94 protein-coding genes and 1 pseudogene (1 of these 95 cut by a window edge) are annotated in these 94,834 nt (G+C 61.8%); 49 read left to right on the forward strand and 46 right to left on the reverse strand.

The window, feature by feature from the left end; all coding sequences use genetic code 11:
* A protein-coding gene (bcsN, locus tag B9A97_RS02460) for a cellulose biosynthesis protein BcsN (RefSeq protein ID WP_084363369.1) crosses the window boundary here: on the forward strand, positions 1–72 show its 3' portion. Its footprint begins 783 nt before the window's first position; the window shows 72 of its 855 coding nt (coding positions 784–855); the start codon falls outside the window, past its left edge; the stop codon is at positions 70–72.
* Positions 73–75: 3 nt separating this feature from the next.
* Here bcsN and B9A97_RS02465 read toward each other — a convergent pair whose 3' ends face one another.
* From B9A97_RS02465 to B9A97_RS02475, 3 genes are read right to left on the reverse strand one after another with little or no spacing between them, the layout of a single operon-like run.
* On the reverse strand, positions 76–480 hold the full coding sequence (locus B9A97_RS02465) for a DUF2177 family protein (protein ID WP_084363370.1): 405 nt from the start codon (positions 478–480) through the stop codon (positions 76–78).
* A gap of 26 nt (positions 481–506) precedes the next feature.
* On the reverse strand, positions 507–1,178 hold the full coding sequence (locus tag B9A97_RS02470; protein WP_084363371.1) for a ChrR family anti-sigma-E factor: 672 nt from the start codon (positions 1,176–1,178) through the stop codon (positions 507–509).
* A complete protein-coding gene (locus tag B9A97_RS02475; protein ID WP_348532387.1) occupies positions 1,175–1,852 on the reverse strand; it encodes a sigma-70 family RNA polymerase sigma factor in 678 nt (225 codons plus the stop codon). Before B9A97_RS02475 ends, B9A97_RS02470 begins: the two co-directional genes overlap by 4 nt.
* Positions 1,853–1,989: 137 nt before the next feature.
* Between B9A97_RS02475 and B9A97_RS02480 the strand changes: the two genes are divergently transcribed.
* The 3 genes from B9A97_RS02480 to B9A97_RS02490 are packed head-to-tail and all read left to right on the forward strand — an operon-like array spanning position 1,990 to position 5,344.
* On the forward strand, positions 1,990–3,330 hold the full coding sequence (locus B9A97_RS02480) for an NAD(P)/FAD-dependent oxidoreductase (RefSeq protein WP_084363501.1): 1,341 nt from the start codon (positions 1,990–1,992) through the stop codon (positions 3,328–3,330).
* Positions 3,327–4,124: a DUF1365 domain-containing protein gene (locus tag B9A97_RS02485; RefSeq protein ID WP_084363372.1), complete on the forward strand. Its 798-nt coding sequence runs from the start codon at positions 3,327–3,329 to the stop codon at positions 4,122–4,124. Before B9A97_RS02480 ends, B9A97_RS02485 begins: the two co-directional genes overlap by 4 nt.
* Positions 4,125–4,126: 2 nt before the next feature.
* Positions 4,127–5,344, forward strand: a complete 1,218-nt coding sequence (locus tag B9A97_RS02490) for an SAM-dependent methyltransferase (RefSeq protein WP_084363373.1) — start codon at positions 4,127–4,129, stop codon at positions 5,342–5,344.
* A 112-nt stretch (positions 5,345–5,456) separates the two neighbouring features.
* On the opposite strand, the gene B9A97_RS02495 is transcribed toward B9A97_RS02490, so the two are convergent.
* The 5 genes from B9A97_RS02495 to B9A97_RS02515 form a co-directional block, all read right to left on the reverse strand.
* On the reverse strand, positions 5,457–6,227 hold the full coding sequence (locus B9A97_RS02495; protein WP_084363374.1) for an SDR family NAD(P)-dependent oxidoreductase: 771 nt from the start codon (positions 6,225–6,227) through the stop codon (positions 5,457–5,459).
* A gap of 108 nt (positions 6,228–6,335) precedes the next feature.
* Complete coding sequence (locus B9A97_RS02500; protein WP_084363375.1) at positions 6,336–7,253, reverse strand: ROK family protein; 918 nt, start codon at positions 7,251–7,253, stop codon at positions 6,336–6,338.
* Positions 7,254–7,265: 12 nt separating this feature from the next.
* Positions 7,266–8,423 (reverse strand): N-acetylglucosamine-6-phosphate deacetylase, encoded by a 1,158-nt coding sequence (nagA, locus tag B9A97_RS02505; protein ID WP_084363376.1) that lies wholly within the window; start codon positions 8,421–8,423, stop codon positions 7,266–7,268.
* Positions 8,420–9,442: an SIS domain-containing protein gene (locus B9A97_RS02510; RefSeq protein WP_084363502.1), complete on the reverse strand. Its 1,023-nt coding sequence runs from the start codon at positions 9,440–9,442 to the stop codon at positions 8,420–8,422. Before B9A97_RS02510 ends, nagA begins: the two co-directional genes overlap by 4 nt.
* 56 nt (positions 9,443–9,498) lie before the next feature.
* Positions 9,499–10,251: a GntR family transcriptional regulator gene (locus B9A97_RS02515; RefSeq protein ID WP_084363377.1), complete on the reverse strand. Its 753-nt coding sequence runs from the start codon at positions 10,249–10,251 to the stop codon at positions 9,499–9,501.
* Positions 10,252–10,757: 506 nt separating this feature from the next.
* On the opposite strand from B9A97_RS02515, the gene B9A97_RS02520 reads away from it, so the two are divergent.
* The 6 genes and pseudogenes from B9A97_RS02520 (at position 10,758) to B9A97_RS02545 (ending at position 16,707) form a co-directional block, all read left to right on the forward strand.
* Positions 10,758–11,942, forward strand: coding sequence for a Gfo/Idh/MocA family protein (locus B9A97_RS02520; RefSeq protein WP_084363378.1), 1,185 nt, complete (start codon positions 10,758–10,760; stop codon positions 11,940–11,942).
* A 10-nt stretch (positions 11,943–11,952) separates the two neighbouring features.
* On the forward strand, positions 11,953–12,837 hold the full coding sequence (locus B9A97_RS02525) for a carbohydrate ABC transporter permease (RefSeq protein WP_084363379.1): 885 nt from the start codon (positions 11,953–11,955) through the stop codon (positions 12,835–12,837).
* The gene (locus B9A97_RS02530) at positions 12,834–13,694 is read left to right on the forward strand and encodes a carbohydrate ABC transporter permease (RefSeq protein ID WP_084363380.1); all 861 of its coding nucleotides are present in this window, start codon (positions 12,834–12,836) and stop codon (positions 13,692–13,694) included. Before B9A97_RS02525 ends, B9A97_RS02530 begins: the two co-directional genes overlap by 4 nt.
* A 62-nt stretch (positions 13,695–13,756) precedes the next feature.
* Positions 13,757–14,977, forward strand: a pseudogene (locus B9A97_RS02535) (ABC transporter substrate-binding protein).
* Between the two features lie 101 nt (positions 14,978–15,078).
* Positions 15,079–16,203: an ABC transporter ATP-binding protein gene (ugpC, locus tag B9A97_RS02540; protein ID WP_084363381.1), complete on the forward strand. Its 1,125-nt coding sequence runs from the start codon at positions 15,079–15,081 to the stop codon at positions 16,201–16,203.
* 75 nt (positions 16,204–16,278) lie between these two features.
* Positions 16,279–16,707: a hypothetical protein gene (locus tag B9A97_RS02545; protein WP_084363382.1), complete on the forward strand. Its 429-nt coding sequence runs from the start codon at positions 16,279–16,281 to the stop codon at positions 16,705–16,707.
* 9 nt (positions 16,708–16,716) lie between these two features.
* Here B9A97_RS02545 and B9A97_RS02550 read toward each other — a convergent pair whose 3' ends face one another.
* From B9A97_RS02550 to B9A97_RS02570, 5 genes are all read right to left on the reverse strand, one after another.
* Positions 16,717–17,109, reverse strand: a complete 393-nt coding sequence (locus B9A97_RS02550; protein ID WP_084363383.1) for a type II toxin-antitoxin system VapC family toxin — start codon at positions 17,107–17,109, stop codon at positions 16,717–16,719.
* Positions 17,106–17,348: an antitoxin gene (gene vapB, locus B9A97_RS02555; RefSeq protein ID WP_084363503.1), complete on the reverse strand. Its 243-nt coding sequence runs from the start codon at positions 17,346–17,348 to the stop codon at positions 17,106–17,108. Before vapB ends, B9A97_RS02550 begins: the two co-directional genes overlap by 4 nt.
* A gap of 66 nt (positions 17,349–17,414) precedes the next feature.
* Positions 17,415–18,503, reverse strand: coding sequence for a D-TA family PLP-dependent enzyme (locus tag B9A97_RS02560; RefSeq protein WP_084363384.1), 1,089 nt, complete (start codon positions 18,501–18,503; stop codon positions 17,415–17,417).
* Position 18,504: 1 nt separating this feature from the next.
* A complete protein-coding gene (locus tag B9A97_RS02565; RefSeq protein ID WP_084363385.1) occupies positions 18,505–19,974 on the reverse strand; it encodes a M81 family metallopeptidase in 1,470 nt (489 codons plus the stop codon).
* Positions 19,975–20,011: 37 nt separating this feature from the next.
* Positions 20,012–20,497 carry a hypothetical protein gene (locus tag B9A97_RS02570; RefSeq protein ID WP_084363386.1) on the reverse strand — a complete coding sequence of 162 codons (486 nt, stop codon included), beginning with the start codon at positions 20,495–20,497 and terminating at the stop codon, positions 20,012–20,014.
* 112 nt (positions 20,498–20,609) lie between these two features.
* On the opposite strand from B9A97_RS02570, the gene B9A97_RS02575 reads away from it, so the two are divergent.
* The 7 genes from B9A97_RS02575 to B9A97_RS02605 all read left to right on the forward strand — a co-directional run bounded on the left by B9A97_RS02575 (position 20,610) and on the right by B9A97_RS02605 (position 28,129).
* Positions 20,610–20,996 carry a RidA family protein gene (locus tag B9A97_RS02575; protein ID WP_084363504.1) on the forward strand — a complete coding sequence of 129 codons (387 nt, stop codon included), beginning with the start codon at positions 20,610–20,612 and terminating at the stop codon, positions 20,994–20,996.
* Between the two features lie 19 nt (positions 20,997–21,015).
* Positions 21,016–21,879, forward strand: coding sequence for a MurR/RpiR family transcriptional regulator (locus B9A97_RS02580; protein ID WP_084363387.1), 864 nt, complete (start codon positions 21,016–21,018; stop codon positions 21,877–21,879).
* A gap of 46 nt (positions 21,880–21,925) precedes the next feature.
* A complete protein-coding gene (locus tag B9A97_RS02585) occupies positions 21,926–22,702 on the forward strand; it encodes an SDR family oxidoreductase (RefSeq protein WP_143530291.1) in 777 nt (258 codons plus the stop codon).
* A 31-nt stretch (positions 22,703–22,733) separates the two neighbouring features.
* Positions 22,734–24,653: a beta-N-acetylhexosaminidase gene (locus B9A97_RS02590; protein WP_084363389.1), complete on the forward strand. Its 1,920-nt coding sequence runs from the start codon at positions 22,734–22,736 to the stop codon at positions 24,651–24,653.
* Between the two features lie 12 nt (positions 24,654–24,665).
* A complete protein-coding gene (locus B9A97_RS02595; protein WP_084363390.1) occupies positions 24,666–26,096 on the forward strand; it encodes a M81 family metallopeptidase in 1,431 nt (476 codons plus the stop codon).
* A 70-nt stretch (positions 26,097–26,166) separates the two neighbouring features.
* Positions 26,167–27,378, forward strand: coding sequence for an MFS transporter (locus B9A97_RS02600; RefSeq protein ID WP_084363391.1), 1,212 nt, complete (start codon positions 26,167–26,169; stop codon positions 27,376–27,378).
* Between the two features lie 22 nt (positions 27,379–27,400).
* The gene (locus tag B9A97_RS02605; RefSeq protein ID WP_084363392.1) at positions 27,401–28,129 is read left to right on the forward strand and encodes a copper homeostasis protein CutC; all 729 of its coding nucleotides are present in this window, start codon (positions 27,401–27,403) and stop codon (positions 28,127–28,129) included.
* Here B9A97_RS02605 and B9A97_RS02610 read toward each other — a convergent pair.
* Together B9A97_RS02610 and putA are read right to left on the reverse strand one after the other, a co-directional pair.
* Positions 28,124–28,618 (reverse strand): GNAT family N-acetyltransferase, encoded by a 495-nt coding sequence (locus B9A97_RS02610; protein ID WP_084363393.1) that lies wholly within the window; start codon positions 28,616–28,618, stop codon positions 28,124–28,126. The genes B9A97_RS02605 and B9A97_RS02610 overlap by 6 nt on opposite strands.
* A 70-nt stretch (positions 28,619–28,688) precedes the next feature.
* On the reverse strand, positions 28,689–32,414 hold the full coding sequence (gene putA, locus B9A97_RS02615) for a trifunctional transcriptional regulator/proline dehydrogenase/L-glutamate gamma-semialdehyde dehydrogenase (protein WP_084363394.1): 3,726 nt from the start codon (positions 32,412–32,414) through the stop codon (positions 28,689–28,691).
* A gap of 126 nt (positions 32,415–32,540) precedes the next feature.
* On the opposite strand from putA, the gene B9A97_RS02620 reads away from it, so the two are divergent.
* Complete coding sequence (locus B9A97_RS02620; protein ID WP_084363395.1) at positions 32,541–33,008, forward strand: Lrp/AsnC family transcriptional regulator; 468 nt, start codon at positions 32,541–32,543, stop codon at positions 33,006–33,008.
* Here B9A97_RS02620 and B9A97_RS02625 read toward each other — a convergent pair.
* A complete protein-coding gene (locus tag B9A97_RS02625; protein WP_244564090.1) occupies positions 33,005–34,234 on the reverse strand; it encodes a citrate synthase family protein in 1,230 nt (409 codons plus the stop codon). The two genes, B9A97_RS02620 and B9A97_RS02625, sit on opposite strands and share 4 nt — an antisense overlap.
* 61 nt (positions 34,235–34,295) lie before the next feature.
* Between B9A97_RS02625 and B9A97_RS02630 the strand changes: the two genes are divergently transcribed.
* Positions 34,296–35,693 (forward strand): CoA transferase, encoded by a 1,398-nt coding sequence (locus tag B9A97_RS02630; RefSeq protein ID WP_084363397.1) that lies wholly within the window; start codon positions 34,296–34,298, stop codon positions 35,691–35,693.
* 9 nt (positions 35,694–35,702) lie between these two features.
* Here B9A97_RS02630 and B9A97_RS02635 read toward each other — a convergent pair whose 3' ends face one another.
* The 4 genes from B9A97_RS02635 to B9A97_RS02650 all read right to left on the reverse strand — a co-directional run bounded on the left by B9A97_RS02635 (position 35,703) and on the right by B9A97_RS02650 (position 38,993).
* Positions 35,703–36,248 (reverse strand): flavin reductase, encoded by a 546-nt coding sequence (locus B9A97_RS02635; protein WP_084363398.1) that lies wholly within the window; start codon positions 36,246–36,248, stop codon positions 35,703–35,705.
* Between the two features lie 14 nt (positions 36,249–36,262).
* Complete coding sequence (locus B9A97_RS02640; protein WP_084363399.1) at positions 36,263–37,357, reverse strand: LLM class flavin-dependent oxidoreductase; 1,095 nt, start codon at positions 37,355–37,357, stop codon at positions 36,263–36,265.
* A gap of 7 nt (positions 37,358–37,364) precedes the next feature.
* A complete protein-coding gene (locus B9A97_RS02645; protein ID WP_084363400.1) occupies positions 37,365–38,075 on the reverse strand; it encodes a GntR family transcriptional regulator in 711 nt (236 codons plus the stop codon).
* 120 nt (positions 38,076–38,195) lie between these two features.
* Positions 38,196–38,993 carry an aspartate/glutamate racemase family protein gene (locus B9A97_RS02650; RefSeq protein WP_084363401.1) on the reverse strand — a complete coding sequence of 266 codons (798 nt, stop codon included), beginning with the start codon at positions 38,991–38,993 and terminating at the stop codon, positions 38,196–38,198.
* Between the two features lie 125 nt (positions 38,994–39,118).
* On the opposite strand from B9A97_RS02650, the gene B9A97_RS02655 reads away from it, so the two are divergent.
* Positions 39,119–39,658 (forward strand): winged helix DNA-binding protein, encoded by a 540-nt coding sequence (locus B9A97_RS02655; RefSeq protein ID WP_179145194.1) that lies wholly within the window; start codon positions 39,119–39,121, stop codon positions 39,656–39,658.
* Here the strand turns inward: B9A97_RS02655 and B9A97_RS02660 are convergent, their stop codons facing one another.
* The 5 genes from B9A97_RS02660 to B9A97_RS02680 form a co-directional block, all read right to left on the reverse strand.
* Positions 39,659–40,441 carry a cyclase family protein gene (locus B9A97_RS02660; RefSeq protein WP_084363403.1) on the reverse strand — a complete coding sequence of 261 codons (783 nt, stop codon included), beginning with the start codon at positions 40,439–40,441 and terminating at the stop codon, positions 39,659–39,661. It abuts the gene before it with no gap.
* Between the two features lie 10 nt (positions 40,442–40,451).
* Positions 40,452–41,702, reverse strand: a complete 1,251-nt coding sequence (locus tag B9A97_RS02665) for an SDR family NAD(P)-dependent oxidoreductase (protein ID WP_084363404.1) — start codon at positions 41,700–41,702, stop codon at positions 40,452–40,454.
* Positions 41,699–42,877, reverse strand: a complete 1,179-nt coding sequence (locus tag B9A97_RS02670) for a thiolase family protein (protein ID WP_143530292.1) — start codon at positions 42,875–42,877, stop codon at positions 41,699–41,701. Before B9A97_RS02670 ends, B9A97_RS02665 begins: the two co-directional genes overlap by 4 nt.
* A gap of 24 nt (positions 42,878–42,901) precedes the next feature.
* Positions 42,902–43,330 (reverse strand): organic hydroperoxide resistance protein, encoded by a 429-nt coding sequence (locus tag B9A97_RS02675; protein WP_084363405.1) that lies wholly within the window; start codon positions 43,328–43,330, stop codon positions 42,902–42,904.
* 114 nt (positions 43,331–43,444) lie between these two features.
* On the reverse strand, positions 43,445–45,064 hold the full coding sequence (locus B9A97_RS02680; RefSeq protein ID WP_084363406.1) for an AMP-binding protein: 1,620 nt from the start codon (positions 45,062–45,064) through the stop codon (positions 43,445–43,447).
* 101 nt (positions 45,065–45,165) lie between these two features.
* Here B9A97_RS02680 and B9A97_RS02685 point away from each other — a divergent pair, with 101 nt between their 5' ends.
* The 4 genes from B9A97_RS02685 (at position 45,166) to B9A97_RS02700 (ending at position 48,837) form a co-directional block, all read left to right on the forward strand.
* Positions 45,166–46,056, forward strand: a complete 891-nt coding sequence (locus B9A97_RS02685; protein WP_084363407.1) for a LysR family transcriptional regulator — start codon at positions 45,166–45,168, stop codon at positions 46,054–46,056.
* Positions 46,057–46,172: 116 nt separating this feature from the next.
* The gene (locus B9A97_RS02690) at positions 46,173–46,931 is read left to right on the forward strand and encodes an HpcH/HpaI aldolase family protein (RefSeq protein WP_084363408.1); all 759 of its coding nucleotides are present in this window, start codon (positions 46,173–46,175) and stop codon (positions 46,929–46,931) included.
* A gap of 11 nt (positions 46,932–46,942) precedes the next feature.
* Positions 46,943–47,902, forward strand: coding sequence for a C-terminal binding protein (locus tag B9A97_RS02695; protein WP_179145195.1), 960 nt, complete (start codon positions 46,943–46,945; stop codon positions 47,900–47,902).
* 5 nt (positions 47,903–47,907) lie between these two features.
* Positions 47,908–48,837 (forward strand): NADP-dependent oxidoreductase, encoded by a 930-nt coding sequence (locus B9A97_RS02700; protein ID WP_084363506.1) that lies wholly within the window; start codon positions 47,908–47,910, stop codon positions 48,835–48,837.
* Between the two features lie 51 nt (positions 48,838–48,888).
* Here B9A97_RS02700 and B9A97_RS02705 read toward each other — a convergent pair whose 3' ends face one another.
* The 6 genes from B9A97_RS02705 to B9A97_RS02730 form a co-directional block, all read right to left on the reverse strand.
* A complete protein-coding gene (locus tag B9A97_RS02705) occupies positions 48,889–49,596 on the reverse strand; it encodes a hypothetical protein (RefSeq protein WP_084363410.1) in 708 nt (235 codons plus the stop codon).
* Positions 49,597–49,612: 16 nt separating this feature from the next.
* Positions 49,613–50,923 carry a TRAP transporter large permease gene (locus B9A97_RS02710; protein ID WP_084363411.1) on the reverse strand — a complete coding sequence of 437 codons (1,311 nt, stop codon included), beginning with the start codon at positions 50,921–50,923 and terminating at the stop codon, positions 49,613–49,615.
* 3 nt (positions 50,924–50,926) lie between these two features.
* Positions 50,927–51,439 carry a TRAP transporter small permease gene (locus B9A97_RS02715; protein WP_084363412.1) on the reverse strand — a complete coding sequence of 171 codons (513 nt, stop codon included), beginning with the start codon at positions 51,437–51,439 and terminating at the stop codon, positions 50,927–50,929.
* Between the two features lie 150 nt (positions 51,440–51,589).
* The gene (gene dctP / locus B9A97_RS02720) at positions 51,590–52,567 is read right to left on the reverse strand and encodes a TRAP transporter substrate-binding protein DctP (protein ID WP_084363413.1); all 978 of its coding nucleotides are present in this window, start codon (positions 52,565–52,567) and stop codon (positions 51,590–51,592) included.
* Between the two features lie 335 nt (positions 52,568–52,902).
* Positions 52,903–53,400: a MarR family winged helix-turn-helix transcriptional regulator gene (locus B9A97_RS02725; protein ID WP_244564091.1), complete on the reverse strand. Its 498-nt coding sequence runs from the start codon at positions 53,398–53,400 to the stop codon at positions 52,903–52,905.
* A gap of 101 nt (positions 53,401–53,501) precedes the next feature.
* A complete protein-coding gene (locus B9A97_RS02730; RefSeq protein WP_084363414.1) occupies positions 53,502–55,073 on the reverse strand; it encodes a phytoene desaturase family protein in 1,572 nt (523 codons plus the stop codon).
* 314 nt (positions 55,074–55,387) lie between these two features.
* Here B9A97_RS02730 and B9A97_RS02735 point away from each other — a divergent pair, with 314 nt between their 5' ends.
* The 3 genes from B9A97_RS02735 to B9A97_RS02745 all read left to right on the forward strand — a co-directional run bounded on the left by B9A97_RS02735 (position 55,388) and on the right by B9A97_RS02745 (position 58,356).
* Positions 55,388–56,173 carry a cyclase family protein gene (locus B9A97_RS02735; RefSeq protein ID WP_084363415.1) on the forward strand — a complete coding sequence of 262 codons (786 nt, stop codon included), beginning with the start codon at positions 55,388–55,390 and terminating at the stop codon, positions 56,171–56,173.
* 70 nt (positions 56,174–56,243) lie between these two features.
* On the forward strand, positions 56,244–57,833 hold the full coding sequence (locus B9A97_RS02740) for a phytoene desaturase family protein (RefSeq protein WP_084363416.1): 1,590 nt from the start codon (positions 56,244–56,246) through the stop codon (positions 57,831–57,833).
* A 16-nt stretch (positions 57,834–57,849) separates the two neighbouring features.
* Entirely contained in the window at positions 57,850–58,356 is a 507-nt protein-coding gene (locus B9A97_RS02745; RefSeq protein WP_084363417.1) for a MarR family winged helix-turn-helix transcriptional regulator, read from the forward strand.
* 3 nt (positions 58,357–58,359) lie between these two features.
* Here the strand turns inward: B9A97_RS02745 and B9A97_RS02750 are convergent, their stop codons facing one another.
* The 4 genes from B9A97_RS02750 to B9A97_RS02765 all read right to left on the reverse strand — a co-directional run bounded on the left by B9A97_RS02750 (position 58,360) and on the right by B9A97_RS02765 (position 62,697).
* On the reverse strand, positions 58,360–58,602 hold the full coding sequence (locus tag B9A97_RS02750; RefSeq protein ID WP_280164067.1) for a type II toxin-antitoxin system RelE/ParE family toxin: 243 nt from the start codon (positions 58,600–58,602) through the stop codon (positions 58,360–58,362).
* 22 nt (positions 58,603–58,624) lie between these two features.
* Positions 58,625–58,912 (reverse strand): ribbon-helix-helix domain-containing protein, encoded by a 288-nt coding sequence (locus B9A97_RS02755; protein ID WP_084363418.1) that lies wholly within the window; start codon positions 58,910–58,912, stop codon positions 58,625–58,627.
* Positions 58,913–58,980: 68 nt separating this feature from the next.
* Entirely contained in the window at positions 58,981–60,534 is a 1,554-nt protein-coding gene (locus B9A97_RS02760; protein WP_084363419.1) for an indolepyruvate oxidoreductase subunit beta family protein, read from the reverse strand.
* A gap of 9 nt (positions 60,535–60,543) precedes the next feature.
* A complete protein-coding gene (locus tag B9A97_RS02765; protein WP_084363420.1) occupies positions 60,544–62,697 on the reverse strand; it encodes an indolepyruvate ferredoxin oxidoreductase subunit alpha in 2,154 nt (717 codons plus the stop codon).
* 354 nt (positions 62,698–63,051) lie between these two features.
* On the opposite strand from B9A97_RS02765, the gene B9A97_RS02770 reads away from it, so the two are divergent.
* From B9A97_RS02770 to B9A97_RS02800, 6 genes are all read left to right on the forward strand, one after another.
* Complete coding sequence (locus B9A97_RS02770; protein ID WP_143530293.1) at positions 63,052–64,587, forward strand: ABC transporter substrate-binding protein; 1,536 nt, start codon at positions 63,052–63,054, stop codon at positions 64,585–64,587.
* Between the two features lie 332 nt (positions 64,588–64,919).
* A complete protein-coding gene (locus tag B9A97_RS02780) occupies positions 64,920–65,927 on the forward strand; it encodes an ABC transporter permease (RefSeq protein ID WP_084363421.1) in 1,008 nt (335 codons plus the stop codon).
* Positions 65,920–66,807 carry an ABC transporter permease gene (locus tag B9A97_RS02785; protein ID WP_084363422.1) on the forward strand — a complete coding sequence of 296 codons (888 nt, stop codon included), beginning with the start codon at positions 65,920–65,922 and terminating at the stop codon, positions 66,805–66,807. The genes B9A97_RS02780 and B9A97_RS02785 overlap by 8 nt, the downstream gene beginning before the upstream one ends.
* Positions 66,804–67,688, forward strand: a complete 885-nt coding sequence (locus B9A97_RS02790) for an ABC transporter ATP-binding protein (protein WP_084363423.1) — start codon at positions 66,804–66,806, stop codon at positions 67,686–67,688. Before B9A97_RS02785 ends, B9A97_RS02790 begins: the two co-directional genes overlap by 4 nt.
* A complete protein-coding gene (locus tag B9A97_RS02795) occupies positions 67,678–68,523 on the forward strand; it encodes an ATP-binding cassette domain-containing protein (RefSeq protein ID WP_084363424.1) in 846 nt (281 codons plus the stop codon). The genes B9A97_RS02790 and B9A97_RS02795 overlap by 11 nt, the downstream gene beginning before the upstream one ends.
* Positions 68,524–68,616: 93 nt before the next feature.
* Positions 68,617–69,210: a VOC family protein gene (locus B9A97_RS02800; protein WP_084363425.1), complete on the forward strand. Its 594-nt coding sequence runs from the start codon at positions 68,617–68,619 to the stop codon at positions 69,208–69,210.
* Between the two features lie 50 nt (positions 69,211–69,260).
* Here the strand turns inward: B9A97_RS02800 and B9A97_RS02805 are convergent, their stop codons facing one another.
* The gene (locus tag B9A97_RS02805) at positions 69,261–70,253 is read right to left on the reverse strand and encodes an AraC-like ligand-binding domain-containing protein (RefSeq protein WP_244564093.1); all 993 of its coding nucleotides are present in this window, start codon (positions 70,251–70,253) and stop codon (positions 69,261–69,263) included.
* Between the two features lie 165 nt (positions 70,254–70,418).
* Here B9A97_RS02805 and B9A97_RS02810 point away from each other — a divergent pair, with 165 nt between their 5' ends.
* Genes B9A97_RS02810 through B9A97_RS02820 form a run of 3 tightly spaced genes read left to right on the forward strand, consistent with a single transcriptional unit; the run spans position 70,419 to position 73,026 of the window.
* Entirely contained in the window at positions 70,419–70,937 is a 519-nt protein-coding gene (locus B9A97_RS02810; protein WP_179145196.1) for a flavin reductase family protein, read from the forward strand.
* 33 nt (positions 70,938–70,970) lie between these two features.
* Entirely contained in the window at positions 70,971–71,756 is a 786-nt protein-coding gene (locus B9A97_RS02815; protein ID WP_084363426.1) for an SDR family oxidoreductase, read from the forward strand.
* A 34-nt stretch (positions 71,757–71,790) separates the two neighbouring features.
* Positions 71,791–73,026, forward strand: a complete 1,236-nt coding sequence (locus B9A97_RS02820; protein ID WP_084363427.1) for a styrene monooxygenase/indole monooxygenase family protein — start codon at positions 71,791–71,793, stop codon at positions 73,024–73,026.
* A 13-nt stretch (positions 73,027–73,039) separates the two neighbouring features.
* On the opposite strand, the gene B9A97_RS02825 is transcribed toward B9A97_RS02820, so the two are convergent.
* The gene (locus B9A97_RS02825; protein WP_084363428.1) at positions 73,040–74,713 is read right to left on the reverse strand and encodes an AMP-binding protein; all 1,674 of its coding nucleotides are present in this window, start codon (positions 74,711–74,713) and stop codon (positions 73,040–73,042) included.
* Here B9A97_RS02825 and B9A97_RS02830 point away from each other — a divergent pair.
* The 11 genes from B9A97_RS02830 to B9A97_RS02880 all read left to right on the forward strand — a co-directional run bounded on the left by B9A97_RS02830 (position 74,712) and on the right by B9A97_RS02880 (position 86,005).
* Positions 74,712–74,975 (forward strand): hypothetical protein, encoded by a 264-nt coding sequence (locus B9A97_RS02830; RefSeq protein ID WP_084363429.1) that lies wholly within the window; start codon positions 74,712–74,714, stop codon positions 74,973–74,975. The two genes, B9A97_RS02825 and B9A97_RS02830, sit on opposite strands and share 2 nt — an antisense overlap.
* A gap of 56 nt (positions 74,976–75,031) precedes the next feature.
* Positions 75,032–77,350 (forward strand): bifunctional salicylyl-CoA 5-hydroxylase/oxidoreductase, encoded by a 2,319-nt coding sequence (locus B9A97_RS02835; protein WP_084363430.1) that lies wholly within the window; start codon positions 75,032–75,034, stop codon positions 77,348–77,350.
* Between the two features lie 11 nt (positions 77,351–77,361).
* Positions 77,362–78,153, forward strand: a complete 792-nt coding sequence (locus tag B9A97_RS02840; protein WP_084363431.1) for an SDR family NAD(P)-dependent oxidoreductase — start codon at positions 77,362–77,364, stop codon at positions 78,151–78,153.
* Between the two features lie 40 nt (positions 78,154–78,193).
* Positions 78,194–78,640: a cupin domain-containing protein gene (locus B9A97_RS02845; RefSeq protein WP_084363511.1), complete on the forward strand. Its 447-nt coding sequence runs from the start codon at positions 78,194–78,196 to the stop codon at positions 78,638–78,640.
* 62 nt (positions 78,641–78,702) lie between these two features.
* Entirely contained in the window at positions 78,703–79,545 is an 843-nt protein-coding gene (locus B9A97_RS02850) for an enoyl-CoA hydratase family protein (protein ID WP_084363432.1), read from the forward strand.
* Positions 79,546–79,547: 2 nt separating this feature from the next.
* Complete coding sequence (locus B9A97_RS02855; RefSeq protein ID WP_084363433.1) at positions 79,548–80,741, forward strand: acyl-CoA dehydrogenase family protein; 1,194 nt, start codon at positions 79,548–79,550, stop codon at positions 80,739–80,741.
* 4 nt (positions 80,742–80,745) lie between these two features.
* A complete protein-coding gene (locus B9A97_RS02860; RefSeq protein ID WP_084363434.1) occupies positions 80,746–81,168 on the forward strand; it encodes an acyl-CoA thioesterase in 423 nt (140 codons plus the stop codon).
* Positions 81,161–81,556, forward strand: coding sequence for a RidA family protein (locus B9A97_RS02865; protein ID WP_084363435.1), 396 nt, complete (start codon positions 81,161–81,163; stop codon positions 81,554–81,556). Before B9A97_RS02860 ends, B9A97_RS02865 begins: the two co-directional genes overlap by 8 nt.
* Before the next feature lie 22 nt (positions 81,557–81,578).
* The gene (locus tag B9A97_RS02870) at positions 81,579–83,591 is read left to right on the forward strand and encodes a 3-hydroxyacyl-CoA dehydrogenase NAD-binding domain-containing protein (RefSeq protein WP_244564094.1); all 2,013 of its coding nucleotides are present in this window, start codon (positions 81,579–81,581) and stop codon (positions 83,589–83,591) included.
* Positions 83,588–83,974, forward strand: coding sequence for an acyl-CoA thioesterase (locus B9A97_RS02875; RefSeq protein ID WP_084363436.1), 387 nt, complete (start codon positions 83,588–83,590; stop codon positions 83,972–83,974). The genes B9A97_RS02870 and B9A97_RS02875 overlap by 4 nt, the downstream gene beginning before the upstream one ends.
* Before the next feature lie 114 nt (positions 83,975–84,088).
* Positions 84,089–86,005: an O-linked N-acetylglucosamine transferase, SPINDLY family protein gene (locus B9A97_RS02880; RefSeq protein ID WP_179145197.1), complete on the forward strand. Its 1,917-nt coding sequence runs from the start codon at positions 84,089–84,091 to the stop codon at positions 86,003–86,005.
* A gap of 47 nt (positions 86,006–86,052) precedes the next feature.
* Here B9A97_RS02880 and gmd read toward each other — a convergent pair whose 3' ends face one another.
* The 8 genes from gmd to B9A97_RS02920 all read right to left on the reverse strand — a co-directional run bounded on the left by gmd (position 86,053) and on the right by B9A97_RS02920 (position 92,076).
* A complete protein-coding gene (gmd, locus tag B9A97_RS02885) occupies positions 86,053–87,114 on the reverse strand; it encodes a GDP-mannose 4,6-dehydratase (protein WP_244564095.1) in 1,062 nt (353 codons plus the stop codon).
* Between the two features lie 296 nt (positions 87,115–87,410).
* Positions 87,411–87,947 carry a DUF4142 domain-containing protein gene (locus tag B9A97_RS02890; protein WP_084363439.1) on the reverse strand — a complete coding sequence of 179 codons (537 nt, stop codon included), beginning with the start codon at positions 87,945–87,947 and terminating at the stop codon, positions 87,411–87,413.
* A 94-nt stretch (positions 87,948–88,041) separates the two neighbouring features.
* Positions 88,042–88,659, reverse strand: coding sequence for a hypothetical protein (locus B9A97_RS02895; protein WP_143530294.1), 618 nt, complete (start codon positions 88,657–88,659; stop codon positions 88,042–88,044).
* Positions 88,660–89,262: a HupE/UreJ family protein gene (locus B9A97_RS02900; protein ID WP_084363441.1), complete on the reverse strand. Its 603-nt coding sequence runs from the start codon at positions 89,260–89,262 to the stop codon at positions 88,660–88,662.
* A gap of 176 nt (positions 89,263–89,438) precedes the next feature.
* Positions 89,439–90,002: a DUF2076 domain-containing protein gene (locus tag B9A97_RS02905; protein WP_084363442.1), complete on the reverse strand. Its 564-nt coding sequence runs from the start codon at positions 90,000–90,002 to the stop codon at positions 89,439–89,441.
* Between the two features lie 30 nt (positions 90,003–90,032).
* The gene (locus tag B9A97_RS02910; RefSeq protein WP_084363443.1) at positions 90,033–90,743 is read right to left on the reverse strand and encodes a Bax inhibitor-1/YccA family protein; all 711 of its coding nucleotides are present in this window, start codon (positions 90,741–90,743) and stop codon (positions 90,033–90,035) included.
* A 27-nt stretch (positions 90,744–90,770) separates the two neighbouring features.
* The gene (locus tag B9A97_RS02915) at positions 90,771–91,544 is read right to left on the reverse strand and encodes an anti-sigma factor family protein (RefSeq protein ID WP_084363444.1); all 774 of its coding nucleotides are present in this window, start codon (positions 91,542–91,544) and stop codon (positions 90,771–90,773) included.
* Positions 91,531–92,076 carry a sigma-70 family RNA polymerase sigma factor gene (locus tag B9A97_RS02920; RefSeq protein ID WP_084363445.1) on the reverse strand — a complete coding sequence of 182 codons (546 nt, stop codon included), beginning with the start codon at positions 92,074–92,076 and terminating at the stop codon, positions 91,531–91,533. Before B9A97_RS02920 ends, B9A97_RS02915 begins: the two co-directional genes overlap by 14 nt.
* Positions 92,077–92,267: 191 nt before the next feature.
* Between B9A97_RS02920 and B9A97_RS02925 the strand changes: the two genes are divergently transcribed.
* Positions 92,268–92,945: a spermidine synthase family protein gene (locus B9A97_RS02925; RefSeq protein ID WP_084363446.1), complete on the forward strand. Its 678-nt coding sequence runs from the start codon at positions 92,268–92,270 to the stop codon at positions 92,943–92,945.
* Between the two features lie 471 nt (positions 92,946–93,416).
* A complete protein-coding gene (locus B9A97_RS29270) occupies positions 93,417–93,638 on the forward strand; it encodes a hypothetical protein (RefSeq protein ID WP_143530295.1) in 222 nt (73 codons plus the stop codon).
* A 179-nt stretch (positions 93,639–93,817) separates the two neighbouring features.
* Here the strand turns inward: B9A97_RS29270 and B9A97_RS02930 are convergent.
* A partial coding sequence (locus B9A97_RS02930; RefSeq protein ID WP_179145198.1) for a polysaccharide biosynthesis tyrosine autokinase occupies positions 93,818–94,834 on the reverse strand: 1,017 nt, incomplete at its 5' end.

Here is a 94,834-nt window from a genome sequence, read left to right on the forward strand (position 1 = left end):
GGCAACGTGAGTTCGGCAAAAGCACCCGCAGCCTCAAGCCCGCGGGTCAGCGTCCCGATGCCCGCGAGTTGATGATCAGCCCTGCATACGCACGGTCACCAAATAGCCAACCGTCGCCGCAACACCGGTCAGCACCGTACCCCAGAGCATGTCGACCACGCTCACCGAAACCGACCAGTTCTTGAGCGTGGCGAGGTTGGTCATGTCATAGGTGCCGTAGGCGATCAGGCCCAGCAGGGCACCCGCGATAGCGGCGCTCAGCCACGTTCCGCCCTGCACCGCAGGGACGACGGCAAAATAGACGATGCCGAAGATATAGAAGAGATAAAACAGCCCGGCCGCCATGAAATTGGGCTGGTCGAGCATCAGGTCGCCGATGCGCGACCGGTAGAATGTGGTTGCCACCTTGGACAACCACACGAAATCAAGGCCGAAAAACACCACCGCGGTCGAGAGATAGGCGACGATATAGGTCTGCATGTTTCACTCCCGGCGCGTGGCCATTTTCAAATTCCGAGCACCGGCTGAACCATGCGCACGAACCAGCTGCGGAACTTCAGCGGCGCATCCGTTACGGCGAGGCAGATGCAGTCCTCACCCTCGTCGGCAATCGGCTGATGCTCCAGCGTCTCGTCGGCGTCCTCGATATCACCGCGCGCAAAGCGTCCGGTTTCATCGGAAAAGCTTCCGGCCAGAACAAGCGTCAGTTCACGGCCGCCATGGCTATGTTCCGGCACCGGCTTGCCCGCGGGGATCCGAAGCAGTCGCACGCTCGTCTCGCCATCGCCGACGCGGATCGGAATGTGGTAGGCACCACGACCAAGCGGCTTCCATTTCAATCCATCCACGTCGCTTCCAAGATAGGACCTGAGCGGCTCCGGCAAAACGGCACTCGTCGCAGGCGCAGCACGCGGTGATGGCGTGGAAATCCGCATACCCGTCTTATCCGATGCACCCAACCGGGCCTTCATGTTGCTCCAGGCGTCATCTGTCTCGACTTCGTCGCAAGAGATGGACCGCAGCATTTCGCCGCCAGCCTGCTCCATAAGCGCAAGCCGTTTGCGACAGCTGGGGCAAAGCGCCAGATGAGACGCGACCGCGATGCTCCAGCCCTCTGCGAGGCTGCCGGAGGCATATTCCAGTAGAAGATCATCACTAAGATGGTGGACGACACTCATGAGCGGTCCTCCAGGGCTACACGCAGCTTGGCAAAGGCCATTCGGATACGGGACTTAACAGTGCCCAGGGGAATCCCCAGGGATTCGGCGATCGCGCTATGCGGCGTCTCGTCGAAGAACGAGTGTTTCAGCAATTCAAGTTGCTCGGGTGGAAGTTTCTTCATGGCCTTGTGTAAACGTTCAGCTTCCTGCTTCTGTTCATATTCGTGGTCGGCGGGCATTTCATCGTCCGGCACGAAAGCAGGGTCGTTAGGGTCGAATTCCGGTCGCTTCATCTTTCGATAAGCGGAAATGCGAAGGTTTCGTGCGATGGTGAAGATCCAGGCCTCGGCATTGCCCTTGGTCGGATCAAACAGCCCCGCCTTGTTCCAAACCATCATCATGGTTTCCTGCATCAGTTCCTCCGCCGCCTGCCGGTCGCGGACCTGACGCGCCATATAGCTGCGGATGCGCGGGGCGAAATAACGGAACAGCGCCTCGAAGGCATCCACGTCCCGGTTGGTTCCAACGGCTGCTAGCAATGCAGGCAAATCTTCAATGTCATAATTCTTGGCCGCAACATTCATCCGGACAAGCACGCTCCCGACGCTTTTCTTCGTGCGGCCACGGGGCTGCGCGATCACTGTTATCGCATTGTGGCATGTGGATGCCGGTGTGTGAATGGTCGCTGTCATGATTGCCGTTACGTGGGTGCAGCGCCCTTGGATCAATCGGCCCAAAAAAAGATGTTGTCCCTCAATCCGCAATAGCCGACACAGCGTACTGCTCCCTGAAACAACAAAACGGGGTGCATGACATGGCCGCAGAAAGCATGACGACTTTTTCCACGAAACGCAGGGTCGCCGTGGTCGGATCAGGCATATCCGGCCTCTCAGCCGCGTGGCTGCTGTCCCAGTCCATGGAAGTCGTGCTCTACGAAGCCGAGGGGCGCCTGGGCGGACATTCCAATACGGTCGACGTGAACGGACGCGACGGCAAGGTGCCCGTCGATACCGGCTTTATCGTCTACAATAACCGGAATTATCCCAATCTGGTCGCCCTGTTCGATCACCTCTCGGTTCCGACAGAGGCGTCCGACATGTCGTTTTCCGCCTCTCTAGACGGCGGCGCGTTCGAATATTCCGGTTCGGGTCTTTCGGGCCTGCTTGGTCAGAGAAGCAATGTCATCAATCCCCGCTTCTGGCGCATGCTGTCAGGCATCATGCGGTTCTACCGCGAGGCCCCTCAATATGTGGAGCGTGGCGACCTGGATGCCATGACGCTGGGCGATTACCTCGATGCCGGCGGCTATAGCGACGCGTTTGTCAACGATCACCTCCTGCCCATGGGTGCTGCGATCTGGTCGACGACCGCTTCGGAGATGCGGGCCTATCCGCTGGTCGCCTTCATGCGCTTCTTCGTCAACCACGGCCTCGTCGTCTTGAAGGATCGCCCGCAATGGCGCACCGTATCGGGCGGCAGCCGCGAGTATATCAAGCGCATCCTGGCGGATTTCCGCGGCGAAGTGCGCACCGGCGCATCCGTGGCGAAGGTTACCCGCAGTCCCGGCCAGGTGACTGTCACGGATGACAGCGGGCACAGCGATCTGTTCACGGATATCATTATCGCCACCCATGCCGATCAGGCGCTGGCGATTCTGGGCGATGCCGATACCGACGAACGCAACTTGCTCGGTGCCTTTGACTACACCCCGAATACCGCCGTTCTGCATTCCGATACCGCGCTGATGCCGCGGCGTCGCAGCACCTGGGCGAGCTGGAACTATATCGGCAATGCCGGCAAGACGGACCAGGCTCAGCTCTGCGTCACCTACTGGATGAACATGCTGCAAAACCTTAAGACGCCGGATCCTGTGTTTGTGACACTCAATCCATCCCGAGAAATCGCTGATGAAAAAGTCATCGCGACCTTCGACTACGCGCATCCGCTATTTGACAGCAAGGCACTGAAGGCGCAAAAACAGCTGTGGCGGCTGCAGGGCCAGCGCAACACCTGGTATTGCGGCGCCCATTTCGGCAGTGGTTTTCACGAGGACGGATTGCAATCCGGACTCGCGGCCGCCGAAAGCCTGGGTGGGGTGAGGAGACCCTGGGATGTCGCTGATGAGTCCGGCCGCATTGTGCTCGGCCCGAAACTGATGGCCGCCGAATGAGCTGGACCTCTGCAATCTATGCCGGGGAAGTGGTGCACAAGCGCCATAAACCCAAAGCTCACACCCTTCGCTACCGCGTCTTCTCCCTTCTTGTCGATCTCGACGAACTGCCGGCGCTCGATAGGTCAGTGCGCTTCTTCGGTCATAACCGCCGGGCGCTGTTTTCCGTCCACGACGCCGATCACGGCAATGGCAAACCGGGCGAACTGAAGCGCTGGGTGGCCTCGCTGCTCGGCGATGCAGGCATCGTGGTGGATGGCATGCGCGTGCGCATGCTCTGCTACCCGCGCATCCTCGGCTATGTCTTCAATCCTCTGACGGTCTATTTCTGCGAAGATGAGACCGGCCAGCTCAAGGCGATCCTGTACGAGGTCTGCAACACCTTCCACGAACGGCACACCTATATCATTCCGGTCGATGGCGACGCATCCGGCGCCATCCGGCACGAATGCGCCAAGGAACTCTACGTCTCACCATTCGTGCCGATGGATTGCCAGTATCGCTTCCGCATCATCGCCCCGGATGACAAGGTCCATGTCGCGATCAACGAGAGCGATCCAGAAGGTCCCCTGCTCTATGCCGCATTCAGCGGAGAACGGCAGACGCTGTCGGGTGCGGCGCTATTCAAGGCCTTCTTGACCTATCCCCTCATGACTTTGAAAATCATGGGCGCCATTCATTGGGAGGCCCTGCTGCTCTGGGCCAAGGGCGTACCTGTGTATCGACACAATAAGGCGGCCGCGGCCGTCGCAAGTTCTTTCATTCCGCAATCGACAGCGACCGGGAGCAAGTAATCATGAGTCACGCCGGAGACCAGATCTCAACCGCCCAATATCATCAAGCGCCCCAGTGGCAGAAGCTTATCCTGAAGTGGGCAGGCAGGATCACGATCGGCCGACTGCGCATCATCTTCCCGGACAACCACGAATATGTCGTTGAGGGAGACCAGCCCGGCCCGTCGGCGACGCTGCGGATGAACAATTCGAGGCCGGTTCGGCGCTTGATCTGGGGCGGAAGCCTCGGCTTTGCCAGGTCCTACATGGACGGCGATTGGGACAGCCCCGACCTCGTCACCTTCCTGGAACTGGCGCTGGTGAACGAGGAAATGCTGAGCACAATCGCCCAGCCCTCGGCGATCCTGGGCTTTCTGGCAAATCTCCGCCACAAGCTGCGGCGCAACTCGCGTGCGGGCAGCAAGCGCAACATCGCCTTCCACTACGATCTCGGCAACAGCTTTTATCTGACCTGGCTGGACGAGACGATGACCTATTCATCGGCGCTTTTCTCTGCCCCGGACTTGAGCCTGAAGGACGCGCAGAACGCCAAATATGATCGGATCATCGAGGAGCTCGGCATCGGACCTGACGACCATGTGCTGGAAATCGGTTGCGGCTGGGGCGGCTTTGCCGAGCGCGCGATCACCCGCACCGGCTGCCGCGTCACCGGCCTGACCCTCTCCCGCGAGCAGGCGAACTATGCCCGTGAGCGCCTGGGCAAGGCAGGCCTGGCAGGCCGTTCCGACATCAGACTCGAGGACTATCGTGACTGCAAGGGCACCTTCTCCAAGATCGTGTCGATCGAAATGTTCGAAGCGGTCGGCGAGGAAAACTGGCCGGTCTACTTCTCGCGGGTGAGAGAGCTCCTGGAACCCGGCGGACGGGCCATGATCCAGGCCATCACCATCGAAGACAGCCGCTTCCACGACTATCGCCGCAACGCCGACTTCATCCAGACCTATATCTTTCCGGGTGGCATGTTGCCATCGGTCAGCGCATTCGAGCAGGCCGCCAAGGAGCAGAAACTCAGTGTCGCCGGTCGGTTTGCCTTCGGCCGCGACTACGAGCGCACACTGCTCGCCTGGGACAAGACGTTCACGGCCAACTGGCCGAAGATCATGCCCCTCGGCTTCGACGAGAAGTTTTTCCGCATGTGGCGCTATTACCTGCACTACTGTGCCGCCGGCTTCCGCCGCGGCCGGCTCGACGTGGTCCAGTTCGAGCTGTCGAAGGGCTGACCTCAACAGGATTCCAGATTTAAAAATGCAATGTCCCGCCACCGGCGACCGGTGGCGGGACAAGTGTTTCTGGCGGTCAGCAACCCTGCGGACGCGCTGCCAGTCATTCGGATCAGCTCTTGCGCAGCATGCGCCGCGTGATGGCAAACCGCAGGCTCTGCGGCAGGCGGTGAAGGAACCGGATCGACAGCGCCATCTTCCAGGGAAAGATGATCTCGTAGCGCTTGGCATCCAAGCCACTGGCAATGCTGTCGGCGGCTTCTTCCGGCGAGATCATGAATGGCATTGGAAAGTCGTTCTTGGCCGTCAGCGGTGTCGCCACGAATCCGGGATTGATGATGCTGAGATCAATGCCCTTGGCCTGCAGGCCAGGATACAGCGCCTCGCAGAGATTGATGAGAGCCGCTTTCGTGGCGCCATAGAAGCCGCCGCCCGGCAGGCCATTATATCCGGCAACCGACGAAACGACCCCGATCTGACCCTTGCCGCGGGCGATCATGTCAGGAAGAACGGCTTCCAGGCAGTGCGCCGTGCCCATGATGTTGAGATCCACCATGGTCTTAAACGCCGCGCTGTCGAAATGGGAGATGCTGTCGCGCTTGTAGGTGCCGGCGCAGAACACGGCACGGTCCAGCGAACCCATGGCCTCGCGGATGGCCGCGCACGTCGCCTTGACCGCATCGAGATCCGTCACATCGAGCGGAAAACTGTGGATGCGACCCGGACGCTGGCCAGCAATCTCGGCGAGCGCCTCACCGCCGCGGGCGCTGATCGCCACCTGCCAGCCATCGTCTGCGAGCCTGAGGCTGAGCGCGCGCCCGATCCCGGAACTGGCTCCGGTAACCCATGCGACTTTCCTGCGATCCGGATTTTTCTCGGCCATGGCAGCCTCCTTGTGCGCGTTTGGTACGAAGCGGCTGCTTCGCTTGCACAAGAATAACGCGATAAGGCCGGCCTCGGATTTACCGCCGGTGATTTTGCTGGCGCCGAGTTATTCCTTCTGGTGGTTTGCGGTCAGCCCCAGCAAGGCCGCACCCAGCAATCCCGGCTCTACCGTGCAGAGCGCGGGAACCACGAGCGGACGATCAAAGCGACGCAATATTCTGGCACGAACCGCAGCATCGATTGCCTGCAGGAATGTTCGGGAGTTGGACAATCCGCCGCCGACCGGCACGATGGTCGCCCCCGTGACATTGATGACGAGCGCCAGCGGCGAGGCGATGACATCGACGACGATGTCGATGGTTTGCGACGCCTTCAACTCGCCCGCATCCCAGCCGGCAATGATCTCTTCGCTGGTGAGCCGCTCGCCATGCAGATGCATATGCAGCGTTTCCATGCCGCGCGCGCTGCAGGTGGCATCGACGCAACCCTTCAGGCCGCAGCCGCATTGAAAGCGGGGAATTTCCAGGGGCGGGTTGCCAGTACGTGTCGCGGCGACCGGTCCATGGCCCCATTCGCCAGCAAAACCGCCATGGCTGTTGATGAGGCGCCCGTCGATGACGAGGCCACCACCCACGCCGGAGCCGATGATCGCCCCGAACACGACGCGATGACCGCGCCCCGCGCCAAGCCCTGCCTCGGCAATGGCGAAACAGTCGGCATCGTTGGCGACGATAACGGGCAGCGCAAGCGCGGCTTCGAGATCGGCGACCAACCTGCGGCCGTGAATGCAGGGAATGTTTGCGACCGTGGCAGCACCGCTGTCTGGATCAAGAACACCGGCAATCGAGATGGCGATGCATTCGGGGGCGCCGCCGCTTTCGGCAATGGTGTCTCGCAGCACCTGCACGAAAGCATCGAAATCCTGCAACGGGGTAGGCCGACGCGGAAGCGGGCGGACATCCTCGGGCGCATGGGCAACCGCGCCCTTGATCGCCGTGCCGCCAATGTCAAAACATACAATCATCGATCCGCTTTCTCAGGCACGATAGACACAACGCCCGCCGATCCAGGTGGAGACCAGGTCGAGATCGGGCGTCAGCAGCAGGAAATCGGCATCGGCACCCGCCGCCAGATGCCCCTTGGCGGATGCGCCGATCGCCGCCGCCGGATAGGTGGACGCCATGCGCAGCGCCTCCTCCAACGGCAAGCCAATCACCTCATGCACGTATCGAACACAAGACAGCATGTCGATATCCGCACCCGCCAGTGTCCCGTCCGCCAGTGTCAGCCTCCCGCCCTGCCGGTAGACCTCACGGCCGTTCAGCATGAATCCGGTATCGTCGGTCCCGATGGTCGACATGGCATCCGTCACCAGGAAGATCCGGCCAGGTCCCGACTTGGCTCGCAGGGCAATGCCCATGCTGACCGGATCGACATGGAACCCATCGGCAATCAGGCCGCAATGCAGACCGGGAAGCGCAAGCGCCGCGCCAACCACGCCGGGCTCCCGGTTTCCAAGCTGGCTCATGGCATTGAACAGATGGGTGACGAGCGTCGCACCGCTCTCGGCATAGGAGAGCGCCGTCGTATAGCCGGCATCGGTGTGGCCAAGGCTGACGCGATAGCCGGCCTCGCACAGGGCTTCCACCTGCGCTGGTGTCACATTCTCAGGTGCCACTGTCATCAGCGAGAAACCGAAGCTTCCCGCAGCATCCCTCAGCCGCGTCAGATCCAGGTCGGTCATCGGCCGGATCAGTTCAGGATCGTGAGTGCCCTTGCGCCCGACTGAGAGATGCGGCCCTTCCAGATGCAGCCCGAGATATCCCGGCACGCGCTGTTCCCACGCCGCCTTGCCGGCAGCAAGGGCGCTGACCAACACGTCGCTGCGATCGGTGATCAAGGTCGGCAGCAGCGCCGTGCTGCCAAAGCGGGCATGGGCCGCGCAAATCGTCTCGATGCCCTCAAGGTCAGGCTGGTTGTTGAGGAGAACACCGCCTCCCCCATTGACCTGCAGGTCGATGAAGCCGGGGACCACCAGCAGGCCATCGGCGTCGATCCGGCCCACCCCGTGGGAAGACTGGCCAGCCGCGCCGAGCCCCGTCACCATGCCGCCCGCCACCATGAGGTCGTGGCCCTCGATCCACTGGGAACCGTCGAAGATCCGCGCGCCGGAAACCGCAGCCACATCCATCATTTCGTCTGGGTCACCTTGTTGAGCGCAGCCGGCGCATCGGGGTTGAAGCCGCGGGCGCGGGACAGTTGCTCGACGAAGCCGTAATAGGGCAGGATGAGCGCCAGCGCATCGGTGAGCGGATGCCCGGTATCCACGAAGGGCAACGGTACCGAACCCGAGGCCTTGCCGGAGGTGATGTAGATATCCGCTCCCTTGGCGGAGAGCCCGGCAGCGATATCGGCAATGGCGCCCTCGGCGCGGTCACGCGCGGCAAAGGCGATGACGGGAAACGCCGGCGCGACCAGCGAGACCGGGCCATGCAGCACCTCGGCGGAGGAATAGGCCTCGGCATGCAATTCGCTGGTTTCCTTGCATTTCAATGCCGCCTCCGCAGCAATCGCGAGCGTTGGCCCACGGCCCAACACATAGATCGAGCCGGCATCCCGGAACTTGTCGACAAGAACGCTCCAGTCGAGCTTGAGTGCGGCTTCGAAATCTCGAGGCAGGCGCGCGAGCGCCGCCCGCAGGGCCGGATCGTCAGACCATTCCGCGATGATGGCAAGGCCCGCCACGGCGGAATTGACGAAGCTCTTGGTCGCAGCAACTGCCTTTTCCGGCCCGGCCTGGATATCGATCGCCATGCTGGCGGCATCGCCCATCGGCGAGGGCAGCGTGTTGACCAGCGCCAGCGTCAACGCACCCGCATCGCGCACGGCCTTGGTCAGCGCGACGATATCGGGGCTCTTGCCGGACTGGGAAATGCCGATCGCCGCAGCCCCCGATAAGCGCAGCGGCGCCTCGTAGATCGAGGCCAACGACGGCCCAAGGGAGGCGACGGGAATACCCAGTTGCAGCTCGATGGCATATTTGAGGAAATGAGCCGCGTGATCCGAGGAACCGCGGGCAATCGTCACCACGACAGGCGGATCAAGCTCTCTCAAGGCCCTGCCCGCCTCGCGGATCGCTTCCCCTGATCCTTCGATCAGTCGGGCAGTGGCGGCGGGAATCTCGTTGATTTCCTGTCGCATCAAAGTCAGCATATTGGTCATTCCGTCCTGAATAAGCCCGCCGAACCGGCGGGTTTGAAACAATCGCCTTACGAGGCGCCGGTGGTGAGTTCGGCAACGAGGTCATAAGCATCGCTGCGATAGAGCGCGCGCGACACTTCCATGACCCGGCCGGTATCGAGATAGGCGATACGCTGAACCGAAAGCGCTGCCGACCCAGGCGGAACCCCCAGCAATTGCGTCTCGCGATCCACCAGGATGCAGGCCGAAATCCGCTGGTTGGCCCGCACCGGCCTGATGCCCCGGGCCGCAAGCGCCAGATAAAGCGAATCCTCCACCCTGTCGGGATCATCAAGGATGTCATCCGGCAGGCTCGTATTTTCAAGCGCGATCGGCATGTCGTTTGCCGTCCGCAAACGACTGATGCGCGCAACCCGCGCACCACCGGCAAGCCCAAGCATCATGGTTTCCTCAGGCGTGGGGAAATACAATCCGCGATCCAGCCAGATCGAGCCGGCCACCATGCCGCGCCTGCGCATATCCTCGGTAAAGGAGGTCAGCTGCGTCAGCGGCTGCTGCATGCGCGCCACCGGCTTGACCACGAAGGTGCCGGAGCCATGGCGCCGGACCAGCAGCCCTTCCTTGACCAGATCATCGATCGCCTTGCGAACGGTGACCCGGCTTATCCCGCCTTCATCCGCCATGTCCCGTTCCGCGGGAAGGGCATCTCCGTGTTGCAGCCGCCCGGAGCGGATCGCATCCTCGATGGACTGCTTGAGCTTCACATAGAGCGGACCACCGCGGGAGCCCTGGAGGGCGGACAGGCGCAAGGTGTCATTCATCGGGCGCCACCCGCCAAGGGGCGACAACGGGCAGATATGCAATGACTTGGTCTCACCGGCCAACCCTCTCCAATTCTGCCGGAAGAAATACCAGTTAGAGACCATCAAGGCAATCATTTTCACACGGGATATTGCCAAGAGGAAAATCGCCGCGAAATTCCACTGAAGATTCAGTGAATTAACGAAAAATCAATGGAGGTTAACGCAGTTTCGGATTTTTAGGTAGACGATTGGATTGTTTTTGGTATTGTTGTCTTACAGACCATGCAGCCAAGCATGGAGCATGGCTACGGGTCGCGAACAAACCAGTCCGCGCCGCGTTAGCGGCTGACAAACGACATGAAAACACGGGACATCAAGCAAGCGGCGATCGCCGCGACGAAAGCATCGATGCAAGTTTGTGAAAATGAATTTCATGATTTCTAGAAATTCATGAAATCCGGTTGACGAGCGCTGCATTTTGTCTCAGGTTGAGAAAATAATTTAAAAACGGGGAAGCTTTACGCATGAAGGTGGGCATCATCGGTCTTGGATTTCGCCTCGGCTATCTCGGCCGTGTGTTGAAGGACATCGACCCGGATTTTGAGATCGCTGGATATGTCGACCCGTCGCCGGCAGGCCTCCCGGGCTTGGCAGAGGCCGGAATTTCGGCCGGAAATGCCTATGGGACGCCGGAGGCGCTGATTGCCGGCGAGACCTTTGACCTCCTGATGATCGGCTCTCCCAACCATCTTCATCTCGAGCATATCCGAATTGGTCTTGAAGCCGGCCTCACGGTGTTCACCGAAAAGCCGATCGTGATTTCAATCGAGGAAAGCTATGCGCTGGCCTCGCTGCTCAACAAGCACGGCCACGACCGCCTGCTGGTTGGGCTGGTATTGCGCTACTCCCCGCTCTACCGGGATCTGCGCAAGGCGCAGGCCGACGGCTTGCTGGGCGATGTGGTGTCCATCGAGGCCTCAGAGCATATCAAGCCTTATCACGGCGCCTTCTTCATGCGCGACTGGCGCCGCTACGGCCGCTATGCCGGCGGTTTCATGCTGGAAAAATGCTGCCACGACCTGGATCTATACAATGGCGTGGTCGGCGCACGCCCCCGCTTCGTCTCGAGCTTCGGCGGCCGCAAGAGCTTCGTGCCGACCAACGCCCCGGAGAACCAGGGCATCAACGATATGGAGGTCTACCATCGCAAGCCGAGCGGCTGGATGGGCGCTGACAAGGTCTTCGACAGCGACGGCGATATCATCGATTTCCAGACGGCCATCGTCGAATATGAGAATGGCGCGGCAATGACCTTCCATACCAATCTGAACGTGCCGGACGAATTCCGCCGCTTCTGCGTCATCGGTTCGAAGGGCATGGCGGAAGGCGACTTCGTCCGCGGCTTCATGAATGTCCATGACGCGCGCACGACCGACCGGCTGATTTCCAACACCTATCAGGCGCCCTCGGCGAAATCTCAGCATTATGGTGCCGACGAACAGATGGCCGCCGATGTGCTGGCCTTCGTACAGAACGGCACGAAGCAGCCGGTATCGGCCATCGATGCGCTGGAGGCCGGCATACTCGCGCTCGCCATGGACGAAGCGCGCCTGGGCCGCAAGGTGGTCGACCTGAAGCCAGTATGGGACCGCTTCGATGCCTTGCTTCACGGCTCCGGGACGGCCGATCGTCCGGCCAGATCGGCCTGAGGAGCGGATCATGCTAGCTCGCCGAAGCGCTGTCCTCTTCGCCTGGCTCCTGGTCGCACCGGCGATCCTCTATATCTGCGTCATCGTTGCCTATCCGCTGGTCGACACCTTCATCCTGTCCTTCACCAACGCCTCCCTGCGCAAGGATACGGACTGGGTGGGCTGGACGAACTACGAGAAGATTTTCAACGACACCTTCGCCGGCGTCATCATCAGGACCTTCATCTGGACCTTTTTCTCGGTCGCCATCAAGATGATCATCGGCACCTTCGGCGCGGCGATGCTGAACTGCGCCGTGCCGGGTCGCGCCCTGTTTCGCGTGCTGACCATGCCGCCATGGATCGTGCCGATGGCCATCGGCATCTTCATGTGGGGCTGGATGTATAACGGCCAGTTCGGCATGATTTCCGGCCTGCTGCAGCGCTTCGGCTTCGTGGATGGGCCGGTCGCCTTCCTCGCCCATGGCTCCACCGCCTTCTGGGCCACCATCTTTACCGATGTGTGGATCGGCGTACCCATGGTGACACTCTACATGCTTGCCGCCATGCAGGCCGTGCCGCAGGACCTCTACGAGGCCGCCTGGACCGATGGCGCCGGCCGTTTCTACCGCTTCCGTCGCATCACCCTGCCGCTCATCCTGCCGGCCATGATCACCATGTCGATGCTGTCGCTGATCGCGACCTTCAATTCCTTCGACATCATCTGGATCCTGACCCAGGGCGGCCCGAACGGCGAAACCACCACGATGATCATCGATACCTACAGGACCGCCATCGGTTCCAAGAAGTATGGCGAGGGCGCCGCGCGCGCGGTCCTCATCTGCATCTTCCTGTCCGTGTTCTGCGTCGCCTATTTCCGTGTCACCAGCCGTCTGTCCCAGGAGGCCGCCCGATGAGCCAGGATCGCAATGCGATGATCCATCGCTACAAGTGGTATGAACTGGTGGGCATCTATGCTGGCATCGGCGTGTTCCTGACCTTCGTGCTGGCGCCATTCGTCGAAGGCTTCCTGGTTTCGCTAAAGCCGCTGAGCCAGCTGTTTTCCTCGCCCTATCGCTTCTGGCCCGAGAACGGCTCGTTCGAGGCCTACCGGACCATGTGGATCAGCGTACCGGGCTTTGCGCGCTATATCTTCAATTCCTTCTTCATCTCCACCATCGCCACGATCATCGTGCTGATCCTGGTCGTACCGGCGGCCTATGCCTTTGCCCGCTTTGAGTTCAAGGGACGGGGCCAGTTGCTGGCGGCTTTCCTCGCGGTCAACATGTTCTCGGGCGCCGTACTGCTGATTCCGCTGTTCCGGTTGATGCGCACGCTCGGCGTCCTCAATACCTATTTCGCCATGATCGTGCCCGGCGTCGCCTTCCTGATACCCTCGGCGATCTGGCTGCTGCGGACCTATATGCTGCGCATCCCGCGGGAGCTGGAAGAAGCCGCCTATGTCGATGGTGCCGGCTATTTCTACACCTTCCGGCGGGTGATCCTGCCAATCGCCATGCCGGGCATCGCGGTCGTCGCGATCACCACATTCATCGGCGCCTACGCCCAACAATTCATCTTTGCCCTCACCTTCAATTCCAAGACCGAATACATGCCGCTGCCGATCGGGCTCTATGCCTATTTCGGCCGGCAGGAAGTGGTCTGGAACGAGTTGATGGCGGCGAGCTTCGTCGGCATCGCGCCGGCGATGATCGTGATCTTCTTCCTGCAGCGCTATCTCGTCAGCGGGCTTACCGCCGGCGCGGTCAAGTGATGCGGCAATAACAAATTCGGGCCAACCGGACGATCCAACCTGTCAACAAAGGGGAACCTTCGATGAAAACCTCTCTCACAATGCTGGCCGGCGCGCTTGCGCTTCTCGCCAGTTCCGCGCTTCCCACGCTCGCAGCCGACCAGGAGATCAGCTAGATCTACTGCGGCGACAAGATCGACCCGATCCACGAGAAATACATCAAGGAATGGGAAGGCAAGAACGCAGGCTGGAAGGTCACGCCTGAAGTTGTCGGCTGGGCCCAGTGCCAGGACAAGGCAACCACCCTCGCCGCCGCCGGCACCCCGGTTGCCATGGCCTATGTCGGCTCGCGCACGCTGAAGGAATTCGCCCAGAACGACATGATCGTTCCGGTGCCCATGACCGACGCAGAAAAGGCAACCTACTATCCGAACATCGTCGACACCGTGACCTTCGAGGGCACGCAGTGGGGCGTTCCGGTCGCCTTCTCCACCAAGGCGCTCTACTGGAACAAGGACCTTTTCAAGGCTGCCGGCCTTGACCCGGAAACGCCGCCGAAGACCTGGGCGGAGGAAATCGCCTTCGCCAAGCAGATCAAGGAAAAGACCGGGACTGCTGGCTACGGCCTGCCCGCCAAGACATATGACAACACCATGCACCAGTTCATGCACTGGGTGTATACCAACAACGGCAAGGTGATCGACGGCGACAAGGTCGTCATCGACAGCCCGGAAGTCCTCGCAGCGCTCCAGGCCTATAAGGACATCACGCCCTACTCCGTTGAAGGCGCAACCGCTTACGAACAGAACGAAATCCGGGCCATTTTCCTCGATGGCAAGGTCGGCATGATCCAGGCAGGCTCTGGTGCCGCAACGCGCCTGGCAGCAACCAAGATCAACTGGGGCGTAGCTCCCCTGCCGAAGGGCCCCGCAGCCAAGGGCGAAGGCACGCTGCTGATCACCGACAGCCTGGCTGTGTTCAAGGGCAAGGGCGTCGAGGACAAGGCCATCGAATTCGCCAAGTTCATCACCTCGCCCGGCCCGCAGGGTGAATACGAACTGCAGGGCGGCGCCGGCCTCACCCCGCTGCGTCCTTCTGCCCAGGTCGACGAATTCGTCAAGAAGGACCCCTACTGGAAGCCGTTCATCGACGGCATCGCCTATGGTGGTCCCGAGCCGCTGTTTACCGACTACAAGGGCTTCCAGAACGTCATCATCGAGATGGTCCAGTCGGTCGTGACCGGCAAGGCTGAACCGGCTGATGCCCTGAAGAAGGCCGCCGGCGAGCTGGAACAGTACAAGTAAGCCTTTAGCATAGACGGCGCCGCGGGCCTTGCCGCCCGCGGCCTCCCTCATCAATTCTAGTGCCCGCCGCGCAGCGACGGGCAGCGTGGAGACGCAAAGTCGTGGGTCAGCTTTATCTCAACAAGGTGCACAAGTCGTACGGACACTTCGAGGTCATCAAGGGCGTCACCCTCGACGTCAGGGATGGTGAGTTCGTTGTCTTCGTCGGCCCATCCGGTTGCGGAAAATCGACCCTGCTGCGGATGATTGCGGGCCTCGACGATACGACCGGCGGCGATATCGTCATCGACGGCGAGCGCGTCAACGACAAGCCCCCCGTCAAGCGTGGCATCGCCATGGTCTTCCAGTCCTACGCGCTTTATCCCCACATGTCGGTTTTCGAGAACATCGCCTTCCCGCTGCGCGTGGAAGGGATGGAAGAGGCGAAGATCAAGGAGAAGGTCGAGGGCGTCGCCAAGATCTTGAAGCTCGACCAGCGGCTGCAGCAGCGCCCCGGCCTCCTGTCCGGCGGCCAGCGCCAGCGCGTCGCCATCGGCCGCGCCATCGTGCGCGAGCCCAAGATCTTCCTGTTCGACGAACCGCTTTCCAACCTTGATGCCGCCCTGCGCGCCGACATGCGCATCGAACTGACGAAGCTGCATCGCGAGCTGAAAGCCACGATGATCTACGTGACCCACGACCAGATCGAAGCCATGACCATGGCCGACCGGATCGTGGTGCTCAACGCCGGCGACATTGCCCAGGTTGGCGCGCCATTGGAACTCTATCACAAGCCCGCAAACCTCTTCGTCGCCGGCTTTATCGGCAATCCCAAGATGAACTTCGTGCCCGTCATCTGCACTGCGGCAGGGCAACAGGGAATCACGGTTGAGTACCAGGGACAGTCGATCACCGTGCCGGTAGAGCCACGGGACGGCGTTGTCGGAAAGACGCTGACCCTCGGCATCCGGCCCGAACATACGCTGCTGGGTGCGGGCGACCTCAATCTGACCGTCCTGCCTTCGGTCATCGAGCGACTCGGCATCAACACGATCGCCTATGCCGCCCTGCCGACCGGCGAGCCCTATTGTGCGCTGCTGCCGGGCTCCGCTCCCGCCGAGGTCGACAAGCCGCTGGTCACAGGCGCCAAGGCCACCGATTGCCACCTGTTCGATGCCGAGGGAGTTGCCTTCGAACGCCGCATCGATATCAGCAAGCTGGACATGCCCGAATCCATCGCTGGCTGACGTCGGTTGACCCACATGCGTGATTGACAGTACTCCTGGTTATTTTATGCTTCAAATAACCAGGAGGAACAGATCATGCAGGATCCCCATTGCCATTCAAGCAGCATCCACGTGATGCGGCCGGCCGAGATAGCTTTCGAGATCATGTCGGAGGGGCTGAAGCAGGGTCAATGGACCTGGGGCAGCTTCGATCGCAAGGAGGTCGAGCCGGGCCTGTTCATGGGGCATTCGGTCTTCACCGGCAAGCAGACCTATGTGCGCTTGCATGTCGACAAGCCCCGGCTGCTGGTCGACTACGAAGTCGGTGGCAGCCCCGATGCCATGCAGTTTCGCAACATGTCCCGTGTCATTCCCGGCGCCACCCTGCGCATGGCGCCCGATAGCTGCGTCGTAACCCTTCTGACCTGGCGGCTGGCGACCCAGAGCGACGCGGAATGGACGCAGTTCGGGACAATCCACGAAGCGGAAATGTTCCTCATCAAGGGCTTGCTGAAGCGGGCGTAACCGGGCTGTTTAATCCTCCCAGTTCTCCACACTCAAATTGGGCACTCGCACAAACTCGCGCGTGTTGCGGGTGATCAGCGTTAGTCCTCGGGCGATCGCTTGGCCCGCGATCAGGACATCATATGCACCGATGGGCTGGCCGTTGACTTCGAGGACCGCCCTGACTTCACCGGCCACACGGGCATCCTCTGGGTCAAGCGCCAGCACGTCGAAACGCAGCTGCGCCACACGCTCCAGGTTTTCGGCGGCCCGCTTGCTTTTGTAAGCACCAAAATAAAGCTCATGCAGCACGACAGAAGGTAACCCGAAATCAGAGGGATGGTGCTGACGGATACGGCTGAGGACTGCCGGACTACCCTTCATGATGGCAATCACAACATTCGTATCCAGCAGGAATTTCATTCGAAATCGTCCAGACTGTCACGTCGTTGTGGCTGGGGCTGTTCCTCGGCAGCGCGCTCGAAATCCTCGTCGATTGACCCGACAATACCGTCTAGCCAGGCCCAATCATCAGGCACAGGCTCCAGGATGATCGCCGCGCCGTGACGACGGATTCGCACTTCTGCAGTGTCGAACCGAAATTCCTTGGGCAGTCGCACCGCTTGCGAGCGCCCCGACCAGAAAATCTTCGCGGTTTCCATATCTGCCATCCAGAAAAATACATATCAATGATATATATTTATCATCGGAAATGCAATGGCAGGTCCCTACCAAACCAGCCCACGCGCCGCCACGGGCTCCACCCGCGTCACCACGCCATCGCGGTGAAAAGTCATCGCGTCGAACAGGTTCGACACGACGCAGGTATGATTGGGCACGATGCGGATCTTGTCGCCAATGTCGGGCCGCTGTCCAGCAACCCGCGAAAGGTCGATGGTGCCATGTTCCTCCGAAAGACCCGTGATGACGGCATCGGGATATTCGACGATATGCCCATAGTCTGAAAAGCCGAGGAGGTCTGATGTGAGGGCTTTGGACCCAGCATCGATCACCGCCCGGTCAGGCGTCGGCCGGGAGACGACCGTTGCCAGGATATGCATGGCGCAGTCGTCCAGCGAGGCATGGCCGGCCCGCACCATCGCCCGGTCGTTATAGGCATAGGTGCCCGCACGATGCTCGGTCGCAGACGGCACGAGATGCGCATTGAACAGGCTGGGCGTACCGCCATTGCTGACGATGGGGCATTCCAGGCCGGACGATTTCAGCAAGGCAAGGGCCTCCGAGAGAAAGGCCTCGGTCTGCTCTTCACCATTGGGCTTGGGATAGGTCAGCAGGCCTGCAAAGATAAGGCTCTCGCTGCACGCGATCAGCGTCGCCAGTGCTGCAGCGGCCTGGGGGGTCTGGACGCCGCAGCGTCCGCCGCCGGTGTCACACTCCACCAGCACCATCAAGGGCTTGCCGTTGGCAAAGTAGCTTGAAAGACCCGATACGGTCACTTCGCTATCGGCCACCACCTTCAGCCCGTTGATGCGTTCGTTCAACGCCGCCAACCGCTCCAGCTTTTCCCCGCCGATGATGTTGAAGGTGATCAGCAGGTCCTCAAAGCCGGCATCGGCGAAGACCTCGGCTTCAGTGATCTTCTGGCAATTGATGCCGCGGGCGCCGGCCGCCAGCTGAGCCTTGGCAATTGAGGGGATCTTGTGGGTCTTGATATGCGGCCGGAAGGCCAGGCCATGGGCATCCATATAGGATTGCACCCGGGAGATATTCGAGGCCAGCCTGTCTTCATCGATCAGCGGCAGCGGGGTGGACAGAGAATAGATGTCAGCACCGATGGATATAGCGGGTCGTTCCATGTCAGGCAGCCTCCGTGCCATGGGCGTTTTCAATCATCGGCCAGATATCCTTGCGCGCGCGGCGATAGGGATTGGTCGCGGGATTGTTCGGATAGGGCGTTCCTGCGGAGCAATAGAGAATATCAGACGCGATCTTGGAAAAGGCGGCATAGAAATGATTGGTCGACTTGATGACGAGAATGTCTTTTGTTGTCGGATCGATGCCCATGGCGGTAAACAGCGACGGATCGTAGCTCTGCACCCGCACGGTATTCAGGATCACGTCGATGCCGTTGAACCTGATGTGGGCGGCGGGCCCAAATTCGGCAAAGCTCTCGCCAAACCGCATGGCGGCATCCGGAACCACCCGCACCACCTGGACAATGGCATCGATGGGATTGCCGGTTCCCGGCGCAGACTTGGCGCCGAAACGCAGCGGGATCTCGGCGCCCTCCCCGGCAGCAGCGCAGATCTGTACGGCGATCGGATCCCAGATCGTGCCGATCGCCACATTGGTGGCCCCACGCGCCATCAGTTCCGCGAGCACGACGGTGGCGTCTCCGGCCGTGCCACCGCCTGGATTGTCCCACATGTCGGCGATGACGACAGGTCTTGAGGACGCGGCCATCGCCCGGGAGACTGCCTCCTTCTCATTGATCTCGGCAACGCGGAAGGTGCCGCGCTTCGAATAGAGTTCCAGCCCCAGTTCCCGCGCCAGACGGGCTGCCTTGTCCGGCTGGCCGTTGGTCACGGCAATCGTCTTGGTGCCAAGCTCCGGCACATCACCGGCCATGAAGCCGTGAATGACCGATAGCGACAACACCTCGGCATCCGAGGCCTCGATGGCCATGAGCTTGTCGACAAAGGAGCGCATCGGCTCCTTTGAGGTCGGAAAGACGTCGATCATCCGGCAATCGAACACCGCCATTTCCGGCTTCACCCGGCCCTCCAGCGTGTCGACGGCGATCCGCCAGAGATCCTCGGCGCGATCAACGAAATCAGTGTGCGGAAATTCCTTGAACACGACGAAAAAATCCGCGGCCGCCACCCGTTTTTCCGTGAGATGGCTGTGCGGATCGAGTTCGGCGCAGACCAGCACCTCGGGGCCGACGATCTCGCGGATGCGGGAGAGGAAATCCCCTTCCGGATCGAGATAGCCATCGGCCACCATGGCGCCATGCAGGCCCAGCACGACCGCATCGACGGGAAGTGCCGCGCGCAACTGGTCGAGGATTTCATCGCGCAGCCCCTCATAGGCCAGCCGGTTTACAAGCCCGGCCGGGTCGGCCCAGGCCGCAGTGCCCTCGATCAGGGTCCAGCCCATTTCCGCCGTCACCTTGCGCCCCACCGTGATTGGCGCGGTGCAGAGCGTTGGTGTGGCCGGATGCTTGCCCGGAGGCGCATAGAGCGAGGCCTCGAAGTCGCGCCTGTCAATACAGATCGGCGAGAAGGTGTTGGTCTCGGTGGCAAGGGCAGCGGTAAAGATGCGCACGGATGGAAACCCTGATTATATTCGTCTCGGACGTGGCTTAACCCATGGGATTGGGAAGATAGCCGGTAAATCCGCAAATCTTCCAGCGGCCCTGGTGAAGACGGCAATAATAAAGCGTCTGCCAATGCATCGGATCGACGGAGCCGTCGGCCTGCTTGATTCCGCCATCGAACTTCTTGCGCACCAGGGCCGTCTCTCCCTCGATCTCGATGACTTCGAGCGTCGTCGTCCGAAAGATCGCCGTGCGCGGGTCTTCCCCATAGCTGCCCTTGGCAAAGTCATGGGCCTGGCGCAGCCATTCGTCCCGATAGGACTTGAGTGTGGGGAAGGCGAGGCTCCAGCGATCGGGGTTCGGCTGCTTGTTGCCGCTGATCCCCAGGAAGCCGTCCTCGATGAAATCATCCTCCACCATGGACCAGTCCGCGGCCAGAAAGGCATCGATATCCCGCGGCACCAGCATCTCCCAGATGGAGTGCCGGGCTGTATCGCTGGACGGAAAGGGATTCTGGAAGGGATCGCGCATCGCAGGCTCCAAAACTGAAATTCTTTTCATGAATGGCGTTTTCTTGTGGCCAAACTCGGTTTTTTATGGTCACTTGTCAACGAATAAAGAAAATCATTTGCATGGATTGAACATGACGATCAAACGTTATGGCGCCGAACAGGCTGGCGCCGGCGGCCAGCGCCTCCCCTTCGCACGCGCTGTCGAGGCAGATGGCTGGCTCTATGTTTCCGGCCAGGTCGCGATGGAAAACGGCGAGATCATTCCAGGCGGAATCATCGAGCAGACGCACAAGACCATCGCCAATGTGATCGCCATTCTGCATGAGGCCGGCTACGGCGTCGAGCATGTCGTCCGCTGCGGCGTGTGGCTGGATGACCCCCGCGATTTCTGGACCTTCAACAAGATCTACCAGCAGTATTTCGGCGAGCATCCGCCGGCGCGCGCCTGCGTCCAGGCTTCGATGATGGTGGATTGCAAGGTCGAGATCGACTGCGTCGCCTATAAAAAGCCCGCGTGATCGGTCCGTCGAGGCAGTGATGGATATCTTTGCGAAGATACAGGAAGAGCGGGAACAGTTTTCCCAGTCCGAACAGCGGATTGCGGACATCCTGCTCAATCAGTTCGAATTTGCCGTCAACGCCTCGATCATCGAACTCGCGGAGCGTGCTGAAGTATCGCCACCGACCGTAACCCGCTTCTGTCGTCGCCTGGGATGCCAGAGCTTTTCGGATTTCAAGGTCAGCCTGGCGAAAACAGCCTATGTCGGGGTCCGCTATCTCAATCCGGAAGCCAAGAGCCGGGAGCCGGCCGACGTGGCCACCGACATCATCACCAAGGCGCAGAACGCCTTGTTCCTGATGCACCGGGCACTCGATCCCGATGTGCTGGACAAGGCCGCAGAGAAACTGTCCCAGGCCGAAATGATCTATGCCTTCGGCTCCGGGGGCAACTCCTCGATGATCGCAAGCGAGATCCAGAACCGGCTGTTCCGTTTGGGATCGCGCATCACCGCCTGCAATGACCACGGCATGCAATTGATGCTGGCCGCAGCCGCTCGACCCAAGGATGTCATCATCGGCTCATCCTTCTCCGGCCGGAACGCCGAACTGGTACGCAGCTTCAACCTCGCGCGCGAAGCCGACATCACCACGATCGCGCTGACCCAGAGGGACAGCATCGTGGCGAAGGCGGCCGAACTCGTGGTGGGCATCGACCTGCCGGAGGGTGACAATATCTTTCGGCCGACCTCCACGCGCTTTGCCTATCTCGCGGTCATCGATGTGCTCGCCAGCCTCGTTGCCTACCGCAATCGCGATCGCTCGCTGGTGACGCTTCGGCACATCAAGCAACAACTGGTCGAGCATCGCGATGGCGACGACCGCCAGCTTCTGGGGGATTGATCTTGTTGTACGGCATGTTCGTGAACCCCAACACGGAGCCTCACCCATGAAACCGTCGATTGCCGTGGTGACGGGAGCGGCCGGGGATATCGGTCGCGCCATCGCCAAACGCCTGGGCGCAAGCCACGACCTCGTCTTCCTTGTCGATATCGATGAGAACGCGGCAGCAAAGGCCTTGGCAGACCTGGGTGGCGAGGCCCGTTTTCGCGCGCTTGCCTGCGACGTCACCGACCCAACAAGCGTTTCCGCAATGGCGAAATCCGTGATGGACGCGGGCGCGGTGCGGACGCTGGTCAACAATGCCGGTGCCGCACGCGCGGTCAGCCTGCACGACACCACGCCTGATATCTGGCGGCAGGACAATGCGCTCAATCTAGAGGCCGTGTTTCTCTGCTTTCGCGCTCTGGAGGACGGACTGAAGGAAACCGGCGGCTCGGTCGTCAATATCGCCTCGGTCAATGGCATGGCCGTTTTCGGCCACCCGGCCTATAGCGCGGCAAAGGCTGGTCTGATCCACCTGACCCGGCTGATCGCCGTCGAGTATGGCAAGTTCGGCATCCGCGCCAACGCCGTCGCCCCCGGCACGGTGCGCACCCAGGCCTGGGAAGCGCGCGCGGCGGCAAATCCCGATGTCTTCGAGGAAGCCAAGCGCTGGTATGCGCTGCGCCGCATCGCCACCTCGGAAGACGTCGCCAATGCCGTCTTCTTCCTGGCAAGCGACCAGGCCGCCGCGATCACCGGAACCTGCCTGCCCGTGGATTGCGGGTTGACCGCAGGGCAGACCGAGCTGGCGCATACCTTCTCCCAGTCTCCGCATTATTGAGAGCAACCTAAGCCAACAAGGGGAACCTCACGTGGCCAAGATCGCGTTCCGCCTCGAAAACTCGTGGCACAAGACTCAAGACGATCCGAATGGCGGCTTCGTCTTTACCCTGGTGAACCTGTCCGACGAGACCATCAAGGATTTCAAGCTTGCCTATACCTCGCTGACGCGGGTGATTGATCGGTCAAAATGCACCAATGCGACCTTCATCCAGCGCAATGCCAACTACCATCAATACGCGCCGCCTGCCGGTTTTGAGCTGAAGCCCGGCGGCACCTGGCGGTTCACCGTGGATGGCCTCAATCGCCCTGCCCGGCATCGCACCGACGGCGCCAAGTCGGCGATCCTGACGCTGCCCGATGGCAGCCATGTCACGGTTGCGGTCGATGATCTCGTGCTGGAAGGCGCGCCGAGCCAGCCGGCCCCGCCTTTGCTGCCGGAAGGCCGGGTGACCGAGCCGTTTTACATGCTGCCATGGCCCGCGGAAGCGGCCCTGACAGCGGGCGACGCCTTTCCTGATGCGCTCTATCCGGCCGAAGGAACGACGCTGGACGACCTCCGGGCGATCGAGGCAGTCAACCAGCTTTCCCGCCGCCTGTTCAGCGTCGGCCACATGCCGTTCAGCCTCGGCAAGATCGAGAACGGCCGCGCGATCCGGTTCACACAGGACGCGAGCCTTGATGCGGACGCCTATGCGCTGGACTTCTCGGCCGATCTCATCACCATCTCCCATAGTTCGGTGGGCGGGCGGCAGTATGCCCTGACCGTTCTCGCCCAACTGCTGCAGGGTGCCCGCAGCAACAAGGGCCTGCATTTCCCCGTATCCGGCAGCATCAAGGACGCCCCGCGTTACGGCTGGCGCGGCTGCCATCTCGACGTGTCGCGCCAGTTCTATCCCGTGGCCGATGTCTCCAGGCTCATCGATATCCTCGCCTGGTTCCGGATGAACGTCTTCCACTGGCACCTGACCGATGACGAAGCCTGGCGGCTGGAGATCAAGGCCTATCCGGAACTGACGACGACGGGCGCAACCCGTGGGCCGGATGCGCCGCTGCTGCCACAGCTCGGCAACGGCGCGGAGCCGGTGACGGGATTTTATACCCAGGACAACGTGCGGGCACTGGTAGCCCATGCCACGGCGCTGAACATCGACGTCATTCCGGAAATCGACATTCCCGGTCACAGCACGGCAACCCTGGTCGCCATTCCGGAGCTGGTCGACGGCCAGGAAGCACCCGACAGCTATCGGTCCGTCCAGGGCTATCCGAACAATGCCCTCAACCCGGCCATCGAGCTGACTTACGAATTCCTGGGCAAGGTCTTCGACGAGATGGTGACGCTTTTCCCGTCGAAGTACCTGCATATCGGCGGGGACGAGGTGGCGGCCAATACCTGGATGGCCTCGCCACTGGCCCGCAAGTTGATGGAACGCGAAGGCATCGAGGGGACCTTCGGCCTGCAAAGCTACTTCATGAAGCGCATCCAGCAGATGCTGGCGGAACGCGGCAAGCTGCTTGCCGGATGGGACGAAGTCAGCCACGGCGGCGGGGTCAATCCCGCGGGCACGCTGCTGATGGCCTGGCAGAAGCCCGAAGTCGGTCTTGAACTGGCCCAACAGGGCTATGATGTCGTCATGACGCCTGGCCAGGCCTATTATCTCGACATGGTCCAGGCGGAAGAGTTCCAGGAGCCGGGCGCCAGCTGGGCGGGCACCGTGCCGCCGCAGCATACCTATACCTATGAGGCCGTGGCCGAGTTTCCGCCGGAGCTGGCCCGCCACATGCGCGGCGTCCAGGCCTGCATCTGGTCGGAGCACTTCCTCAACCGGGACTATTTCAACCACCTGGTCTTCCCACGCCTGCCCGCCATCGCCGAGGCAGCCTGGACGCCCCGCGACAACAAGGACTGGCTGCGCTTTGCCGCCCTGGTCCGCCTGTCGCCGCGCTACTGAGGGGAGATGACCATGCGGATCGCCATTGGTGGCATTCACACGGAATGCAGCACCTCATCGCCCGTCCTGATGCAGACGGAGGATTTTCGTGTCTTTCGCGGGCAGGAACTTCTGGCGGCAGACTATTTCAACTTCCTCGCCGCCGAGGATGTGGAGCATCTGCCGCTTTTGCATGCGCGCGCCGTTCCCGGCGGACCGGTCTCGCGCGCCACTTATGAAGGCTTCAAGGCCGAATTCCTGGATGGACTGAAAGCCGCGCTGCCGCTGGACGGGCTCTATCTCGCCATGCATGGCGCGATGAATGTCGAGGGCATGGACGACGCGGAAGGCGACTGGATTTCCGCCGCCCGCAAGGTTGTCGGGCCGGATTGCGTGGTGGCGGCCAGCTACGATCTCCATGGCAATGTCAGCCAGCACATCATCGACCAGCTCGATATCTTCGCCGCCTATCGCACGGCGCCCCATATCGACGTGCGTGAGACCATGGTGCGGGCTTGGACCATGCTGCTGAAAGCGCTGAGAACAGGCGAACGCCCCGGCCTCGCCTGGGCGCCGGTGCCGGTGCTTTTGCCGGGGGAGCGTACCTCGACCGAGGACGAGCCGACGGCAAGCCTTTACCGCAAGCTGCCGGAGCACGACACCACCCCCGGCATTTGGGATGCCAACCTGATGATCGGCTATGTCTGGGCGGACGAACCGCGCGCCACGGCCTGCGCTGTGGTCACCGCCACCGACAAGGATGCCGCCCAGCGCGTGGCAACAGAAATTGCCGGCGCCTATTGGCAGGCGCGGCGCGACTTCCAGTTCGGCCCGGTCACCGGCGCCCTCGACGACATGCTGGATATTGCCGCAAAGACTGAGACGCGGCCGATCATCCTCGCCGATTCCGGCGACAATCCGACCGGCGGCGGGGTAGGCGATCGTGGCGATGTACTGAAGGCGCTGATCGCGCGGGATTGGCAGGATGCCGTGATCGGCGGCATCACTGACCTGCCGGCCGTGGAACAGTGTTTTACCGCAGGCGAAGGGGCTGAGATCGACCTCACGATCGGCGGCAGCCTGGATCCCGCCAGTCCGTCAACTGAGGTCACCGTCAAGGTCATTCGCCTGGATGACACCGGCGTGGCGTCAGAGCGTCAGGCCGTGATTGCGGTCGGCGGGATCACCGTCATCCTGGCCGCACGCCGCAGGCCCTATCACAACATCGCCGATTTCACCCGTCACGGCATCGATCCGAAAACCGTGCGGCTCCTCGTCGTCAAGTCAGGCTACCTCTCGCCGGAGTTGGCGCCGATTGCCAATCCCAACCTAATGGCGCTGACGGATGGCGTCATCAACCAGGACATTGAGGCGCTGCCGAGCAAGCGCCGCGGCCAGCCGATCTACCCCTTCGCCAAGGACTTCGACTATAGCCCTTCGGTGCGCTATTCCGCGCGCTGGTAGGCGCATCTGTTAAACTCCACGCGTGTCGCCCGTCTCGGCGGCGCGCTCCTCTTTTTGAACGTAGTGCCCGATGCTGTCGACCCTGACGCTTGTCTATCGCCATCCGCCCGTGAGGGTGAGCGCGCTTGCAATCTTCTTCTTCGGTTTCTCGGGTGCTGCGACCTCGCCTTACATGTCGCTGATCGGCATCAACGAACTGGGGCTGTCCAACGCCGTCTATTCGGCGCTCATGTTCATTGCAGCGGTGGTTAATGTCAGCGCCAGCGTCACCTCTGGCATCGTCGCGGACCGCCTGGGCTACTTTCGCTCGCCGATGATCCTGGCCGCCCTTTCGGGCATCCTCGGTTTCGGCATGGTCTATGCGGTGCCCACCCAATGGAGCTTTGTCGTCGCGGCACTGATCTTCATACCGATCTTCAACTCGGTGAATTCGCTGATTTTCGCCAATGTCAGGGCCGTCTCGTCAGGCATGCCGGTGCGCGAACTGATAGCCGTGAACTCCGCGATCCGTGCCGTCTTGTCCGCATCCTGGGTGCTGGTGCCGGGGTTGGTCGGTGCTCTGCTCGCCGGTGCGCCGAGCATGCTGCCGGCCTACCTCATCGCCGCGTTTGCCTGCCTGGTGTGCCTGCTGCTCTTCGTCTTCGGCATCAAGAAGCAGGGATCCGCCGGCACGGACAGCCGTCAGCACTATCCCTACCTGGCATCGGTGCGGCTCATCGGGTCTCGCAGCGTGCTGCCAAGGCTTCTCGGCATCGCACTCATCACCTCGATGCTGCATGTCAACGGCGCCGTTCTGCCGCTGGTGACAACGGGCAAAGCGGGCGGAACGCCGGCCGATGTCGGCGTGATCGTCGGCATCGTCGCATTCCTGGAAATCATCTTCATCATCTTCTGGGGCTGGGTGGAGGCGCGCACCTCCACGGTCATCGCCATGTCGGCCGGGGCACTCATCTATTGCGCCTACCTCGTGTTGCTCGGCCTGGCCGACAGCCCAACGGACGTCTATGTCTTGAGCCTGATCAGTGGCCTCGGGGCAGCCGGCATCATCGCCATTCCCATTACCTATCTGCAGAACTTGATCGCCGATCGCGCGGGACTGGGCAGTTCGTTGATCGCCGTCAACATCTTCCTGAGCGGCGGCCTGAGCTCGTTGCTTTTTGCCCTGGGCACCGCGATAAGCGACTACTCGGGAACCTCGATCCTCGGCGCTGTCGCGGGCCTTTGCGGTGTCGCGCTGGTCTTTGCCCTGGATGGGCGCCGCGGGATCAAGGCACACGATTGAGACATGGGAAAAGCGCACTGACATGAAGGAAAGACTGCTGGAAATATGCGTTGACGATGCCGCGGGCCTTGCCGCCGCCATCGCTGGCGGGGCCGACAGGATCGAACTTTGCGCGGCGCTTTCCGTTGGCGGCCTCACCCCGAGTGCGGGTTTCATGTGGCTGGCGGCGGCGGCGCCAATTCCGGTTCATGCCCTGATCCGCCCACGGCCCGGCGACTTTCGCCATGGACCTGATGAAGTCGACATCATGCGGCGGGATATCGCGGCGGCCCGTGAAGCGGGTCTCGCCGGAGTCGTGATCGGCGCCTCCCGTGCGGACGGCCGGCTGGACGAACAAGCGCTGCGTGCCCTCGTGGCTGAAGCCGATGGCATGGCCATGACGCTGCACCGCGCCTTTGACCTCGCACCCGATCTGTTCGAGGCGCTGGAAACCGCCGTTGGTCTCGGCTTCCGCCGTATCCTGACCTCGGGCGGTCACAGGACCGGATTGGAAGGTCTGGAAAATCTGGCTGCCCTGGCGGCGAAGGCGGGCGACCGGCTGTCGATCATGCCGGGCGGCGGCGTCCGCGCCGAATGCGCAGATCGCTTTCTGGCCATATCCGGCATCACCGAACTGCACGCCTCCTGCTCGAAGCTGCCCGACAATCCCGATCCGCGACTTGCTGAATTCGGCTTCATCCGGCCGGACAGCCGGGAAACCGATGTGGAGGCTGTCAGAGCGCTGAAGGCCGTGATGGCCGCCCACTCATGATCCCGTCGGACCGGTGGGCCCAAGATCCAGCATGCCTCGGTAGATCCCCGGCTTCGACCCTTCGATGGGAATGGCGCCAACCGTGCGGCGATAGAATTCCATAGGCCCGGCGCTGCCAATCACGGCATAGCCATAGCCAATATCCCGCATGGCCAACAAAGCCCGCAGCAGAAGGGCCTGCCCCACGCCCTTGCTCCGATGGCTTTCATCGACACCCGTCGGACCGAAGAAGCCACGCGCAGTGGCATCATAACAGGCAAAGCCCGCAAGTTTTCCTTCTACTGTCGCCAGAAGACAGCTGACCGGCTGCCTGGACATCGCAATGGTTGCCTCGCTCGCCCAGCCCTCGCCGAAGCGGCTGGCAATCCAGCGTGTTACGACATGCAGTTCCGGCGGCAGCGCCAGGCGGATCTCGAATCCATGCGCCGCAATCCGCGCGTCAAGCTCGGCATCCGGCCGGAGATCATAGAGTTTCACCAGCATGTCCATGTCGCACTCCCCTCGCTTGCCTGCCGCGGCAATTCCTAAATCCTTTCAGAGTTGAAGGGAAGCGCGCGGCCTATCCAATCGCCATCAGGCTGGCATTGCCGCCGGCAGCGGCCGTGTTGATGGAGGTCGAGACTTCCTCGAGCAGCCAGTTCAGGCAATAGGCTTCCGCATCCTCAGCCAGCGACTTGCTGCTAGCGGCCTGGACCAGCACCAGGGGACCGGGAAGATCCGCGATCGCCTTGGTGCAGGAAACGACCCGATCCCCTTCCCCCTCGATCAGGGCACCGGCATAGCCCCCTGGCGAGGACATATCCTCCGACCATGCAATGCGTGAGGCAACCGCCTCAGGCAGACCACCAAACGCTTTCAGCAGATCCGGGCCGGACTTGACCACCGCGTGGTTGCCCGTCGCGAGAACGGCCCCGATCTGGCGCACCAGCCCCGCCTCCGTTTCCGGCAGGATCAGGATACGGCCACGCGGATGCAGGGCATAGAGGTTGCGCTCGCCGACGGGACCATCCAGCTCCAGCGACAGCCCGAGCGCCGCATTGCCGCCCATTGTCCGGACGGCCTCGGCGGCGGCAGCGTCGCCCCGCGACAGGAGCCAATTGGCGAATTCATGAATGGCGGGGTCGGCATGCACCGAACTGTGCTGCGGCGGCACCGGGGCCTTGGAGACGAGACGGCCCAGATAGAGCGGTCCGCCGGCCTTGGGTCCCGTTCCGGAGAGACCGCGGCCGCCAAAGGGCTGCACGCCCACCACGGCGCCAATCACGTTGCGGTTGACATAGATGTTCCCGACCCTGATCCGGCTCGTGACATGGGCGATCGTCTCGTCAAGCCGCGTGTGCAGGCCGAAGGTGAGGCCGTAGCCCAGGGCATTGATATCGTCGATCAACAGGTCGATCTCGCTGCGCTTGTAGCGGATCACATGCAGCACCGGCCCGAACACCTCGCGCTTCAGATCGCTGAGGTGCTTAAGCTCGATGATTGTCGGGGGAACGAAGGTGCCGTTGGCCGCATCTTCCGAAAGGCCGATCTGTTCGACCTTGCGGCCCAGCCCGCGCATCGCCTCGATATGCGCCTCGATGATGCCCTTGGCTTCGGCTGTTATCACGGGTCCGACATCGACGCTGAGCCTGTCGGTCCGGCCAATCTTCAATTCATGCAGCGCGCCCTTGAGCATGGAGAGCACCCGGTCGGCAACCTCCTCCTGCAGGCAGAGCGCCCGCAGCGCCGAGCACCGCTGGCCGGCGCTGTCGAAGGCCGAAGCGATGACATCGGCCACCACCTGTTCCGCCAAGGCCGAACTGTCGACGATCATCGCATTCTGCCCGCCGGTTTCCGCAATCAGCGGAATTGGCTTGCCGGAGGCTGACAGCCGGCCGGCCAACTGCGACTGGATGAGCCGCGCGACCTCCGTCGAGCCGGTAAACATCACGCCCGCCGTCTCCGGCGCGGCAACGAGAGCCGCACCGACACGGCCATCGCCTGGGAGGAATTGCAGCGCCTCCAAGGGAATGCCGGCCTCATGCAGAATCCGCACCCCTTCCGCTGCAATCAGCGGCGTTTCCTCGGCAGGCTTGGCCAGCACGGGATTACCGGCGACCAGCGCCGCCGCGATCTGGCCGGTGAAGATGGCAAGCGGGAAATTCCAGGGGCTGATGCAGACGATCGGCCCGAGCGGCGCATGGGATGGACCCAGCGTACGGCTCGCCTGCTGCGCATAATAACGCAGGAAATCGATCGCCTCACGCACCTCCGCTATCGCATTGGGAAGCGATTTGCCGGCTTCACGCGCGATCAGGCCGAGCAGATCAGGCATGCGCTCCTGCATCAGGTCCGCCGCCCGATTGAGGCAGGCGGCACGCGCAGCAGGCGCAACGGAGGCCCAGGCCGCCGCGCGCTCCGCAGCCAGTGCTACCGCGCGCCGCGCATCGGCTTCGCTGGTCTCCACGACAGTTCCGACGATGTCGCGGTGATCGCCGGGATTGAGCACCGAAATCGCCTGTCCATTCGCCACGCCATCGGCCAGCACCGGCAACGCCGTCCACGCCTTGTGCGCGCCGGCCTTCAGACTGGCGCTGAGGTCTTCGAGGACCGCCTCATTGGACAGATCAAGGCCGGCGGAATTGACCCTGCCCTTGCCAAACAGGTCGGCTGGCAGCGCGATGCGATCATGCTTGGCGCCGGGCTGCGCCATGGCGCGGACGACATCCACCGGATCGGCAATCAGGTCTTCCACCGAAACGGCCGGATCGGCAATGCGGTTGACGAAGGAGGAGTTGGCGCCGTTTTCCAGCAGACGCCGAACCAGATAGGCCAGCAGCGTCTCATGCGTGCCGACAGGGGCGTAGATGCGGCATGGACGATCGAGATTGGCCTTGCCCACCACCTCGTCGTAAAGCGGCTCCCCCATGCCGTGAAGGCACTGGAACTCGTAGCGACCGATCGCAAAATCAGGCCCGGCCATTTGGTAGATCGTCGCCAGCGTCTGGGCATTGTGGGTCGCAAACTGCGGAAACACCCAATCGGTATTCGCCAGCAATTTGCGGGCGCAGGCAATATATGAGACGTCGGTATGGACCTTGCGGGTGAAGACCGGAAAATCCGGCAGGCCATCCAGTTGAGCCCGCTTGATCTCCGCATCCCAATAGGCGCCCTTGACCAGGCGCACCATGATGCGCCGTCCGGATCGCAGTGCGAGATCAATCACATGGTCGAGCACGAACGGGCAGCGCTTGCCATAGGCCTGCACCACGAAGCCGATCCCGTTCCACCCCGACAGATCTGGATCGAAGCAAAGATCCTCCAGAAGATCCAGGGAAAGCTCGAGCCGGTCGGCTTCCTCGGCATCGATGTTGAGGCCGATATCATAGGACCGGGCAATCGCCGCCAGCGCCTTCACGCGCGGCAACAGCTCTTCCATCACCCTCCCGGCCTGGGCGCGGGAGTAGCGCGGATGCAGCGCTGACAGCTTGATGGAAATGCCAGGGCCGCCATAGATGCCGCGCCCGGCTGATGCCTTGCCGATGGCGTGAATGGCCGCCTCGTAGTCACGATAATACCGTGCCGCATCCACCGCCGTGGTCGCGGCCTCTCCCAGCATGTCGTAGGAATACTGGAACCCGCGCTGCTCCAGCGTGCGGGCGCGGTCCAGCGCCTCCTCGATCGTCTCGCCGGTGACGAATTGTTCCCCCATCATGCGCATGGCCATGTCGACACCGCGGCGGATGACAGACTCGCCGCAGCGGGCGATCAGCCGGGTGAGCGCGGCAGAGAGGCTGCGGTCATTGACCGTTGCCGTAAGCTTGCCGGTCACCACAAGACCCCAGGTGGCGGCATTGACGAACAGCGAGCGACCGCCGCCCAGATGCGCCCGCCAGTCGCCATCGGCGATCTTGTCGCGGATCAGGGCATCGCGCGTGGCGGTATCGGGAATGCGCAACAGTGCCTCTGCCAGGCACATCAGCGCCACGCCCTCCTGGCTCGACAGCGAGTATTCGTGGACCAACCCCTCAACCCCTGAGCCCTTGTGTTTGGCCCTGAGTGCCGTGATCAGCTTGCGTGCTGTTTCCTTGGCGGCGCTCCTGATGTCGTCGCTCAGCGTGGCCTGCTCCAGCAGGGGCGCTATGCACTCCGGTTCAGCTCTGCGATATGCGGATGTGATGGCCTGTCTCAAGGGGCTTTGCGGTCGGATCGGCGGCGCGAAATCGGCGAAGATATCAGGCCCGCCCGATGCCGATCCGGACCCCGAGTTTTCCACTTTACCCCTGATATCGACTGCTCCAGACATCTGCAGGACCTTCCTTTTCAAGCCTTCACGCATGATATCACCGCGCCGGAATGGCTGCAGACTTGAAATCGGGCGAAAACCAGAAAAAATGACTTTTCTTTAGAGGATTGGCGGCACAAAACGACTATGAAAAGCGATATTGACAGTGAACTTGACCAATTCGACCGCAAGATCATCGACGCGCTGGTGGAGGATGGCAGGCTTTCCATCACCGACCTCTCGGAAAAGGTAGGGCTCTCCAAGACGCCCTGCCAGGTCAGGCTGAAGCGGCTGATGGCCGAGGGTTACATCACCGGCTTCAAGGCGAGCCTCGACCCGCGAAAATTCGGCCTTGATCATATCGCTTTTGCCGAGGTGAAACTTTCTGACACGCGCGAGGCCGCCCTTTCGGAATTCAACGCAGCGGTGAAGAAAATCCGCGAGGTCGAGGAATGCCACATGATCGCGGGCTCCTTCGACTATCTGCTAAAGGTCAGAACCGCGGACATCAGGCGCTATCGGCTGGTTCTCGGCGAAAAGATATCGAGCCTGCCCCATGTCTCCAGCACCTCGACCTTTGTCGTGATGCAATCGGTCAAGGATCGCGGATTCTAGGCATCCGCCAATGGCTCAGGCCCGGTATAGACGGCACGCGGCCGGATCAACTGCCCCTGTTCGGCCTGTTCCAGCGCATGGGCGATCCATCCCACCGATCGCCCCAGCGCAAACAGCGTGAAGGCGGCACCTTCTGGCAGGCGCAGGTGACGGCGCAAGACCACGAGCGCAAAGTCGATCGACGGTTCCTGGCCGGTCAGCGCTCTTACCTCGGCGATCAACGCGTGCGCCTCGGGAAAACGCGGCAAGACCCGCTCCAGCAGGATCCTCGCCCTGATATCCCCGAGGGGATAAAGCGGGTGCCCCAGACCCGGTATATCCTCTCCCGAGGCAAGACGTTGTTGTAAAGCCGGCCGCAGCGGCGCGTCGCCAAGTCCTCGCCAGAAGCTTTCGACCCGGGTGGTCATGGCACCGTGGCGACTACCGCTCAGCGCACCGAGACCACCAAGCACCGCCGCCCGCAGGCTGGCGCCGGTCGACGCGATGCAACGCGCCGTGAAGGTGGACGCATTCATTTCATGATCGGCGCAAAGAACAAGCGCCATCCGCAACAGGTCGGCGCCGTCATCGTCAAGACCCCAGCTCTGCGCCAATTGCCGATGCAGCGGCTCAGACGAGGGCTCGGTTTGCTGAGCGGCCGCGAAAAGCTGGCGGACAAGCCCACCACAGCTTGCTGAAAAGTCTGCGTTCTTGCGGCGCCACTGCGCCGTATCGCCGTCATCGGCGGCGGCAAGCAGCAGCGCCGGCAGCGCTTCGGTGGGTGGCGTGTCGCGATAAAACGGCAGAAGCGCTGCATAACCCGGCAACATGGCCGGAGCAATATCGGGAAACGCCTCCTCGCGCCGACATCCCCACAGCAGGGCAGCCACGTCCTCCAGGCTCGCCTCGCCCGCCAACGCCTCGATATCCCGACCGCGATAGGAAAGCCGCCCATTTCTGACCAGCGTAATTGCGGATTCCAGCGCCGGCACACCCCAATCGAGCGCCGAGCGGGCCACCTCCTTGGGCCTGCGACCACGTCGACGCGCCTCGGCCAGGCGTTGAACGGCATCACGCGGGTACAGGCTGCGGCGAGGATCGTCATCAACGCTCTGCGCGGCAATCAGCCCACGACTGACATAAGCATAAAGGGTCTGGCGGGACACGCCCAGCAGCGCCGCCGCCTCGTTAGAACTCAGATACTGGCTCACGAGCGCGCTCACCATGGGGTTGATTGATATAATCAAGATTGACGATATCTGGCTATTGCCGTTTCGTGAAGCAACATCAGCCACGGGACCATCAGCCATGCCATCACCAGACAAAGACCCGACATCCGTTCAGACAGATATGCTCACCGCCATCTGGACAGCAGTCGGCGGTGAAAGCCGCCTGTTGAGCCAGGCCACCGAAACCGGACAAGGCGACCTCCCCTCGACCTTTGCCGTCAGCGACCTTGCCAGCGCGTCCATGGCAGCGGCGGGTCTCGCCATTGCGGAATTGCTGGGCGCCACTTCGGCCACGCGGCCGGAGGTTCGCGTCGATAGGCGCCTGGCCTCTCTCTGGTTCGGAACGTCGCTGAAGCCAGATGGCTGGGCCGTGCCACCGGCCTGGGACCCGATCGCGGGGGATTATCGCGGACGAGACGGCTGGATCAGGCTCCACACAAACGCGCCGCACCACCGGCGCGCTGCGCTCGCCGTGCTCGGAACGGACGCGGACAAGGCCGCGGTAACATCAGCCGTATCCCGGTTTGCGATCGACGAGCTTGAAGCCGCCGTCGTCGCACAAGGCGGCTGTGCAGCAGCCATGCGAGACATGGATCACTGGCGTCAGCATCCGCAGGGCATGGGTGTCGCTGCCGAACCGCTGGTGCACAGGCAAGAAGGCCAGACGTCCATCACCAACACTTTTGCCGGAACGGCAAAGCGGCCGCTTGCGGGGGTCAGGGTCCTGGACCTGACACGCGTACTCGCCGGCCCCGTCGCGACGCGCTTCCTGGCCTCGGCCGGCGCCGATGTCCTGCGGATCGACCCGCTTGATTGGGATGAGCCGGGCGTCCTGCCGGACGTGACACTCGGAAAACGCCGGGCGCGGCTGGATCTGAAGAGCGAGGACGGCCGGGCCTTGCTGATGCGGCTGCTGGCCGATGCCGATATCCTGGTCCATGGCTATCGGGCAGACGCCCTGGAGCGGCTGGGCCTCGATGCCGACAACAGGCAAAGACTGAGGCCGGGGCTGATCGACGTGTCGCTCAATGCCTATGGCTGGACCGGCCCCTGGCGCAGCCGCCGCGGTTTCGACAGCCTGGTGCAGATGAGCACGGGCATTGCCGAGGCGGGCATGCGCCATTACGGAACCAGCGCGCCCAAGCCACTGCCCGTGCAGGCACTCGACCACGCCACCGGCTACATCCTTGCGGCGGCCGCGATCAGGGGGCTGACCACGCGTCTCGCCACCAACAAGGGATCGATCTGGCGCACCTCGCTTGCCCGTGTGGCCCATCTGCTGATGGACCATCCGGCCGGACCGCAAGGTCAAGGGATTTCCGGCAGCGCAGACACCGATTTCTCGGAGAGCAGGGAGATGACGGGCTGGGGGCCAGCTTGGCGCCTGAAGACCGCGCTGACCATCCCCGCCGTCGATCTCACATGGTCACGGCCCGCCGGTCCGCTGGGATCCGACGCGCCGAGTTGGTCCGCGTGAAGGCCCCGGTCAGCCGGCGCTTGCCAAGACAGGTGGCCGGATTTCGTGATAGTTGCGGCCGAAATAGACCAGCGCCTCCGCCTCCGGGCTTTCGGCGACATCGAGAACCCGGCAGAACAGGATGCGATGGGTCCCCTCCTCCGCAACGGACGCGACCCGGCAGTCGAAGGAGATCAGGGCGCCTTCGAGCCGTGGCGCACCGCTGGGCGCTGCCTCCCATGACGCCGCCCGGAATCGCTCCTCCATCGGCGGGCCGCTGCCGAACAGCACCGACAGCGCCTGCTGTTTTGGCGCGAGCGTGTTGACGCAGAGGACCCCGTTCTGCGTCAGCGCCTCCAGCGAGGACGACTTCTTGTTGACGCAGACCAGAAGGGTCGGCGGCGTATCGGTCACGCTGCATACGGCCGAGGCGGTAAAGCCGAACCGGCCCGCCGGGCCATCGGTCGTGACGATATGCACGGCCGCCGCAAGCCGGGACATGGCATTGCGGAACACCGCCTGCGAAGGTCCTTCGGCGCCGTCACCCAGTGGCGGCGCGCTGTCGAGAATACCCATGGAACCTCTCCCGATCACGCCGTCCTGAGGCCCGCCCGCTGCAACAGCGGCAGCACACGGTCGCAGAAGAACGGCAATTCGTAGAGATAGTTGACGAAGGTCAGCGCAATGCCGGAATAGCCCTGCTCCGAGATCGCCACCATCTCCTCGACGATACGCTCCGGCGTGCCGACCAGCGGATAGCTGCCCGCACCACCGGCAAACCGCTTGCGATAACGGTCATAGGCATCGCTGTCGTGGGAATGCGAGAACTCCTTCTTGCCCGCCATGTGCTGGTCCACCGCCGCTGTGTCCGCCATGGTCATGGCATAGCGCTCATAATAGTCTTCCGCCTCCTGCTGGGTTTCGCGGCAGATCACGTGGCAGACGGTGTAGGCGCCGACGTCGCGTCCGACCTTTTCCGAGCGCGTCCTGATGTCCTCGACATGCTTGCCAGCCTCGGAAATCTCGGTGAAGGTGGTGAAGAGATAATCGCAATTGGCCGCCGCAAAGTCACGGCCCGGACCGCCGAAGGCCGCGTTCATGGTGACCGGACGCGGCGACTGCAGGCTGGCGGGACGGCTGACGGCATTCTTCAGGGTGTAATAGGTGCCGTCGAAGTTGAAAGGCTCCTCCGACCCATAGGCCTTTTCGATGATCTCAATCCACTCGCTCGCCTGATCATAACCCTTCTCAACCAAGGGAATGCCGAACATGCCGAATTCCTTAGGGTTCCAGCCGCAGACGATATTGAGGCCGGCACGACCCCGGCTGACATGATCAACAGTGGCAAGCGCCTTGGCCGCATAGAGCGGATGAACGATCGGCACATGAACCGTCATGAAAAGCCCGATCCTCTGGGTTGAGGCGGCGAGCGCAGCGGCCCAGGTGAAGGTTTCGAACGACCATTCACGCACCTTATTCTTGCCACCGAAACCGGCCCAGCGTGCAATCGGCAGGAAGAAATCCAGCCCGGCGCGGTCTGCCATCTGGGCGGCGTTCAGATTGTCGTCCCAGCTCGCCCTCCAGCGCTCCGGCACATCGGTAATCGCCAGCCCGCCATCGGCGTTGGCAGAGAAGATGCCGAGTTTCAGCTTGTTCGGTCCCTTCAATGGATGCAGATAGGTCATGTTTCCCTCAGGTCTTGTGGTTGTTCTTCTGCTGTCGACGGCGCGTCGGCTTCACGCTCGCGTCCCGCTCGGCCTGCCTTTGGTGGGCTGCGAGATAGGCGGATTCCGCTGCAAAGAGAAAGGCGGTCATCCGATCCTGGGCTGCCAGGGAATCCCGCGCATCAAGTGCCGAGAACAGCGCGCCAAGGGCCTCGACATAGATGCGCCGGGTCACCTGATCGGAAAACGTATCGAGCCTGATGGCCTGGAAATAATCCATGAACCGCGAAATGGTGGCCGCCATATGCGGATTGCGGACGCAGGAAATCCAGGCATTGCGAAAGTCGATATTGGCCTCGACCAGGCGGCGGATATCGCCCGCCGCATGGGCCTCCCGGATGACGTCCATCGCTTCAGCCAATTGCCGCGCCGCATCTGCGGTGAGATCGCGCGCCGCCGCACCCGCCGCCCGCGGCTCAAGCTGTCGCCGCAACTCGAACAATCCGGCAATATCGTCAGGGGACAGGATCGGTAAAACGAAGCCGCGGGTCGAGCCGACCAGATAGCCCTCAGCGACCAGCCGCAACAAGGCCTCGCGCGCCGGCATCCGCGACGTTCCATAGGCCTCGGCGATATCGGTATCGACAAGCCGGTCGTCAGGACCGATTTCGCTGAGCTGCAGCCTCCGCCTGAGGTCCGCATAAAGCGATTCCACGAGATTGAGATTGCGAACGGTCATGGGCCTCTCCTGCCCATAACCGTATATGGAAATCCGGATATTTCAAGCTTGAAATTTATGTTTTCTTACTGTTTTCGCCAATGATGATCATATTCCGGCCAGAACAGTATACGAATAATCTCATTTCACGCTTGGTGATCCTCGCCCCGATGCGACCAGCGAACGGAAATCATCGATGGCCTGCTGAGGCGCCTTCGCGCACCATGGGCCGCGGCTTGGCTCGATGCCGTTCAGCGTCCGGAGGCGCACCTGCATCTCCGCGGACTTCAAGGCGACGGCAGCGCAATTGACAACGGGCGCCTGGCCAATGCGCAAACCATATTCACCGCCGATCAAGAGACCCGGCAGAACGCCGGCCGGCACCACCACATCGGCACCATCCCGCACCAGGGGCTCGGCACAGGCGCGGAATGCGTCGAGCATCCGGCTCTTGGCCTCGGCATCGCCGGCAAAGCATCCCGTGAAATCGGAAGGATCCGCGTTCAGGCCCACGACGTGGCTAATGCGCCCCGACAGGCCATAGAGATCGCCCTGCTCTAGATGCATGGAGCGGAACACGTCGTCCAACGTCACGAGCGCGATGCGACGCCCCATCTGGGCCGCAAAATGCAGGGTCGATTCTCCCGCGCCAATGACGGGAATGGAGACGGCAGACTTCAGCTCGTAGAGGCCCGGATCCTGGAAATGCCCCATCACCACGGAATCATAGCCCTGCAGTTCCGCCTCGATACCGTTATCGATGGCCAGAATGGCGCAGCGAAATTCCGAGAGCCGGCCGAAGGAGCGGTCCGGCGGGCTGATGCCATGGACCTCGACCGATGTTCCGGGCTCGGCAATGGCGTTCAAGTATTCGGAAAGCCGCTTCATGTAGGAGGCGCTGGCCGTCTGATCGATAAAACTCTGCCAGAAAATACGCATTGCCTTTAGTCCTTCCTGATGGGATCTCTTGCGAACCAGGCGCTGTTTTGCCATGGAATTTAGGGATAGTTTTCGTCGCTGTGTCGTGTCGGCCCGCGGCGCTGATCAGCGACAGGACCATGGCCATGACCGATCTCGACGCCTCGACTGCCGAACTGGATGCCGACGGCGCCGCCAAGGAACTGGCGCTCACCGATTTCGAATGGTCCCTGTGGCGCGTATCCTCGGCCTTCCTGCGCTGGCAGAGCGAATGCGCTTCGGCGCTGGCCGGTGCCACGCTGAGCGGCCATGACACGGCGGTCCTGCACACCATCAAATATCGCGACAAGCCGAAGGGGCTGTCGGAGATTTCCCGGCTGCTCGGACGCGACGATACCGCCAACGTCCAATATGCCATCAAGAAGCTGCTGGCCCTGAAACTGATCGAGCGGGTCAGCGGGCGCTCCCGCAAGGAGACCATCTATACCCTGTCGCAGAAGGGTCTGAAGCTGACGAAGGACTATCGGCGCCTGCGCAAGGAATTGCTGGTGACCGCCGTGGGCAAGCTTCAGGATGTCGAAGGTGGATTGAAGGCCTCGGCCGAAATGCTCGAGCTGCTTTGCAGCTTCTATGACACCGCCTCGCGTCGCGCTTCGACCAGCCATCAGACCACCGCCAAACCCTGATCAGCCCCTGGGGACGAGCGCCAGAACCCGCAAGGGACTGCCTGAGCCGTGCAGGATCTTCAACGGCGCGGCGAGGATCATGCTTCCCGTCGTCGGCAGCAGATCGAGATTGCACAGGCATTGCAGCCCGTATTTCCCAGCTCCGTGCAAGAAATGATGCGCCGGATAGGGCGGATGAAAATGTCCGCCCTGACCCGCATCGGTCCCTATGGTTTCCGTGCCGAAGCCGATGATGCCGCGCTCAGCCACCAGCCATTCCATCACTTCGGCATCCGGTCCCGGCGTGTGGGCACCGTCCTCGTCGAGATTGGCATAGGCCGCACCTGACTTTTTCGACCAGTCCGTTCGCATCAGCACCCAGGCGCCCGCAGGGATCTTTCCGTGCACCGCCTCCCACTCCAGAACCCCTGACTTGGTCAGCAGAAAGTCCGCATCGGTGCTCGACTGGGTTGAGCAATCGATGACGCAGGCGGGCGCGACCATATGCCGGGCGGGCAGCTTGTCGACCGAATTCAGCGGCAGATCACGCCCGGTATACCAATGAACAGGCGCATCGAAATGCGTTCCCGTGTGTTCGCCGAAGGACAGGTTGTTCCAGTACCATGCCGGCCCGGAGCCATCGTAATGGGAAATCCGCTCGATCCGCACCGGGGCGGATTGCCCAAGCTCCGGTGGCATGACGATGGTCGGAAAATCGGGTGAGAGAGTCTGGGTGAGATCGACGACCTCCACGGCACCGCCAACAAGCGCATCCTGCAAGGCGGAAAGAACTGACGCGTTCATGGGATCTCCTTCACGACCGGTCGCGACCGAGCTCGCGCTCGACGGCTTTGGGATTTGCCTTCAGCCGCTGATGCAAATCCTTGGCGATATCGCCGACATAGACCTCTTCCAGACCGCGGATGAGACCATCGACCACGGCATCGGCAATCGCCTTCTGGCCCACTTTGGGCTGCGGCAGGGTCTGGAACCATTCGCTATCCGTGGGGCCGGTCAGCACATTCATGAGCCGTACGCCGCCCGCACCGAGTTCGGCCCTCAGGGCATGCGACAGCGCCAGCGCAGCGGCCTGCGCCGCCCCATAGGCCGCAAAGCCAGGTGCATGAGCCTCGCCATAGATCGACAAGAGATTGACCCAGGCGGCCGCACCCGTAGCACCATCCGCGCCGCGCGACATCATGACCGGTGCCAGCGCCTGGGCAAGCCGCATCATGCCGAAGACGATCACTTCCATCGCATCGCGCGCAGGGTTGATCTGGCCGGGTCCGAGAATGGAACCGGGACGGATGAAGTCAGCCGTATTGATGACGATCTCGATCTTGGCGCCATAGTCGCGAGCGAAATCCGCGACCGACGTCTCGCTGGTGACATCGAGCGGAACGAGATGGACACCGTCCTGCTTTTCCAGCGCCTCACGCGCCGGAAAGGGCTTCCAGTCCTCCGACACCCCGACGAAGATGCTGGCCGCACCCGCCTTCTTCAGCCGAGCCACCAGGGCCACAGCAACCGGATGACGCCCATCGGTGACCAGAACCCGGCGATGCCGGGGGTCCGCGGTCAGCTCCCGCCATTGCGGATCGTCTGCCATGTCGAATTTTCCTTCACGAGGAGCCGCATAGAATACCGCCTGCCCCGCCTTGTCGAGCTTCAGGAAAAGGCGCACAGGCATGTCGGGCCGGCAGGCACCATGGAGATGACACAGGGCCGTCGGGCCGCAGTCGAACTTCACCAGGCCGACATTCCAAGGTGCACGCTCCCGGAAGTAATTATCGGCCGGCACTTCTGCCGATGTCATGGACAGAACCACGCCGGTGTCGGGGGCATCGGCCATGGAAAGCTCAGCGGAGAGGCATTGCGGACAGGCCTCGCGCATCGGATAGGCAAAGGCGCCACAGGCCTCGCAGCGCTGCAGGGCAAAGCGGCCTTCGGCCGCCGCGGCGGTCAGTTCATGCGCACGCCGGCTGCGGCTTTGTGGCGGCAGCAGTGGCAAACGGGTGCGGACCAGCGGGTTCTTCCGCTTCGGCTTTTCCAACGGACCACTCATGCACCGTCTCCCGCAAGAATGATTGCCCCGGATGCCAGGCCACGGTCGTAATTGATCATGCCGAAGCCGGAGGCGAGCGCGAGGCACGCATCGGCGACCTGGGTCGGCCCTGCCGTCCCCGTGACCTGGCGGATCGACTCGACAATACCGAGATGTCCCCCGGCGGCGCCGGCCTGCCCCACCGACAATTGCCCACCGGATGTATTGTGCGGAAACGAGCCCGATATGGTCAGGTCGTGCTGGCGCACGAAATCAGGCCCTTCGCCCTTGGCGCAGAAGCCGAGATCCTCGAACTGCATCATGGAGATCACAGGGTAATCGTCATAGGTCTGCACGAGGTCGATATCGTCAGGTTCAACGCCCGCCATGGCATAGAGCTCACCGATATCGACAGCCCAGCCGCCCCGCTCCTGGACCGCATCCCCGGCAAAGGCGTGATGCCGCTCGATGGTGGAGAGCAGCCGCGCGAAAGGCAGGCCAAGGCTCTGCGCCATCTCCTCGCGCATGACGAGGAAGGCCTCGGCGCCCGCACAGGGCATGACGCAGTCGAACAGATGGATCGGCTCGGCAATGGCGCGCGCCGCCATGTAGTCGTCCAGCGTCAGCGGCTTCTTCATCAGCGCGTTCGGGTTTTTCAGCGCGTTATCCCGCTGGGCCACGCAGATCTTGCCGAAATCCTCGCGTTTGGCGCCGAATTTGCGCATGTAGTTGCCGGCAATCAGCGCGAAACTCGCATTGGGTCCGCCGGCACCATAGGGATAGACGGCATCCTGCGAGAAGCGGGAGAAATTCTCCAGCGACTGGCGAAACGAATCCACATGGTTCGTGTCGGCGGCGATGCAGGCGATGACATCGGCATCGCCCATCTGCACGGCGCGGGCGGCACGGCGCAGCGACACGACGCCAGACACGCCGCCCATCGGCACGAAATCGATAAAGCGTGGGCTGAGCCCGAAATGCTGGGTCAGGCCGATTGCCGTATCCGGTGCTGTGGAAAAGCTGGCAATCGACAGGCCGTCGAAATCACGGTGGCTAAGGCCAGATCCCTTGGCCAGCGCTGCAAGCGCTCGACCGACCCACCAGGCCGTGCTGTCGATGGAAAAGCGGACATAGGGCACGGTCACCGGGACGGCGAGAACCACCCCGTCATAGCCCTGCCGTTTCATCTCAGCCATGGTCCGCTCCCCTTGCTGCAACAATCAGGCGACCGTCAGCTTGACGTCGATATTGCCGCGCGTTGCGTTGGAATACGGGCAGCGCTCATGGGCGCCGGCCACGATCTCTTCCGCCAGGGCCTTGTCGATGCCCGGCAGCGAAACAGAAAGTTCGACGGCAAGTGCATAGCCGACCGGAACCGGACCGATACCGACAGTCGCAGACACCGTTACGTCATCCGGCAGCGCGATCTTGCGGGTGCGGGCGACCAGCTTGACGGCGCCGAGGAAGCAGGCGGCATAACCGGCGGCAAACAACTGCTCCGGATTGGTGCCGTCGCCACCTGGCCCGCCTAGTCCCTTGGGAACGCTCAGCGCCAGCTTGAAGCTGCCATCGGCACTTTCGGCCCGGCCGTCACGACCGCCCGTGGCTGTCATCGTGGTTTCGAAAAGGATCTTTTCAGGCTGCAGCATCACGGTCTCCTATCAGACGTTGTATGCGATGATTTATCATTTAAGTTTTCAAGCGAGTTGGCAAGGGCGGATGCGCTTTGCGGCGCGATCACCGGCTGACGATCACCAGCTTGCTTAAGAGGTTCTGAAACCCGCCTTCCGGTCCCGAAGGTCTAGTGAAAGCCCTGCTTCCGCCAGCCTCTGGCCTTCGCTGCGCAGCACGCCGCGCTGCAGCTTTTGGGTGGAACTGACAGGAAGCTTTTCTACGAAAGCCACATAGCCGGGCAGCTTGTGGTAGGAAAGACGCATCGAGGCATGGGCAAGCAGCGCCAGGGCACGATCCATGTCCTCGCCCTCGGCGACAGGGCGCTTCGGCACGACGAAGGCGAAGACCTCTTCGCCCCTGATATCGTCAGCGACAGGCGTCACCGCCGCCGCCTCCACCTCAGGGTCTGCCATCAGGGCTGCTTCGACCTCCAGCACCGCGATGTTCTCGCCGCTGCGACGAACGATGCTCTTCTTGCGGTCGAAGAAGTAGAGAAGGCCCGCCTCGTCGGCATAGACCACGTCGCCCGTGTGGAACCAGCCACCTGCCCAGGCCTCCTCCGTTGCCTTTTCGTCTCCCAGATATCCAGCGAAAAAGCCACGCCGCGGATCTTCGCCTGCAGCACGTACCCAAAGCTCGCCGGGCGTGCCCAAGGCGACATCGGCTCCGGCATCGTCAACGATGCGATAGTCCATGCCATCCCGCGGACGCCCGATGCAGCGCCGGCCGGGCTCGTATACATCTCTGGCCGTGCTGGTCACCGCAGCCCCACCGGTCTCGGTCATGGCCCAGGCCTCGACGATCGGCAGGCCATAACGTTCTTCGAACACGGTCTTGTGGCGCGCATCGACACCGGGACCGAGAACGAAGCGGGCCTTGTGGGCGCGTTCTGCCGGATGTTCCGGAAGCTGCAGCAAAATGGCGGGGATAACACCGAGCGCGTGGACAATCGTGGCGCCGCTGTCGGAAACCGTCTGCCACCACTTGCTGGCGCTGAACCGGTCCAGCGGCACCACGGCACCACCCATGACGATCATGCCCACCGTCGTGCAGCCAAGCGCATTCATGTGGAACAGCGGCAGTGGCGTCAACGCTACCTCGCAATCCTCCAACATTGCGGCAATGCCGCCTTGGGTCACGTACCACTCGGCCAGCTTCATGAAATAGCCATTGGTGAGGATGCAGGCCTTGGGCTTGCCGGTGCTGCCTGACGTGAACAGCAAGGCGCATTCGTCCTGAAGACCACCGCCCCCGGCCGCACGTTTTGGCTGGGCTTCGGGAATGGCGTCGCCGGGATGCATGCGGGAAAATCCGTCCGGCGTGCCCGCCGTGACCAACCCGTCGAATTCCGGATAGGCGACGATCAACTGCGCCTTGGAGACATCAATCTGGAAGGCCAGTTCATCCGGCCGCATGTCTGGATTGATGGGCACGATGGAGGCGCCGATGGCATTGAGAGCAAGCCAATGCACGAAAAAATCAGGCCGGTTCTGCAACAGCAGGGCAACGCGCGAGCCGGCTCCATAACCCGCCGCGGCAAAATCCGCCCGCAGGCTCTCCACCATCGCGAAGATCTCGCCATAGCTCAAGCGGAAACCATCAGGCGCATAGGGAAGCCCGGCACTGGCCGGCGCGATGAGAAATGGCAGATCGGGCTTTGACAGCGCCTTGCGCTCAAACGCCAGATAAGGCGACGGCAACATCAACATCCCAGGCTCCCTTATTATTTGAAACGTAAACTATCCCGGCTGATGCCGATGATCCAATTCAATTGTTTTGTGTGATTGATCGCAAATTGCTATCAATAACCATGGAACCGAGACAACTTCACTATTTCAAGGCCATCGCCGAGGAAGAGCATTTCGGCCGCGCCTCTGCACGCCTGCGCATTGCCCAACCCGCGCTGAGCCGCCAGATGAAACTGCTGGAAGCCGAACTCGGCGTCGAGCTTTTCGAGCGCCTGCCGAGAGGCATCAGGTTGACCACGGCGGGCCATGTGTTCCTGGCCCATTGCCGCGAGCTATCGGCACTGATGACGAGGGCCGTTGCGGAGACCAGGGCGGCGGCAACCGGCAGCATCGGCTTCCTAAAGGTCGGCTTCATTGAGGCCGCGGCGTGGCAGGGTGTCGTGCCTGACAGTATCCGGCATTTCCGCCGCGATTTTCCGGCCGTAGAGCTCAGCCTGTCGGCCATGTCCTCGACGCGGCAGTTGCAAGCGATCCGCGACGGCGACATCGATGCCGGCTTTCTCTACAATCACGGCGCCGACCCGGATCTGGTCGCAGTGCCCCTCGCCCGCCATCCGGTGGTGCTAGCGCTTCCCACCGGTCATCGCCTGACGGAGCAGCCGCAGATCGCCTTGGCCGATCTGCGGGATGAAGCCTTTGTCGGGTTCCATCGGCAGGCCAGCAGCCGATATTATGATGATCTGGCGCAGGCCTTCGCGAAAGGCGGTTTCGAGCCGCGAGTTATCCAGGAACTCGACAGCGAACCTGATATGCTGGCGCTCGTCAATGCGGGGGTTGGCCTGGCCTTTGTCAACGCCTGCCAGCGATGGCGCCAGCCGCCGGGCATGTCCTTTCATGCCGTGGCGGACCTGGAGGTGGAACTGGAGCTATCGCTGGTCCGCCGGGCGGACAACACGACCCCAACCCTGCAGCACCTGCTTTCGATCGTGAGTGAGGTGTCCCGAAATAGCTGACCCAAAGCCGCGGTTTTGCGCTTGCCGACATAATATATTTTATGTTTAAAATATCGTCATGGCTTCGCCTTTATCGGCGACCCCTCCCCTTCCATGGCAACCGGATCGAGATCAACATGAGCGGCTTTCGTCAAAAATGCATCGGCTTTGAACGTGTCGTCGGCACCTTCTCCGCCATTCCCCACCCGGTTGCCGTCGAGGTGACCGCCGCCGCCGGCCTCGATTTCCTCTGCATCGATTGGGAGCATTCGCAGATCGGTCGCGAGCGCATCGAGGATCTCATCCGTGCCGCCGATGTGCATCAGGTGCCTGCCATGGTGCGTGTGCCCGGCCACACGCCAGAATGGGTCGCTTCGGTGCTGGATGCCGGCGCCGCCGGCGTTCTGGTGCCGCGTGTTTCGACCGCAGCCCAGGCACAAGCCGCGGTCATGGCAACTCGCTATCCGCCCGTTGGTGAACGTGGCGTTGGCCCCGGCCGCGCCTCTGGCTATGGCTATCGCATTCCGGATTACCTGAACTCCGCCAATAAGAACCTGGTGCTGGCGATCCAGGTGGAGACCGCCGAAGGCCTCGCCAATATCGACGAGATCGTCAAGGTCGAAGGTGTCGATGTCATCTTCATCGGCCCCGGCGACCTTTCGGTCTCCATCGATGCCATGGGTCCTGCAGGCGCTGAAAAGCTCAACGCCGCCATCGAAAAGATCACCTCCAGGGCACGCGCAGCCGGCAAGGCAGTCGGCATCTTCAGGCCCTCCGCCGATGATGTGGGCAAATGGGCGAATGCCGGCATCAGCTTCTTCATGCTGGCCAGCGACACCATGTTCCTTGGCGCAAGCCTTGCGGCCGGCGCCGCCGCCGCCCGCACGGCAAAGTGAGGAGCCTGACCATGAAGATCATCAAGATCGACGGCATGCTGACCGTCGAGCCGGAACAGATGGCCTATCTCGCCGGCATGGATGTGGACTTCGTTGAAAAGACGCTTCTCACCGAAGACGAACTGATTGCCGAATGCGGCGATGCGGATGCGCTGCTGGTGCTGCGCGAACCGATCACCGCCCGCGTGCTGTCAGCCCTCCCCAAGCTGAAGGTGATCGGCCGCTTCGGCGTCGGTCTCGATACGATCGATGTCGACGCCTGCACCAAGGCGGGCGTCCAGGTGACGAACGTTCCGGACTCTAATCTGGACGAGGTCAGCACCCACGCGCTGGCCATGATCCTGGCCCTGGTGCGCCGCCTGAAGCTCTATGACACCGCCGTGCGCAACGGCCGCTGGAAGGCGCTCGCCGATGGCGAGGGCATCACCCGCCCCGACCGCCAGACCCTTGGGCTGATCGGCTTCGGCCAGATCGGCCGGTTGACGGCGAAGAAGGCCGCCGCCTTCGGCTACAGCATCTCGGCCTATGACCCGCATATGCCGGCGGATCGCATCGAGGCCGCAGGGGCAAAGCCGATGACGCTCGACGCGTTGATCGCGACATCGGACATCATTTCGCTGCACGTGCCCTTCACCCCGGAAACCCAGAACATCATCTCGCGCGAACGCATCGCTGAGATGCGCCAGGGCGCTATCGTCATCAATGTATCTCGTGGTGGCCTGATCGACGAAGAGGCACTGGCGGAGGCGCTTCAGAGCGGGCAGATCGCGGCCGCAGGGCTCGACACGCTGTCAGCCGAACCGCCGTCGCCGGACAACCCCTTGCTCAAGCTGGACAATGTCCTGCTCTCGCCCCACGCTGCACATTACTCGACGCAATCCTACGCGGAAGTGCGCAGCAAGGTCTTTGCCGACGTTGCGGCGGTGCTGAAGGGCGAGAAGCCGAAATATCCTGTCAACCTGAAGGGATGAGCGTGATGTTGACCTGTTTCTACAGGGGTTACGGCGGTCCTGAGGTGCTGGAATTCGGCGAGGTGCCGGAGCCCAAGGCCGAGGCAGGACAGGTCGTGGTGAAGATGGCGGCAGCCAGCGTCACGCCCTTCGACTGCAAGCTGAGAGCCGGCAAGCTCAAGGACTACTTTTCGCCGCTCTTCCCGAACACACCGGGGCGTGATGGCACCGGGACGGTGGTGGCGGTTGGCCCTGATGTCAGCGACTTCCAGGTTGGAGACCGGGTCTGCGTCATGGCCCCCGGCACCGAGGCGCCCGGCACCTGCACCGACCTTCTTGCCTGCCATGCCAGTCTCGTCGTGCCGCTGCCCGACGAACTGACCATGGAGGAAGGGGCGTCACTAGTGAATGCCAGCCTGTCCGCCTGGATTTGCGCCGTCCGGGTGGCCAAGGTCAAGCCAGGCGACAAGGTGCTTGTCCATGCCGGAGCCGGCGCAGTGGGCGGGTTGCTGGTCCAGCTCTGCCGGCACCTCGGCGCGGAGGTCACCGCCACCTGCCGCTCGACCAACAAGGATTACGTGAAGTCACTCGGGGCCCACAACGCAATCGCCTATGATGGCGAGGATTTCACCACGCTCGAACCGCAGGACGTGGTGTTCGATCTCATGGGCGGCGACGTCCATGACCGCTCCTACGGAGTGCTGAAGCGCGGCAGGCATCTGGTCTACCTGACCGCCGCACCGATCGTCGATCGGGGTGCGGAATTCGGCGTCACCGTCACCCGCGCCATGATCAAGGACGATCGCGAGGCCGTCGCGCCGATCCTGGCCCTGGCCGCCCAAGGCAAGATCAAGCCGCAGATTGCCCGCACGCTGCCGCTGTCCGATGTCGCAGAAGCCCATCGGCTGATGGAGGCCGGCGAGATCACCCGCGGCAGGTTGATCCTCACCATGTAACGCAAAAAGGCCTCCGCGAGGGAGGCCTTTTCCATATCGACTGATGTTATGTCAGGCCGATGGCAGCACGGTTTCCGTCGCCATGGGATAGTGGAAGTTTCCGCCTTCGAAAGCCGGAAACGTATGGAAATCAGCGCGCATTTCGTGCCGTACGGGCGATTGCAAGGCCGCCTGGAGCGCTGCCGCGCTGTCGAAAAGGATGCGGTTGCGCTGGATATGCGCAACCCGCTCGACGCCTTCAAGACCACCGCACCAATCGACACGGCTGAGAATCTCGATTGAGCGAATGCCGGGGAACTTGCGCATAACAGGCGGATGGCCGGCGATGTAATGCGAAAGCCAGAGATTGAGATCGGCGGCCGGCCCCGGATAATGCACGACATAGGAGCAAGGAAGCCCACCCTCTGCCGTTTTGACCACGGGATCATCAACCGGGAACGGACGGACCAGCATAACCTGCTGGGTCACTTTAGCCCCGTGAAGGCTCTTCAGTAGACCCATCAATGGCTGAAGATGCCCCTTCGGGCCAACCGCGGCTTCCAGCGTCGGAAGGTCTGAAAAATGCAGTTGCAGCCCGAACGGCGGCGAAGTCCCGTCGTGGTTGAACAGATCTTCAGCGACTTCCGGTGTGTAGATCAGGCCCGATGTCAGGCCCGGGGTCGCCCGAATGAGATCCCTCACAAAGGCCAGTTCCCCGGCATCGACGGTCAGGTCGATGCCGGGGGTATTTTCGAAGAAGACGATGAATGCAAAGCTCATGATGCGCTCCAGTCGGCTAAATCAGGCTTGGAAGGAAGAGCGCAATCTGCGGGAAGACGGCGATCAGGAAGATCAGGAACAGAGTGAGCCCGATATAAGGTGCTGCCGCCAAGGCGACCGTCTTGAGCGACGTTCCTTTTGGCGCAACCCCCAGCATGATGAAGAGCAGCAGACCGAACGGTGGGGTCGTGAAGCCCACTTCATAGGCCAACAGCAGCATCAGCCCGAGCCAGACCGTATCGAAGCCATAGGTGGCGGCAATCGGCATGAAGATCGGCAGCGTGATCAACATCATCGATACCTGGTCCATGAACATACCGAGGATGAGGATCACGACGATCATCATCAGTAGGATGCCGTATGGGCCCATGTCGAAGCCGGTGATGAAGGAGATGAAGCCGTTCGATGCACCGGAAAACGCGAATATCTGCGAGAAGGTCGTCGACGCCGAGATGATCAGGAAGGTCATGGCCGTGACCTTCATGGCGTCGTCAAGCGACTTCCAGACCACGCTCCAGCTGAACTTGCGATAGACGAACAGCAGGACCACCACGCCAAGGCAGCCGAGACCGGCCGATTCCGTCGGCGTGGCAATGCCGAGGATGATGGTGCCCACCACCATGAAGATCAGCACGCCCATCGGGATGATGTTGAACGCCACCGCATTGATCTTCTCAAGGCCCGAGGTCGCCGGCACCGGATATTGCGGGGCTGCGTCAGGGTCGATCACCGTCTGCACGAAGATCAGCAAACCGAACAGGCTGACAAGGAGCAGACCGGGGATGACACCGGCGATCAGCAAGGCCCCGACATCGATCTGCGCCAGCGAACCGAGCAGGACGCCAAGCGACGACGGCGGGATGATGACGGCGAGACTGCCGGCGCCGAGGATGGGACCATAAGCCATATGCGGCTTGTAGTTCCGCCTCAACATTTCCGGCGCCATGAGCGAACCCATCATGCCGGTATTGGCGAGGCTGGAGCCGGAAAGGGCAGCAAACACAGCACCAGAGCCCAGCGTCACATAGGCCAGACGACCTCTGATGTTGCCGATGGCGAGGTCAAGTGCGTAGATGACTTTTTCGCCCAGGCCAGAGCGGAAATAGAGGCTGCCCATGACAAGGAACATCGGCAGCGGTGCCAGCGCATAGGTCGAGACCGCGTCCGAGAAGTTGGCGACCATTTGCGTGACGCCGGTCGAGCCGCCGAAGAACAGGAAAAGGCCGGCGATGTTGGTGATGAAGAAGGCGAAGGCCACGGGCAGGCCGAGGCCCATGAAGACCAGGATCGACCCGATCAGGAAGGCGAAGGGAAAGAACCATTCCATCGATTACAGTCCTTCAACTTCGAGCGGGTTGAGATTGTAAAGCGTATCGAAGCCCAGGAGGTATCGAAGCCATTCGAGCGCCGAAAGGAAGAAGCCGATGATCATCGGCAGGAACACGGCCCATTTCGGCATGTCAAACGTCCGCGTCTCGTAATCGCCGGTCGCCAAGGCATCCAGCGCCGATGTCAGCGCGATGCTGCCCAGATAGAGGCAGAGGATGATGCAGGTGAGATAGACGATCTTTTCAAGGACGTTGCGAGCACCCGACGGCATGGCGTTGCGCAGGAACTCCACGAAGACGTGGCCCTTCGTCCGCACCAGCCATGGCATGGGTAGGAAAGCAGAATACATCAAGATGTATTCCGAAACGGATATCGCCCATGACAGCGGGCGGAAGCCCAGATTGCGCATCGCGACATCCGAGATGACGATGATGATCATCAGGGCGATAAGCACCCTGACAATGCCGGCAAGGGCGGCGCTGAGACCGCCGGATAAATCGAAGAGCGCCTTCATTTCTAGAGACCTTTGGCAAGAGCGTGCATCGCCGGATCGGGAGGAGAAACGGCGGCTTGACAGCCCGTCGCTTGTTCGGCGCGGAGGCCGAAAAGCGGTTGGAAAAAACAGGGCCCGCTGAAATATTCAGCGGGCCCAAACGTCATGCTATCAGGGGAACAGCTTGCGCAGTTGCTCGATGTGCGTGGGGTCGCGCTGGGCCATGCGGTCCCAGCTGGCCTTGGCAGCCGTTGCCAGGAACTTTTCGCGGCCTTCGCCGGTCATTTCAACGACCTTCTGGCCCTTGTCGATCATTTCCTGAGCCAGGCGTGCGGTCTCGGCCTTATTGAACTCATAGCTTTCCTTCTCGTATTCGATCGCTACTTCGTTCAGGATCTTCTGGGATTCCGGCGAGAGCGAGTCCCACTTCTTCTTGTTCATGGAGACCAGAACGTCGGTCTGGAAGAAGGAGGGATCGATCCGGTACTTGGTGAACTTGTCCCAGCCGAACGAGGCATAGCCCATGACGGGATAGGCATTGGCATTGATTACGCCGCGCTCGAGCGAGGTGTAGACGTCACCCGCGTTCTGGACGATGACCGTCGTGCCAAGGTTTTCGAAGAACTGGCGATAAAGCGGCGAAGAGCGGATCTTCAGCTTGGTGAAGTCGATCGAACCGTCGGGCAGCATGGTCGGCTCATCCACGGTGAACATGTGGAAGCCCGTGCCGCCGTCGATATGCAGCAGCAGATGGGCATTGGCCTTCTTGGCATAGATCTCGTTCAGGAGGTCCCAGCCGCCATTGGCGCGGGCATCCCAAGGCGTGATCGTGGACGCGGAGAGCACTTCGCCTTCCGGCACCATTTCAAGATAAAGGCCAGCGGGCGTATTGATCATATCGATCAGGCCGCTCTTCTGGGCAGCACCCAGCTGCGGATTGGGGATGATTTCCGGACCACCGCGCACGGTGATCTTGACCACGCCCTTGCCCTTCTCGTTCACCTTGTCGACGAACTTCAGGAAGCTCTTGGCATAGCCGTTCTGGGCCGGCGTGAAGTGGACTGCATTGATGACGTCTTCCGCATAGGCGGCGGTGCCGGCAAGACCGCTCAGGAGAGATGCTAAGGCGAGAGCCTTGAAGAAACGCATGTCGAGATCCTCTGTCTAGGTTGACCATACCAAGGGGATCGCTGACGTCAGACGCTTGCTCGATCCCCTGTTCTTATTGGCTTCCGCACGGCTGGGTTTTGGCCTTCCGCAGCGGACCGGTCGTTGCCGGTAAATGGATTGAACAGCGGGTTCGCGCAAAAAACAAGTTTAAACTTAAAACATCTGATAACTTTTTTTGTTGCTGCCATATCAGCGTCATACGGCACAACCTCCGGCGCCCAGAAGAGGCGCAATACCACCAGGGGTCGCGCAGCGATACGCAACTCGATAAACGGAGAAAGGAGGCATGTTGCGGACGAAGCCCGCGAAGACGACTAATCGATTTCGCCGGCGGAGAGGTGGTTGCGCGCTGACGTCTTCACGCGGCCGATATTGACCAGGAGTTCGCGGATGATGTCGGGATCGACATCGGCCATCATGTCGCGCAGCCAGCCCTCATGGGTGTCCGCCATGGTCGCGAATGTCTCCGAGCCCTTCTTTGTCAGCTTGGCCACGGTGACGCGGCGATCGCCGTCGGGCGTTTCCCGGACCACCAGCCCATCCAGTTCCAGTCGCTCAACGAGGCCGGTGATGTTTCCGTTGGTCACCATCGTGCGCCGGGACAGTTCCCCGAGCCTCAGCCCATCGGACTCGCGATAAAGCTGCGACATCAGGTCGAATTGCGGCAAGGTCGCGCCGAATTCATTGCGCAGACGCCTGCGGATTTCCTGGGATATGAGCTTGGTCGTCGACAGCATGCGCAGCCAGAGGCGAAGCTCTTGCTTCTTGCCGTCCTGCGTATCGTTCACGATGATTTCCAGATCGACCGCCACGTGGTGCTCTCCGTACAGATCCCCCCTATCTTGCCTGCCGGAGCCACCGCAGGCACGTCAAGACAAAGTGTTTCAATCGTAAACTAATCAACAGCTTTTGTTCATCCCGCGAGCATTTTGCCCAGCATGAAGCCCGAACCTGCCCCCGTACCCGCGCCCGGCCAGGTCGAAGCACCGCACATGTAAAGCCCTGCAACTGGCGTCTTGTAGCGCGAATAGCCCGCCACGGGCCGGAACAGGAAATTCTGGTCGAGATGGTGAGAACCGGAAAGGCTGTCGCCGCCAATCAGGTTCGGATTTTCCCGCTGCAGATCAACAGGCGAATAGATCGCGCGGGCGCGGATCTTCGACCTGGTTCCTGGTGCATAGCGCTCAAGGACATCCAGCACCCGCTCGGCATAGGCTGCCTTTGCGCCATCCCAATCGCGCTCCGTAATCTGCCCCAGGGCATCGCCCCTGATCGCCGCCGGCAGCATGCGCACCTGCACCCACAGCACGTGCTTGCCGTCAGGCGCACGAGTGGGGTCTATGGCCGTGGGCTGCCCGACCACGAGAGCGGGCTCTGCTGGCAGAAGGCCAGCCATCGCCTCGGCATAAACCCGCGACATCATCTGCATATCGGGCGCGATATGCACATAGGCATAGGACTTCAGTTCGGGTCCTGCGGACCAGTCCGGCAGGTCGTCCATCGACAGATGGATCATCATGGCTCCGGGACCGGCACGGAAAGCATCGACCTTCTTGTCGAATACCGCGCGATCGGGCGACTTCGGCACGAGATTTCCAAACAGCAGCTTGGGATGAACATTGGCAATCACCGCCTTGCCAGCCGAAATCTCACGTCCATCGGCGAGAACGACGCCCGTGGCCTTGCCGTTGGTCAGCTTGATCGTCTGAACCGGGCTATCGAGCAGGACCTCGCCACCCTTGTCCTTCAGCACCTTCACCATGGCCTTGATGATCGTGTCTGCACCGCCGGCCCCGATCACCATGCCAAAGGCCTGGTTGGCCATGGATTCGAGATAGGGAAACAGGGCACCGCCGGCAACGTCGGGCGCAAAATCCAGATGCAGGCCCCAGGCGGCCATCATGGCCTTCAGCTTGTCGTTCTCGAAATGGGCATCGAGGAAATCGCGCGGTGTCGCGAGCAGCAACCGGGCCATGCGGTAAAGCCCCTCCAAGCCGACAGCACGATAGGCCTTCCAAACTGCCTTGAGACTGCCGAGCGAGGGCATCGGCGAACCGAGCAAGGCGAAGATATGCGGCGCATCGGCACCGAACCCCTCCAGCATGGCCTTCCAGGCCGCCGCATCCGCCGGCGACAGGCTATCGATTGCTGCAACAGTGGCAGCCACATCCGTTCCGACGCCGAGATGCGTACCGTCGGGGAATACGCTGGCAAAACACTTGGGCGCCGGCACCAGGCCCAATCCGGCCTGGGTGAGTTCCTGCTTGTAGGTGGAGAAGAAGGCAGACCCCGCAAACATCGAGAGGTTCATGGCGCAGAGGTCGTGACGGAAGCCGGGCTCTGTCAGTTCCAGGGTCTTGACCGCACCACCCGCCGCCGAGGCAGCTTCAACGACTGCGACCTTCCATCCCCTGGCAGCCAGATGCACCGCCGCCGCCAGGCCGTTATGGCCTGCTCCAACCACCACCGCGTCAAATTCCGCCATGATCCACCCTGCAATACCCCGAGCCAAAATTATCCTTATATGCATACATCTTTGCCTCCCGCCTGCAAGACCCATCCCCACAAGGGGCGGCGCAGCTTGATGATCATCAAGCGATAGCGGCCGTTGAGGCTAAAAAGCAGGGGCCTTTGGCAGCACGTCATCCAATCTGCAATTAGGAAAAAATGGTGCCAGCCGAATACTTGCAATATCATACTTTCTCTCCTAGGCTCCGTTCACCGCGTGGGAGAAACCGGTTGATAAAGACCGCAGATGAGAGCCGGCACCGGTTCCAGCGCAAACAAGGGGAACGATCCATGACTGACACCTCAACGCTTGCAACTCTCAGCTCGGCGCTGCTGTCCGGCGCTGTCAAGGTGGTCGATCTGACCGCACCGCTCGGCCCGGATACGCCAGTGCTTTACCTGCCGCCGCAGTTCGGCAAGAACTCCCCGAACGTGAAGGTGCACACCATCTCCGAATACGACCAGAACGGTCCGTTCTGGGCCTGGAATTGGCTTGAACTGGGCGAGCATACAGGCACCCATTTCGATGCGCCCTGCCACTGGATCACCGGCAAGGACAATCCGAACAACACCACCGACACCATCCCGCCGCAGAACTTCGTCGCCCCGGTCAATGTCATCGACCGTTCCAAGGAAGCCACCGAAAACCCGGATTACCTGCTCACCGTTGACAGCATCAAGGAATGGGAAGCCCAGCACGGCGAAATCGAAGCCGGCACCTGGGTGCTGATGCGCACCGACTGGTACAAGCGCAACGGCTCGACCGAGGCTTTCCTGAATGCTGACGAGAACGGCCCGCATTCCCCCGGTCCGACCGCTGAAGCGATCGAATACCTGCTCTCCAAGGGCATTATCGGCTGGGGCCAGGAAACGGTTGGCACGGATGCCGGCTCCGCCGGTGGCATGAACCCGCCCTTCCCGGCGCACAACCTCATGCACAAGGCAAACAAGTACGGTCTCGCCAGCCTGTCGAACCTCGACCAGCTGCCGCCGAAGGGCGCCGTGCTGATTGCCGCGCCGCTGAAGTTCGTCAAGGGCACCGGCTCGCCGGTCCGCGCGCTTGCGCTGATCGCCTGATTGATCTCCCCCTGCGCGGCTGTGGCCTTTACCATTGCCGCGCAGACTTTCATTCTAGAGCGGTGTGACCATGGCAGACTTCGACTACATCATCGTCGGAAGCGGCATAAACGCGCTCGTCGCTGCCGCTCTTCTCGGCAAGAAGGGCAAGCGCGTGCTGGTGCTGGAGCGCAACGATCGCATCGGCGGCTGCCTGCGCACCGAGGAAATCACCGCACCGGGCTTTACCCACGACGTCATGGCGACCACCATGGTGCTGTTCCTGACATCTCCAGCCTTTGGCGCGCTGGGTCCCGACCTGCAGGCCAGAGGCCTGGATTTCGCCCATGCCGACCTGCCAACGGGCGTTCTCAGGCCCGATGGCCGCCACGTCATCTTCTCCAAGGACCGCGCGCGCAACATCGCGACATTCGAAGCGCTGGCGCCGGGAGACGGCAAGACCTTCGACAAGGAGATGGCGACCTTCGGCGGCGATGCGGGCTTCGTCTTCGCCCTGCTGGGCGGCAATCTCTGGTCATCCGCAACGCTGAAAGTCGTTGCCAAGGAAGCCTGGAAGCGCGGCCTGCGCGGCATCGCCGGATGGTTCGGTGAAGCGCTGACGCCAGCGCGCGCCTATCTGGAAACGACCTACAAATCAGATGATATTCACGCGCTCTGGGCACCCTGGGCCCTGCATTGCGGCCTTGGACCCGAAAGCGCCTACTCGGCTGAGATGGTGAAGGTCATCGGCTTTGCCATCGAATTGGCCGGCTGCCCCATTGCAAAGGGCGGCGCGCAGACCCTGCTGACCGCCTTCGAGCGATTGATCCGCGACAATGGCGGCGAGATCCGGACCGGCGCGGATGTGGACCGGCTGCTGGCCGACGGCGGCGGCAAGGCGGACGGCGTCGTTCTGGCCGATGGCACGAAGATCCACGCCCGCTCAGGCGTTATCGCCTCCGTGACGCCGCACCAACTCTATGACAGGCTGATGCGCGACTGGCCAAGCCAAAAACCAGCCGACGTAGAGAAGGGCTTGTCCCGCTACCGCTACGGCAAGGGCAATATGCAGATCCATTACGCCCTGAAGAGCCCGCCGCGCTGGAAGCATGGCGCCGATCTGGGCAAGGTGGCACTGCTGCATCTGACACCGGGGCTGGATGGCGTTTCGCGCTCCGCCAACGAGGCGGAGCGCGGCATGTTGCCCGCCGTTCCGACCATCTGCGTGGGCCAACCCGCCTCCTTCGACCCAAGCCGCGCACCGGAGGGACAATCGATCCTGTGGCTGCAACTGCCCGATACGCCGCGCCACATCAAGGGCGATGCAGGCGGCACGCTGGATTGCCCTGCCGACGGCAAATGGACCGAGAGCCTTCGCGAAGCCTTTGCCGATCGCATCGAGGCCATTCTGGCCGATCATATCGAAGGCTTTGCCGACACTGTCATCGCCCGCAAGGCCTACTCGCCCGCGGATCTCGAGACCATGAACATCAATCTCGTCGGCGGCGACCCCTATGGCGGTTTCTGTGGACTGGACCAGTTCTTCATCTGGCGCCCGTTCAAATCGACGGTTAATCACCGCACCCATGTTGCTGGGCTCTATCACATCGGCGCCTCGACCCATCCTGGGCCGGGCCTTGCCGGCGGCTCCGGCTTCCTGTTGGCGCAGTCCCTGAAATGAAGGCGAGAGGCTACTGATGGAGGAACGTTTTTCCGGCGCCATTTTGCGGACCAAGCGCGAGGATACCGACCTGCTGCCGAGCCTCGGCGAGATCGGCCTCAACAACTTCGCCCCCTATCTGATGAACCGCCTGATGGCGCGCTACAACGCCAACATGGCCGAAGAGCTGAAAAGCCTCGACATGACCACGGCGAAGATGCGGGCGCTGGCCGTGCTCAGCATCACCTCGTCGGTGACGATCAACGAGCTCTCGGTTTTCGCGGTCACCGAGCAATCGACCTTGAGCCGCACGCTGGATTCGCTGGAGGAACAGGGCTTCATCCGCCGCCAGCCGCGCGCGGAAGATATGCGCGTGCGGGATGTCACCATCACCGAGGAAGGCCGCGCCGCCTTCGATCAGGTCTGGCCCACCATGTACGAATTCCTGCTGCAAATGTTTGACGGCATCCCCGAAGATGAACATCGCGCATTCGTCGCCACCCTGCAGAAGATCCTGCGCAATGTCCGCAAGAACGAGATTTAGGCCTCAGTCTTCCGACCACGTCCTTGGATAATCCTGTCTTCCGTGCAGAATTCGGAGTATTCGAACGCGATCGCCTTCGACAATGAGGGCGATCGAGGCGTGGCGCTCGAAACCGATAATGCGCAGGCCGGGCAAGATGTGATCGCGAACAGTTCCCCGCTCGGGAAACACGCTGAGTGACAGACAGGCGGCTTCAATCCTGTCCAAGTATTGTCCGGCCACATGATGACCGGCTTCGCTGGCGATATAGTCCTACAGTTTACGAAGATCAGCCTTTGCGGCAGGACGGAAAACGACCTTGTAGGCCACTCTTTACCTTCGCCTGATGATACGCACGAAGTTCCGCAAAGACGTCTTCTGACGCTATGTCAGGCGCCGGATCATCGATCGCTTCCTGAAGCTTGTCTCTCAGTTCGGCATTCTCAACGCGATCGAGCGCAATAAGAGCCGCCTTAACGACGTCGCTGGCAGAGCGGTAAGCGCCAGATTCCAGGCGGCAATCCACAAGCTCCTGCTGTTCATCAAGCATGACCGTAATTGGTTTGCTGCTTCGCATGGCGTTCCTCCCGCCGTCGGCCGGCTAACGATAACACCATGCGCAGGGACTTTCTACGCCCGTACCCCTTACAGCGTCGCCACCGTCTTCAAGGCGCCATCCAGCGCGATGCCGGCTTCGTCCAGCAAGGCCGCCTGGCGCAGGCGCTTCAGCCAGGCCGCACCGTCTTCGCGCTCTACCAGCATGGGCAGCGCCGAGAGAACCCGGTCGAACTTCGACAGGCCACGGGAGTGGGTGTCGGAATAGCCCTTCACCAGCCGACGACAACCGAGCACTTCGACGGCCAGGTCGTAATTACCAGGCAACACATCGACAACCTTGGTAAGCCAGGCCTCACGATGTTCGACTTCCCGATGATGCCGCAAACTGCCGCGGCGGAACCGGCGCAGGGCAGAAACGACATAGAGTCCCGTGAACCAGAACAGCGTCCCGGTCTTCACTCGCCTTCCCTTGTTGATCATCTTGTCGAGACGAGCAAACAGGCTTGGCCGGTTCTCGATCCATTCGCCAAGTCCCTTGGGCAGGGTGCCGCAGACCTCTTCCATGCGCGGATGCATGTATTCGGTCGTGTAGACGATCTGGTCGCCCTTGGCGCCCACCTCCTTGCGCACCCGGTCAAAACGGGAACCACGGACCTTGATATCAGCAACCCGCACCACGTCGTCATATGCCATGGAGATGGCAACATATTTGGCCGCCTGGACGGTGAAGGCATAGTCCTTTTCCGCACCGCCATTTGCTCTGTCGGCAGCGAGCAACTTGGCGACCCGATCCAGATATTCATCCGCATAGGCGGGATCCTGGAAATCCGTGAGCTTCTTGACGCCGGCAAACAGGAATCCATGGGCCTCCGCCGGAAACTCGTTGCGGATGCGGCTGACAAGCGTATCGAGCACCGGATGACCCGCAGATTGCGGCAATGCCTCAAGACGCTTAGCCGGCGTGGCGCTCAGCTTGTCGTTCTCGCCCTTCAGCGCCCGCTCATAGGCGGCATTGAAGGCCTTTAGGCTGGGCTCGATCCCCTTGCCGCCGGCGCGGATGGTGGTCTCGAAGGCTTCCTTCGGGAAGGGCAGCGCCTTGGTTGCCGCCAGCGCGCCGAAGAGTGCCGACGAGATCACGCTGCCGTTCTTGACAGCCAGCGTCTCCATGTCGAAGGCCACCGTCTTCTTTGCCGCAAATTCCGTGGCATCGACAACGACGATCGGATTGCCGGTGCCATCGCCAGGCTTCTCCTTTTCGCCGACGGCATAGGAGCGATGGGTCGATGCGATTAGCATGGTCTTGTCGGGCGTCACCAGACCGCGCATCACCGAGCGACCGGCTTCCATCAGTTCCGCCGCGATGACGACATCGACATCGCCGGGATTGGGCATCAGCGACAGGATCGGCGCCACGCCATCGCGGGCCGGCAGCATCTCGATATAGTAGATCGTCGCCCCGGTGCGCTGCGCCACACCCGGAACCGAAGTGGACTGGGCCATCCAGCCCTGTTCTTCAGCCATCAACACGATCCAGTCGGCCAGCACACCGCCGCCCTGGCCGCCCATGGCAAGAATGGCGATGGAAAGCGGCTTGTCGGTGGAGAGCCGGACGGCGGAGGAGTTCTGTGTCAACGTATCCATGATCTCACCTCAGTCCGCAAACACGATGCGGCCGGCCTGGCGGCGCTTCTGCAGCCAGCCGATGACGGCCGAGCGCACCCGATGGACGAAATTGTCCCAACCGGTGGGATTGTGAATGATATCGGCACGGTAGAAGGATGGGCAGAGCACCGCTGCCTCCGACACTTCGCCGCAATTGCCGCAGCCCACGCAAGTGTTATCGATTGCCGCCACCGGATCATCCTTCAACGGATCGTCGGTGTGCTTGACCGAGAGCGACGGACAGCCAGAAAGCCGGATGCAGGCGTGGTCGCCCGTGCAGACCTCTTCGTCCACGCCGAAACGCTCCTTCACCATGCGCTTGCCGTCCTTCACCGCCTTGGCGAATTGCGGCTTCACGCGACGCTGCTTGTTCAGCATGCATTCGGAGGAGGCGACGATGATCTTCGGCCCCTTCTCCTTCGTCGTCAGCGCTTCCTTCAGCGTGTCGCGCATCTTGGCCACGTCATAGGTGCGGTCGATCTGGCGCACCCAGGTCGCGCCGATGCCCTTGACTGCATTGACGATGGAATTGTTTGTCTTGCGCCGGGGATTGAGGGCGCGCGATGACAGGATGTCCTGTCCGCCTGTCGCTGCCGAATAGAAATTGTCGACGACAAGGATCACGCCATCCTGCTTGTTGAACACGGCATTGCCCACCGAGGTGGCGAGACCGTTGTGCCAGAAGCCGCCATCGCCCATCACCGAAATCGAGCGCTTGTCAGCCTCGACATTGAAGGCGGAAGCCGATGCCGGACCAAGGCCATAACCCATGGTCGTGCCGCCGATATTGAAGGGCGGCAGGATCGAAAACAGATGGCAGCCGATATCGGCCGAGACATGGTGCTCGCCGAGTTCCTTCTCCACCAGCTTCATCGCCGCGAAGATCGGGCGCTCCGGACAGCCGGTGCAGAAACCGGCCGGACGCGGCGGCACGACCTCGGCCAAGGCCTTGACCTTGGGGTCGTTCAGAATAGGCGTCGGATCCGGCACCGGCGGGCGGTTGCCCAGCATCAGCGGCGCATTGGCCTCGAAGAAGGCCGCAAGGCCCTTCAAGAGAACGGGAGTGGTGTATTCGCCACCCAGCGGCAGCACGTCCTTGCCGGAGATCTTCGTCTGGATATCGCGGCGGCGCATCAGCGTGTGCAGCGTATGCTCGATATATTCAGGCGCGCCTTCCTCGATCATCAGCACGGCCTTCTTGCCGGCGACGAATTCGACCACCTCGTCATCGATCATCGGATAGGACACGTTCATCACATAGAGCGGAACGCGGCTGTTGCCGTAAACGTCGGCGAGCCCAAGCTGCTGCAGGGCCCGCATGGCGCCGTTATAGACGCCACCCTGCAGGATGATCCCCACTTCGCCCTCTTCAGGGCCGAAATATTCGTTGAGCTTGTTGTCCTTGACGAACTGGACCGCGGCCGGCCAGCGCTTCTCCAGCTTTTCCTTCTCATGCATGAAGGAGGCCGGCGGAAGCACGATACGGTTGACGTCGCGGCGCGGATTTTCCAGCGCCTGCTTCAGGGTGAATTCCGGACGCTTGTTGTCCTTGGCCACGAACTGCCCGTGCACGTGACAGCTGCGGATACCGACCTGCAGCATGACAGGCGTATTGGAGGCCTCCGAAAGTTCGAAGCCCTTTTCAACGGCGTCCACGATCGACGGCAGATTGGGGCGCGGCGTCATCAGCCACATCTGCGACTTCATCGCATAGGCATGGCTGCGCTCCTGCATGATCGACGAACCCTCGCCGAAATCCTCACCGATGATGATGAGAGCACCACCCGTCACGCCGCCGGACGACAGGTTGGACAAGGCATCGGACGCGACATTGGTACCGGCCGTGGATTTCCACGTGACCGCACCGCGCACGGGATACATGACGGAAGCAGAGAGCATGGCCGCGGCAGCGGCTTCGGAGGCTGACGTCTCGAAATGCACACCGAGATCGTCCATCACATCCTTGGCGTCCGCGAGCACGTCCATCAGATGGGAGATCGGCGAGCCCTGATAGCCGCCGACATAGGACACGCCGGACTGCAACAACGCCTTCGTGATGGCGAGAATTCCCTCGCCCTTGAAGATATCACCTTCGCCGAGTTTGAGGTCCTCGACTTCGCGGGCAAACGACCGTTCTGCCATTTTCTGCTTCCCCCTTTCCGTTGACCGGAATTCTTTCATTAACATGCATTAGCATATTTTCAGCGTGCAACTTATGTCAATTAAATTCCTTGATTACGAGGGAAAACAGGCCATGCGGTATATGGCCACCTTAGTCCTCACCGTCAGATCCTCGAAATAACATGCAAATGCATATTTATGGTGCAGACCAAAGCCGAAGGCCGAACATCCGAGCCATGGCCCAATTTTTTTTGACGCGCCCAGCTTTGCCACTTGTGGAAACCGGAGGCATATTTTAGGGTTAAAACATCTCGAAAAGAATAGGCTTCGCAGGGCGCCGCCCGGCGAAAGTCAGGGGAACAACGGAGAACTGCCATGGTGACACTATCTCGTCGTCAGACCCTCGGTCTGGGCGCTGCTGCTTTCGTTTCGAGCGTCCTCGCAGGTCGTATTCCGGCCTTCGCCCAGGATGCTTCCACGCTGACAATTGCGTACAACGTCAACCTGCCATCCTTCGATCCGACGGTCGGTCCGTCGGCGGTCAATCCGACCATTCAGGCGATTTATCGGTCGATCTTCGATCAGTTCGTCGGTCAGGCGCCCGACCTCTCCTTCCAGCCAGGCCTGCTCACCGCATGGGGCTGGAGCGACGACAAGAAGCAGATCTGGATGGACGTCCGCGAAGGCGTCAAATGGCATGACGGTTCGGATTTCACCCCGGAAGACGTGGTCTGGTCGCTGGAGCGCGCTGCCAAGGCCGAAACCGGCAACCCGATCCAGTTTGTCTGGTCGACGGCCGGCAACTACAAGATCGAAGGCAACAAGATCACCGGCGATGTGCTGCGCTTCGAGCCGACTTTCTTCAAGTGGATGGCCTTCCTGACCGGCTATGTCATGCCCAAGGCCTATTACGAGAAGGTTGGCGCAGAAGGCTTCGAAAAGAAACCTGTCGGCACAGGTCCGTACATGGTCGATGCCTATGAGGGCAACGCCTTCCTGCGGCTCAAGGCCAACCCCAACTACTTCGGCACCAAGCCGGCATTCGAGACCGTTGTCTTCAAGTTCGTGCCCGATGGCACCAGCCGTGTGGCGGAAGTCGAGTCCGGCTCTTCCGATATCACGCTCGAAATTCCCTATGAAGAATTCGACCGCCTGAAGGAAAAGTCGGGCCTTGCCGGCGTCGCAACCCCGATCTCCGACATCGGCATGATCTTCCTGAACAATATCGATGCGATGAACGACAAGAACGTTCGTCTCGCCGCCCATCACGCCATCGACAAGAAGGCTATCGTCGACCGCCTGCTGCGCGGCTACGGCGTGCCGATCGATACGCTGGAAGCGCCGGAATACGATGCCTATGATGCGTCCATCGTCGTCGGCTACGATCCGGAAAAGGCGAAGACCCTACTCGCCGCCTCCGGTTTCTCGACCGACAAGCCGGTCAAGTTCAAGATCCAGACCACCCGCGGCTTCAAGCCGAAGGACTACGAGATGATCCAGGCGATCGTCGGCATGTGGCGCAAAGTCGGGATCGAGGCCGAGATTGAAGTCTACGAAATCGCCAAGCATTACGAATTGCGTGCCGCCGACCAGCTGGCGCCGGCTGCCTTCTACAACTGGGGCAACGCGATCGCCGACCCCACGACCTCGACCGGCTTTGCCATGTTCGGCCCCTCGCCGCATTCGGTCTGGAATACCGACGACCTCGACGCCATGATCGGGCCGCTGTGGGGCGAAGCCGATGAGGCCAAGCGTATTGCGGGCTGGAAGGCCGTCAGCAAGTATATCGCTGAGGAGGGCTATGTGATCCCGCTTCTGCAATATGCCCAGCCGGTCATCTACAAGAACACGCTGAAGGTCACGCCAAACGTATCCGGCGCCCTTGAGCCGATCCTGGTGACGAAGGCCTGATCTGGAGACATCACGTCTGTCGGCTCCGTGCCACAGGCGTGACCTCGCAACGATGTAGTACCCCCCTCTGTCCTGCCGGACATCTCCCCCTCAAGGGGGGAGAACAGCAAGGTTTTGCCGCCCCACCTCATTGCTCAGGTCGGGATTGAATTCGGTGTCACTGGATGCCGGGCGATGGACGGGCAACATCCGATCTCCCCCCTTGAGGGGGAGATGTCCGGCAGGACAGAGGGGGGTGAACGGCCGGCATGAATTCGCCGAGCAATGCACTGCTATACCAAGACATGCCAGTGAAGCTCGGCGGAGCCATCGTCCGACAGAACGGAATACCAATGACTGCCGTATCCATCCTCAACCGCCTTGTCATGGCCGCCATTACCCTGTTTGGCGTCGGGCTCGTCGTTTTTGTCCTGTTGCGCATCGTCCCCGGCGATCCCATCGCCATGATGATCTCGCCGGGGGCAAGCCCAGCCGACATCGCCGCTTTGCGCGCCCATTACGGGCTGGATGCCAGCCTGCCGGTGCAATTCGGCATATGGCTGAAGAACGTCCTGGTCGGTGATTTCGGCACCTCGATCTCGTTGCGGCGCGATGTGCTGGAACTGCTCCTGGAGCGCCTGCCGGCGACCCTGGAACTGGCCTTTGCCGCGTTGATCCTTGGCGTCGTCAGCGGCGGCGTGATCGCGGTCATCGGAACGCTCCTGCGCCGCACCCCAGCAGAACCGATCGTCGACTTTCTCAATGGCCTGTTCCTGGCCGTCCCGGATTTCGTCTGGGCGCTGGTTCTGGTTCTGGTGTTCGGCGTCTTCCTGCCGATCTTTCCACTGTCCGGGCGGCTGGATCCCTCCCTCCAGACGGAATTCGCGACCTCCTTCTACCTCCTGGAAAGCATCGTCACGCTTCGCTTCACGGTCGCCGCCGATATCCTGTCGCATATGATCATGCCGATGCTGGCGCTTGGCCTTCCTCTCTCTGCCGTGATCGTTCGGACGCTGAAGGAAGCGCTGCTCGAGGCGATGGTGCAGGATTATGTTCTGCTGGCCCGCCTGAAGGGCATGTCGAGCCTGAGGCTCGTGTTGCAGGAGGCGCTGCGCAATGCCATCGGTCCGACACTGACACTGACGGGCGTGCAGTTCACCTTCATGATCGGCGGTACCGTCATCGTGGAACGCATCTTTTCCTACCCCGGCATCGGCAACATGGCGATCGACGCCGTCATCAACCGCGACCTGCCGCTGATCCAGGGCCTGGTGCTGATGTTCGGCCTGCTGTTCATCGTCATCAACATCCTTGTCGACATGCTGGCGGTGGTTTTCAATCCGAGGATTGCCCATGGCTGAGGCTGTCATCACCAAGACGATCGCACCCCGCCGCCGCGGAACCCTGGGCGCGCTTCTGGCGGAACCCCGCGTGGTGTGGGGCGGCGGCTTCATCCTGCTGCTCGTGCTGCTAGCGGTCTTCGCGCCCTGGATCGCACCGAAGGACCCGCTGGAGCAGGACCTGATGCTGTCCACACTGCCGCCGGTCACCTATTCCGGCGCAGAACCAGGCTTCTATTTCGGCACTGATGATCTCGGCCGCGACGTGCTTTCCCGCATGATCCATGGCACACGGATCGCGCTGATCGTCGCCTTCGTCGCCGCTACGCTTGCAGCACTGATCGGTACCGTGCTCGGCCTAATCGCGGGCTGGTATGGCGGCTGGGCGGACAAGATCATCTCCCGGCTCGTGGATATCTGGATGGCATTTCCGCCTGTCCTGCTGTCAGTGCTGCTTGTCGCCGTCCTCGGCTCCGGACTGCATTCCGTCATCGCCGCGATCGTCATCATCGACTGGACTCGGTTCTGCCGGGTCGTCCGCGCCGAGACCATTGCCCAGGCCAGCATGGACTATGTCACCGCCGCCAAGACCATCGGCTTCTCGCGCTTTCAGATCCTCAAGAACGAAATCCTGCCGAATGTCGCACCGGTGCTCGTCGCCCTGCTGAGCCTTGAGATGGGCATCGCCGTGATCGTCGAGGCCATCCTGTCCTTCGTCGGGCTGTCGCTATCCTCGGACACACCAACCTGGGGCGGCATGATCGCGCAGGGTCGTCAGACGATCCACCATAGCTGGTGGGTGCTCGCAGCGCCGCTTGTCATGCTGTTTGCGACAGTGCTTGCCTTCAATCAGCTCGGTAACGGCTTGCGCCGGGCACTGGATCCGGTGATGCGCCGATGACCCCTCTTCTATCCATTGAGGCGCTCAGCGCCATCTCCACCCGTGATAACGGCCAACCGGTTCTGCGCGATGTCTCCCTGACGCTGGAGCGTGGCGAAGTGCGCGGCCTGGTCGGCGAAAGCGGTGCCGGCAAATCGACGATCGCCAAGGCACTGCTCGGAATCCTGCCGGCCACCGTCCAGGTCACCGGCGGCTGGATCCGCTTCGACGGGCGCGATCTGCTGAAGCTCGATGCCCGCGCGCTGCGCGACATCATGGGCACCGAAATCTCGCTGATCCCCCAGGACCCGCAGACAGCGCTTAATCCGGGTCGCCGGATCGAGGCACAATTGACCGACGGGCTGCGGCTCAAGCGCGGGATGAGCAAAAGCGCCGCCCATGAGAAAGCATTGAAGCTTCTGGAGGAGGTTCACATCCGTGACCCCGAACGGGTGCTGCGGGCCTATCCGCACGAGCTTTCTGGCGGCATGCGCCAGCGTATCCTGATCGCGGCCGCCTTTGCGCTGGAACCCAAGCTGGTGGTGGCGGACGAGCCGACAACGGCCCTGGACGTGACGGTGCAAAAGCAGATCCTGCGGCTGATCCGCCGCATGCAGGAAGCCCATGGCACCGGCGTGATCTTCGTGACCCACGACCTCGGCGTCGTCGCTCAGATCTGCGACAGCGTCACGCTTCTCTATGCCGGCAAGGTGATCGAGCAGGGATCGACGGCCGACGTGCTGACCGCGCCGAAACATCCCTACACCCGCGCCCTGATCGCGGCCGGGCCGCGCTATGACCGACCGGATGCGGGGCTCGAACCGGTGCCGGACGCCATCTTCGATGACCTCAGGCGAGAAATCGGTTTGGTAAAAGCCGTGGAGGCCAGCAATGTCCAGTGATCTGCTCGTCGCTAAAGGCATCGAAGTCACCTATGGCGGCGGTCCTAGTCTTTTAGGCCGGCTGCCCGGCGTCCGTGTCCTGCACGGCATCGATATCCGCATCGGCCGCGGCGAGACAGTGGGCATCGTCGGTGAGAGCGGCTCCGGCAAGACGACGCTAGGCCGCGCCCTGCTGCGTCTCGTGGATGTCTCCAGTGGCCAGATCACCTTCGACGGCCGCGATATAACCCACATGCCGGATCGCGAGATGCGGCCCTTACGTCGGCGCATGCAGATGATCTTTCAGGATCCGATGGCCTCGCTCAATCCGCGCCACTCGATCCGCCGGATCCTGAGCGAACCGCTTTTTCTCCATGGCATCGCCACGAGCCGGGATGCGGCAGAGAAGCTGGTGCGCCAAATGCTGGACCGGGTGACCCTTCCGGCCGTCATGCTGGACCGCAATCCCCATGAACTCTCGGGCGGACAACGGCAGCGGATCGGCATTGCCCGGGCAGCCCTGATGCGCCCGGATTTCGTCCTGGCGGATGAGATCGTCTCAGGCCTTGATGTATCGACCCAGGCGCAGGTTCTCAACCTGCTGAAAGCCCTGTGCCGGGAAATGGGCCTGTCGATGGCCTTTATCAGCCATGACCTCTCGGTCATCCGCGCCGTCTGCGACCGGGTCTATGTGATGCGGTTCGGCAAGGTGGTTGAGGAAGGCCCGTGCGAAAAGGTCTTCGCCAATCCGCAATCGGACTACACCCGCACGCTGCTCGATGCCATCCCGCTGCCGGAAATCGACCGGGACTGGCTGACACGGGGCCAGGCTTCTGACATGGCAGCTGCCTCATGAGGCAGTTGGCGCGGTGACATGACTTCGCTGCGCCGGACAAGCGGGAACCGGCGCCAGCCGACATAAGGGACCCGCGCAAAAGGGGAATGACCAATGAGATCCGTCTTGACGCTGGCAGCGGCATCGCTGCTCGCCTCGATATCGCTTGCCCAGGCGGCAGGCCTGCCCGGCCTTCGCGGCCACGATCATACCGGCGTCACCGTGCCTGATATCGCCGAGGCCGAAGCCTTCTTCACCGACGTGCTGGGCTGCGCCAAGGCCATGTCCTTCGGGCCGATCGCCGATGACAAGGGCACCTTCATGACCGACGCCCTGGGTGTCGACCCCAAGGCCGCCATCAAGACCATCACGCTGATGCGCTGTGGTTTCGGATCGAATGTCGAGCTGTTCCAGTACGTGGCGCCCGACCAGCGCAAGCTGGAGCACAAGAACAGCGATATCGGCGCCTTCCACATCGCCTTCTATGTCGATGATGTCGCGGCGGTCAAAACCTATCTGGATAGCAAGAAGGTACCCACGCGTCTCGGGCCGATCCCGATCACCGAGGGACCCGCAGCCGGCCAGACCATTCTTTACTTCCAGGCGCCCTGGGGCCTGCAGTTCGAAGCCATCAGCTATCCCAATGGCATGGCTTATGAGAAGGATGCGACCACCAAGCTTTGGGACCCCAAGGACCCCGCCAAGTAAAGTTGGAAATCCCGCGGCGCCGGCACTGTCCGGCGCTGCGGCCTATCTCCCTACCGACGGCGATTGAGGGTCTGCGACGGGCTTTCCCCGAAGCGCTGGCGATAGGCCTGTGCAGCACGCCCAAGATGGCCGAAACCCGCCGCAAAGGCAGCATCCGCGACCGATGTCGTCGGAGCCGCGCGATCGGTCAGCGCCGCACGGAACTGGTCGAGCCGGATCTCCAGCAGGACATCGCCGATCGTCATGTTGCGGGAGCGCTTGAACGCATCCTGAAGCGATCGCAGACTGACGCCGGCATGGGCGGCAATATCGGCCGACGAGATCGGCCGGCCTGCATGCTCGCGCATGAAAGCCTCCGCACGGCTGACGGCGACAGGTGCTGCCGCACGTGCCGGCTGATCGAAATCGACAGAACGGCTATGGGAAAACCCGGTCAACAACAGCGTCGTCAATCCATCCCGGAGCATGACCTGATAGGCTTCCGGCATGGCCTCGCAATGTTCGGCTGAACTTACCATCATCTCGACATGCCGAGCGAGCCCCTGCCCGGCCGAAGAGGTCAAATCAACGCCGGCCGCGAACTCCACGCAGTGCTCGCTTCGCCCGCCCAGCGCCAGGAATTGCCGCTGCATGATCTCCCGGTCGATCAGGACGATGATCTTCTCGCAGTCTTCGCTCCAGGTCATGCGTGTCGCAAGCGTGGGCGATAGCAGCGATGCCCGACTGCCGGGCGCACTGTCACAGCTACTGGTTCCGCAGCGAATATGGGCCGCGCCATTGACCGGGATCTGCAGCAGGAAAAACCGCGCTAGCTCGCCCGGGTCAATATCTACGCGCGCGCCATAGGAGACGTAATTCACCGAGAAGCCGGGAAGGGCCACCGCATTGTGGCGCGCATGGAACGTATCGGAGTTGCGTCCCGTGGGACCGAGAAAATGCGGACAGAAGATCCGGCCAATCGCATCACGAGCCTCGTCTACCGATGTGGTGTCGACCAGTCGGTTTCGTCCCAGCGGTGTTGTCTGCCTTTGCATCATTGCCATACCGCGTCTCTCCGGGAGCTCGTAACGCGCGGTCGACCTGACAAGGGTCAAGTTTGCCGAAAATGGATAACTGCCTGCGCGATCCGGATTGAGAAACAACACAACCGCGCTGATCATCAGCTTACTTTAAATATAAAGGGAACGGAAGCACCGTTCCCAGGGAACATGACAATGGGAACGGACCTGTTTCGTGCGGGCATGCGAAAGCTTGCCGGCGCCGTTAATATCATCACGACTGTGGATGCCTCCGGGCAGCGCTGCGGCATAACGGCGACTGCCGTGTGCTCGCTATCCGTCGAACCGCCATCGCTGATCGCCTGCGTCAATCGCGCGACCTCCGTGGGCACCGTGATACCCACCAGCCGGATCTTCTGCGTCAACGTGCTGAGCCATGACCAGCAATCCATAGCAGATACCTTCGCGGGTCGCAGCGGGCTGGCGCGAGACGAACGCTTCACCGCAGGGCATTGGAGCGTGCTGAGCACCGGGGCGCCCGCCTTGGATGATGCGCGTGTGAGCTTCGACTGCGAACTGGTCGAGACAACCGAATATGCGACCCACATGATCCTGGTAGGGCGCGTGGTCCTGACGCGGCTCGGCACCGATCTCCTGCCGCCGCTGGTCTATGGCGATGGAGCCTATCTAGCCGCGCTGGACCCGCGGGCCCATGCCGCAGCCAACTGACTTAAAAACTGACAAGCAAAAAGGGGAACAAACATGCGCGGACTCGAAGGCAAGACAGCGATCCTGTCGGGCGGAGCAACGCTGATCGGCCAGTCGGTCGCCGAGGTCCTGACGGGCTACGGCATCCATGTCGCGATCGCGGATATCAATGTAGAGGCGGGATCGGCCGCCGCAGACCGCCTTGGCGAACGCTGCTCCTTCATCAAGGCCGACGTGACCAGCGACGATGACGTGAAGGCGCTGGTGGAAACCACCGTCAAGAAGACCGGCCGATTGGACTTCCTGGTCAACGTCGCCTGCACCTATCTCGACAATGGCGCTGAGACCACGCGGACCGATTGGCTTAAGGCGCTCGATGTCAACATCGTCGGCTCGGTCATGCTGATGCAGGCCGCACGCCCTCATCTGGCCAAGAACAAGGGCGCCATCGTCAATTTTGGCTCCATCTCCGCCCGCGTCGCCCAGACCGGTCGATGGGTCTATCCCGTTTCCAAGGCAGCCATCCTGCAACTCACCCGCAACCAGGCCATGGATCTGGCGCCTGACGGCATCAGGGTCAATGCAGTGTCGCCCGGCTGGACCTGGAGCAACATCATGGTGGAACTGTCAGGCAATGACCGGGCCAAGACAGACGGCGTGGCAAAGCCGTTCCACCTGTTGGGCCGCACCGGCAATCCGGCCGAGGTCGGCGAAGCGGTCGCCTTCCTGCTCTCCGACAATGCGAGCTTCATCACCGGTACCGATATCAAGGTCGATGGTGGCTATACGGCCATGGGCCCCGAACGCGCCGAACCGGCGATCCCGCTGCTGATGGCCTGAGTCTCAAAAACGCATCACAAAAAAGGGGAATGACATGAGCAAGACAAGACATTTCACCATCGTCGGCGGCGGACAATCCGGCCTGCAGCTGGGTTGCGGTTTGCTGGATGCCGGCCATACCGTTCACATCGTGCAGAACCGGACAGGCGAGGAAATCCGCGCCGGCAAGGTGCTTTCCAGCCAGTGCATGTTCGATCAGGCGCTGCAGAACGAGCGTGATCTGGGGCTCAACTTCTGGGAAGACCAGTGCCCGACCGTGGACTCCATCAATTTCTGTGTCCCGGCACCTGATGGATCCGGAAAGGCCATCGACTGGAACGGCAAACTGGACAAGCCCGGCATGAGCGTCGACCAGCGGCTGAAGATCCCGCACTGGATGACCGCTTTCGAAAAGCGCGGTGGACGGATCACCATTGCCGAGGCGGGCATTGCCGAGCTTGAGGACTATACGCGCGAGTCCGACCTGGTGATCGTCGCTGCCGGCAAGGGCGAGATCAACAAGCTGTTCGAGCGCGATCCGGAGAAATCCCCCTATGACAAGCCGCAACGGTCGCTTGCTTTGACCTATGTCACCGGCATGACCCCGCGTCCGGATCACTCGGCCGTCAACTTCAACCTCATTCCGGGGATCGGCGAGTACTTCGTCTTTCCGGCCCTGACCACGACAGGTCCCTGTGACATCATGGTATTCGAGGGCATCCCCGGCGGGCCCATGGACTGCTGGAAGGATGTGCGAGGTCCAGAACAGCATCTGGAAAAGTCTAAGTGGATCCTCGACACATTCCTGCCCTGGGAAGCCGAACGCTGCCGCAACGTTGCGCTGACGGATGACAACGGGATCCTCGCGGGCGCCTTTGCACCGACGGTGCGCAAGCCGGTTGGGCGCTTGCCGTCTGGCGCCATCGTGCTGGGCATGGCCGACGCCGTCTGCCTGAACGACCCGATCACCGGCCAGGGCTCCAACAATGCCTCAAAGGCCGCGAAGTTCTATCTGGACGCGATCCTCGCCCAGGAAGATCGGCCATTCGATGCCGCCTTCATGCAGGCCACCTTCGATAGCTACTGGGCCTATGCGCAGTTCGTGGTGGGCTGGACCAATGCGCTGCTCGCCCCTCCGCCACCCCATGTCCTGCAGATCATGGGCTCCGCCCAGGCCTTCCCGCAACTGGCGAAGCGCATCGCCAACGGTTTCAACGATCCCAGGGACTTCTTCCCCTGGTTTGCCGTGCCGGAGGAAGCGGAGGCCTATCTCACGAAGCTCGCCGCTTAAGACCGGTACGCTCTCAGTGTTTCACCCGGAGCGCCTGCTTGGCATCTCGGAGATCATGGCAGTCGGGGTGAGACATCGGATTTTCCGCAAGGGCGCCAAGATCGGCCTTGCGGATCTTCTGCGTCGACGTCGTCGGCAGCTTGTCAACGAAGGCGACATAGCCAGGCAGCTTGTAATAGGCGAGCTGGCCGGCGCAGTGGGAGAGGATCGCCGACGCAAAGTCGGCGCCCACCTGCGCCTTGTCCTTCGCCACGACGACCGCCATCACCTCTTCGCCCCTCAACGGATCAAGCACGGCAACGACCGCCACCTGCGCGACGCCGGGATGGCTGGCGATGGCGCCCTCCACTTCCACCGCGGCGATGTTTTCGCCCGAGCGGCGGATGATGTTCTTCTTGCGATCGACGAAATAGAGGCTGCCGCCCTCATCCCGGCGCATCACATCGCCGGTATGCAGCCATCCGCCGGCCCAGATCTCGGTCGTCGCCGTTTCGTTCTTGAGATAGCCCGAAAAGAGGCCGCGGCGGGGATTATCCCCCGCGGCCCGCACGAGCAATTCACCCGGCACGCCCGCGGGCGTATCATGACCGGCGTCGTCAACGATGCGGGTTTCCATTCGGGGGCCGGCACGGTCGGCACGTCCAAGGCATCGTTCGCCGATATGGCGCGGTTCGTCCACGGCGCAAAGCAGGCAGGCGCCGCCAGATTCGGTCATGGCCCAGCCCTCCAGCAGCGGCACGCCGAAGCGCGCCTCGAAGGCGCCGTGGTGATCCGGATGCACCCCGCCGCCGACACCGAAGCGCAGGCCATGGGCACGATCCTTGTCGGATGGCGCGATTGCCAGGAGTATGGCCGGCATCACCCCGAGATAGTGGAAACAGGTGGCACCCGTCTCGATCGCCATGCCCCACCAACTGCGGGGATGGAACCGATCCACGATGACCTGGGCACCACCGGAAGCCAGCATGCCCATGAAGGAATTGCCCATCGCATTCACATGGAAAGTCGGCAGCGGTGTAATCAGCCTCTCCTGCCCCGGCCGAAGCGAGACGAACCCCTGCTGCGCCGTGTACCACTCTCCCCAGCCCAGGAAATAGCCGTTGGACAAGAGGCAGCCTTTCGGCCGGCCCGTCGTGCCGGACGTATAAATCAGCGCACATTCGGCTTCGAAGGCATCGCCTGCCGATGGGCCAGCAGCCGAACGCGCCGGCGGCAGATCCTGCGCATGATCGAGCACAACAGGCACCTCAAGGGTGCGGGCCACGTCCTGGACCTGCGCCAGCCGGCTCTCGACCACCACCAGGAGTGCAGCCTCACTATGCTCCAGCAGATAGGCCAGTTCATCAGCCGTATAATCCGGATTGACGGGAACGAGGCTGACGCCAAGGCTGTTAAGTGCCAGCCAGTGAATGAAATGCTGGGGCCGGTTTTCCGCCAGGACCGCCACGCGATGACCGGCGCCATAGCCGGCCTTGCTGTAGCGTGTTGCCAGCGCGTCAACCTCGGCCAGCACCTCGCCATAGGTCCAGCTCGTTCGATCCAGAGACCACAGCCGCGCGACATCGGCGGGCAGAATGAGCAAGGGGTTGTCCGCGAATATCAAGGCCTGGGCCGCAAGAAGCGCATAGGGGCTTCGCGCGGTGTCCGCTCTGGTCTTGTCCTTTGGCTGGCCTTGGAAATCGCTCATGGATCGTCCCCGCTCTTCGCTCGGTTGCGCAAATTATTTTATGTTTAAAGTATTTGTCCGTCCGATTTTGTCAAAGGAAATTTATGGTAATATTACCGCATTGAGTTTATTGAAAAATCAGGAAAAAGATAGTGTTTTCGGGTCGGCACCGGCGTGTCGGGTGCGGCAAAATGCTCAGCTCGCAGACCAGAAATTGCCGATCCAACACACCGATGCCGCGATAATTCCGCTTGACGGCCTCAAGCATGGGCCTATATTTTAAACTTAAAATATCAAGAACGGCAGACCGCCTCCGGTCTGCGAATAAGAGGGACTGAGATGCGTATCGTTTGCATAGGCGGCGGGCCGGCTGGCCTTTATTTCGCGCTCCTGATGAAGAAGTTCCATACGGAGCATGACATCACTGTTGTCGAGCGCAACAAGCCCTACGATACATTTGGCTGGGGCGTGGTATTCTCCGATGCGACCATGGTTTCCATGCGCGTCTGGGACCCGGAAAGCGCTGCTGAGATCGAGGATGCGTTCAATCACTGGGACGATATCGAGCTGCTCTTCAAGGGTACGCGCCAGCGCACGTCAGGACACGGCTTCGTAGGCATTGGCCGCAAGAAGCTTCTGAACATCCTGCAGCGTCGCTGCGAAGCCCTTGGCGTCGAGTTGCAGTTTGAGACCGAATCCGACGGCGACACCGACTACCCGGATGCCGACCTGATCATTGCATCGGACGGCTTCAACTCGAAGATCCGCAATCGCTATGCGGATGTCTTCCAGCCTGACCTGGCCGTGCGCCCGAACCGCTATATCTGGCTCGGCACCAACAAGCTGTTTGATGCCTTCACCTTCGACTTCCGCAAGACCGACCACGGCTGGTTCCAGGCCCATATCTACAAGTTCGACGACCAGACATCGACCTTCATCGTGGAGACGACCGAGGAAGCCTATGAAAAGCATGGCCTCGGCCAGCTGGACCAGCAGGGCTCCATCGACTTCTGCCAGAACCTCTTCTCGGAAGTGCTCGAGGGCGCAGACCTGATGACGAACGCGCGCCATCTGCGCGGCTCGGCCTGGCTGAACTTCAATCGCCTGATCTGCGGCAAGTGGAGCCATTTCAACGGCAACTCCCATGTCGTTCTGATGGGCGACGCAGCCCATACCGCGCATTTCGCCATCGGCTCCGGCACCAAGCTCGCCATCGACGATGCGATCGAACTGACCAACCAGTTCCAGAAGCTGGGCCACGACAAGGACAAGATCCCCGCGGTGCTGGAAACCTATGAGGAAATCCGCCGCGTCGACGTTGCCCGCATCCAGAACGCCGCCCGCAACGCCATGGAGTGGTTCGAAGTGGTTGGCGAGCGCTATGCCGACACGCTGGAACCCGAACAGTTCATGTATTCGATGCTGACCCGCTCGCAGCGCATCAGCCATGAAAACCTGCGCCTGCGCGACAAGACCTGGCTGGAAGGCTATGAGCGCTGGTTCGCCAAGAAACAGGGCCTGGAGGTCAAGGAAGGCGAGCGCTGCCTGCCGCCGATGTTCACGCCCTACACCGTCCGCGACGTAACGCTGCAGAACCGCATCGTGGTATCGCCAATGGCGATGTATTCCGCCAAGGACGGCCTGATCGACGATTTCCATATGGTGCACCTGGGTGCCCGCGCCATGGGCGGTGCCGGATTGGTTTTCGCCGAGATGACCTGCGTCTCGCCCGACGCCCGCATCACCCCCGGCTGCCTTGGCCTGTGGAACGATGAGCAAATGGAAGGCTGGAAGCGCTTCGTCGATTTCGCCCATTCCAAGTCCTCCGCCAAGGTCGGCATCCAGCTCGGCCATGCGGGCCGCAAGGGCTCGACCAAGGTGGCATGGGAAGGCATCGACCAGCCGCTGGAAGAAGGCGCCTGGCCGCTGATCTCGGCGTCCGCCCTGCCCTATCTGAAAAACAGCCCCGTGCCGAAGGCCATGGACCGTGCTGATATGGATCGGGTGAAGGCCGATTTTGTTGCCGCGACCGAGCGCGCCGCAAAGGCGGGCGTCGACTGGCTGGAACTGCATGTGGCACACGGCTACCTGCTCTCCAGCTTCCTGTCGCCGCTGACCAACCGTCGCACCGACGAATATGGCGGCAGCCATGAAAACCGGGCGCGCTATCCGCTTGAGGTGTTCAAGGCCATGCGCGCCGTATGGCCTGCGGACAAGCCGATGTCTGTTCGTCTGTCCTGCCATGACTGGTTCGACGGCGGCAACACGCCTGACGACGCCGCCATCTTCGCGGAAATGTTCAAGGAAGCCGGCGCTGACGTCATCGACTGCTCGTCCGGCCAGGTATGGAAGGAAGAGAAGCCGGTCTATGGACGCCTGTTCCAGACCCCGTTCTCCGACAAGATCCGCAATGAGATCCGCATTCCGACCATCGCCGTCGGTGCGATTTCGGAAGCCGACCATGCCAACTCGGTGATTGCAGCCGGACGCGCTGACCTTTGCGCCGTCGCCCGCCCGCATCTTGCCGACCCGGCCTGGACCTTGCATGAAGCCGCCAAGATCGGCATCAACTCGATTGCCTGGCCCAAGCAGTACTATTCGGCCAAGTCGCAATATGAGAACAACCTCGCCCGCGCCGCAGCGCCGGTCGGCAAGTAAGGATCGGATCGATGGCGGCAGGCGGCAAGCTTGAGGGACGACATGCAGTGGTAACCGGTGCCGGCAGCGGCATCGGGGCTGCGATTGCCCGTGCCCTGGCTGCCGCCGGCGCTCAGTTGACGCTTGCCGGGCGGCGGCGGGAGCCGTTGGAAGCGCTTGCTGCCGAGATCGGCAATGAACGCGTTTTCGTGGCCGCCGGCTTTGACGTCACGGATCCCAAGGCGATTGAGGCCGGACTTGCCGCGGCGCGGGAAAAGTTCGGTCGCATCAGCATCCTGATCAACAATGCGGGCGAGGCGCCTAGCGCCCCGTTCGACAAAACGACGCTCGATATGTGGTCTCACGTGATGAACGTGGACCTGACCGGCGTGTTCAACGTCACCCAGGCCGCTCTCCCTGACCTCAAGGCCCATGGCGAAGGCGCGCGGATCATCAATATCGCATCGACTGCCGGCCTCACCGGCTATGCCTATGTCTCGGCCTATTGCGCGGCCAAGCACGGCGTGGTCGGCCTGACGCGCGCACTGGCTCTGGAACTGGCCAAGAAGGGCGTGACGGTCAATGCCGTCTGCCCCGGCTTCACCGACACGCCGATCATTTCCAGATCGATCGAAGAGGTCGTCGCAAAGACCGGCCGCAGCCGCGAGCAGGCCCTGGCCGAGTTCGTCAAATCCAATCCGCAAGGACGCCTGGTCAAGCCAGAGGAAGTCGCAGACGCGACGCTGTGGCTTGCCTCTCCCAATGCGGCATCCATCACCGGTCAGGCCATTGCCGTGGCGGGTGGAGAAATCATGGCGGGTTGAACCGACCATGAGCAACGGGAACGAAAACTGGGAGCCTGCGATGGAATTGGAAAAGGGCATAACGCAGAATGGCAGCGGATACCAAGGCGTAAGCTGGAACATCCTCGGCCAGGTTTATTATCCAAAGGCGGTCTGCGCCGACACATTTGCCTTCGAAACGAACAGCGATCCGGGCCAGTTCGTGCCCGTGCATATCCATCCGAACCAGGATGAATTCATCCTGGTCCAGGAGGGAGAACTCGACCTGAAGCTCGATGGCCAATGGACGAAGGCCAAGGCCGGCGATCTGGTGCGCATGCCCAGGGGCGTACCGCATGGCTATTTCAATAAGTCCGACAAGCCCTGCCGCGCTTTGTTCTGGGTCGCACCGGCCGGAAAGCTGGAGCAGCTTTTCATCGGCCTCGACCAGATGACGGATGTGGATGCAATCGTGAAGCTTTCGGCCGAGCACGAGGTGGATTTCCTTCCACCTTCCGCAAACGACTGAGACACAATAAAAACCCGGCCGCCCGATCAGCGGCAGGGACAAATGGGAGGCGAGCAGACGACATGGCCAATGTGATGCAAGACATGAAGCGCAGCTTCAAGGACCATAAGCCACAGCATTTCCTTTGGGAGGTTAGCGAGGACGGCCGCATCGCGACGCTGACCCTCAATCGTCCCGAACGGAAGAACCCGTTGACCTTCGACAGCTATGCCGAGATGCGCGACCTGTTTCGCGACCTTGCTTACGCCTCCGATGTCAGGGCTATCGTGCTGACCGGTGCAGGCGGCAACTTCTCCAGCGGTGGTGACGTGTTCGAGATTATCGAACCGTTGACGCATATGGCAATGCCCGAGCTGCTGGCCTTTACCCGCATGACGGGGGATCTGGTGAAAGCCATGCGCCGCTGCCCTCAGCCGATCATCGCCGCCGTTGACGGCATCTGCGCCGGCGCCGGCGCGATCCTTGCCATGGCATCCGACATGCGGCTCGCAACGCCCGAAGCCAAGACCGCCTTCCTCTTCACCCGCGTCGGGCTTGCGGGGGCCGATATGGGCGCCTGCGGCATTCTTCCGCGCATCATCGGTCAGGGCCGCGCCTCCGAACTCCTGTTCACCGGCCGCTTCATGAGCGCCGAAGAAGGTCAGAACTGGGGCTTCTTCAATGCCTTGCACGGCAAGGATGCCGTCGTTCCGGCCGCTGTCAATCTTGCCCGGTCGCTGGCCGATGGTCCCTGGTTCGCCCATGGCATGACCAAGACCATGATGAACCAGGAATGGGCCATGGGCATCGAGGAGATGATCGAGTCTGAAGCCCAGGCCCAGGCGATCTGCATGGCCACGGGCGATTTCCGCCGCGCCTTCGAGGCCTTTGCCGCCAAGCAGAAGCCGGTATTCGAGGGCAACTGACCATGAGCGCCACAACCTCCTCCCCTGCCGCCGCTCTCGGCCGTGACCATCTCGCCTGGCCGTTCTTCGATGCCGGCCATGCCGAATTTGCCAAGCGGCTGGATGCTTTCGCGGCATCCGCGGCCATGACGTCCGTCGACCATCACGACGTCGATGGCGCGTGCCGCAAGCTGGTCAAGGCGCTTGGCGAAGCGGGCCTGCTCACCGCCGCCGTCAGCCTTGAGGGCGGAGACGGCATCGACAGCCGCAAGGTCTGCCTGGCGCGCGAAACGCTCGCCTTCCACGATGGCCTCGCCGATTTCGCCTTCGCCATGCAGGGCCTGGGAACCGGCGCCATCAGCCTGACGGGTTCCCCGGAACTCAAGCAGGCCGTGCTTCCGAAGGTCATCACCGGTGACTGGATTTCCGCCTTCGCCCTATCGGAAAAGCTTGCCGGCTCCGACGTCGCTGCCATGGCCTGCGCCGCACGGGCCGATGGTGATCATTATGTGCTCGATGGCGAGAAGACCTGGATCTCAAATGGCGGCATAGCCGATGTCTACACGGTCTTTGCCCGCACGGGCGAGGCACCGGGTACGCGCGGCATTTCCGCCTTTGTCGTCTTCGCCGACGATCCCGGCTTCTCCATCTCCGAGCGTATCGATGTCATCGCGCCCCATCCGCTGGCGACGATCCGCTTCGAAAATTGCCGCATTCCGGCGGGTCGCAGGCTCGGCGCGCCGGGCGAAGGCTTCAAGATCGCCATGCGCACGCTGGACATCTTCCGCGCTTCGGTTGCCGCAGCATCCCTCGGCTTTGCCCGCCGTGCGCTCGCGGAAGCCCTGACCCACGCCAGAGAGCGTCCGATGTTCGGCGCAACGCTCTCCGACCTGCAACTCACCCAGGCTGCCCTTGGCGACATGGCGACCGATATCGATTCAGCCGCCCTCCTAACCTATCGCGCGGCATGGCGGCGCGACGTGCAGAAACTGCCGACCACCAAGGAGGCAGCCATGGCCAAGATGACCGCCACCGAAAATGCTCAGACCGTGATCGACCGTGCCGTGCAGATGTTCGGTGGTCGCGGCGTGAAAAGCGGCGAGATGGTCGAAAAGCTCTATCGCGAGATCCGCGCGCTCCGAATTTACGAGGGCGCAACCGAAGTCCAGAAGCTGATCGTTGCCCGAGAGCTTCTGAAGGAACAGGCGGGCAAGTGACGCCATGACCGTATTCCGCACCACCAGGCCGTTGCGTTTTGGCGACTGCGATCCCTCCGGGATCGCCTATTTCCCGTCCTACCTGAACATTCTGGTGGGCGTGCTGGAAGAATTCTTTGCAGCCGCCGGCAAGCCGTGGTCCGTGCTCATTGCCGAGCGGCGCATCGGCACGCCAACCCTGAAGCTGGACCTGACCTTCCTCAAGCCCGGTATTCACGGCGATCTCATGGACTTTTCGATCCGCGTGGCCCGCATCGGCAATTCCTCCATGGACCTGGAGCACGAAGTCTCCTGTGGCGGAGAGATTTTGTGGAAGGCCAACCAACGTATCGTTGCAACCTCGCTGGAAACGCATAAGTCGGTGTCTTGGCCCGACGACATCAGAACCGCTTTCATGCCCTATCTGGAGAACAAGAATAATGCATAAGGTATTGCAGCCCGAGGGTTGGGCTAAACCGATCGGCTACGCCAATGGTGTCGAGGCCAAGGGGCGTCAGGTCTATGTCGGCGGTCAGATCGGCTGGAACGAGCAGTGCAAGTTCGAAAGCGACGACTTCGTGGACCAGGTTCGCCAGACGCTGAAAAACGTCGTAGCCATTGTGCGCGAAGCCGGCGGCGAGCCGCACCACATCACCACCATGACCTGGTATTTCACCGACAAGCAGGAATATCTCGGCAATCTCAAGGGCCTGGGCGAAGCCTATCGCGAAGTCATCGGCCGGCATTTCCCCGCCATGGCAGCGGTGCAGGTCGTGGCCCTGGTCGAAGACCGGGCGAAGATCGAAATTCAGGCCGTCGCCGTCATTCCCGACTAATCGAACTCAAAAAAGAGGGCGCATGATGAGCCAGGGCCAGCAATCGGACCGGATCACCTATTCTTCGGTCGTCTACGGCGAACGGCGCGGACAGTGCGTCGTCGTGACCCTCGACAACCCGCCGGTCAACGCCATCTCGGCAGACCTGCGTGCCGGCATCATGGCGGCGCTTGCGGACGTGCGATCGAAGCCGGACGTGACCGCCGTGGTTCTGACCGGCGCCGGCAAAACCTTCGTTGGCGGCGCCGATATCAAGGAATTCGGCAAGCCGCCCGCCGAGCCGACCCTACCGGACGTGATCGCCGCGATCGAAGGCATGGACAAGCCAGTCGTCGCCGCCATCAATGGGGCAGCACTAGGCGGTGGCTTGGAACTCGCCCTTGCCTGCCATGTCAGGATTGCTGCACCGTCCGCGACCCTGGGCATGCCGGAAGTCAATCTCGGGCTTGTTCCCGGCGCCGGTGGCACCCAACGACTGCCGAGGCTCGTGGGTCCGGTCACGGCCCTTGAGATGATCACCGACGGCAAGCCTGTTCCCGCGCGTGCTGCGCTGGCGTCGGGGCTGATCGACGGCATTGCCGAAGACGATCTCGTGGAGCACGCGGTGGCACTCGCACTCGACCACGCGGCGAAACCGCTTCGTCGGACCGGCACGCTGCCGGTGCCTACCTATGAAGGTTCCGCATTTGAAGCCGCCGCTTCCCGCGTGTTGAAGAAGGCGCGCGGACGCTCGGCGCCAGCCGAAGCGATCCGCCTGGTGAGACTCGCCACGGAAGTCCCGCTTGCAGACGGATTGCGGGAGGAGCGCGCAACCTTCATTCGCCTGCGCGACAGCGAAGAATCGACCGCCCTTCGCCATATCTTTTTTGCCGAACGTGCCGCCGGCAAGCTTGCTGGTCCTGACGCCGATGCCACACCGCGCGACATCTTGCGCGTGGGCATTGCCGGCACCGGCCTGATGGGCTGCGGCATTGCTGTCGCGGCGCTCACCGCTGGTTATTGGGTAATCGCACTCGACCAGACGGCGGAAGCCGCAGAAAAGGGTGCAGCCCGGATCAAGGACATGATCGGGCAATCGGTAAAGTCAGGTCGCATCAGCGAGGAAGTCGCAAGCCAACAAATCGCGCGGCTGGCGGCCACCGCCGACCCCCGTGATCTGGCCGATACGGATATGGTCATCGAAGCGGTCTTCGATGATCTCGACGTGAAGGTCACACTGTTTCAGCAGTTGGACGGGATTGTTCGCAAGGACACCATCCTCGCCACAAATACCAGCTACCTCAATCCGGACGATATCGCCGCTCGCACGGCCGTGCCGCATCGCGTCGTCGGCCTGCACTTCTTCTCCCCGGCCAACATCATGCGTCTGGTGGAAGTGGTGAGGCTGGCAAAGACCGAAGCGGATGTCCTGGCCACCACGCTCGCCTTTGCCCGGAAGTTGAAGAAATTGCCCGTGATTTCCGGCGTCTGCGAAGGCTTCATCGGCAATCGCATCTACTCTGCCTATCGCAGCGAGGGCGAACGGCTGCTGGAAGAAGGGGCACTGCCCCAGGACGTCGACCGCGCCCTGGAGGCCTATGGCTTCCCGATGGGCCTGTTTGCCGTCAATGACATGGCAGGGCTTGAGATCGCATGGGCACGGCGCAAGCGCCAGGCCGCGACGCGTGATCCGACCGCTCCCTATTTCGAGATCCCGGATCGCCTCTGCGAGGCCGGCCGTTTCGGCCGCAAGACCGGCAAAGGCTGGTATCTCTACGAAGACGGCGCACGCCGGGTCGACCCCGAGATCGACGCCATGATTGCCGCCTATCGTGTCGAGAAGGGTCTGGTCGCGCGGGAACTCTCTGATGCAGAGATCGTCGATCGGCTGCTGGCCGCCATGGCGCGCGAGGGCGACGCACTGCTGGCCGAGGGCATTGCCGCCTCGGCCTCGGATATCGATGTCGTCATGATCAATGGCTATGGTTTCCCGGCCCATCGCGGCGGACCGATGTTTGCCAGGGATCGCAAGCACAAGGCCGGAACCGCCCAATGAGTGATGCCGAACAGCCCAAGGGCGAATTGACGCTGCGCACGCTTGCCATGCCGGGCGATGCCAACCCGGCCGGCGACATTTTCGGCGGTTGGGTCATGGCGCAGATGGACTTGGCCGCCGGTATTGCCTCGGCAGAGCGCGCCAAAGGGCGCATTGCGACAGTCGCGGTCAAGGAGATCACATTCAAGCAGCCGGTCAAGGTCGGCGATACGCTGTGCATCTATACCACCGTGACCCATGTCGGCCGCACCTCCATGACCTTCTATGTCGAATGCTGGGTGCGCCGCCAATATTCCGAAACGCGGCAGAAGGTGACGGATGCCAGCTTCGTCATGGTAGCGCTCGATGAGCAGGGCCGTCCCCGCCCCGTGCCTGCGGCATGACCACGGCCTAGTAAAACACGGCCGACCTCATCAACGTCTCGCAGTCCGTCTCGCACAAGGTTAAGTCTTCACTAAGGGAAGACCTGACAGATGCGAACCGCCAGACGTCGAGACATGGACATCACAAAGAAGATCGATCCGCAAGCCGAGTTCACAGCCGCCGTCCGCGCATATTCCGAAGGACGGCTCGATGACGCGCTGAAGCGCATGAACGCGCTCCTGGCCAAACACCCGCAGGGCGCTCCGCGCTGGTTCGCCGTTCTTGCCAGCATTCACCTGAAGAAGGAAAACCGCACCCTTGCCGCCGATGCCTTCGTTCAGGAGGCGCGGATCAACCCCGGCATGGCATCAGACCTGCTAAAGCATGCTGTCTCGCTCTATCACGAGAAGCGCGAAATCAAGAAGATCTGCGAAATCGGCGAATGGGCGATCGAAGCGACCGCCAAGGACAACAAGACCGCGTCCATCGTCGTGTCCGCCCTGGTCGAGGACAACGAACTCGATAAGGCCGAACGCTATCTCCACCTCCTCGATTTCACCAATCCCTGGCAGGTGACGGTAGCCTTCGTCTATTACCGCTCGCGACGCGAAACGGGCAAATGCTTCGAGGTCCTGACGCAGGGCGTCGCTCTATCCCCCGATGACGGCTATCTCCTCAGCACGCGCTACGCCCTGGGTCGCGATATCCTCGAATTCGATACTATGCGGGAATATGCCGAGCTCATGGCGGATCTGGAAGCGCCACGCGCCCAGATTCTCTTCAAGATCGAGCGCGCGCTAAACCGGCTCTACTGGACCACATCGGAAGCCCTGACCGCCGCGCCCTGCATTGAGTCCATCGAACTGGCGACCGAAACCGCGCGTCATCAAGCCATGCCGCGCCGGCAAATTGCCGAGGAGGGTCGCAAGCTCCATATCGGCTATCTCTCGAACGATTTCTTCGACCATGTCGTGATGTCCGTCCTGATGCCCATTCTGAAGCGGCATGATGAGAGCAAGTTCGACTTCACGCTGTTCTGCTATACCAATCCGGCGACAGCGGTGGCCCAGGAGAAGTGGCCGGAGGCCATGCGCCAGCGGGTGGTTCGCATTCATGGCATGTCTTCGCCCGATGCCGCCAAGGTCATCAGCGACCATAAGGTCGATATCCTCGTTGACCTCAAGGGCTATACGCTCGGCGCGCGCCTCGATATCGTCAATATAAGCGATGCCCCGCTCAAGGTGGGCTATCTCGGCTTCCCCTCCACTGTGATTGGTGTCGACCTCGACTATGCGATCACCGACCACTACATCACGCCAGACAGCAGCAAGCTCCACTGGCACGAAAAGCTCTGCCGCCTGCCCGGCTCGCTGATGCCGAACCGCCCTCTGGACGAGATTGAGTGCCGCGCGGCAACCCGCGAAGCCTGGGGATTGCCAGAAGACAAATTCATTTTCTGCTCGTTCAACGCGCTGCCGAAATTCTCCTTGCGGACCATCGCCATGTGGGGCCGCATTCTCGCCGCGCTGCCCGATGCGCGCCTCTGGATACGCTGCGACCTGGAAATTGCCCGCCAGAACCTGCTGAAGGAGCTTGGCACCCATGGTGTCGATCCCGGCCAGATCATATTCGCGCCGGGTGCGGGCGAGTTTGCGGAGCATATCAGCAGGCTCGCGCTGGGCGACCTGGCGCTCGACCCGACCCCCTATAACGGCCATGTCACGACATCAGACATGCTGCGCGGCGGACTGCCGGTCCTTGGCCTCCGGGGAACGACCTGCAGTTCGCGCATGACGGAAGGTCAGCTTTCGGTGCTGGGCGTTCCCGAACTGATCGCGGATAGCGAGGATGCCTATGTGGCACGCGCGATCGAGCTTGCGAAAGACCGGGAGCAGTTGCTCGCGATCCGCAACAAGCTGGCGGCGAACAAGCTGACCTCGCCCTTCTTCAACGCGGATCTCTATACCCGCCGCCTCGAAATGGCCTTCGAGATGATGGCGGCGCGTGCTCGGGCAGGTCTGCCGCCGGAGCATATGGATGTTCCGGCCTGACAGGACTTAGGCTGAGGGCAGACGGCCCTTACGCCGCCTTCATGCCCTCACGCTTCCTTCATGATCGTGGCCGCCTGCATCACCTTCAGGTCTTCGTTGACCATTTCGCGGCATAGGGCCCGCACGCCGGTTTCGTGGCGCCAGCCCAGCTTTTCCTCGGCCTTGCGCGGATCTCCGATAAGGAGGTCGACTTCGGTCGGACGGAAATAGCGGGGATCGACCTCGACCACGCATTTGCCCGTCACGGTGTCGAAGCCCTTTTCGTCGACGCCTTCGCCGCGCCAATCCAGGCGGATGCCGACATCCTCGAAGGCCCATTCGACGAACTGTCGAACCTCGGTGGTCACGCCCGTGGCCAGGACATAATCATCCGGCTGATCCTGCTGCAGCATCAGCCACATGCCGCGGACATATTCCTTGGCGTGACCCCAGTCACGCTTGGCATTGAGATTGCCCAGATAAAGCTTGTCCTGCTTGCCGAGCCGGATCGCCGCCGCAGCGCGGGTGATCTTGCGCGTGACGAAGGTTTCGCCGCGCAGCGGGCTCTCATGGTTGAACAGGATCCCGTTGGAGGCATGCATGCCGTAGGCTTCGCGATAGTTCACCACCATCCAATAGGCATAGAGCTTGGCGACGGCATAGGGGCTGCGCGGATAGAAGGGCGTCTTTTCGCTCTGCGGCACTTCCTGCACCTTGCCGTAGAGCTCCGAGGTAGAGGCCTGGTAGAAGCGCGTCTTTCCTTCAAGCTTCAGGATCCGGATCGCTTCAAGAAGCCGAAGCGCGCCCACCGCGTCGGAATTGGCCGTGTATTCCGGCGTCTCGAACGACACGGCCACGTGGGACTGGGCCGCGAGGTTATAGATTTCATCCGGCTGGCATTCCTGGATCACGCGGATCAGGTTGGTGGCATCCGTCATGTCGCCATAATGCAGCTTGAAGCGCTGATTTTCGACATGAGGATCCTCGAAGATATGCTCGATGCGACCCGTATTGAATGAGGACGAGCGGCGCTTGATGCCATGCACCATATAGCCTTTGCCGAGCAGGAGTTCGGCCAGATAAGCACCATCCTGCCCCGTGACACCCGTAATCAAAGCAACTTTGGCCAAAATGCAATCCTTCCTCTGTGGCGGGCACGGCTGATGCGCCCGCGGCGGGGAAGGCATGACAGATTCGGCTTGCGCCAAACAGGCATGATGACCCCGTCAGCCTTGCACGGAGGGAGTTTAGGTTAAAAGGAAGGGCCGGACGCGCAGGGCGTGCGTCCGGCCCCCCTTGCCGGGAGGGTCGCCGGCTTTTCAGCCGCATCTCTGGCGTCACCACCCGGCAAAAGTCAGCCAGCGAATAGGCTGAAGCACCTGCAAACGAGTGACACTGGAAATTGTTCCCGTGTCCCGCAAATTCTTTACGGCTGTACCCGCGCAAAATTGACCTTCATCGTCGAGTAGTGGGACTGTGCAAAGGCCCTTAGGCTTTCGCGGTCGCCGTTGGCGCCATATTCGGACAGAAGAGTGAGGGTAGCGCGCTGGGTTTTCTTCTGCACGGAGTAGAAAGCCTTGTCGAAGCCCTCGCCCTCCATCTGCTTCAACCTTTCAAGCTCTCGCTGCTGCCGACCGTCAAGTTTGTTCTCCAGCGGTAGTCCTTCTTGTTCGGCCGCCACCTTCAAGTCGGCTTGCGCCTTCAACTGATCATTGAGAACCTGCTGCGCGAAGACGCTGGTGTTGGGATCCCTGGCCCGCACCGTGGCAAGCCGCGCCGCCTCGATATCAAAAAGACTGGCTTTCGCAGCGCGGCGAGTGAACTGCTCGGCATTCAGCTCAGTGGCTTTTTGCGCGCCATCATGCACGTTGGCTCCAGACGCTGCTTCATCACGCTGCTGTGCCATGCCTGCCGGGGTATGGGCCAGCACCGCAACGATTCCCAGAAGGATTAGGCGTTTCATTGGCTCTCCTTTCCTGTCGGTCTTTTGGGAGTTAACCGTCGGAGGAGAGGCTTGTTCCTTTGCCCGCCAAAACCAGGAAAGGTGTGAATGGCGATCAGAGCCGGATGAAGGCCAGAGCGCCCGCCATAAGCGACGCGGCGGCAATCCAAGAGCCGGCCACCCGGACAGCGATCCCGAACAGCGCCGGTCGACCTGGCGAAACACACCATCGCGTGAGGGCAAAGATCAACGCACCCATGATCGCAGCACCGAGCAGGGCGCCTGTTCCGCTAGCGAGTACAGCACTCACGGGACCCGGATCGGGCGCCGCCAGCCGCCCAGCGAGCAGAGCAGCGGCCGTGGTCGTCAGGACGACGACAGGTCCGGGCAAAGCCAGCCGGGCGGCGGCTGAGAGCCCGAGCACGACGGCAAAAGCAAGTGCCAGAAGGCTCGTCACTGAAAACAGGCCTTGCAGAAAAAGCGCGCTGACGGCGCCGATTACCAGGGCTGGAAAGGCCATGAAACCATAAGTCTTGAGCGCTCCCGCCGGCCGCTGGCCAAGCCATAGGGATAGCGCCATGACCAGCAATGCCTGGGCCGGCTCGGTGAGAATATGCGGGACGGCGCCGATGAAACCCTGCACACCCGGTACCGCCTCGTGCGCCAGAGCTGGCGAGGTGACGCCGACAAGAACCAGCGTCAGTATTGGCCCCCAGCTATGGCGAGCGCGCAACTACACGACCCCAAAGAGGAAGCCGAAACCGACGGCGGCCACCAATGCGCCACCGGCACGGATCGCCGGACGCCCCATGGGAACCGAGGCCAGAAGACCGATCACGATGCCCACCAGATGCAAAAGACCGGTCGCGATGACGAAGCCGATGGAAAAGGCGATAGGATTGGCCGCTTCCGGCAATTCGGTGCCATGCGCGTGGCCGTGGAAAATGGCGAAAGCCCCGACCACAGCGAGCGACACCGCAAGCGGCGCCCGAACCGCGAAGGCAATCAGCAGACCCAGGACGATGGACGAGGCGGCAATTCCGCTTTCCACCATGGGGATCTGAACACCGAGAACGCCGAGCATGCCGCCAAAGGCCATGATCACGGGAAATGCGACCGGCAGTACCCAGACGGCGGGCTGCCCGAGAAAGGCGCCCCAGAGCCCGACGGCAACCATGGCAGCAACGTGATCCCAGCCGAGCACCGGATGCATGAAGCCGCTGGCAAATCCACCGCTCAATCCGGCAGCACCACCCGCCGTATGCGCGAATGCCATGCTTGGAATGAGGGTTAGAAGGATGATGAGGAAAAGCTTTGATGCTCTGGTATCAGACATGAGCCGCGCTCCATTCGATCAGGCGGTCAGGCCACCCTTCGATGCGCATCAATAAGCCCGGCGTGGCCCTCATGTCCATATGCAACTTGCAACCAGCACAGACCATCGGCGCAGGTCGAGCCATGCATAGTGAGCTTCGCCCCGGTATCAGCCGGGGCGAAGCCTCGTCGTGGAAATCAGAATTCCATGTCGCCCATATCCTCGGCGCCCACGTCCTGCTCGTCAGCCGCCGGTTCCGGCTGAGCCGCCTCGGCCTCGCCCGCAAACATGCCGGCTATGGCATTACCGAGCAGCACGCCGCCGGCAACGCCCATCGCTGTCTGGGCAGCGCCTGCCAGGAACCCGCCGCCAGCACGCTGCTGGCCGTAGCCTTGCGCCTGCTGGCCCCAGGGGCTGGCAGCCTGCGGCTGGGCCATGGCCGGTCCCCGCATCTGCGGCGGAGGAGCCGGACGACGCGGCTGCGGCTGGGAGCCGCTGCCGAACAGGCCGGAAAACAGCCCGCCGCCGGAGGGACGCTGCGAGAGCTGGTATTCCAGTTCCTCGATGCGCTGCTGGGCCTGCCCCAGCGCCTGCTCCTGCACCACGATGGTCTGCGCCATGTAGTACGGCGCAGCCGGCTGGCTGGCGATGCGCTGCCGGATGAAGGCATCCGCATCATTATCGACTTGTCCGGCCTGCTGTTCAACCTGGGCAAGCTTGCCGAACAGGCCTTCAATAGCCTGGCGATCATTCTGGTCCATGGTATCGAAACTCCCTTGCTTAGCCGACGACTACTCGCGTTCGCCGGTGAAGTTCAGCAACAGCTGGAAGATGTTGACGAAGTTCAGGTAGAGCGACAGCGCGCCGAACACGGCCATCTTCTGCTGCGATTCCTGGTCGTAGTTCTCGGCATACTGCTCCTTGATGTTCTGCGTATCCCAGGCGGTCAGGCCGACGAAGACGACGATACCGATCACCGAGATAGCGAACTGCAGGGCGCTGGAGCCGAGGAAGATGTTGACGATCGACGCGATCATCACACCGATCAGACCCATGATCAGGAACGAGCCGAACTTCGACAGGTCACGCTTGGTGACATAGCCGTAAAGGCTGGTCGCGCCGAACATGGTGGCAGCGATGAAGAAAGTGCGGGCGATGCTGGTTCCGGTGAAGACCAGGAACACGGATGCCAGCGAAAGGCCCATGACCGCGCAGAACGCCCAGAAGGTCATCTGTGCCGTCGACGCCGACATCGTCTGGATGCGGAAGGAGAAGAAGAAGACGAAGGCGAGCGGCGCCAGCATCACCACCCACTTCAGCGGCGTGGAGAAGATGGGCACATACAGCGCCGGGGTCGAGCCGACGATGAAGGCGATAAGGCCGGTAATCACGAGGCCCGCACCCATATAGTTATAGATGCGCAGCATGTGCTGACGCAGGCCCTCGTCAAAGAGCGCCGCGGACTGTGCCTGGGCTCCAAATCTTTGGTTCATCGGGTTCATATGCATGATCCTCTGTTGGGGTGGATGTTAGTAAAGCGTCCGGGCCAGACGGCGGGCTGTATCAGCCAGATCGCCATCAGCCCGTTGCTCGGAGACGAGTGCATAGGCGACCTCCCCGATCTGCCAATAGGCAGCGGTGGCATCGCCCTCATGCACAAGCATCACCTGTTGCACCGCGAAGCTGCCGGGCCGAACGGCAAAGAGCGACATGCGTTCGCCCTTGCTGGGTTCGACTGACACTTCGACACTCGGCCCATAGGCCGAGGGATAGATTTGCGCATCAACCACGGACCAGCTGCCGGGCAGTTGGGGGAGGATGATGGCAGTCGACGACCGGATTTCAGCCGGATCGTATTTCGAACTTTCCGCCTGCGACGGCATCGCCTCACGCAGCAGCGCGGTCTGGTGCGCCCTCACCGCCTCCCGGACGAATTGCGGTGTCGGCATGGAGGCCACCACCTGCGTGGCGCCAAACGGACCGACCAGCGCATGGGCAGCCCAGCCAGCGCCTATGAAGAGCGCCACCATCGCCGCACGGCGAAAAAGCTCCAGCGTGCGCCTGCGGGCAAACGCACCTTCCAGAATGCGGGCAGCCTCGCGCGTCTCGACACGATTGGTCGAACGGTTGCCGGCCAAGGCCAGACGCAGTTCGTCCCGCACGCGGAGATCGGCCATCAGCTGGGCAGCGACCGCCGGATGTTCGGAAAGGTAGGCTTCCACCTCGATGCGGCGACCGACATCAAGCTGATCGTCGATATAAGCATGGATATCGGCCTCCAGCACGGGATCACTGATCGTCATCGCGCTTGCCTCCTATAAGTTTTAGGTGTCCTCGTCGGCTGGCGGGGTCAGATTCCTCGATCGCCCGCAACTGGGCCCGCGCGCGTGAAATGCGCGACATCAAGGTTCCGACCGGAATGCCAAGGACGGCAGCGGCCTCCTGATAGGACAGTTCTTCGATCGCCACGAGATGAAGCGCCTCGCGCTGCTCCTCGGGCAGTTCCATGAATGCCGCGCGGACCTGCGCCAGCCGGACCGAATGCTCTTGCGACGGCGCGGCGGCTTCGTCGGCGATATCGGCTGCAGCGTCGTTGCGCCGGCGCTGCGACCGGCTCTGCCGGAGCCGGTCGATATGGGTGTTGTGAACAATCGACAGCAGCCAGTTGCGGATATTCGCACCGGAGCGGAACGTGACCTGCCGTTCATAAGCCTTGACGAGCGCATCATGCACCAGGTCCTCGGCGTCATCCGGATTGCGCGCAAGCGACAGCGCATAGCGGCGCAGGGTCGCCAATTGGCCAATCACGTTGAAGCGTTGCGGTTTTGTGTTCATCACCAAGTATACGGATCTCGCCTTGAGCTTATTCCATCAGTCCAGGATTTTTTTTAAGGGAATCAGTTCAGCACACAGATGGGAAGCGGAAGGCCTGGCCCCAAGGAGGTGTGCGTCGCCGCCCAGAGCCAAACTGGCCACCCGCGTCGCGACATGCTAGGCAGCCGCGTTCCCACAGGAAAGGCCGTGACGTGTTACCTTGGATCGAACTGGACCGGACCGCAATTCCCGGCGATGGCGGTGAATTGCGCCTCAAGCAGCGCGGGCAGGAATTTTCCATCATGCTCGGCGCCAACGAGTTGATGAACAGCCGGCTGAGCGGATCGGAAGAGGCGCTCGCCACCCTGTCCTTCGAGCGCATTGCGAATGTCAGACGACCGGCGATGCTGATCGGCGGGCTCGGCATGGGCTTCACCTTGCGGGCGGCGCTCGCGGTCATGCCGTCCGACAGCGAGGTGACCGTCGGGGAACTTGTACCGGCGGTCATCGCCTGGGCGCGCGGCCCCATGGCCGACATCTTCAAGGGCAGCCTGGACGACCCGCGCGTGACTGTTCGGGAAGGCGATGTCGGCAACATGATCGCAAACGCGAAATCACGCTACGACGCCATTCTCCTGGACGTCGACAATGGGCCTGACGGTCTCACGCGCAAATCGAATGACGGGCTCTACAGCCACTCCGGCCTGGTCGCGGCTCTCGCAGCCTTGCGGCCGGGCGGCGTGCTGGCCGTATGGTCCTCAGGCCTGGATGAGGCCTTCACAAGGCGGCTGAAACAGGCCGGCTTCGCAACGGAGGTAAAATCCGTCCGTGCCCATAAGCGCAGCGGTGCGCGTCACACCATATGGCTTGCCGTGAAAAAGGGGACCTGAGGGCGCAGACACCGAAGAATACTCGGCGCAGGCGCAGAAACGAAAAAGCCTGCCGCGGGAGGAGGTGCGGCAGGCTTTTCCAAATAACCGATCATCAGCTGGGAGGAGGATAGCTGATGACCATGCAGGCCCCTTTGGGAGGAGGAGTAAGGAACCTGCCAACCAAAGCGCCGCGGGAGGAGGAGCAGCGCTTCGATGGAAATAATCATACTATATCCACGCTCATTAGATAGGCAAAATTTTGCATTGCAGCTATGCGCCATGCGCTTGGCGAATAGCTGCACTTGCTCACGAATGGCGTGCAGTCGCCTTGAACTTAAGGCCCAAGATACCCAAATCTTCATCGTATGGTGGAACTCAGACGGCTGTGGTAAGGTTAATTAATTACTAAACACTAACGTTTGTGTTGTCGTGCCTGGGTTAGAGCGGGCATACTGCAATCCAGCACTAGCCGCATTTGGAGGTATCGTGATGGATATAGACGCAGAACTGCGATCTATCAGCGAACGAACGCATTTTCCGCGAGTCGGCGACGTCGACTGGTGTCGTCCCGTGGAAATCGGCATGTCCGTCGGCGTGGCCGTCAGGGCATTGACGAAGAAGGCTGTCGAGGCCGGCTATACGAAAATGGAAATATCCATGCTCCTGGCCGAATTGGCCGAGGAGATGCTGCAACAGCCGGACAAGAAGTAACTATATCGGGTCTTGATGGGCAGTTCTCTGCCCGCCTCTGCATGACCAATTTGTCGGGCGCAGCGCGCCAAGACACGAGGTGTTGTCGCACCCTGCCCATGGCAGGAGGATCGGACCGCCTGCCATTATCTTCCCAGAATGCTTAACCTGATTGGCTGCCAGCAGCGCCTCCTCGTTCGCTACCGGACATATCCGGAGTAACGATACGAGCTCTCATTGCGCGTGTTTTCCTTCTGGTTCATCGCCACCATCGCCGGCGTTCCCTTCGGAGCATTTTCGATCAATGCCGTCAGGGATTTGCGAACCAGCGTCTGCGACGTGCTGGCCCAGCGAACAACGAACACGATGAAGTCTGCATGCCGTGAGAGATAAAGAGCGTCGACAACGGGACCAACGGGCGGCGTGTCGATGACGATGTATTCGAAATGGCGGCGAGCTGCCGAGATGATCTGCGAGAACCGCTCGCCCATGACAAGATCATCCGTCGCCATGTCCGTCACGCGATCACCGACGATAACGGAGAGATCGGAGAGCGGATCGGCAATGGTCTGCTTGGAAACCGACTGAGCCGCCTCGGTGCCCTGCAAAAGGTCGGCGAACCAGGAGCTTCTTTCCACGCCCAAGAGGCTATTGATGCTCGGCTTACGGAAGTCGCAATCGATCAGCAGCGTCTTCTTGCCGGATTTTGCCAGCGTGCGGCTGAGGGCGAGCGAGACTGTCGACTTGCCCTCATTGGGCTCGGAAGAGGACACGAGCACAACAACGCATTCGCGGCGATCCTGTCCTGCAGCCTGAGCCGTCTTTTCAAACAGCAGCCGCTCCACGCCGACGCGAATTCGCCGGATGCTTTCGGAGAAGACCGACAGCGGCGACGTGATCACAAGATCCGCAACGCTGTATGTCGTGAGGTTGGCATCGGGGGTCTGCTTCGGAATGACGGTAGCGAGCTTCGCCCGGAGCACGGGTTCAATCTGTTCTTCGCTGGTGAAACCGCCGACGAAATGTTCCCGCAACACCGCAATGGCGCCGCCGAGAACCAGCGCAAAGGCAACCGATACGAAGAACATCAGTTTCCTGTTGGGAAATGATGGCTGTGCGGGAACCAAGGCAGCGTTCACCACGCGGCTATCGGCCAATTGCAGCTGTGCCTTGGTATCCAGTTCGCGCAGGCGCTGGAGCAGGGTCTGGTACTGGGT

Origin of the sequence: Rhizobium sp. RU36D (genome assembly GCF_900176345.1) — a bacterium.
Classification (GTDB): domain Bacteria; phylum Pseudomonadota; class Alphaproteobacteria; order Rhizobiales; family Rhizobiaceae; genus Allorhizobium.

Excerpts from the sequence above, each read along its gene's own strand:
- B9A97_RS02520 (WP_084363378.1), top strand. The coding sequence starts at position 10,758 with ATGAAGGTGGGCATCATCGGTCTTGGATTTCGCCTCGGCTATCTCGGC.
- B9A97_RS02620 (WP_084363395.1), top strand. The coding sequence starts at position 32,541 with ATGAAAAGCGATATTGACAGTGAACTTGACCAATTCGACCGCAAGATC.
- B9A97_RS02790 (WP_084363423.1), top strand. The coding sequence starts at position 66,804 with ATGACCCCTCTTCTATCCATTGAGGCGCTCAGCGCCATCTCCACCCGT.
- B9A97_RS02815 (WP_084363426.1), top strand. The coding sequence starts at position 70,971 with ATGCGCGGACTCGAAGGCAAGACAGCGATCCTGTCGGGCGGAGCAACG.
- B9A97_RS02755 (WP_084363418.1), bottom strand. The coding sequence starts at position 58,912 with ATGCGAAGCAGCAAACCAATTACGGTCATGCTTGATGAACAGCAGGAG.
- B9A97_RS02665 (WP_084363404.1), bottom strand. The coding sequence starts at position 41,702 with ATGAGTGGTCCGTTGGAAAAGCCGAAGCGGAAGAACCCGCTGGTCCGC.
- B9A97_RS02635 (WP_084363398.1), bottom strand. The coding sequence starts at position 36,248 with ATGGGTATTCTCGACAGCGCGCCGCCACTGGGTGACGGCGCCGAAGGA.
- B9A97_RS02745 (WP_084363417.1), top strand. The coding sequence starts at position 57,850 with ATGGAGGAACGTTTTTCCGGCGCCATTTTGCGGACCAAGCGCGAGGAT.
- B9A97_RS02575 (WP_084363504.1), top strand. The coding sequence starts at position 20,610 with ATGACGATCAAACGTTATGGCGCCGAACAGGCTGGCGCCGGCGGCCAG.
- B9A97_RS02880 (WP_179145197.1), top strand. The coding sequence starts at position 84,089 with ATGGACATCACAAAGAAGATCGATCCGCAAGCCGAGTTCACAGCCGCC.
- vapB (WP_084363503.1), bottom strand. The coding sequence starts at position 17,348 with ATGGAAACCGCGAAGATTTTCTGGTCGGGGCGCTCGCAAGCGGTGCGA.
- B9A97_RS02640 (WP_084363399.1), bottom strand. The coding sequence starts at position 37,357 with ATGACCTATCTGCATCCATTGAAGGGACCGAACAAGCTGAAACTCGGC.
- B9A97_RS02570 (WP_084363386.1), bottom strand. The coding sequence starts at position 20,497 with ATGCGCGATCCCTTCCAGAATCCCTTTCCGTCCAGCGATACAGCCCGG.
- B9A97_RS02830 (WP_084363429.1), top strand. The coding sequence starts at position 74,712 with ATGGATCGTCCCCGCTCTTCGCTCGGTTGCGCAAATTATTTTATGTTT.
- B9A97_RS02650 (WP_084363401.1), bottom strand. The coding sequence starts at position 38,993 with ATGCGTATTTTCTGGCAGAGTTTTATCGATCAGACGGCCAGCGCCTCC.
- B9A97_RS02680 (WP_084363406.1), bottom strand. The coding sequence starts at position 45,064 with ATGTTGATGTTGCCGTCGCCTTATCTGGCGTTTGAGCGCAAGGCGCTG.
- B9A97_RS02810 (WP_179145196.1), top strand. The coding sequence starts at position 70,419 with ATGACAATGGGAACGGACCTGTTTCGTGCGGGCATGCGAAAGCTTGCC.
- B9A97_RS02470 (WP_084363371.1), bottom strand. The coding sequence starts at position 1,178 with ATGAGTGTCGTCCACCATCTTAGTGATGATCTTCTACTGGAATATGCC.
- B9A97_RS02655 (WP_179145194.1), top strand. The coding sequence starts at position 39,119 with ATGACCGATCTCGACGCCTCGACTGCCGAACTGGATGCCGACGGCGCC.
- B9A97_RS02795 (WP_084363424.1), top strand. The coding sequence starts at position 67,678 with ATGTCCAGTGATCTGCTCGTCGCTAAAGGCATCGAAGTCACCTATGGC.
- B9A97_RS02915 (WP_084363444.1), bottom strand. The coding sequence starts at position 91,544 with ATGACGATCAGTGATCCCGTGCTGGAGGCCGATATCCATGCTTATATC.
- B9A97_RS02715 (WP_084363412.1), bottom strand. The coding sequence starts at position 51,439 with ATGAAGGCGCTCTTCGATTTATCCGGCGGTCTCAGCGCCGCCCTTGCC.
- B9A97_RS29270 (WP_143530295.1), top strand. The coding sequence starts at position 93,417 with ATGGATATAGACGCAGAACTGCGATCTATCAGCGAACGAACGCATTTT.
- B9A97_RS02820 (WP_084363427.1), top strand. The coding sequence starts at position 71,791 with ATGAGCAAGACAAGACATTTCACCATCGTCGGCGGCGGACAATCCGGC.
- B9A97_RS02515 (WP_084363377.1), bottom strand. The coding sequence starts at position 10,251 with ATGAATGACACCTTGCGCCTGTCCGCCCTCCAGGGCTCCCGCGGTGGT.
- B9A97_RS02610 (WP_084363393.1), bottom strand. The coding sequence starts at position 28,618 with ATGGACATGCTGGTGAAACTCTATGATCTCCGGCCGGATGCCGAGCTT.
- B9A97_RS02530 (WP_084363380.1), top strand. The coding sequence starts at position 12,834 with ATGAGCCAGGATCGCAATGCGATGATCCATCGCTACAAGTGGTATGAA.
- B9A97_RS02890 (WP_084363439.1), bottom strand. The coding sequence starts at position 87,947 with ATGAAACGCCTAATCCTTCTGGGAATCGTTGCGGTGCTGGCCCATACC.
- B9A97_RS02695 (WP_179145195.1), top strand. The coding sequence starts at position 46,943 with ATGAAGATCATCAAGATCGACGGCATGCTGACCGTCGAGCCGGAACAG.
- B9A97_RS02560 (WP_084363384.1), bottom strand. The coding sequence starts at position 18,503 with ATGGAACGACCCGCTATATCCATCGGTGCTGACATCTATTCTCTGTCC.
- B9A97_RS02605 (WP_084363392.1), top strand. The coding sequence starts at position 27,401 with ATGAAGGAAAGACTGCTGGAAATATGCGTTGACGATGCCGCGGGCCTT.
- B9A97_RS02510 (WP_084363502.1), bottom strand. The coding sequence starts at position 9,442 with ATGCTGACTTTGATGCGACAGGAAATCAACGAGATTCCCGCCGCCACT.
- B9A97_RS02525 (WP_084363379.1), top strand. The coding sequence starts at position 11,953 with ATGCTAGCTCGCCGAAGCGCTGTCCTCTTCGCCTGGCTCCTGGTCGCA.
- B9A97_RS02900 (WP_084363441.1), bottom strand. The coding sequence starts at position 89,262 with ATGTCTGATACCAGAGCATCAAAGCTTTTCCTCATCATCCTTCTAACC.
- B9A97_RS02475 (WP_348532387.1), bottom strand. The coding sequence starts at position 1,852 with ATGACAGCGACCATTCACACACCGGCATCCACATGCCACAATGCGATA.
- B9A97_RS02485 (WP_084363372.1), top strand. The coding sequence starts at position 3,327 with ATGAGCTGGACCTCTGCAATCTATGCCGGGGAAGTGGTGCACAAGCGC.
- dctP (WP_084363413.1), bottom strand. The coding sequence starts at position 52,567 with ATGCGTTTCTTCAAGGCTCTCGCCTTAGCATCTCTCCTGAGCGGTCTT.
- B9A97_RS02850 (WP_084363432.1), top strand. The coding sequence starts at position 78,703 with ATGGCCAATGTGATGCAAGACATGAAGCGCAGCTTCAAGGACCATAAG.
- B9A97_RS02690 (WP_084363408.1), top strand. The coding sequence starts at position 46,173 with ATGAGCGGCTTTCGTCAAAAATGCATCGGCTTTGAACGTGTCGTCGGC.
- B9A97_RS02550 (WP_084363383.1), bottom strand. The coding sequence starts at position 17,109 with ATGAAATTCCTGCTGGATACGAATGTTGTGATTGCCATCATGAAGGGT.
- B9A97_RS02805 (WP_244564093.1), bottom strand. The coding sequence starts at position 70,253 with ATGGCAATGATGCAAAGGCAGACAACACCGCTGGGACGAAACCGACTG.
- B9A97_RS02545 (WP_084363382.1), top strand. The coding sequence starts at position 16,279 with ATGCAGGATCCCCATTGCCATTCAAGCAGCATCCACGTGATGCGGCCG.
- B9A97_RS02835 (WP_084363430.1), top strand. The coding sequence starts at position 75,032 with ATGCGTATCGTTTGCATAGGCGGCGGGCCGGCTGGCCTTTATTTCGCG.
- B9A97_RS02770 (WP_143530293.1), top strand. The coding sequence starts at position 63,052 with ATGGTGACACTATCTCGTCGTCAGACCCTCGGTCTGGGCGCTGCTGCT.
- B9A97_RS02760 (WP_084363419.1), bottom strand. The coding sequence starts at position 60,534 with ATGGATACGTTGACACAGAACTCCTCCGCCGTCCGGCTCTCCACCGAC.
- B9A97_RS02660 (WP_084363403.1), bottom strand. The coding sequence starts at position 40,441 with ATGAACGCGTCAGTTCTTTCCGCCTTGCAGGATGCGCTTGTTGGCGGT.
- B9A97_RS02700 (WP_084363506.1), top strand. The coding sequence starts at position 47,908 with ATGTTGACCTGTTTCTACAGGGGTTACGGCGGTCCTGAGGTGCTGGAA.
- B9A97_RS02740 (WP_084363416.1), top strand. The coding sequence starts at position 56,244 with ATGGCAGACTTCGACTACATCATCGTCGGAAGCGGCATAAACGCGCTC.
- B9A97_RS02465 (WP_084363370.1), bottom strand. The coding sequence starts at position 480 with ATGCAGACCTATATCGTCGCCTATCTCTCGACCGCGGTGGTGTTTTTC.
- B9A97_RS02785 (WP_084363422.1), top strand. The coding sequence starts at position 65,920 with ATGGCTGAGGCTGTCATCACCAAGACGATCGCACCCCGCCGCCGCGGA.
- B9A97_RS02580 (WP_084363387.1), top strand. The coding sequence starts at position 21,016 with ATGGATATCTTTGCGAAGATACAGGAAGAGCGGGAACAGTTTTCCCAG.
- B9A97_RS02910 (WP_084363443.1), bottom strand. The coding sequence starts at position 90,743 with ATGAACCCGATGAACCAAAGATTTGGAGCCCAGGCACAGTCCGCGGCG.
- B9A97_RS02765 (WP_084363420.1), bottom strand. The coding sequence starts at position 62,697 with ATGGCAGAACGGTCGTTTGCCCGCGAAGTCGAGGACCTCAAACTCGGC.
- B9A97_RS02480 (WP_084363501.1), top strand. The coding sequence starts at position 1,990 with ATGACGACTTTTTCCACGAAACGCAGGGTCGCCGTGGTCGGATCAGGC.
- B9A97_RS02860 (WP_084363434.1), top strand. The coding sequence starts at position 80,746 with ATGACCGTATTCCGCACCACCAGGCCGTTGCGTTTTGGCGACTGCGAT.
- B9A97_RS02905 (WP_084363442.1), bottom strand. The coding sequence starts at position 90,002 with ATGGACCAGAATGATCGCCAGGCTATTGAAGGCCTGTTCGGCAAGCTT.
- B9A97_RS02735 (WP_084363415.1), top strand. The coding sequence starts at position 55,388 with ATGACTGACACCTCAACGCTTGCAACTCTCAGCTCGGCGCTGCTGTCC.
- B9A97_RS02800 (WP_084363425.1), top strand. The coding sequence starts at position 68,617 with ATGAGATCCGTCTTGACGCTGGCAGCGGCATCGCTGCTCGCCTCGATA.
- B9A97_RS02870 (WP_244564094.1), top strand. The coding sequence starts at position 81,579 with ATGATGAGCCAGGGCCAGCAATCGGACCGGATCACCTATTCTTCGGTC.
- nagA (WP_084363376.1), bottom strand. The coding sequence starts at position 8,423 with ATGATGGATGTGGCTGCGGTTTCCGGCGCGCGGATCTTCGACGGTTCC.
- B9A97_RS02780 (WP_084363421.1), top strand. The coding sequence starts at position 64,920 with ATGACTGCCGTATCCATCCTCAACCGCCTTGTCATGGCCGCCATTACC.
- B9A97_RS02585 (WP_143530291.1), top strand. The coding sequence starts at position 21,926 with ATGAAACCGTCGATTGCCGTGGTGACGGGAGCGGCCGGGGATATCGGT.
- B9A97_RS02645 (WP_084363400.1), bottom strand. The coding sequence starts at position 38,075 with ATGACCGTTCGCAATCTCAATCTCGTGGAATCGCTTTATGCGGACCTC.
- B9A97_RS02500 (WP_084363375.1), bottom strand. The coding sequence starts at position 7,253 with ATGATTGTATGTTTTGACATTGGCGGCACGGCGATCAAGGGCGCGGTT.
- B9A97_RS02490 (WP_084363373.1), top strand. The coding sequence starts at position 4,127 with ATGAGTCACGCCGGAGACCAGATCTCAACCGCCCAATATCATCAAGCG.
- B9A97_RS02670 (WP_143530292.1), bottom strand. The coding sequence starts at position 42,877 with ATGGCTGAGATGAAACGGCAGGGCTATGACGGGGTGGTTCTCGCCGTC.
- B9A97_RS02705 (WP_084363410.1), bottom strand. The coding sequence starts at position 49,596 with ATGAGCTTTGCATTCATCGTCTTCTTCGAAAATACCCCCGGCATCGAC.
- B9A97_RS02710 (WP_084363411.1), bottom strand. The coding sequence starts at position 50,923 with ATGGAATGGTTCTTTCCCTTCGCCTTCCTGATCGGGTCGATCCTGGTC.
- putA (WP_084363394.1), bottom strand. The coding sequence starts at position 32,414 with ATGTCTGGAGCAGTCGATATCAGGGGTAAAGTGGAAAACTCGGGGTCC.
- B9A97_RS02875 (WP_084363436.1), top strand. The coding sequence starts at position 83,588 with ATGAGTGATGCCGAACAGCCCAAGGGCGAATTGACGCTGCGCACGCTT.
- B9A97_RS02495 (WP_084363374.1), bottom strand. The coding sequence starts at position 6,227 with ATGGCCGAGAAAAATCCGGATCGCAGGAAAGTCGCATGGGTTACCGGA.
- B9A97_RS02675 (WP_084363405.1), bottom strand. The coding sequence starts at position 43,330 with ATGCTGCAGCCTGAAAAGATCCTTTTCGAAACCACGATGACAGCCACG.
- B9A97_RS02685 (WP_084363407.1), top strand. The coding sequence starts at position 45,166 with ATGGAACCGAGACAACTTCACTATTTCAAGGCCATCGCCGAGGAAGAG.
- B9A97_RS02595 (WP_084363390.1), top strand. The coding sequence starts at position 24,666 with ATGCGGATCGCCATTGGTGGCATTCACACGGAATGCAGCACCTCATCG.
- B9A97_RS02825 (WP_084363428.1), bottom strand. The coding sequence starts at position 74,713 with ATGAGCGATTTCCAAGGCCAGCCAAAGGACAAGACCAGAGCGGACACC.
- B9A97_RS02630 (WP_084363397.1), top strand. The coding sequence starts at position 34,296 with ATGCCATCACCAGACAAAGACCCGACATCCGTTCAGACAGATATGCTC.
- B9A97_RS02920 (WP_084363445.1), bottom strand. The coding sequence starts at position 92,076 with ATGAACACAAAACCGCAACGCTTCAACGTGATTGGCCAATTGGCGACC.
- B9A97_RS02845 (WP_084363511.1), top strand. The coding sequence starts at position 78,194 with ATGGAATTGGAAAAGGGCATAACGCAGAATGGCAGCGGATACCAAGGC.
- B9A97_RS02865 (WP_084363435.1), top strand. The coding sequence starts at position 81,161 with ATGCATAAGGTATTGCAGCCCGAGGGTTGGGCTAAACCGATCGGCTAC.
- B9A97_RS02840 (WP_084363431.1), top strand. The coding sequence starts at position 77,362 with ATGGCGGCAGGCGGCAAGCTTGAGGGACGACATGCAGTGGTAACCGGT.
- B9A97_RS02600 (WP_084363391.1), top strand. The coding sequence starts at position 26,167 with ATGCTGTCGACCCTGACGCTTGTCTATCGCCATCCGCCCGTGAGGGTG.
- B9A97_RS02730 (WP_084363414.1), bottom strand. The coding sequence starts at position 55,073 with ATGGCGGAATTTGACGCGGTGGTGGTTGGAGCAGGCCATAACGGCCTG.
- B9A97_RS02855 (WP_084363433.1), top strand. The coding sequence starts at position 79,548 with ATGAGCGCCACAACCTCCTCCCCTGCCGCCGCTCTCGGCCGTGACCAT.